Annotated in this window: 104 protein-coding genes, 2 tRNA genes, 1 rRNA gene and 1 pseudogene; 57 read left to right on the top strand and 51 right to left on the bottom strand. The window is 43.4% G+C overall.

Annotation, left to right across the window (positions count from 1 at the left end):
• From RBB12_RS15865 to RBB12_RS15835, 7 genes are all read left to right on the top strand, one after another.
• On the top strand, positions 1-2,450 hold a 2,450-nt coding region (locus RBB12_RS15865), incomplete at its 5' end, for a hypothetical protein (protein ID WP_306026679.1).
• Between the two features lie 2 nt (positions 2,451-2,452).
• Positions 2,453-4,501: a gliding motility-associated C-terminal domain-containing protein gene (locus tag RBB12_RS15860; RefSeq protein WP_306030339.1), complete on the top strand. Its 2,049-nt coding sequence runs from the start codon at positions 2,453-2,455 to the stop codon at positions 4,499-4,501.
• 1 nt (position 4,502) lies between these two features.
• Positions 4,503-5,456, top strand: coding sequence for a type IX secretion system membrane protein PorP/SprF (locus tag RBB12_RS15855; protein ID WP_306014607.1), 954 nt, complete (start codon positions 4,503-4,505; stop codon positions 5,454-5,456).
• A 56-nt stretch (positions 5,457-5,512) separates the two neighbouring features.
• The gene (gene idi / locus RBB12_RS15850) at positions 5,513-6,046 is read left to right on the top strand and encodes an isopentenyl-diphosphate Delta-isomerase (RefSeq protein WP_179385058.1); all 534 of its coding nucleotides are present in this window, start codon (positions 5,513-5,515) and stop codon (positions 6,044-6,046) included.
• Positions 6,043-6,450 carry a 6-pyruvoyl trahydropterin synthase family protein gene (locus RBB12_RS15845; protein WP_179385057.1) on the top strand — a complete coding sequence of 136 codons (408 nt, stop codon included), beginning with the start codon at positions 6,043-6,045 and terminating at the stop codon, positions 6,448-6,450. The genes idi and RBB12_RS15845 overlap by 4 nt, the downstream gene beginning before the upstream one ends.
• A gap of 1 nt (position 6,451) precedes the next feature.
• A complete protein-coding gene (locus RBB12_RS15840; RefSeq protein WP_179385056.1) occupies positions 6,452-7,420 on the top strand; it encodes a type I phosphomannose isomerase catalytic subunit in 969 nt (322 codons plus the stop codon).
• 28 nt (positions 7,421-7,448) lie between these two features.
• A complete protein-coding gene (locus tag RBB12_RS15835) occupies positions 7,449-7,721 on the top strand; it encodes a hypothetical protein (protein ID WP_179385055.1) in 273 nt (90 codons plus the stop codon).
• Here the strand turns inward: RBB12_RS15835 and RBB12_RS15830 are convergent.
• From RBB12_RS15830 to RBB12_RS15820, 3 genes are all read right to left on the bottom strand, one after another.
• Positions 7,718-8,416, bottom strand: a complete 699-nt coding sequence (locus RBB12_RS15830) for a DUF4369 domain-containing protein (protein WP_293285609.1) — start codon at positions 8,414-8,416, stop codon at positions 7,718-7,720. The genes RBB12_RS15835 and RBB12_RS15830 overlap by 4 nt on opposite strands.
• A gap of 44 nt (positions 8,417-8,460) precedes the next feature.
• Positions 8,461-9,723: a DUF819 domain-containing protein gene (locus tag RBB12_RS15825; RefSeq protein ID WP_306014606.1), complete on the bottom strand. Its 1,263-nt coding sequence runs from the start codon at positions 9,721-9,723 to the stop codon at positions 8,461-8,463.
• 86 nt (positions 9,724-9,809) lie between these two features.
• Entirely contained in the window at positions 9,810-12,008 is a 2,199-nt protein-coding gene (locus RBB12_RS15820) for a DUF5916 domain-containing protein (protein WP_306014605.1), read from the bottom strand.
• A gap of 150 nt (positions 12,009-12,158) precedes the next feature.
• Between RBB12_RS15820 and RBB12_RS15815 the strand changes: the two genes are divergently transcribed.
• Positions 12,159-12,929 carry a S1/P1 nuclease gene (locus RBB12_RS15815; protein ID WP_306014604.1) on the top strand — a complete coding sequence of 257 codons (771 nt, stop codon included), beginning with the start codon at positions 12,159-12,161 and terminating at the stop codon, positions 12,927-12,929.
• A gap of 4 nt (positions 12,930-12,933) precedes the next feature.
• Here the strand turns inward: RBB12_RS15815 and RBB12_RS15810 are convergent, their stop codons facing one another.
• A complete protein-coding gene (locus tag RBB12_RS15810) occupies positions 12,934-13,806 on the bottom strand; it encodes an AraC family transcriptional regulator (protein ID WP_179385050.1) in 873 nt (290 codons plus the stop codon).
• A 212-nt stretch (positions 13,807-14,018) separates the two neighbouring features.
• Here RBB12_RS15810 and RBB12_RS15805 point away from each other — a divergent pair, with 212 nt between their 5' ends.
• Positions 14,019-14,396, top strand: coding sequence for a hypothetical protein (locus RBB12_RS15805; RefSeq protein ID WP_179385049.1), 378 nt, complete (start codon positions 14,019-14,021; stop codon positions 14,394-14,396).
• 52 nt (positions 14,397-14,448) lie between these two features.
• Here RBB12_RS15805 and RBB12_RS15800 read toward each other — a convergent pair whose 3' ends face one another.
• Together RBB12_RS15800 and RBB12_RS15795 are read right to left on the bottom strand one after the other, a co-directional pair.
• On the bottom strand, positions 14,449-15,081 hold the full coding sequence (locus RBB12_RS15800; RefSeq protein WP_306014603.1) for an MOSC domain-containing protein: 633 nt from the start codon (positions 15,079-15,081) through the stop codon (positions 14,449-14,451).
• Positions 15,082-15,149: 68 nt separating this feature from the next.
• Positions 15,150-15,503 carry a DUF6249 domain-containing protein gene (locus RBB12_RS15795; RefSeq protein ID WP_179385047.1) on the bottom strand — a complete coding sequence of 118 codons (354 nt, stop codon included), beginning with the start codon at positions 15,501-15,503 and terminating at the stop codon, positions 15,150-15,152.
• 136 nt (positions 15,504-15,639) lie between these two features.
• Between RBB12_RS15795 and RBB12_RS15790 the strand changes: the two genes are divergently transcribed.
• Both RBB12_RS15790 and RBB12_RS15785 read left to right on the top strand, forming a co-directional pair.
• Complete coding sequence (locus tag RBB12_RS15790) at positions 15,640-16,218, top strand: RNA polymerase sigma factor (protein WP_306014602.1); 579 nt, start codon at positions 15,640-15,642, stop codon at positions 16,216-16,218.
• Complete coding sequence (locus RBB12_RS15785) at positions 16,211-16,621, top strand: hypothetical protein (RefSeq protein WP_306014601.1); 411 nt, start codon at positions 16,211-16,213, stop codon at positions 16,619-16,621. The genes RBB12_RS15790 and RBB12_RS15785 overlap by 8 nt, the downstream gene beginning before the upstream one ends.
• Here the strand turns inward: RBB12_RS15785 and RBB12_RS15780 are convergent.
• The 3 genes from RBB12_RS15780 to htpG form a co-directional block, all read right to left on the bottom strand.
• Positions 16,618-16,974, bottom strand: a complete 357-nt coding sequence (locus RBB12_RS15780; protein ID WP_179385044.1) for a hypothetical protein — start codon at positions 16,972-16,974, stop codon at positions 16,618-16,620. The genes RBB12_RS15785 and RBB12_RS15780 overlap by 4 nt on opposite strands.
• A 5-nt stretch (positions 16,975-16,979) precedes the next feature.
• Positions 16,980-18,317: a hypothetical protein gene (locus RBB12_RS15775; RefSeq protein ID WP_306014600.1), complete on the bottom strand. Its 1,338-nt coding sequence runs from the start codon at positions 18,315-18,317 to the stop codon at positions 16,980-16,982.
• Positions 18,318-18,411: 94 nt separating this feature from the next.
• The gene (htpG, locus tag RBB12_RS15770; protein ID WP_306014599.1) at positions 18,412-20,298 is read right to left on the bottom strand and encodes a molecular chaperone HtpG; all 1,887 of its coding nucleotides are present in this window, start codon (positions 20,296-20,298) and stop codon (positions 18,412-18,414) included.
• A 331-nt stretch (positions 20,299-20,629) separates the two neighbouring features.
• Between htpG and RBB12_RS15765 the strand changes: the two genes are divergently transcribed.
• Positions 20,630-21,286: a TetR family transcriptional regulator C-terminal domain-containing protein gene (locus RBB12_RS15765; RefSeq protein ID WP_293285586.1), complete on the top strand. Its 657-nt coding sequence runs from the start codon at positions 20,630-20,632 to the stop codon at positions 21,284-21,286.
• Between the two features lie 5 nt (positions 21,287-21,291).
• A complete protein-coding gene (locus tag RBB12_RS15760; protein ID WP_306014598.1) occupies positions 21,292-22,602 on the top strand; it encodes an ABC1 kinase family protein in 1,311 nt (436 codons plus the stop codon).
• A 72-nt stretch (positions 22,603-22,674) separates the two neighbouring features.
• Here the strand turns inward: RBB12_RS15760 and RBB12_RS15755 are convergent, their stop codons facing one another.
• Positions 22,675-25,092: a S9 family peptidase gene (locus RBB12_RS15755; protein ID WP_306014597.1), complete on the bottom strand. Its 2,418-nt coding sequence runs from the start codon at positions 25,090-25,092 to the stop codon at positions 22,675-22,677.
• A 154-nt stretch (positions 25,093-25,246) separates the two neighbouring features.
• Here RBB12_RS15755 and RBB12_RS15750 point away from each other — a divergent pair, with 154 nt between their 5' ends.
• Both RBB12_RS15750 and RBB12_RS15745 read left to right on the top strand, forming a co-directional pair.
• Positions 25,247-26,257, top strand: coding sequence for a 3-oxoacyl-ACP synthase III family protein (locus RBB12_RS15750; protein WP_306014596.1), 1,011 nt, complete (start codon positions 25,247-25,249; stop codon positions 26,255-26,257).
• Positions 26,258-26,802: 545 nt separating this feature from the next.
• A complete protein-coding gene (locus RBB12_RS15745) occupies positions 26,803-27,162 on the top strand; it encodes a CoA-binding protein (RefSeq protein ID WP_293290214.1) in 360 nt (119 codons plus the stop codon).
• Here the strand turns inward: RBB12_RS15745 and RBB12_RS15740 are convergent.
• Positions 27,146-28,633 carry a sodium:solute symporter gene (locus RBB12_RS15740; protein ID WP_179385036.1) on the bottom strand — a complete coding sequence of 496 codons (1,488 nt, stop codon included), beginning with the start codon at positions 28,631-28,633 and terminating at the stop codon, positions 27,146-27,148. The two genes, RBB12_RS15745 and RBB12_RS15740, sit on opposite strands and share 17 nt — an antisense overlap.
• A 76-nt stretch (positions 28,634-28,709) precedes the next feature.
• Here RBB12_RS15740 and recR point away from each other — a divergent pair, with 76 nt between their 5' ends.
• The 9 genes from recR to RBB12_RS15695 all read left to right on the top strand — a co-directional run bounded on the left by recR (position 28,710) and on the right by RBB12_RS15695 (position 34,551).
• Positions 28,710-29,330: a recombination mediator RecR gene (gene recR, locus RBB12_RS15735; RefSeq protein ID WP_306014595.1), complete on the top strand. Its 621-nt coding sequence runs from the start codon at positions 28,710-28,712 to the stop codon at positions 29,328-29,330.
• 79 nt (positions 29,331-29,409) lie between these two features.
• Positions 29,410-30,771, top strand: coding sequence for a dihydrolipoamide acetyltransferase family protein (locus RBB12_RS15730; RefSeq protein WP_306014594.1), 1,362 nt, complete (start codon positions 29,410-29,412; stop codon positions 30,769-30,771).
• Between the two features lie 72 nt (positions 30,772-30,843).
• On the top strand, positions 30,844-31,617 hold the full coding sequence (locus tag RBB12_RS15725; protein WP_306014593.1) for a 3'-5' exonuclease: 774 nt from the start codon (positions 30,844-30,846) through the stop codon (positions 31,615-31,617).
• A gap of 30 nt (positions 31,618-31,647) precedes the next feature.
• On the top strand, positions 31,648-32,259 hold the full coding sequence (locus RBB12_RS15720; protein ID WP_306014592.1) for a fumarylacetoacetate hydrolase family protein: 612 nt from the start codon (positions 31,648-31,650) through the stop codon (positions 32,257-32,259).
• On the top strand, positions 32,259-32,597 hold the full coding sequence (locus RBB12_RS15715) for an Hpt domain-containing protein (RefSeq protein ID WP_179385031.1): 339 nt from the start codon (positions 32,259-32,261) through the stop codon (positions 32,595-32,597). Before RBB12_RS15720 ends, RBB12_RS15715 begins: the two co-directional genes overlap by 1 nt.
• Positions 32,598-33,848, top strand: coding sequence for a competence/damage-inducible protein A (locus RBB12_RS15710; protein WP_306014591.1), 1,251 nt, complete (start codon positions 32,598-32,600; stop codon positions 33,846-33,848). It abuts the gene before it with no gap.
• A gap of 74 nt (positions 33,849-33,922) precedes the next feature.
• The gene (gene rpmB / locus RBB12_RS15705; RefSeq protein ID WP_100817573.1) at positions 33,923-34,150 is read left to right on the top strand and encodes a 50S ribosomal protein L28; all 228 of its coding nucleotides are present in this window, start codon (positions 33,923-33,925) and stop codon (positions 34,148-34,150) included.
• 28 nt (positions 34,151-34,178) lie between these two features.
• Entirely contained in the window at positions 34,179-34,361 is a 183-nt protein-coding gene (rpmG, locus tag RBB12_RS15700) for a 50S ribosomal protein L33 (RefSeq protein ID WP_100817574.1), read from the top strand.
• Between the two features lie 37 nt (positions 34,362-34,398).
• Positions 34,399-34,551, top strand: coding sequence for a DUF4295 domain-containing protein (locus tag RBB12_RS15695; protein ID WP_179385029.1), 153 nt, complete (start codon positions 34,399-34,401; stop codon positions 34,549-34,551).
• A gap of 66 nt (positions 34,552-34,617) precedes the next feature.
• Here the strand turns inward: RBB12_RS15695 and RBB12_RS15690 are convergent, their stop codons facing one another.
• On the bottom strand, positions 34,618-36,501 hold the full coding sequence (locus tag RBB12_RS15690) for a hypothetical protein (protein WP_306014590.1): 1,884 nt from the start codon (positions 36,499-36,501) through the stop codon (positions 34,618-34,620).
• A gap of 225 nt (positions 36,502-36,726) precedes the next feature.
• Here RBB12_RS15690 and ftsY point away from each other — a divergent pair, with 225 nt between their 5' ends.
• The 6 genes and pseudogenes from ftsY to RBB12_RS15660 all read left to right on the top strand — a co-directional run bounded on the left by ftsY (position 36,727) and on the right by RBB12_RS15660 (position 44,020).
• A complete protein-coding gene (gene ftsY / locus RBB12_RS15685; protein WP_293288720.1) occupies positions 36,727-37,683 on the top strand; it encodes a signal recognition particle-docking protein FtsY in 957 nt (318 codons plus the stop codon).
• Positions 37,652-38,569, top strand: a complete 918-nt coding sequence (locus RBB12_RS15680; protein WP_306026757.1) for a hypothetical protein — start codon at positions 37,652-37,654, stop codon at positions 38,567-38,569. Before ftsY ends, RBB12_RS15680 begins: the two co-directional genes overlap by 32 nt.
• 36 nt (positions 38,570-38,605) lie before the next feature.
• On the top strand, positions 38,606-40,267 hold the full coding sequence (locus RBB12_RS15675; protein WP_306014588.1) for an amidase family protein: 1,662 nt from the start codon (positions 38,606-38,608) through the stop codon (positions 40,265-40,267).
• Between the two features lie 78 nt (positions 40,268-40,345).
• Positions 40,346-41,647, top strand: a pseudogene (gene rimO, locus RBB12_RS15670) (30S ribosomal protein S12 methylthiotransferase RimO).
• A gap of 280 nt (positions 41,648-41,927) precedes the next feature.
• On the top strand, positions 41,928-42,407 hold the full coding sequence (locus RBB12_RS15665) for a DoxX family protein (RefSeq protein WP_179385024.1): 480 nt from the start codon (positions 41,928-41,930) through the stop codon (positions 42,405-42,407).
• Complete coding sequence (locus RBB12_RS15660) at positions 42,404-44,020, top strand: Gfo/Idh/MocA family protein (protein ID WP_179385023.1); 1,617 nt, start codon at positions 42,404-42,406, stop codon at positions 44,018-44,020. Before RBB12_RS15665 ends, RBB12_RS15660 begins: the two co-directional genes overlap by 4 nt.
• Positions 44,021-44,123: 103 nt before the next feature.
• Here RBB12_RS15660 and RBB12_RS15655 read toward each other — a convergent pair whose 3' ends face one another.
• Complete coding sequence (locus RBB12_RS15655) at positions 44,124-44,879, bottom strand: anti-sigma factor (RefSeq protein ID WP_306014587.1); 756 nt, start codon at positions 44,877-44,879, stop codon at positions 44,124-44,126.
• Positions 44,876-45,439 carry an RNA polymerase sigma factor gene (locus tag RBB12_RS15650; RefSeq protein ID WP_293285544.1) on the bottom strand — a complete coding sequence of 188 codons (564 nt, stop codon included), beginning with the start codon at positions 45,437-45,439 and terminating at the stop codon, positions 44,876-44,878. The genes RBB12_RS15655 and RBB12_RS15650 overlap by 4 nt, the downstream gene beginning before the upstream one ends.
• Positions 45,440-45,557: 118 nt before the next feature.
• Between RBB12_RS15650 and RBB12_RS15645 the strand changes: the two genes are divergently transcribed.
• Positions 45,558-46,073, top strand: coding sequence for a fasciclin domain-containing protein (locus RBB12_RS15645; protein WP_306014586.1), 516 nt, complete (start codon positions 45,558-45,560; stop codon positions 46,071-46,073).
• Between the two features lie 69 nt (positions 46,074-46,142).
• On the opposite strand, the gene RBB12_RS15640 is transcribed toward RBB12_RS15645, so the two are convergent.
• From RBB12_RS15640 to RBB12_RS15630, 3 genes are read right to left on the bottom strand one after another with little or no spacing between them, the layout of a single operon-like run.
• Positions 46,143-47,249, bottom strand: a complete 1,107-nt coding sequence (locus RBB12_RS15640) for a serine hydrolase (RefSeq protein WP_306014585.1) — start codon at positions 47,247-47,249, stop codon at positions 46,143-46,145.
• 37 nt (positions 47,250-47,286) lie between these two features.
• Entirely contained in the window at positions 47,287-47,544 is a 258-nt protein-coding gene (locus RBB12_RS15635) for a hypothetical protein (protein ID WP_293285540.1), read from the bottom strand.
• A 5-nt stretch (positions 47,545-47,549) separates the two neighbouring features.
• Positions 47,550-48,002, bottom strand: coding sequence for an SRPBCC family protein (locus RBB12_RS15630; RefSeq protein WP_306014584.1), 453 nt, complete (start codon positions 48,000-48,002; stop codon positions 47,550-47,552).
• 117 nt (positions 48,003-48,119) lie between these two features.
• Here RBB12_RS15630 and RBB12_RS15625 point away from each other — a divergent pair, with 117 nt between their 5' ends.
• The 6 genes from RBB12_RS15625 to RBB12_RS15600 all read left to right on the top strand — a co-directional run bounded on the left by RBB12_RS15625 (position 48,120) and on the right by RBB12_RS15600 (position 54,920).
• A complete protein-coding gene (locus tag RBB12_RS15625) occupies positions 48,120-49,001 on the top strand; it encodes a peptidyl-prolyl cis-trans isomerase (protein WP_306014583.1) in 882 nt (293 codons plus the stop codon).
• Positions 48,985-50,385, top strand: a complete 1,401-nt coding sequence (locus RBB12_RS15620; protein ID WP_306014582.1) for a peptidylprolyl isomerase — start codon at positions 48,985-48,987, stop codon at positions 50,383-50,385. The genes RBB12_RS15625 and RBB12_RS15620 overlap by 17 nt, the downstream gene beginning before the upstream one ends.
• A gap of 4 nt (positions 50,386-50,389) precedes the next feature.
• A complete protein-coding gene (locus RBB12_RS15615; protein WP_179385015.1) occupies positions 50,390-51,343 on the top strand; it encodes a MoxR family ATPase in 954 nt (317 codons plus the stop codon).
• 104 nt (positions 51,344-51,447) lie between these two features.
• Positions 51,448-53,715 (top strand): aconitate hydratase, encoded by a 2,268-nt coding sequence (locus tag RBB12_RS15610; protein WP_293285527.1) that lies wholly within the window; start codon positions 51,448-51,450, stop codon positions 53,713-53,715.
• Between the two features lie 81 nt (positions 53,716-53,796).
• On the top strand, positions 53,797-54,357 hold the full coding sequence (locus RBB12_RS15605) for a TlpA disulfide reductase family protein (protein WP_306014581.1): 561 nt from the start codon (positions 53,797-53,799) through the stop codon (positions 54,355-54,357).
• Positions 54,354-54,920 (top strand): TlpA disulfide reductase family protein, encoded by a 567-nt coding sequence (locus RBB12_RS15600; protein ID WP_306014580.1) that lies wholly within the window; start codon positions 54,354-54,356, stop codon positions 54,918-54,920. Before RBB12_RS15605 ends, RBB12_RS15600 begins: the two co-directional genes overlap by 4 nt.
• On the opposite strand, the gene RBB12_RS15595 is transcribed toward RBB12_RS15600, so the two are convergent.
• The 5 genes from RBB12_RS15595 to RBB12_RS15575 all read right to left on the bottom strand — a co-directional run bounded on the left by RBB12_RS15595 (position 54,921) and on the right by RBB12_RS15575 (position 58,828).
• Positions 54,921-55,373, bottom strand: coding sequence for a sterol desaturase family protein (locus RBB12_RS15595; RefSeq protein ID WP_293285520.1), 453 nt, complete (start codon positions 55,371-55,373; stop codon positions 54,921-54,923).
• Positions 55,370-56,212 carry a phytoene/squalene synthase family protein gene (locus RBB12_RS15590; RefSeq protein ID WP_179385010.1) on the bottom strand — a complete coding sequence of 281 codons (843 nt, stop codon included), beginning with the start codon at positions 56,210-56,212 and terminating at the stop codon, positions 55,370-55,372. The genes RBB12_RS15595 and RBB12_RS15590 overlap by 4 nt, the downstream gene beginning before the upstream one ends.
• Positions 56,209-57,669 (bottom strand): NAD(P)/FAD-dependent oxidoreductase, encoded by a 1,461-nt coding sequence (locus RBB12_RS15585; RefSeq protein ID WP_306014579.1) that lies wholly within the window; start codon positions 57,667-57,669, stop codon positions 56,209-56,211. Before RBB12_RS15585 ends, RBB12_RS15590 begins: the two co-directional genes overlap by 4 nt.
• Positions 57,670-57,675: 6 nt before the next feature.
• Positions 57,676-58,575, bottom strand: coding sequence for a MerR family transcriptional regulator (locus tag RBB12_RS15580; RefSeq protein WP_179385008.1), 900 nt, complete (start codon positions 58,573-58,575; stop codon positions 57,676-57,678).
• A gap of 169 nt (positions 58,576-58,744) precedes the next feature.
• A tRNA-Leu gene (locus RBB12_RS15575) sits at positions 58,745-58,828 on the bottom strand.
• 208 nt (positions 58,829-59,036) lie between these two features.
• Here RBB12_RS15575 and RBB12_RS15570 point away from each other — a divergent pair.
• Positions 59,037-60,296 carry a mechanosensitive ion channel family protein gene (locus RBB12_RS15570; RefSeq protein WP_306014578.1) on the top strand — a complete coding sequence of 420 codons (1,260 nt, stop codon included), beginning with the start codon at positions 59,037-59,039 and terminating at the stop codon, positions 60,294-60,296.
• A gap of 13 nt (positions 60,297-60,309) precedes the next feature.
• Here the strand turns inward: RBB12_RS15570 and deoD are convergent, their stop codons facing one another.
• The 12 genes from deoD to RBB12_RS15510 form a co-directional block, all read right to left on the bottom strand.
• Positions 60,310-61,014 carry a purine-nucleoside phosphorylase gene (gene deoD, locus RBB12_RS15565; RefSeq protein ID WP_306014577.1) on the bottom strand — a complete coding sequence of 235 codons (705 nt, stop codon included), beginning with the start codon at positions 61,012-61,014 and terminating at the stop codon, positions 60,310-60,312.
• A gap of 6 nt (positions 61,015-61,020) precedes the next feature.
• Positions 61,021-61,659 (bottom strand): deoxyribose-phosphate aldolase, encoded by a 639-nt coding sequence (gene deoC / locus RBB12_RS15560; RefSeq protein ID WP_306014576.1) that lies wholly within the window; start codon positions 61,657-61,659, stop codon positions 61,021-61,023.
• Entirely contained in the window at positions 61,659-62,063 is a 405-nt protein-coding gene (locus tag RBB12_RS15555; protein WP_179385004.1) for a hypothetical protein, read from the bottom strand. The genes deoC and RBB12_RS15555 overlap by 1 nt, the downstream gene beginning before the upstream one ends.
• Positions 62,064-62,174: 111 nt before the next feature.
• Positions 62,175-63,128 carry an L-threonylcarbamoyladenylate synthase gene (locus RBB12_RS15550; RefSeq protein WP_306014575.1) on the bottom strand — a complete coding sequence of 318 codons (954 nt, stop codon included), beginning with the start codon at positions 63,126-63,128 and terminating at the stop codon, positions 62,175-62,177.
• A gap of 127 nt (positions 63,129-63,255) precedes the next feature.
• A complete protein-coding gene (locus RBB12_RS15545; protein WP_306014574.1) occupies positions 63,256-64,770 on the bottom strand; it encodes an NADP-dependent isocitrate dehydrogenase in 1,515 nt (504 codons plus the stop codon).
• A gap of 218 nt (positions 64,771-64,988) precedes the next feature.
• Complete coding sequence (locus RBB12_RS15540) at positions 64,989-65,474, bottom strand: thioredoxin fold domain-containing protein (RefSeq protein ID WP_306014573.1); 486 nt, start codon at positions 65,472-65,474, stop codon at positions 64,989-64,991.
• A 26-nt stretch (positions 65,475-65,500) separates the two neighbouring features.
• Positions 65,501-67,858 (bottom strand): TonB-dependent receptor, encoded by a 2,358-nt coding sequence (locus RBB12_RS15535; protein WP_306014572.1) that lies wholly within the window; start codon positions 67,856-67,858, stop codon positions 65,501-65,503.
• Positions 67,859-68,181: 323 nt separating this feature from the next.
• Positions 68,182-68,391, bottom strand: coding sequence for a PLD nuclease N-terminal domain-containing protein (locus RBB12_RS15530; RefSeq protein ID WP_179384999.1), 210 nt, complete (start codon positions 68,389-68,391; stop codon positions 68,182-68,184).
• A gap of 268 nt (positions 68,392-68,659) precedes the next feature.
• Complete coding sequence (locus tag RBB12_RS15525; RefSeq protein ID WP_306014571.1) at positions 68,660-69,283, bottom strand: FMN-dependent NADH-azoreductase; 624 nt, start codon at positions 69,281-69,283, stop codon at positions 68,660-68,662.
• Between the two features lie 63 nt (positions 69,284-69,346).
• Positions 69,347-69,928 (bottom strand): Crp/Fnr family transcriptional regulator, encoded by a 582-nt coding sequence (locus RBB12_RS15520; RefSeq protein WP_306014570.1) that lies wholly within the window; start codon positions 69,926-69,928, stop codon positions 69,347-69,349.
• Between the two features lie 524 nt (positions 69,929-70,452).
• Complete coding sequence (locus tag RBB12_RS15515) at positions 70,453-71,184, bottom strand: isochorismatase family protein (RefSeq protein ID WP_306014569.1); 732 nt, start codon at positions 71,182-71,184, stop codon at positions 70,453-70,455.
• A gap of 283 nt (positions 71,185-71,467) precedes the next feature.
• Positions 71,468-72,253: a helix-turn-helix domain-containing protein gene (locus RBB12_RS15510; RefSeq protein WP_306014568.1), complete on the bottom strand. Its 786-nt coding sequence runs from the start codon at positions 72,251-72,253 to the stop codon at positions 71,468-71,470.
• A gap of 351 nt (positions 72,254-72,604) precedes the next feature.
• On the opposite strand from RBB12_RS15510, the gene RBB12_RS15505 reads away from it, so the two are divergent.
• Both RBB12_RS15505 and RBB12_RS15500 read left to right on the top strand, forming a co-directional pair.
• Positions 72,605-78,370 carry an ATP-binding protein gene (locus RBB12_RS15505; protein ID WP_306014567.1) on the top strand — a complete coding sequence of 1,922 codons (5,766 nt, stop codon included), beginning with the start codon at positions 72,605-72,607 and terminating at the stop codon, positions 78,368-78,370.
• The gene (locus RBB12_RS15500; RefSeq protein ID WP_306014566.1) at positions 78,363-79,409 is read left to right on the top strand and encodes a response regulator; all 1,047 of its coding nucleotides are present in this window, start codon (positions 78,363-78,365) and stop codon (positions 79,407-79,409) included. The genes RBB12_RS15505 and RBB12_RS15500 overlap by 8 nt, the downstream gene beginning before the upstream one ends.
• Here the strand turns inward: RBB12_RS15500 and RBB12_RS15495 are convergent.
• On the bottom strand, positions 79,401-80,159 hold the full coding sequence (locus RBB12_RS15495; RefSeq protein ID WP_306014565.1) for a LytR/AlgR family response regulator transcription factor: 759 nt from the start codon (positions 80,157-80,159) through the stop codon (positions 79,401-79,403). The genes RBB12_RS15500 and RBB12_RS15495 overlap by 9 nt on opposite strands.
• Before the next feature lie 86 nt (positions 80,160-80,245).
• Between RBB12_RS15495 and RBB12_RS15490 the strand changes: the two genes are divergently transcribed.
• The 6 genes from RBB12_RS15490 (at position 80,246) to RBB12_RS15465 (ending at position 84,227) form a co-directional block, all read left to right on the top strand.
• Complete coding sequence (locus RBB12_RS15490; RefSeq protein WP_306014564.1) at positions 80,246-80,887, top strand: peroxiredoxin; 642 nt, start codon at positions 80,246-80,248, stop codon at positions 80,885-80,887.
• 361 nt (positions 80,888-81,248) lie between these two features.
• Positions 81,249-81,977: a cysteine hydrolase gene (locus RBB12_RS15485; protein WP_306014563.1), complete on the top strand. Its 729-nt coding sequence runs from the start codon at positions 81,249-81,251 to the stop codon at positions 81,975-81,977.
• A 132-nt stretch (positions 81,978-82,109) separates the two neighbouring features.
• Complete coding sequence (locus RBB12_RS15480) at positions 82,110-82,448, top strand: N-acetyltransferase (RefSeq protein ID WP_306014562.1); 339 nt, start codon at positions 82,110-82,112, stop codon at positions 82,446-82,448.
• A 42-nt stretch (positions 82,449-82,490) separates the two neighbouring features.
• Positions 82,491-83,048, top strand: coding sequence for a sigma-70 family RNA polymerase sigma factor (locus RBB12_RS15475; RefSeq protein ID WP_306014561.1), 558 nt, complete (start codon positions 82,491-82,493; stop codon positions 83,046-83,048).
• Positions 83,049-83,180: 132 nt separating this feature from the next.
• Positions 83,181-83,594, top strand: coding sequence for a nuclear transport factor 2 family protein (locus tag RBB12_RS15470; protein ID WP_306014560.1), 414 nt, complete (start codon positions 83,181-83,183; stop codon positions 83,592-83,594).
• A 177-nt stretch (positions 83,595-83,771) separates the two neighbouring features.
• On the top strand, positions 83,772-84,227 hold the full coding sequence (locus RBB12_RS15465) for a YHS domain-containing (seleno)protein (RefSeq protein ID WP_306014559.1): 456 nt from the start codon (positions 83,772-83,774) through the stop codon (positions 84,225-84,227).
• A 459-nt stretch (positions 84,228-84,686) separates the two neighbouring features.
• Here RBB12_RS15465 and gap read toward each other — a convergent pair whose 3' ends face one another.
• From gap to RBB12_RS15450, 3 genes are all read right to left on the bottom strand, one after another.
• The gene (gene gap, locus RBB12_RS15460) at positions 84,687-85,676 is read right to left on the bottom strand and encodes a type I glyceraldehyde-3-phosphate dehydrogenase (protein ID WP_306014558.1); all 990 of its coding nucleotides are present in this window, start codon (positions 85,674-85,676) and stop codon (positions 84,687-84,689) included.
• Complete coding sequence (locus tag RBB12_RS15455; protein WP_306014557.1) at positions 85,673-86,284, bottom strand: pyridoxamine 5'-phosphate oxidase family protein; 612 nt, start codon at positions 86,282-86,284, stop codon at positions 85,673-85,675. Before RBB12_RS15455 ends, gap begins: the two co-directional genes overlap by 4 nt.
• Positions 86,285-86,385: 101 nt before the next feature.
• Positions 86,386-86,736: a DUF983 domain-containing protein gene (locus RBB12_RS15450; RefSeq protein WP_306014556.1), complete on the bottom strand. Its 351-nt coding sequence runs from the start codon at positions 86,734-86,736 to the stop codon at positions 86,386-86,388.
• Positions 86,737-86,828: 92 nt separating this feature from the next.
• On the opposite strand from RBB12_RS15450, the gene RBB12_RS15445 reads away from it, so the two are divergent.
• Positions 86,829-87,701: a helix-turn-helix domain-containing protein gene (locus tag RBB12_RS15445; protein WP_306014555.1), complete on the top strand. Its 873-nt coding sequence runs from the start codon at positions 86,829-86,831 to the stop codon at positions 87,699-87,701.
• Between the two features lie 417 nt (positions 87,702-88,118).
• Here RBB12_RS15445 and RBB12_RS15440 read toward each other — a convergent pair.
• A tRNA-Lys gene (locus RBB12_RS15440) sits at positions 88,119-88,191 on the bottom strand.
• A 119-nt stretch (positions 88,192-88,310) separates the two neighbouring features.
• Between RBB12_RS15440 and RBB12_RS15435 the strand changes: the two genes are divergently transcribed.
• Positions 88,311-88,823 carry a shikimate kinase gene (locus RBB12_RS15435; RefSeq protein WP_306014554.1) on the top strand — a complete coding sequence of 171 codons (513 nt, stop codon included), beginning with the start codon at positions 88,311-88,313 and terminating at the stop codon, positions 88,821-88,823.
• Here RBB12_RS15435 and RBB12_RS15430 read toward each other — a convergent pair.
• Entirely contained in the window at positions 88,815-89,312 is a 498-nt protein-coding gene (locus tag RBB12_RS15430) for a phosphoribosyltransferase family protein (protein ID WP_306014609.1), read from the bottom strand. The two genes, RBB12_RS15435 and RBB12_RS15430, sit on opposite strands and share 9 nt — an antisense overlap.
• A gap of 36 nt (positions 89,313-89,348) precedes the next feature.
• A complete protein-coding gene (locus RBB12_RS15425; protein ID WP_179384996.1) occupies positions 89,349-89,720 on the bottom strand; it encodes an RNA-binding S4 domain-containing protein in 372 nt (123 codons plus the stop codon).
• Positions 89,721-89,797: 77 nt separating this feature from the next.
• Between RBB12_RS15425 and RBB12_RS15420 the strand changes: the two genes are divergently transcribed.
• On the top strand, positions 89,798-90,754 hold the full coding sequence (locus RBB12_RS15420) for an FKBP-type peptidyl-prolyl cis-trans isomerase (RefSeq protein WP_306014553.1): 957 nt from the start codon (positions 89,798-89,800) through the stop codon (positions 90,752-90,754).
• Positions 90,755-90,828: 74 nt separating this feature from the next.
• On the opposite strand, the gene RBB12_RS15415 is transcribed toward RBB12_RS15420, so the two are convergent.
• From RBB12_RS15415 to RBB12_RS15405, 3 genes are read right to left on the bottom strand one after another with little or no spacing between them, the layout of a single operon-like run.
• The gene (locus RBB12_RS15415) at positions 90,829-91,428 is read right to left on the bottom strand and encodes an outer membrane beta-barrel protein (RefSeq protein ID WP_306014552.1); all 600 of its coding nucleotides are present in this window, start codon (positions 91,426-91,428) and stop codon (positions 90,829-90,831) included.
• A gap of 49 nt (positions 91,429-91,477) precedes the next feature.
• Complete coding sequence (locus tag RBB12_RS15410; protein ID WP_306014551.1) at positions 91,478-92,431, bottom strand: transketolase family protein; 954 nt, start codon at positions 92,429-92,431, stop codon at positions 91,478-91,480.
• Between the two features lie 17 nt (positions 92,432-92,448).
• A complete protein-coding gene (locus RBB12_RS15405; RefSeq protein ID WP_293285481.1) occupies positions 92,449-93,294 on the bottom strand; it encodes a transketolase in 846 nt (281 codons plus the stop codon).
• A 157-nt stretch (positions 93,295-93,451) separates the two neighbouring features.
• Between RBB12_RS15405 and tgt the strand changes: the two genes are divergently transcribed.
• The 5 genes from tgt to RBB12_RS15380 all read left to right on the top strand — a co-directional run bounded on the left by tgt (position 93,452) and on the right by RBB12_RS15380 (position 99,735).
• Positions 93,452-94,582 carry a tRNA guanosine(34) transglycosylase Tgt gene (tgt, locus tag RBB12_RS15400; protein WP_179384991.1) on the top strand — a complete coding sequence of 377 codons (1,131 nt, stop codon included), beginning with the start codon at positions 93,452-93,454 and terminating at the stop codon, positions 94,580-94,582.
• Entirely contained in the window at positions 94,582-95,664 is a 1,083-nt protein-coding gene (locus tag RBB12_RS15395) for an LptF/LptG family permease (RefSeq protein WP_293285477.1), read from the top strand. The genes tgt and RBB12_RS15395 overlap by 1 nt, the downstream gene beginning before the upstream one ends.
• A 114-nt stretch (positions 95,665-95,778) precedes the next feature.
• Positions 95,779-96,732, top strand: coding sequence for an acetyl-CoA carboxylase carboxyltransferase subunit alpha (locus RBB12_RS15390; RefSeq protein ID WP_293285474.1), 954 nt, complete (start codon positions 95,779-95,781; stop codon positions 96,730-96,732).
• 167 nt (positions 96,733-96,899) lie between these two features.
• Entirely contained in the window at positions 96,900-98,447 is a 1,548-nt protein-coding gene (gene dnaB, locus RBB12_RS15385) for a replicative DNA helicase (protein ID WP_179384988.1), read from the top strand.
• Positions 98,425-99,735, top strand: coding sequence for an asparagine synthetase B (locus tag RBB12_RS15380; RefSeq protein ID WP_409557913.1), 1,311 nt, complete (start codon positions 98,425-98,427; stop codon positions 99,733-99,735). Before dnaB ends, RBB12_RS15380 begins: the two co-directional genes overlap by 23 nt.
• Here RBB12_RS15380 and RBB12_RS15375 read toward each other — a convergent pair.
• From RBB12_RS15375 to RBB12_RS15365, 3 genes are all read right to left on the bottom strand, one after another.
• Entirely contained in the window at positions 99,732-100,619 is an 888-nt protein-coding gene (locus RBB12_RS15375) for a dienelactone hydrolase family protein (protein WP_306014549.1), read from the bottom strand. The two genes, RBB12_RS15380 and RBB12_RS15375, sit on opposite strands and share 4 nt — an antisense overlap.
• Positions 100,620-100,728: 109 nt before the next feature.
• Positions 100,729-101,247, bottom strand: a complete 519-nt coding sequence (locus RBB12_RS15370; protein WP_306014548.1) for a hypothetical protein — start codon at positions 101,245-101,247, stop codon at positions 100,729-100,731.
• Positions 101,248-101,343: 96 nt separating this feature from the next.
• Positions 101,344-102,135, bottom strand: a complete 792-nt coding sequence (locus tag RBB12_RS15365; RefSeq protein WP_306014547.1) for an HAD family hydrolase — start codon at positions 102,133-102,135, stop codon at positions 101,344-101,346.
• Between the two features lie 96 nt (positions 102,136-102,231).
• On the opposite strand from RBB12_RS15365, the gene RBB12_RS15360 reads away from it, so the two are divergent.
• Both RBB12_RS15360 and RBB12_RS15355 read left to right on the top strand, forming a co-directional pair.
• Positions 102,232-102,654, top strand: coding sequence for a secondary thiamine-phosphate synthase enzyme YjbQ (locus RBB12_RS15360; RefSeq protein WP_306014546.1), 423 nt, complete (start codon positions 102,232-102,234; stop codon positions 102,652-102,654).
• Positions 102,655-102,710: 56 nt separating this feature from the next.
• Positions 102,711-104,288, top strand: a complete 1,578-nt coding sequence (locus tag RBB12_RS15355; RefSeq protein ID WP_306014545.1) for a carboxypeptidase-like regulatory domain-containing protein — start codon at positions 102,711-102,713, stop codon at positions 104,286-104,288.
• Between the two features lie 85 nt (positions 104,289-104,373).
• Here the strand turns inward: RBB12_RS15355 and rplT are convergent, their stop codons facing one another.
• The 4 genes from rplT to thrS all read right to left on the bottom strand — a co-directional run bounded on the left by rplT (position 104,374) and on the right by thrS (position 107,580).
• Positions 104,374-104,718, bottom strand: coding sequence for a 50S ribosomal protein L20 (gene rplT, locus RBB12_RS15350; protein ID WP_014033571.1), 345 nt, complete (start codon positions 104,716-104,718; stop codon positions 104,374-104,376).
• Positions 104,719-104,808: 90 nt separating this feature from the next.
• Complete coding sequence (rpmI, locus tag RBB12_RS15345) at positions 104,809-105,006, bottom strand: 50S ribosomal protein L35 (RefSeq protein ID WP_015754448.1); 198 nt, start codon at positions 105,004-105,006, stop codon at positions 104,809-104,811.
• Positions 105,007-105,051: 45 nt separating this feature from the next.
• Positions 105,052-105,603: a translation initiation factor IF-3 gene (gene infC / locus RBB12_RS15340; RefSeq protein ID WP_293285622.1), complete on the bottom strand. Its 552-nt coding sequence runs from the start codon at positions 105,601-105,603 to the stop codon at positions 105,052-105,054.
• Between the two features lie 36 nt (positions 105,604-105,639).
• The gene (thrS, locus tag RBB12_RS15335; RefSeq protein ID WP_306014544.1) at positions 105,640-107,580 is read right to left on the bottom strand and encodes a threonine--tRNA ligase; all 1,941 of its coding nucleotides are present in this window, start codon (positions 107,578-107,580) and stop codon (positions 105,640-105,642) included.
• A gap of 722 nt (positions 107,581-108,302) precedes the next feature.
• Here thrS and RBB12_RS15330 point away from each other — a divergent pair.
• Positions 108,303-108,640, top strand: a 16S ribosomal RNA gene (locus RBB12_RS15330); the annotation flags it as partial.

Below are 108,640 nucleotides of genomic sequence, written 5' to 3'. Positions count from 1 at the left end.
ATTTCAATGATTTGACCAATGTTCCAGCGAACTTGGACACCGATAGCACCGACGATTTTGACGGTCAGTGGAGCAGCCTTACCGGGGTTCCGGCAGACTTCGCCGACAATGTGGACAACGTGGACGATGCGGACAACGACCCCTTGAACGAATTACAGGCCATCACATCCACAGACGGAACAGTGACGGTAACACCGAACGGCAACGACTTTGACCTATCCGGTTTCAGCGGAGATTTTGGGGACCTTTCCAATGTTCCTTCGAACTTGGACACCGACAGCACCGATGATTTTGACGGTCAGTGGAGCAGCTTGACAGGAGTTCCTGCAGGTTTTGCGGACAATATCGATAACGACACTCAATTGACCGATGCCCAAGTGGCCACGGCGGTGAACAACGAGTTCCCGAATCTGGATACGGACAGTACGGACGACTTTTCTGGCGACTTTGGCGATTTGACCAACGTACCGGCCAACTTGGACTTGGATTCCACTGATGACTTTGATGGACAGTGGAGCAGCTTGACTGGTATCCCAGCGGACTTCGCCGATAACGTGGACAACGTGGACGATGCGGACAACGACCCAGCTAACGAATTGCAGACCATCACTTCCACAGACGGAACGGTGACAGTGACCCCCAACGGCAACGACTTTGACCTATCCGGTTTCAGCGGTGACTTTGGAGACCTTTCCAATGTTCCTGCCAACTTGGATACAGATAGTACAGATGATTTCTCTGGAGACTTTGGAGACTTGATCAACGTACCGGCAAACTTGGACTTGGATTCCACGGATGATTTCGACGGTCAGTGGAGCAGCTTGACAGGGGTTCCGGCAGACTTCGCCGACAACGTGGACAACGTGGACGATGCGGACAACGACCCTGCCAACGAATTACAGGCCATTACATCCACCGACGGAACGGTGACAGTGACCCCGAACGGCAACGACTTTGACCTATCCGGTTTCAGCGGCGACTTTGGAGACTTGACCAATGTTCCTGCAAACTTGGATTTGGATGCCACAGATGATTTTGACGGACAGTGGAGCAGCTTGACAGGTGTTCCAGCAGGTTTTGCGGACAATATTGATAATGATACTCAATTGACCGACGCCCAAGTGGCTACGGCGGTGAACAACGAGTTCCCGAATCTGGATACGGACAGTACGGACGACTTTTCAGGAGACTTTGGCGATCTGACCAATGTCCCTGCCAACTTGGATTTGGATTCCACCGACGATTTTGACGGACAGTGGAGCAGCTTGACAGGTGTTCCAGCCGACTTCGCCGACAATGTGGACAACGTGGACGATGCGGACAACGACCCTGCCAACGAATTACAGGCCATTACATCCACCGACGGAACAGTGACAGTGACCCCGAACGGCAACGACTTTGACCTATCCGGTTTCAGCGGAGACTTTGGGGACCTATCCAATGTTCCTGCCAACTTGGATACCGATAGTACGGATGATTTCTCTGGAGACTTTGGAGACTTGACCAACGTGCCCGCCAATTTAGATTTGGATTCCACCGATGATTTTGACGGTCAGTGGAGCAGTCTGATGGGAGTTCCGGCCGACTTCGCAGATAACGTGGACAACGTGGACGATGCGGACAACGACCCAGCTAACGAATTGCAGACCATCACCTCCACCGACGGAACGGTGACAGTGACCCCGAACGGCAACGACTTTGACCTTTCAGGTTTCAGCGGAGACTTTGGGGACCTATCCAATGTTCCTGCCAACTTGGATACAGATAGTACAGATGATTTCTCTGGAGACTTTGGAGACTTGACCAACGTACCGGCCAACTTGGATTTGGATTCCACCGACGATTTCGACGGACAGTGGAGCAGCTTGACAGGTATTCCAGCGGACTTCGCGGACAACGTGGACAACGTGGACGATGCGGACGCTAGTGTCACCAACGAAATCAATACGCGTTTTGAAGTGAATGGAGCCAATCTTGAGATAGAGGATAGCAACGGTACACTTCAAGTTGCCTTGGCTGATATCGATACGGACGACCAAACGGCAGCGCAAGTGAATTCAGATTCACCTGTAGATGTGGATGGAGACGGAAATACTGAGGCTACCGTTGAGGATGTCATTCAAGATATAGCACCGATCACATCAAAAGCGGCAAGAATATTTTACCCTCCTTCCATTGCCATTGATGCTTCAACAAACGGAACAGGAAGAACTGTTGATTTGTATGCACAATACGTGGCGCAATATGGAACACCAGCAGTATCAAGTGCAGGAGCGCCTACCGCTCTTCCAACGTATAGTGCAGCCGAATTGTATTACTACGTAACCTATGCGGACCCAACGGTGTTCGACAACATGAGTATTGATGCCAATGGAGTGTTGACCTACGACATTATTGGTCAGCCAGCCGATTATAATGCATTGATCAACGTAGTGTTTGTGGTAAGATAATAATGGTCAAAGACGAGTCGATTTTGAAATCCAACACCTCATATAAGTCTTTATACATTGGACTGTTCGTTTTCTTTATAGGAATGAATCTTGCCAGTGCCCAATTTTTGTTGCAGGCCCCCAATACGGGCGACGAAACGAATTATCGCTGGTATGAGGCATCGGATACATCCACCGTTTTAGGGACCAATTCCTTTTATGAAGCGACCCAGCCCGGTGTGTATTTTGCCACGTACGATGGGACACTTTGTGGTTCCAATGCAACGGGATATTTTATTTTGACCGACTGTGAAGCACCCAATAATCAGGTGACTTTGGATATTTCGGCCAGTGTTCCCTCGGGAGCCACAGTAGGTTGGAGTCCCGCTCTTCCCGGTGATCAATCAAGGCCCACAGTAACCAGTACACAGACCGTAATGCGATATGTGGCGACCATCACAAAGGTAGGCAACAGCACCTCGCTACCCAGATTTACAGTGGTATGTATGAGCCAAGCCGCAAACCTTTCAGATGATTTGGTCACTGTCAACGAAGATGAATCGGTAATTGTGCCTATTTTCAACAATGATGCGGACATACCTACTACTGGAGTGTTAACGACGACCGACCCAGCGAACGGGGCAGTGAGTATTGATGACAACGGAACGGCAAACGACCCTTCGGATGATATGGTCACTTACACCCCAAACCCAGATTATAACGGAAGCGACAGTTTTGATTATACCCTTTGTAATTCCTTCGGGGATTGTAGCACCGCAACGGTGATCATTGATGTGCTGCCCATTGTGGACACCATCGACGATTCGGTTTCCACGGATATCGGTGTTGATGCTGCGATATCATGGAGAGCAAATGACAATGACATCCCAACGCTTGGAACGATTACCGCGACCGACCCATCCAATGGAACCGTGGTGTTAAACGACAATGGAACGGCAAACAATCCATCCGATGACGATATTACTTATGTGCCAAACCCTGGATTTACGGGCACAGATTCCTTTGCTTATACCGTTTGTGATGACAATGGAAACTGTGATACGGCGACTATAACTGTAGTGGTCAATGACCTTGGTGTGGATATCGATAGTGATAACGATGGCATCGTGGACGCCTTTGAGGATTTAAATGCGGATAGTGATGATGATCCATCCACTAACCCAACGGACACCGATGGAGATGGAATTCCTGATTACCTCGATATCGATAGTGACAATGATGGAATTCCGGACAATATTGAGGCACAGCCTGCTTTGGGATACCTCGCACCAAGCATGACCGATGCCAACGGAAATGGTTTGGATGATACTTACGATGCTGATGGTAATCTTGGCCTGATTCCGTTGGATTCCGATAATGATGGTATTCCAGATTATGTGGATGAGGACAGTGATAACGACAATGTACCCGATGCTATTGAAGGACACGATTTGGACCATGATGGTTTGCCAGAAGTAACCTTGATTGGTTCTGATAAGGACAACGATGGTTTGGATGATGGATACGAAGGCGAGACCATGATCGATACCGATATCAATGACGAAATGGACGACCCGAGTACGGCCTTGCCCGATAATGATAGTGATGGTATTCCAGATTTCAGGGACTCGGACGATGATGACGATGGTATCGAGACCATGGATGAAGATGCCAACGCAGATGGTAATTACGCCAATGACGATGCCAACGAAGATGGTATCCCGGATTACCTAGACCCAGACTTAGGTGAATTGACTACCGACGAAGAAGTGGTTGATGTCATCAATGTCATCACACCCAATGGGGATGGCGTACACGATACCTTAGAGATCCGCGGACTTGAAAATTATCCGAACAACACGGTGAGGATATACAACAGATGGGGCGTAATGGTCTTCCAGACCAAGGCCTATGCTTCCAGCGGAAATGTATTCGATGGTACATCCCAAGGAAGGGTCACTGTGGACAAGGACAATAAATTACCTGTAGGGACATACTTCTATGTTATCGATTATCAAGAGACAAGCGGAAGTATGAAACAGCTAACAGGCTACATATACATAAACAGATAAAATGGTTACTGTGAAAAAAAAGAACGTCAACATAAACATCCAATGGCTGATTGCCCTTCTGTTTTTGGGAGCGGTAAACATGCAGGCGCAGCAGGATGCACAGTACACCCAATACATGTACAACACGGTCAGCGTGAATCCGGCCTATGCAGGTTCGCGCGGACATTTGAGCATTGCCGCCCTTTACCGTAACCAATGGTTGGGACTTGACGGTGCTCCGGAAACTCAGACTTTGAACCTGCACACCCCAGTGGGGTATCGTGGTGTGGGTCTTGGACTCTCCATTGTAAATGATAAGATCGGGCCTACTTCCGAGACTTATTTCGATGTCGATTTTTCCTATACCATCCAAACCTCTTGGGAAGGAAGGTTGAGTTTTGGCCTTAAGGCCAGTGCCCATATGTTGGATATCCGCTTCTCCGAGCTCGATGAGTTTGAGATAGACCCTCAATTGCAGTCGCAGCAGGATATTCAAAATAAATTTTCCCCAAATATTGGAGCGGGGGTGTACTATCATACCGACAGATTTTATGCAGGTCTTTCTGCGCCTAGAATATTGGAGACCACGCATTTTGATACATCCTCCATCTCTACGGCAAAAGAACAGATGACCTTATATTTGATAACCGGATATGTTTGGGACCTCAATCCCGTACTCAAGTTTAAACCGGCCCTTTTGACCAAAGCTGTCCAAGGAGCACCACTCCAAGTAGACCTTTCCGCCAATTTTATGTTCAACGAAAAGTTTATAGGCGGTGTTGCTTATCGTTGGGATGCTGCCTTCAGCGGTCTTATTGGCTTTATGCTGTCCGATCAGTTTATGGTGGGCATGGCCTACGATCGTGAGATTACGGAGCTGGGAGCCGCTACCTTCAACGACGGTTCCTTCGAGATTATCCTTAGATACGATTTCATCAGAAACATCGGAAACCTAAAATCACCGCGCTTCTTTTAGGAAGAATTTACGAGCCTTTACCACATATTTTACCTCAAAGGTCATATTTTTACCATATGAAAGAGGAAAAAGTAATATTGGTAAATGAACAAGACGAACCCATTGGCCTGATGCCCAAAATGGAAGCCCATGAAAAGGCGTTGCTCCATAGGGCATTTTCTGTTTTTGTGATGAACGCCAAAGGCGAAACCATGCTACAACAACGGGCCAAGGACAAATATCACTCCCCCCTGTTATGGACCAACACCTGTTGCAGCCACCAAAGGGAAGGGGAGAGCAATGTGGAGGCTGGCAAACGCAGGCTCATGGAAGAAATGGGCTTTACCACAGAACTCAAGGAACTGTTCCATTTTGTGTATAAGGCTCCTTTTGACAACGGGCTCACCGAACACGAGTTTGATCACGTCATGGTTGGATATTTTGAGGATGAACCCAATATCAATCCAGATGAGGTGGCCGATTGGAAATGGATGTACCCAGCGGATATTAAAAAGGATATGGACCAGAATCCTCAGCACTACACAGCTTGGTTCAAAATTATCTTTGAACGTTTTTATGACCATCTTTTGGAAAATACTCCTGCACAATGAAAGTAAAGGCAAGTAGAAAAGCGACCTTCAATGCGGCCCATAGATTGTTTCGGCCCGATTGGGACGAGGAGAAGAACAACGCCGTTTTTGGCAAATGCAATAACCCCAAATACCATGGACACAACTACGATTTGATCGTGAGCGTCACTGGGGAAATCGACCCGGAAACAGGGTTTGTGATGGACCTCAAGGTACTCAAGGATTTGATCAAGGAACAGGTGCTGGACCCATTGGACCATAAAAACCTGAATTTGGATGTGCCCGAGTTCAAGAATTTGAACCCTACGGCAGAAAATATCGCAGTAGTGATTTGGAATAAACTCAGGCCACATATCGAGGCCGAAAAGGAGTTGGAGGTGGTACTCTACGAAACTCCTCGCAATTTTGTGACCTATACCGGATAAAATGAACCTATACCCCTTAAAATTCAAGCCCATACTCAAAGAACGCCTTTGGGGAGGAACCAAGCTAAAGGAAGTGTTGAACAAGCCTATCGAAAGTGATATTACTGGTGAAAGCTGGGAACTTTCCGGTGTGCAAGGGGATATTTCCGTGGTGTCCAATGGCGATTTGGAGGGGACATCCCTTCAAAACTTGATGGATCAAAGTGGCAAAGCGTTACTGGGCGATAGCGTGGTGCAACGCTTTGGGAACGATTTCCCCATCCTTATTAAGTTTATTGATGCCAAACAGGACCTTTCCATTCAACTGCACCCCAATGATGAACTGGCCAAGAGCCGGCATAATTCCTTTGGAAAAACGGAGATGTGGTATATTATGGATGCTGATCCTGGTGCCAAACTGATTGTAGGCTTCAATAAGGATGTGGAGAAAGAAGAGTATGTGAAAAGTCTTGAGGAAGGCACCCTGACCGATTTGATGAACTATGAGGAAGTCAAGGAAGGGGACACCTTTTTTATCAACACGGGAAAGATACACGCCATTGGTGCCGGGGTGTTGTTGGCCGAAATCCAACAGACTTCCGACATCACCTATCGGGTATTCGATTTCAACCGCAGGGATAAGGATGGCAATTTAAGGGAACTGCACACCAGTTTGGCCGTAGACGCCATCGATTACGAAAAAAAGGATGATTTCAGGGTAAACTACGCCAACGATACAGACCAAACCAACGGCATGGTGGATTGCCCTTATTTTAAAACAAATTTCCTGGCGTTGACCCAACCCATGAAGCAAGATTTGTCCCAAAGGGACTCATTCACCATTTATATGTGCGTGGGAGGTGAGGCTACCATTACCAACGATTGGGGAAGCACGTCCATACAAAAAGGGGAGACAGCCCTTGTTGCCGCCTCCAGTACCCATTTGGAAATTGATACCCAACACGCCAAACTTTTAGAAGTTACCATTTAATAGTATCTTTAATCAAAACCACAGTGTTATGCCAAGTATCCGTGACTTAAAAAAGGATGTCAATTATGTACTGGGAGACATCATTGAAGCAGTTTATATCTGGGAAGCCGGTTCCGGCAATAAAGAATCCGAAGAAGGAACCGTGATCATTGATGAAGCCATTGAGGTCTATGATAACCTTATGGATAAAATCAACCAGAAAAAAGTAGAGGACTCCAAAACCCACTTCAAGTCCATTCGTAACGAACTGGAAGAGAAAGCCACCAAGCTTGTGGAGCGGCTCAATAGCCTTGAAGCTTAATTGTTCTGGTCCAAGAAGGCCTTAAATTCCTTTCCGTATTTCGAGGATGCCACTTCTGGAGCAAGGCTTTTGTAAATGGAATCCAGGTATTTCGGATTGGCTTCCCGAGCCTCGGTCATCATAATGTAGGGAGTGGCGTAAGAATCGGTATTGCTAAGCCCAAAGTTAAGAGCATATCGATATCGGCCAATTGTGTTTTGATTGATCAAGCGTTGAATGGAATCCAAAGCGATGGAATCCTCTTGCATTTCGGGAGATGACCCTTGTTGGATCAGGCCAAGTTCCCTAATGTTGAATTTAGAAGCCATTTGATAGAATTCCTCCAGCTTTTTATGGGATTTTGACCCTGAAATTTCCGCATTCGTGTCAAAAGTGTTCCATGCGGTATTGATGATAATGTCACCAGCTTCCCCAAAAAAGGTGATACGGTCGTTGATGTCGTTATTGTCCTCTTTCTTGAGGTACAAATAGAAAATCTCAGGTTCTTCCACCTCTTGGGCAAAACTGAAATTGCCATCCCCTTGAATTTGTAAAGAATCCAACACTACCAAGGTAGAGTCCTTGAATTGCTGCAAATAGAGGGTTCCTTTTTTTAATCCTTTAATGTTCCCACTAAGGTTCATGGTATGTTCCGTGCTCTTTTCACAGGCAAGCACAGCGATTCCTATCAGTATAACAAACAATATCCGCTTCATCTTAAAATTTTAGCTGGGCAAAGATGCACAATCTTCTCAAAATATTAAACATTGGAGGCCACTTCCATCAACAAAGCGCACAAATAGGCTCCTGCCGTTCCTACCACATAGCCAAAAACGGCCAATAGGATACCCACCGAAGTCAGTGAAGGGTGAAATTCCGCAGCGACAACGGGAGCCGATGCGGCTCCGCCCACATTGGCCTGACTGCCCACGGCCAAGAAAAAGAATGGTGCCTTGATGAGTTTTGCCATCAGAATTAGGAGTCCTGCATGAATGGTGATCCAAATCAACCCGATGGCGATAAGTCCAGGGTTGTCCAATACCTTGCCCAAGTCCATTTTCATACCTATGGTCGCCACCAAAATATAAATGAACATACCCCCAACTTTGCTCGCCCCTGCACCTTCATAGTTTTTGGCTTTTGTAAAGGAAAGCCCAATGCCTATGGCTGTGGCGAAAACCACCATCCAAAGGAAATCCGAACCTAAGGATGACAAAATTTTCTGTGGGTTACGGATGACCTCAAAATTGTTTTGAAGGAAATTGGCAAAGTGGTGTCCTGCCAAATGGGATATGCCCACTCCCACAAAGGCGAAGAACAACAACATCATTAAGTCTCGCAGGGTAGTTACACGGGCTATTTTTTCGGTGTAGGTCGATACTTTTACCTTCAAATCTTCAATGGAAGAGGTATCCGCTTTGAGCCAGCGGTCAATTTTATCGGTTTTGCCCACGCCCAATAAGATGATGGCCAGCCAGAGGTTGGCGACCACAATATCTATGAGGACCATGCCCCCATAACTTTCTTGATTGTATTTAAAAACTTCGAGCATGGCTGCTTGATTGGCACCTCCACCTATCCAGCTCCCTGCAATGGTTGCCAATCCTCTCCAAACTGCATCTGGGCCAACACCCCCAACCGTTTCGGGGGAAAATATGGACACGATCAAAATGGCAATGGGTCCACCAATAACAATACCCACTGTGCCTGTTAGAAACATGACCAAGGCCTTGGACCCTAGGTTGATGATGGCCTTTAGGTCTATACTGATCGTCATCAAGATCAAAGCAGCTGGCAGCAGATATCTACTGGCCACGTAATAGGTGTTGGAAGACGATTCGTCAATGATTCCTATACTGGCTAAAATGGCTGGCAACAAATAGCACATAAGTACGGTGGGAACTACACTATAAAACTTGCTCCAGAATCCTGTTTTGATGGATGAGGTATAAAATACAAAGCCTAGACAGAGGCAAAGCAGCCCGAAGATAACAGTGTCTTGGGTAAATGGTAGTTGGTCCATAGATGTGATGCTAAAACCTCAAATATAGGAAAATAACAGGGGTGTATCCGGAGGATATTTTTTTTCAATTTAAAAGTCAATACCTCTCAAATATTCAGCCAGTAGGTCAATTTTAGGTTAATGGACCGGGTACGTGGCATGAAGGTGTTTACAAAATAATTGTCGTTGTATACCAAAAATAGGTCAGATAGCGGCGCAAAGCGCCATTGCAGCCTTGAATTGATTCCTAGATTGTCAGCCTGATTGCTGTATTGGATTAGGGTGGACCAAAAAACGGATTTATTGAACGTAAGTTCAATCCTTGGACTTACTAGCCAAATATCACGGCTTGCATAGGGCTCAGGTAGCATGATACTGTTATAATTGACACCAAGTGAAAGCAACATTTTGGGTTGGAGACGTAGACTTAAATCACCTTCCATAACAAATCGATTGCCATTGTAAAAGTCACCATAACCAGGTTGCACCGAGTAGGAAAACACTCTTCTTCTGTCGCTTTGGAACTGCATCTCGTAGCTGGTGTAATAATAGCCTATATCTCCTGGCAGTCCCACCGCACCATCTGTTCCTGTGGGGTCAAATTCTTCCGTTAAGAAAGTGTAGCGGTTAAACATCCGTACCGAAAACTCTTCTTGGGACTTAAATCTGGCCTGCCAGCTCAAAAAGATGTTGTAATCCGTATTCTTATAATCTAAGGTGGGTCGCCAAATAGCGTTTGGGCTAATGCGGAATCCATGGGAATTCAGTTTTCCTTTCTGTGGCCAAAAATTGAATTCGACAAAAGGCCTTGCAGCCACAATATCCTGTCGGCGCACGAACCCGAGATCTGATCGGAAGTCGTTGCCCACGAAATTTCCACGAAGCCCAAAATTGAAGAATCTTGAGTTATATCGGAGGTCCATACCTCCCGAGGCATCACGATTCCCAATATCCCTGGCGAAGGATTTGTGATAGAAGAATTTACCCGTCCACGTGTTATCTGCGGAGGCAAGATTGTAATCCAAGCCAACCACCCGGTTGTATCTGTCCGTTTCTTCCAAAAAATCGTATTCCCCAAAACTTTGTCGGTTCACAAAAATGAAGCTGAGGTTGGAACGCGAGAACATCTTTTTTTGGAGTGCCAACACGGTATTATTGTTACTGGCAATCTCGTTTTCTTCGTCCTCTTCCGTTTGTATGTTCAAAAGACCGAGCCGCCAATTTTCATTTAATTTGCCACTAAGCCTAACACCGCCCACAATTCCATTTTCTATGGTTTCATCATCCTTGTTTTTGGCAATACCAATTCTTCTTGAGAAAAAGGGGTTGGCATCCCTTTCGTTTCCAAAGGAACCGAAAAGGTCATTGTTGTCGATAAAAAACTGTCGTCTTTCGGGCAAGGCCACTTGAAAACGGGAAAGGTTGACGATGACATTGTCCACTTGTACGTTGGAAAAATCGGGGTTAAGGGTTACATCCAAATTCATTCCGTTGCCAATGGAGATTTTGGCATCGCCCCCAACATTAAAATTGTTAAACTCCTCATTGTTTTCATAATCCTTCGCCAAAATACCATTGATGTATGGAATGAGTGCCATGGGGGTCCTCGATTTTCCAAGGGGCTTTTCAAAAATCATATCGCCCATAAAGGCCAAACTGTACACCAGTTGGTTTTGCGGAATTTTCATCCAACTACTGGTTTCATTCGACTGCATATCAAAACGATAACTATTGAACCGCCATTTGGTCTCACCTTGCTTGAATTTAAAAGAGGTGAGGGGTATGGCCAGCTCGCAAATGTAGTAGCCCTCGTAGATTTTGGTCTCACCTTTCCACTTTACATCCCACGAAGTGGTAAAACCACTGGGCCCGGAACCACCATTGGAAATGAGTGCCTCACGACGTACGCCGTAGGGATTCATCCCGAATAGGAAAGCGTTGGTGCCGTCGTTAAAGGTGTCGAACATTAAACTGATGTTGTCATTGCCCCCGGCGCGGTAATCCCGTTGTAAGGAGGGAATCACGTAGTTGTCCCCTTCGGTGTTCAGTTTGATGCCAACATATAGGGTGGTATTGTTGTACAGCATCTTAATGTCCGTTTGCTGGAAGGCAAGCGTGGTATCGCTTGGAAAGTATTGATGGAAATCGGAGGCGCTTTCTGCAATTTCCCAAACACTTTCGTCCATAATGCCATCAACTTTGATGATGTCATCGATATATTTTACCGTAAAACTTTTCGGATCGGATTGAGAAAATAGAGCGTAAGAACAGAGGATTGTAACGAGTACAAAACTTTTTTTGAGCATTGATTCAGTTTAGTTGGTTTAACAAATGTAAAGTTTACATAGTTAAAAAAATCCCAAAATTTTAAAATCGGTTGTTCTTTGCCAAAACATTCAGAAATTTCCAGAAATAAAAATCGCCGTATTTTTTTGTCAACCTAAGCGTCGTTTCAAATGAAAAAAGTCACATTATTGTTGTTATTGCTCCCTGTTATTGTTTTGGCAAATACCACTTGGGGAAAAACGGGCCACCGAGTTACAGGTGAAATTGCTGAGGCCTATTTGACAGGAAAGGCCAAACGGGCTTTGAACGATTTGTTGGATGGGCACAGTTTGGCTTTCGTTTCCACCTTTGCCGATGATATTAAAGCAGACCGTGCGTTTTCCAAATATTCTGCTTGGCATTATGTGAATTATCCCTTGGGCACCAGTTATCGGGATTCGGAGAAAAGTGAATATGGGGATATTGTAATGGCCATTGAGGAATGTACGGCCAAGGTAAAGGATAAAAACAATAGCCGTGAGGACCGGGTCTTTTATTTAAAGATGCTGATTCATTTGATAGGAGACCTGCACCAACCGATGCATGCGAGTAGGGCAGAGGATAAGGGCGGAAACGATATTCAAGTGCAATGGTTTGGAGAGGGAAGCAACCTGCACCGGGTCTGGGACAAGAATATGATCGAATCTTATGGCATGACCTATACCGAACTGGCCGGTGAACTGGTAGAGGTTAGCCGTGCCGAAAGAAAGGAAATCCAGGCGGGAACCATCTATGATTGGGTGGACGAATCCCATGAGATTTGTGCAAAGCTCTACGATTCCGTGGAAATAGGGGAAAAGTTGGGCTATCGTTATTCCTACGACTACAACGACCTTTTGTTCGAGCAGCTCCAAAAAGGAGGACTGCGCTTGGCAAAGGTGTTGAATGATTTATTTGCCTAAGCGATCAGGATTGCAAAACGGTTTTCAACTGGTTTCTGTACTCCGAAGGATTTTGCCCCGTAAAGGCCTTGAAGGACTTATTGAAATGTGAAAAGTTGTTGAAGCCGCTATCGTAGCACACCTGCGTGATGCTTATGGGCTGTTCCGCCAAAAGCTTTGAAGCATGCACCAGTCTATACTCATTTACGAACTGCGTAAAGGTCTTTTTGGTGATTTTTTTGAAGTATCTACAGAAGGAGGGCACCGTCATGCTCACCATATCGGCAATCTGTTCCAAACTGATATCTTCCTTAAAGTGTGTTTTTACATGATTAAAGACGACATTGATGCGGTCGTTGTCCTTTAATTCGGTTTCAATTGAAAAGCCTTCCGCGTTCAAAACGTGCATTTCTTTGGAGGTGGCCAAAATGTTCAAAATGTTGAGTATGGAAAGCAAGCGCTGAAAATCGGTCTGGTATTCCAGGATTTCCATTTTTTCACCCACCTTCATTTTGGTCTTTCCGCTAAAGGCGATACCTCCCTTGGCAACTTCGAACAGCTTTTGGATATTTTTCATTTCGGGAATATTGAAGAAATCACTTCCCAAAAAGTCCGCCTTCATTTGTACAAGCGTCTCACTTTTATTACCGGTCAGCTTGTCCGTAAATCCACAGTGGGGCAAATTGGAACCAATCAATATAAGGTCACCGTTCCTATAATAGGAAACATGGCTCCCGATCTGCCTTTTTCCAGAACCCCCATTCACATAAACCAATTCCAGCTCTGGATGGTAATGCCAACCATTGTTTTTGTTCTCATTGCTTTCATTAAACTTTTGAAAGGTAAATGAGTGCCCAAAACTGGGAGCGATCGCTTCAAATGCCGGTTTTTGAATCATGTACTACAATTTTTGTCCGCAATGATAAAGTTACAACTACCATTGTCGTACGAATGTCAACAAAATTACCGCAAAGTTATGCTATTTTATCATTAATACTATGTTAAATGATATACCATGTTAATATAGCACATAAACTGGAAAAAGGAGTGGTATTTCTATGCGCTATTGCGTCCTACATTTGTACTGTAATCTTAAAAAAACGAAATGTTATGAAAGTAGTTAAGAACCTAACAGTAGCAGCAGCCCTTTTGATCAGTGCAATTGCGGTTGCCAACACGACAGCAACAGAATTTGGTAAAAAGACAGTTGCCAAATATGAAGTTGAAAAGAACTTGGTAAAGGTAAACCTTGACCCCGTATTTGTAAGGAAAGGTCAAAAAGTTATGATGAACCTTTTGAACGTCTCCAAGGGAAAGGTACTATTGAAAGTATACGATAGCGAAGAAAGACTTGTCTTTGACGAGGCTATCGACGGTGACATCGTTGTGGAGAAAGCATTCAACTTCGAAAAAGCCTTTAGAGGAGAATATACCATTGTTGTAGTGGACAAATTCGGTACCTACAAGCAGAAAATGGTTGTAAGATAGTTTGTTTAGTTAATTTTTATGTGCATTGGGGAGCTGGGAGGCTCCCCTTTTTTTATGCCCATTTCTGAAGTTTCTCCCTTTTTTCCAAAGGTAGGGCCTCATTGTGGAGCGCCTGTTGCAATACATGCTGGTCCTTTTCCTTGGCAAAAAGCAGCTCATAGAACTGTGCTATGGTCAAAGGGCTCTCCGATGCCGTCACCAGTTCCATGGAATCTCCTTTTGATACGGTACCGGGCTCTAAAACCCTAATATAGGTCCCTGGACGACCATGGTCGATGAATTGTTTCAGTATCCCTTGATCGCCAAAACGGATACCTAATTTATAGCAGGGCTCCCTTGGTTGCGAAATTTGTACCAAGGCCGTGCCCAATCGGTAGGTGCTTCCAATCCTTAATTGCGATTCGTCCAAGCCCTGTATGGTGAGGTTTTCCCCGAACATGCCCCAGTCCCATTCCAATTGAGGGTACTTTGCCTTCCAATGATCGTAATGGTCCGCCGAGAACAAATAACAGGCTTTGTATATACCGCCATGGTATTTTCGGTCCACTACGGTATCGCCCTGTACATCTTCGGTGTCCAGATAAATCGGTTGATCCACAGGATATTTGTAAATACCCGTTAAGGTTTGTTTGCCGTTCCAATTGATTTTGGTCGGCTCCCCTAGATTTGTTGAGATTACTTTCATAACGGCAAGGTATAAAAAAACCACCGCTGGTGGCGGTGGTCCTTCAGTTTAATTGCTGTCGTGAAAAATTAATCCTCCCGATACAATTTCTTTGTCATATTGAAACCTACAAAAAGCCCAATACCTGCCATGAGGAAAATAGTGCCCGGATATGCAACCTCTTCATCCACCCCTAAACCATAGTGCAATAGGGAGGCAACAAAAATCGCCGCTCCAATACCCATGAGCAATAAGGCTAGGTTAAGGAGGAGGACTTTCCATACCGGAGCGGCCTCATCTCTTTTACCTCTAACAAAAATGCTGGCGTCCGCTCCTTTTTCGATCAAGGCCAATCGTTCCTTGTTCCTCGTTGAAAAATAAAGGTAGGCAATCGCAAAAATGACTCCGAAAATAATAGGTATGATAATTACTTCTGATCCCATAACTGTTCGTTTTACTGATTATTTGATAATTTATTTGTTCATAAGCTATGACGACTGTTTTTCAAATCAGGTTACATCAAATTAAAAATTTTATTTTCGGTGTAACCTAAATGGAGCATTTGGCGTCCTATGAACAATGCTGACCAATACAGAACAAGAACTGATTTCGGAAATACGCAGGGGGAATACCCGCGCATTCTCCGATTTGGTGGATAGCTATAAGGATTTGGTTTATACGCTGGCCGTTCGGATGTTGGGCAACCGGGAAGAGGCCGAAGAAGTATCGCAAGATGTTTTTATTAAGGTGTTTAGATCCGTTTCTAAATTTAAGGGGGACAGCAAACTGTCGACTTGGGTATATCGGATTGCCTACAACAGTTGTTTGGACCAGATCAAGAAAATAAAAAAGGAACGTGTCCTTACCGACTTGGAACATATCAATAAAATTGCCTACGCTGATTTGGACAATGCCTTTCAAAGAATGGCCGACGAAGAAAGGAGTGAAATCATAAGGCAATGCTTGGCGCAATTGTCGTCGGAAGATGCGGGAATTCTAACCTTGTTTTATCTCGAGGAAAGTAGCCTGCAGGAGATGGAGAAAGCGACCGGCCTGCCCGTAAATACCTTAAAGGTGCGGTTGTTCAGGGCCAGGAAACGATTGGCCGGTATTATGGAAAACAGTGTGAACAAAGAAATTTTGCAAAGCAATGGATAAACGAGAGGATAAAAAACTGGAAGCATTTATCGATAAGTTCATGGAAGATGCCCCATTGGAATCACCTTCTGTAGATTTTACCCAAAAAGTCCTGCACAAATTGGAAGCCGATGCGCAACAAGAGGTGTTTCAATATAAGCCCTTGGTATCCGGAAAGATTTTGTCCGGTGTATCTATCGCCTTTGTTGCTTTGTTGGTTTTTATTGGGGCACAGCTGGGAACGGATAGCGGACAAGGTTGGTTCGCCAGCATACATATGGATGCATGGTTCCAAACGGATTGGCAATGGGTCGATCAGTATACCTCCTCCAAGATCATGGTTTATGCGTTTTTGCTTTTCGGTTTTATGTTTTTTGTACAGGTGGGCTGGTTAAAAAAGCAAATGGATCAAACCTTGGGTTAAACATAGGCATAATAGTATGCCCAATACATCAAGAAAAATTGAAGGGGGATTCGGAGGATTAAAATCCATTTGGGAATCCCAGCGGCAGCTTTTTCACTGGAAAGCATGTAAAAATGGACGGGGAGAAAGGCCGCTAACATCAAAATAATACCGAAAGTGCTCAATGTACGGGTAGCATCAAAACAAACGCCGATTCCCAGTAAAATTTCTGCAACACCACTTAAATAGACCAAAAGCCTATGGTTTGGTAAATACATGGGCATAATCCGCATGTACATTTTTGGTTTGATGAAATGCATAGCTCCAGCCAGCACATACATTCCTGCCATAACATATAAATCCCACGGTGCCATACAACCTATTTTTTATAATACCAGAACGGCAAGATAACATCTGTTTGACTGACCACACTATCCTTGACCTTTCTTTTTCTTCGAAGCCGTAAAATATGTTTGCCCTGTTCTAGGTCCGATATGTTGAGATAGGTTTCAAAACCAAGCGTATTGTTGATTCCCGTGGTTAGGATAAAATCCTCGTCCAATTCCAGACTGTCAATACGAAAGGAGTGGATTTCATTAAAGGTGCTGAGGTACTTCCTCCGAATACTATCCTTTTGGCTTCGGCTGGTAATCTCATCATCCCAACTGGTGGTGACCTGCATATTGGAGGTAAGTCCGCGACGGTCTATTTTCGGGGAAAGCGAATCGTTGTAGGCAAAAATCCGGTTTTCCAAGCTTTCGGAAAAAGGCACAAAAACGTTCAAATACGGTTCGGTGATTACTTTGGAGGGTATCACCATCCTTCCCGGGAAGTCCTCTTTGTCCGTTAGCATATCCAAATAATTCTCCTTGTTGGCAAAAAAACTGGACGATTCAAGGTCTTTTTCCAGGTAATTGGAATGTCGGTATTCCAAAGTGGTGATCATCAAAATGGCAATATAAATGGGAACCAATAGCAAAATCAATCGTTTACCAAAACGGTTGTCCAAAAAATTGTAGACCAAGGGTCGGTAAAGAAACGAAAGCGTGATAAAACTGAATATCCAATACACGGGGAAGTATACACGGGATATCCACTTTTTCCGCTTTAACCAGCCCTGGGTTACAAAATCGATAAATGTAAGGAGCATTCCTAGGATGATAAGAATGATCAGGATGGTGCCCAAAGTCGCGGACAGTGCGTCCGGCAATTGGTCGTTATCAAAAATAAAGTTGGCCACCAGCACTATGGATAAAATAATCATGGTAAGTGCCAACACGTAGAAAATCAACAAAAACGAAATGGCAAAGAGAACACTACAATAATTTTCCAAGTTGGCGATGTAGCGATCAAAGGATACGATACGCTTTTTTAGATAGTTGGTGAACTTTTCGGAATAGCGCAGTTTTTCAAATTCGATATCACCAGAAACATATCGGAGGCCCAATGCGCCTATCCAAAGTCCTCGAAGGATGACATGCAGCAGTAGGTTGAAAAGCAAAATGGAGGATGCGATGTGCAAAATAAGGTATACCAGAAAACTGTAGACAGAATCCTCGTTTTCGGCATGCAGCATTTCCAAACGAAGGGGTTCGTATGCGGTGAAAAGTCCAAAAATGGCAAAACCCGAAATAATGAGTTCCAGTTCCCAGCTTTGCTGCTGAAGGGAATCCAATAGTTTTTTAAAGGCCGGACTATTGTAATCGTTATTGCCCACGGTTTGATTGGTTTGCTACACCAAGATAGGCATAAAATGCAAAAGCCGCTCCAAAAGAGCGGCTTTGCGTTGTTGATTATAGTGCAAATCCAAATTATTTGATCATCTCATAGCTGCGGGAGATAAAGTTGGTGAGTTCCTCACCTTTCAATAATCCTTTGGATAGTCGTGCCAGATCCAAGGATTGGTTGATCAATCTTTCCCGCTTTTTGGCTGTTTTGGTGTTCAATATTTCGCTCACCAGTTCGTGATTGGTGTTCACGATAAGGTTGTACATATCGGGCATATTGCCCATGCCGAACATGCCCCCGCCTCCAGTGCGCTGCATCTCTTTCATCCGGCGCATAAACTCTGGCTCGGTGATGATAAAGGGGGAAGCACTGCTTTCCATGGCCTCCATTTGAATGGTATACCCTTTCTCCTTGGTCACTTCTTCGATTTCCTTTTTTAGTTTCTCTTTTTCTTCATCGGACAGCTTGGAAATGGTAGTGTCCTCTTTTTTGATGAGGTTATCCACATGGTCGGCATCCACGCGCACAAAGGATAGGTTCTCCTTGCTGGTCTCCAATTTCTGCATCAGATGCGGAACAATGGGCGAATCCAACAAAAGGACCTCGTATCCTTTCTTTTTGGCCGCTTCGATATAGCTGTGCTGTGCCTCTTTATCAGAAGCATATAAAATCACCAGCTTATCATCCTTATCGGTTTGATTATCCTTGATCTTGGCCTCCAGCTCTTCAAAGGTGTAAAAATCACCATCAATGGTTGGATAAAGGGCGAACTTGTCAGCCTTTTCAAAGAATTTGTCCTCGGAAAGCATACCGTATTCAATGACCACCTTAATGTCGTTCCATTTCTTTTCAAAATCTTCACGATTGTTCTTGAAGAGGGATGTCAACTTATCCGCCACCTTTCGGGTGATGTAGGAAGAAATCTTCTTAACGGCACCATCTGCCTGCAAATACGATCTGGAAACGTTCAATGGAATATCAGGAGAGTCAATGACCCCTTTCAACATGGTCAAGAACTCTGGAACAATCCCTTCTACATTATCGGTAACGAATACTTGGTTCTGGTAGAGTTGTATCCTATCCTTTTGAATGTTGAGGTCATTGGTAAGTTTAGGGAAGTACAAGATTCCTGTCAGGTTGAACGGATAATCCACGTTCAAGTGAATATGGAACAACGGCTCTTCGAACTGCATGGGGTAGAGCTCACGGTAGAAATTCTTGTAATCCTCATCCTCTAAATCCGTGGGTTGCTTGGTCCAAGCTGGTTCAGGGTTGTTGATGATGTCATCCACTTCCTTGGTCGGGGCCGGTTCGTCCTCTTTGGCGCCCTCTGGTTTGGGAAGGGTTTCCTTTCTGGTCCCAAACTTAATCGGTATGGGCATAAACTTGTTGTACTTGACCAACAGTTGGCGAATTCTGGAATTTTCCAAAAACTCGGTAGAGTCCTCTGCAACGTGAAGGATGATTTCGGTACCTCGCTCTGTTTTGTCGCTGGGCTCAATGGTGAATTCGGGCGAACCATCGCAAATCCAGTGCACAGCTGGCTCATCCTTGTGGCTTTTTGTAATGATCTCCACTTTTTCGGCGACCATAAATGCCGAGTAGAAACCAAGGCCAAAATGTCCGATAATGCCCGCATCCTTTCCAGCATCCTTGTATTTGTCCAAAAATTCCTCGGCACCGGAAAAGGCCACTTCGTTAATGTATTTTTTTACCTCCTCCTCGGTCATACCAATACCTTGGTCCAAGATATGGATGCGCTTATTGTCTTTGTCCACCTTCACTTCAATGATCGGGTTTCCATAATCAACCTTCGCCTCCCCAATGGAGGTAAGGTGCTTTAGTTTTAAGGTTGCATCAGTAGCATTGGAAATAAGCTCCCTCAAGAAAATTTCGTGGTCACTGTACAGAAATTTTTTGATCAAGGGAAAAATGTTCTCAACTGAAACATTGATTTTACCTGTAGCCATTTTTCTTATCGTTTTAAATCTTTAATCCTCTTTGGACAAAAAAAATACCAGATCTCAAAATCTGACAAACTGGCATTTTACAGGGGCTGACAGCTCAATGGACAGTTTTAACAAAATTTTGTTTATTTATTTTTCAAAAAGATTAAACATAATGAGTATCTTTACATCGTTATGGGAAAATTGCTATGAAACAGTAATACTATAACAAGTTTGTTTATTTATTGGTTAGGTTGTGAAAATGCACTTTCGCTCGGAAGTGCATTTTCTTTAAAAGCTTAATTTTGTAAGCAAGACTACACCACGACATTAGTAATCCATAAAAAATACCACAATGGCAAATACATCAAAATCCAAAATCACCGAGGATAAAATTATAAGCCTGTTCATGGAGTCCGTATTGGAGCATGAAAAGGTGCCAAGCTCGGTATTCAAATTTTGCAAGGAAAACAAAATAACCGAAGAGGAGTTCTACGGCTTTTTTGGTTCGTTTGACACGCTTCAGAAGTCCATCTGGACCAAATTCTTCGATAATAGTTATGGCGTGATGCAAAAGAACAAGGATTATGAGTCGATGACCAATGAGGAAAAGATGCTTACCTTTTTCTTTACCTTCTTCGAAAATTTGACCCTCAACAGAAGTTATGTGTTGTTCATTATGAACGAACACAAGCATTCCATGGAAGGCTTGGTGCAATTGAAAGGGCTACGAAAAAAGTTCAAGGATTTCGCATCTACCCTGATCGAGGAACGCAATGAGGAAAAGAACCTGAAAATCTTTAGATACAACGCACCACTTTTCTCGGAAGGCGCTTGGTTGCAATTTTTGTTCATCTTAAAGTTTTGGATGGAGGATGGCTCGCCCGGACTGGAAAAAACGGATATTGCCATTGAGAAATCGGTAACTACTATATTTCAAATATTTGAAAGTACACCTTTGGAAAAAATCGTGGACTTTGGAAAATTCCTGTACAAGGAGAAATTCGCATAAGGCCCATGAAAAGTCTGGATACCATTCCCACCGGCAAGATTGAGCGGGCCGGTAAGCTTGTGAAAACAGGTGTTAAAATAGGCGGCAACTACGTAAAATACTACGGCAAAAAATTGGTGGACCCAAAGACCTCGAAGGATACTTTGGACCAAGACAATGCCGAAGATATTTACGATGGGCTAAAAAGCTTAAAAGGAAGCGCCCTAAAGGTTGCGCAAATGCTCAGCATGGAGAAAAACCTTTTACCACGGGCCTACGTGGAAAAGTTTTCGCTCTCCCAGTTTTCGGTACCTCCCTTGTCGGCACCGCTTGTGCGCAAAACCTTTAAGAAGTACTTGGGCAAATATCCCGAGGATGTCTTTGATCAGTTCGAAAAGGATTCCGTTAATGCAGCAAGCATAGGCCAAGTGCACCGTGCCGAAAAGGACGGAAGAAAGTTGGCCGTAAAAATCCAATATCCCGGTGTGGCGGAAAGCATTAGCAGCGATTTGGCCTTGGTCAAGCCTGTGGCCATCAAAATGTTCAACCTAAAAGGAAAGGATTCTGAAAAATACTTTAAGGAAGTAGAACATAAATTGGTAGAGGAGACCAATTACATCTTGGAGCTGGAACAGAGTGATGAGATCACCAACGCCTGTTCCGTAATTCCCAATATGAGGTTTCCCAAATACTACCGTGACCTTTCCAGCGAACGGATTTTGACGATGGATTGGATGGAAGGCAAGCATTTGGGCGAATTTACCAAAACCGATTTTGATTACGAATTGGGGAACAAGCTCGGTCAGGCCCTCTGGGACTTTTATATGTTCCAAATCCATGCGTTGAGAAGGGTGCACGCCGACCCACATCCAGGTAATTTTTTGGTCAGCGGGGCAGGGGAGTTGATTGCCATCGATTTTGGCTGTATCAAAGCAATACCAGAAGAATTTTATGTGCCTTATTTTGAGCTGGCCAAGCCAGAAAACATCAACAACGATGAGGTATTCATGGAGAAGCTGTATGAACTGGAAATTTTAACACCGACCGATTCGGAGAAGGAGCTGCAATTTTTCAAGGCTCTTTTTAAAGAAATGTTGACCATTTTTACTTCTCCCTTCCATAAGGAAACCTTCGATTTCGGCGATGAGGGATTCTGGTCCCAGATTGCCAATTTAAGCGAGCGGTACTCCAAGGATGAACAAATACGCAAGATGAATGGGAACCGCGGTTCCAAACACTTTTTGTACATCAACCGTACTTTTTTCGGACTCTATAACCTATTGCATGACCTAAAGGCCCATGTGGAGGTGAATTCCTTTGAAAAGTATATGGATTGATGATTATTGTGGTTTATAAAAAAAACCTGTTGGACATTCCAACAGGTTTTTTGTTTTACGGCTGTAACTCAATTATTTCTTTTGCTTCACATATTTTTCCAGCCATTGGTCTTGTTCCCAAAGCATGTGGAGTATACTTTCCTTGCCGCGGTATCCGTGGCTTTCTTTTGGCAGCATCACCAAACGAACGGTAGCCCCCAATCCTTTGAGCGCGTTAAAATAACGTTCACTTTGCATGGGATAGGTTCCCGAGTTGTTGTCCGCTTGCCCATGGATCAACAACAGTGGAGTTTTCATCTTATCGGCATGCATAAAGGGCGACATGGTATAGTACACCTCGGGTGCTTCCCAGTAGTTTCTTTCTTCACTTTGGAAACCAAAAGGGGTCAAAGTTCTATTGTAAGCACCGCTACGGGCGATTCCTGCGGCAAATAGATCGGAATGCGAAAGTAGGTTGGCCACCATAAAGGCGCCATAACTGTGACCTCCCACGGCAATACGGTCCCTGTCAATATAGCCTAGTTCGTCAACCGCATCAATGGCCGCTTTGGCATTGGCCACCAACTGGCTCCTAAAGGTATCGTTGGGTTGTTCATCTCCCTCCCCAATGATCGGGAAAGCCGCTCCATCGAGCACCACGTATCCTTTGGTGACCCAGTAGATGGGCGAACCCCAATAGGGATAGGTGAACTCGTTGGGGTTTGAAGTATTCTGCGAAGCACTGTTCTTGTCCTTGTACTCCCTTGGATAGGCCCATAGGATCATGGGCATCTTTTCTTTTTTCTCCATATCGTAGCCTACGGGAAGATAAAGGGTTCCGGAAAGTTCCAATCCATCGTCCCTTTTATAGGTAATCACCTCCTTGTGTACGTTTTGGATACTCTTGTATGGATTATCAAAATCGGTCAACTGTATTGGTCCACGTCTCTTGATCAAACTTTTATAATAGTAATTGGGATATTCATTGGCCGATTCGATACGTATCAATAATTGGTCTTTTTCGGGGTCGTACTCAATCAAATTTTCCAATTTCCCCTCCAGTTTTGAGGTGTACAGCCTTGTTTTCTTCAAGCTGTTCAAATCCATTTTTTCAACGAACGGAAACTGTCCTTCCTCGGTATATCCATCACCTATAAGATAGGCGTTGTTGTTTTTGTCCAAGGACAACACCCAAGCGCCGTTCTCATTTCTTTTGGTGACGAAGCTTCCCGGGTTGCTGTACACATCTTGGTAGTTCCTGTCCTCAATGATTTTTGCTTCCGCATCAGGATTTGAGGGGTTGAACAGATACGTTTTTGTATTTCTGTTGTTCCACCAGCGGTCGTGGGCAATAGCAACATTATCATTGCCCCATTGGATGTAGCTAAATCGGTTTTTGGTTTTAAGGATGGATTTTCCTTCACCATCAAAAGGTACCTCTATCTCAAAAACTTCGTCGCGATACGGAACTTCATTTTCAGGGTCGCCCCCATCCAAGGCTTCCACATAGGTCAAGGTTGCCGGTTTGTCGTTTCTCCAGCTAATGTCCCGCATGCCTGTTCGTGTGGCCATAAACCCTTGGGGCAAATCTTCGATAAGCGGAACCTGCAGAAGCGTTTTCACCTTGGTGCCGTCCTTTTTGTAGACAGTTGTGGTATTGGGGAATCTGTAGTAAGGAACCAAATACGAGAAAGGTTTGTCCAAGGTTACGGTCATCACATATTCACCATCCGGTGAAAAACTGATGCTGGTATACAGGTCGGCATCTTTCCACTTCGTCTTGGTACCGTCCATTTGAACTTTGTAGAGTTCAGATCGGGCCAATTGCTCAAAGTTGAACTCATCATTTGGGTTTTTCAACAAATCCTGATAGGTCCTGTTCTGTGCCTTTTTACCATCGTTGGTGGAGATGGTAGGTCCATCTGGAACGGCTTCATCGGTGTTGATCAGCGGTTTTCTATCCTCGGGCAGCATTTTTACCAAAACGGATTCTCCATCCTTGAACCAATTGATAATGTCCCTCATGTTCGCATTCACATTGGTTTCGGTAATGGCCGTTGCCGTTGCCGATTTCAAATCGAGAACCATCACCTCCACACCTTCGGTAGTGGTATTGGTAAATGCTATTTTGGATTGGTCGGGTGACCAATTGAAGTTGGCCAGCCTTGGATTTTCAGGTAGCCCCTTTACCTGAGCACCTTCGTTGTCACCGATCTTTTTGACGATGACATTATTATAATAGTTGGTTCGGCTCCCAATGTTGGTCTTTGGGTTGATGCGAAGACCGGCCAAACGCAGCTCGGTTTCTGATAATTCGGCAATGGTTTTATAGTAGTCCCTGTAGAGCAACACCATGTAGTTGCCCTCATCGTTAATAAGAACACTAGGGGCCAGAGGTGCGTTCACCAGTTCCAGTATTTCTTCGGAAGGCTTTTGATACGTTAGTTTTTCCTGTGCATGGACAAAGCCAATGGAGAGCAGTGCCCAAAATACCCAGAGATAATTTTTCATAATTCTGATTTAGTAATTAATTGCGTTAAGATTTTCAAGTTTTTAAAAATACAACTTTTAAAAAGTATTATTTTGGCGGAATAATGAATATTTAGAGGGAATATTTATTAATTTTCAAATTGTAACTATCATTTTTCTTTAAAAATTATAATAAATGTACAATTCCAAGATTGCTGGATTAGGGTTTTACGTCCCTGAAAATGTGGTCACTAACGATGATTTATCGAAAGTGATGGACACGAATGATGAGTGGATTCAAGAGCGGACGGGAATCAAAGAGCGGCGCCATGTTATAAAAGATACCGAAACCACGACCTCCATGGGGGTTGAAGCCGCTAAAAAGGCCATTGAGCGAGCGGGCATCGATAAGGATGAAATCGATTTTATCGTTTTTGCCACCTTGAGTCCCGATTATTATTTTCCCGGTCCGGGCGTGTTGGTGCAACGGGACCTCCAATTGAAGCGTACAGTAGGTGCGCTGGATGTCCGAAACCAATGTTCTGGCTTTGTGTACGGAATTTCCGTGGCCGACCAGTATATCAAAAGCGGTATGTACAAGAACGTATTGGTAATTGGTTCTGAACTGCACTCTCGAGGATTGGACATGACCACACGGGGTAGGGGTGTTTCCGTAATTTTCGGAGATGGCGCCGGAGCTGCGGTGCTGACCCGTGAAGAGGATACCTCCAAAGGAATTTTGAGCACCCATTTGCATTCCGAAGGGCAACATGCCGAAGAACTTTCGTTGATAGCCCCTGGAATGGGCAAACGTTGGGTGCTGGATATTATTGAGGACAATGACCCTGACGATACTTCTTATTATCCACACATGAATGGCCAGTTCGTGTTTAAAAATGCAGTTGTGCGTTTTAGCGAGGTCATTATGGAAGGGCTCACCAAGAATAATTTGACCCCGGCAGACATCGATATGCTGATACCCCACCAAGCCAACCTGCGGATTTCCCAATTTATTCAGAATAAGTTTCGCTTGAAGGACGATCAAGTCTTCAACAATATCATGAAATATGGAAATACGACTGCTGCCTCGATACCTATCGCCTTGACAGAGGCCTGGGAGGCCGGCAAAATAAAAGAGGGAGATTTGGTGGTGCTTGCCGCCTTTGGCAGTGGCTTTACCTGGGGCAGTGCGATTATTCGCTGGTAGGTTCGCCAAACCATTTATAAAAGTAAAACCCCGATCTGAAAAGATCGGGGTTTTTGATTAATGCCCCCACAAGATAACCAACCAACACTCGAATATGAGGCATCAATGTTTAACTGATATTATGCTCGCCAATCCATCATCTTGGTGAATAGGTTGTATGTTTTTTGGAAAATAAACATCTGGAAGATGCTTAGGAGAAAGAAACTTTGCATGAGCCGTTCGTTTTTTGATCGATGATTGATGACACTATATAGACGCACTTTAGGATGGAATGTTACAGCTTCGGGCCATTTTAACATTCTTTAATGACACCGATGAGGTCAAGACAAGCTTGTAAGGAGTGATGTATTCAGATGACCAATAAAACAGGTCATAAAAGAAGAAACCCCGGCCAAAAGCCGGGGTTAAACATTGATAAGCTATACTAAACACTAACCATTAACTATAAAAATACAGTCTTACCAATGACAATAAGTTATGAATAAAAGACGACTTTTGCATGCAAAAGTTACAGTCAATTCTAAGTTTAACACTAAAATTAACAAATGTCAAAAACACTTGTTGTAGGGGCTTCTACAAACCCGGGAAGATACAGTAACATAGCTATACGTAGGTTGGTCGAACACAATATTGAGACGACCGCATTTGGGATACGTGGGGGAACTGTATCAGAAGTGCAAATTAAACACAACTTGGATGAATTTCAAAATATTGATACGGTAACTTTATATTTAAATCCAAAAAATCAAGAACCCTACTATCAGCAAATATTGGATTTAAAACCACGACGGGTCATTTTTAACCCCGGTACCGAGAATCCAGAATTCTACAAACTCCTTGAAGCAGAGGGAGTAGAGGTGGAGGTGGCCTGTACTTTGGTGTTATTGGCTACCGGACAGTACTAGTGGTAGGGACCGATTTTTTGGTTCGTATCAGCCAAAGCCCGATGAATGTCAACAATCCGTTGAGCGGTAACAATTCATAGCCAACTTGATAACCACCCAAATATGCTACGGGCACATTGGCGATCAAAATAATGGTCAACACGGATGCAAGTGCTACAATCCAAACATAACTGTCCTTGATTTGGTGCTTGGTAAAAATACCAAAGGCAAAGAGTCCCAATAAGGGGCCGTAGGTGTATCCGGCAACGGTAAGCAAACTGTCGATGACATTGCTGCTAAGAATGTACTTGAAAGCGATGATAACGATCACCAAGGCAACGCTCATGAGCACATGGGTGCGCTTCCTGATTCGTTTCTGCTCCTTTTCCTCTTTTTCCTGAACGTTCAAAAAATCGACACAAAAGGAGGTAGTGAGCGAGGTCAAAGCGCTATCCGCACTGCTGTATGCCGCGGCGATAAGGCCTAGCATGAAGGTTACGGACAAAGCCAGCCCCAAATCCCCGTTCAAGGCGATCTCAGGGAAAAGGAGGTCCGTTTTGGGTGTTCCATCCATCAACGGAATCGCGATTCCATCCCTATTCGCATAAATGTAAAGTAAAGCGCCCAAAAGCATGAACAAAAAGGTGACTCCGACCAGTACAAAACTGAAGGAGACCATATTTTTCTGTGCATCTTTCAAGGATTTACAGGTTAGGTTTTTTTGCATCATATCTTGGTCCAAACCAGTCATGCAAATCGTAACAAACATCCCGCCCACAAAGGACTTGATAAAGTAGCTTTTGTCCAGAAAACTATCGGTCACTAAAAAATCATCATAGTTTTTTAGCGCATCCGAAGCTAGGAACTCCCCAAAACTCCACCCTAATTCTTGGTTGATCATCACTATGGAAAGGATGACGGCCACAATCATAAAGAGTGTTTGCAAGGTATCGGTCCAAACAATGGTTTTGATACCACCTTTGTTGGTGTAGAGCCAAATCAATAAAATGGAAATGACCACGGTAAATTCAAAACGGACTCCTAGGTCATCGAACACAAACTGCTGAAGCACTATGGCTACCAAATACAATCGAAACGCAGCACCCAACACCCTCGAAACAAAAAAGAAAAAGGCTCCGGTCCTATGGCTGACCTTTCCGAAGCGGTCCAACAAATACTCGTATATCGAGGTGAGATTCAATTTGTAATACAAGGGCAATAACAAAAACGCCACCACAAAATACCCAAATAGATATCCGAGAACCACCTGCATGTAAGTCAATTGACTATCGCCTACCCAACCCGGAACAGAGATAAAGGTCACCCCCGATAATGAGGCACCCACCATACCAAAAGCGACGATATACCAAGGCGATTGCTTGCCCGCCTTAAAAAAATCGGCATTGGAATCGTTCTTTCCGGTGAAATAAGAGATAAGGATAAGCACCAAGAAATAGGCGCCTATGAGCAACAGAATTTGGGTAGCTGTCATATAGGTAATTTGAATTGCAAAGTACGAAAGTAAATTGGTAAAGGTAAAATCGTAATTTTGTGATAGAATTGATGCTATGGAATTTTCGTCGAAGCTATTGGAAAACGCAGTGTACGAGATGTCGCAATTGCCCGGAATAGGCAAACGCACGGCATTGCGGTTGGTGCTGCACCTGCTCAAACAGCCTGAGGAACGTACGGAGTTGCTGGCCCATGCGTTGGTAAAATTGAAGGGCGAGGTCAATTTTTGCAAAAACTGCCATAACATTTCCGATACCGAAGTTTGCGAGATTTGCGCAAACCCGAAGCGTGATGAGACCTTGGTCTGTGTGGTGGAAGACATTAGAGACGTGATGGCCATTGAGAATACCTCACAGTATAACGGCCTATACCATGTACTGGGCGGTAAAATATCCCCGATGGAAGGCGTCGGTCCGCAAGACCTTACCATTGCCCAGTTGGTAAAAAAAGTAAAGGAGGGAACCGTTAAAGAACTAATTTTGGCGCTAAGCTCAACCATGGAAGGAGATACCACCAATTTTTATATTTATAAACAATTGGAAGGATTGCAGGTCGCCACCTCCACCATAGCCAGAGGAATCTCGGTGGGTGATGAGTTGGAATATGCAGATGAAGTGACTTTGGGAAGGAGCATTATCAATAGGGTGCCTTTTGAAAGTTCGATAAAAGCGAATTAGTGAACATAAATCAAAAATAAGTCGATTTCTTTAGTATTTTTGTAAAATACAAATCAAAACCACTTTGATAAATACGAATATGTCAAAATTTGAATTGAAATTACCGCAAATGGGAGAAAGTGTCGCCGAGGCCACCTTGACCAATTGGTTGAAGGAAGTGGGCGATACCATTGAGATGGATGAGGCCGTCTTTGAGATCGCCACCGATAAGGTCGACTCCGAAGTGCCCAGCGAGGTGGATGGGGTGTTGTTGGAAAAGCGGTTCGATGTAGACGACGTAATAAAAGTAGGTGAAGTTGTAGCCGTTATCCAGATTGAGGGAGAGGTCGATGATACAACCGATGATGATTCTGGTGAGGAAATGACCGAGGAGGAGCCAGCAGCCGTTCCAGCACAGGAACTGGAAGCCCAAATGGCCAGTGTAAAGGAGTCTGTTTCCACAGCAACGCCGGATTATTCGAGCTCCGAGCGTTTTTATTCGCCTTTGGTGAAAAACATAGCCAAGGAAGAAAACGTGTCCATGGACGAGTTGGAGGCCATTGCGGGCACCGGTAAGGAAGGAAGGGTCACGAAGAACGATATTATGGCTTATTTGGAGAGCCGTTCCAATGGAAACCAGCCCAAAGCGCAGACTGCTCCCCAACCCGAAGCCAAGAAAGAAACACCTGTGGCAACGGAGCAACCAAAAGCAGCGCCGGAAAAACCAAAAGAATCCAAAGTAACGGTAGGCGCAGGGGACGAGGTCATACCGTTGAGCCGTATGGGCAAATTGATTGCCCATCATATGATCGAGAGCGTATCCACTTCGGCGCACGTACAAAGTTTCGTGGAAGTGGATGTGACCAATGTGGTCAAATGGCGTGACAAGGTCAAAAATGCCTTCCAACAACGTGAAGGCGAGAAATTGACCTTTACTCCGATTTTTATGGAAGCTGTGGCCATGGCCCTAAAAAAATATCCGATGATGAACATATCGTTGGATGGGGACAAGGTCATCAAAAAGAAAAACATCAATTTGGGAATGGCGGCCGCCCTGCCCGATGGTAACTTAATCGTGCCCGTCATCAAAAATGCCGACCAATTGAACTTGGTGGGCATGGCCAAAACGGTAAACAATCTTGCCGATAGGGCCAGAAACAATCAGTTAAAGCCCGATGAAATCAAGGATGGTACTTACACGGTGACGAACGTAGGGTCCTTTGGCAGCGTTTTTGGAACACCCATCATCAATCAACCACAAGTTGGTATTTTGGCCTTGGGTGCCATAAGAAAAATGCCATCGGTCATCGAAACCGACCAAGGGGAGTATATCGGCATCCGCAGTAAAATGTACCTTTCGCACAGTTATGATCATAGGGTTGTGAACGGTGCTTTGGGCGGAATGTTCGTAAAAGCAGTGGCCGATTATTTGGAAGCTTGGGACATCAATAGGGAAATATAGCCAAAAAGCACCCGTATTCCTTTCACTATGCTTAATTTAGAAGCCTAGTGATGTTCATTTAAAAGTCCCAACATGCAATTACAATTGACCAAACCTATCTGCTTTTTTGACCTGGAGACCACGGGAACCAATGTGGCCAAAGATCGGATAGTCGAAATTTCCATCTTAAAGGTATATCCGAACGGTAACAAGGAGAGCAGAACGTGGTTGGTAAACCCAGAAATGCCCATTCCGGAGGAATCTACCGCCATACATGGTATTTCCAATGAAAAAGTGGCCAACGAGCCCACCTTCAAACAATTGTCAAAGGAAATTTACGCCATGATCAGGAACAGTGATCTCGCCGGCTTTAATTCCGACCGGTTCGATATTCCACTTTTGGCGGAAGAAATGCTGCGTGCGGATATCGATTTTGATATGAAAAGCATGGTATCCGTAGACGTGCAGACCATTTTCCATAAAATGGAAAAGCGCACCTTGGAGGCGGCCTATCAATTTTATTGCAACAAAAGCTTGGAGGATGCCCATAGTGCCGAAGCGGACACCTTGGCAACCTATGAAGTGCTTTTGGCACAGTTGGAACGCTATCCCGAACTGGAAAACGACATCAAGAAACTCTCTGAGTTCACCACCAGAAGGCAAAATTTGGACTTTGCCGGATTTATTGGATTGGACGAGGACAATAACCCCATATTTTCCTTTGGAAAACACAAGGGCAAAACGGTAGATGAGGTCATGGAAAAAGAACCCGGCTACTTTGGTTGGATCTTGAATGCCGACTTTCCGCTGTACACCAAAAAAGTACTTACCCAAATAAAGTTGAGCAAGCTCAACAACAAGTTTTAAAAGAAGCAAGCGTTAACCCCCGTACACACTATGAAGCTGATTTGTATAGGACGTAATTATGTAGACCATATTGAAGAGTTGAAAAATGAGCGTCCGGATGAACCTGTGGTTTTTATAAAGCCCGACTCCGCAATACTGCCCAAAGAGCAGGATTTTTATATCCCTGAATTCTCCAATGATGTCCATTACGAAGTGGAGGTGTTGGTGAAAATCAAAAAAGTGGGAAAACACATTGCCAAGGAATTTGCCCATAAGTATTATGATGAGGTGGGCTTGGGTATCGATTTTACCGCCCGCGACCTTCAGTCCAAACTAAAGGCCAAAGGACTGCCTTGGGAAAAGGCCAAAGGTTTTGATGGAGCCGCTGTAGTGGGCAATTGGGTGCCCAAGAAGAAATTTCAAAGTATGGATGACCTCAGTTTCTCATTGGTAAAAAATGGAGAAACGGTCCAAGATGGAAATACGTCCTTGATGTTGTGGAAGATAGATGAAATCATCGCCTACGTATCCACTTTTTTTATGCTGAAAAAGGGCGATATCATTTTTACCGGAACGCCTGCCGGTGTTGGTAAAGTAAGCCCAAATGACTACCTTGTCGGTACTTTGGAAGGAGAACAACTTTTTGACATTAATGTAAGATAATGATATACAACCTCGATAAAATCAATGAAATGGCAGAAGGAGATGAAGATTTCATCGTTTCCGTTGTTTCTGTGTTTTTGGAAGAAGTCCCTGAGGATTTGGAAGGCTTGGAAAAGGCCATCAACAATAAAGACTACGAAAATATTTACAAACTGGCCCACAAGATAAAGCCGAATGTAGATATTTTGGGCATGGAACAGACACGTGCCAAGGCTCTTGAAATAGAAACCTTGGGGAAAACTGCGGGCAGTATGTCGGAAATAGAGGAAAAATTTCCGATTCTTAAAAGGGATGTACTGCAAGTAGTTGCCGAGCTTAAAAATGATTTTGACCTTTAGATGCAAGCCGAGATCATCACCATTGGGGATGAAATCCTCATCGGGCAGATTGTGGACTCCAACTCGGCGTTTATTGCCAAGGAACTGAATAAAATAGGAGTCTCCGTCTATCAAATCACTTCGATTCAAGATGATAGGGAGCATATCCTAAAATCCTTACAAGAAGCTGGTGAGCGTTCTTCGGTGGTCATTATCACGGGTGGCTTGGGGCCTACAAAAGACGATGTTACCAAGCATACACTATGTGAGTTCTTTGATGATAAATTGGTCAGGGACGAGTCTGTTTTGAACCATATTGAAGAACTGTTCCGAAAGTATATTTCAACCCCAATTTCCGATCTGAACCGTGAACAGGCGATGGTGCCCTCCAAAGCAACGGTTTTGCACAATTCCTATGGAACGGCACCCGGATTGTGGATGAAAAAAGGGGAAACAGCCTTTGTATCCCTTCCCGGGGTTCCCTACGAGATGAAAAACCTGATGCTCAAATCGGTGTTGCCCAAAATCGTGGAGGATTACGAGCGTCCGCATATTGTTCATAGAACCATTTTGACCTATGGTTTGGGCGAGAGTGCCGTCGCGGAAAAACTGGAAGATTGGGAAAATAACTTGCCCTCCTATATCAAGTTTGCCTATTTGCCAAGTCTAGGGAGTGTGCGGCTTCGCTTGTCGGCAAAAGGAGAGAACAAGGAAGCCCTGATGGCAGGAATCGATGAGGAGGTCAAGAAAATGTATCCGCTGATTGGGGATATCATCTACGGGGAGGAGGAGGAAGATGGCCGTGTTGAAAAACAGATAGGTGCATTGTTGAAAGATAAGGGAATGACCCTATCCACGGCAGAGAGTTTTACCGGCGGAAGCATTGCCGAACGGATTACCAAGGTCCCGGGAGCGTCCCACTATTTTAAGGGAAGCTTGGTTTGCTATGCCACTGAGGCCAAAATAAAGGTGTTGGGGGTACCGCAAGCGCTGATCGATGAACATTCTGTTGTGAGCGAACAAGTGGCCATCGCCATGGCGCAAAACGTTAAGGAGAAACTAGGGACCGATTTTGCCATTGCCACCACCGGAAATGCAGGCCCCACCAAAGGTGACTCCGATGTTGAGGTGGGTACGGTATACATCGGAATAAGTGGTCCCAAGCGGACTTTTGCCCAAAAATTCGTGATGGGCAAGCATAGGGAAAGGGTAGTGGAAAAGTCTGTGAACAAGGCTTTTGAGCTGCTGTACAAAGAAATTTTAAATTTCTGAAAAAGAATTTTGTACGTCCCGTTAAAAAGGTATAAATTTGCAGCCTCAATAAAATCACTCAAATAGTTAGGGAGATGTCTAAAGTTTGTGAAGTAACAGGAAAAAAGGTGATGTTTGGAAACAACGTTTCCTTTTCTATCAATAAGACCAAGAGGAGATTCGATGCAAATATCTCCAAGAAGAGATTTTATATTCCCGAGGAAGACCGTTGGGTAACCTTGAACGTATCTGCCCGTGGGTTGAAAATCATCAACAAAAAAGGAATCTCTGCTGTCTTGAAGGAAATCAATTCCAAAAAGTAAGTTGTAAAAGCATTATAAGTACGATACAATGGCAAAGAAAGGAAATAGGGTTCAGGTAATTTTAGAGTGTACAGAACACAAAGAATCTGGTATGCCAGGTACTTCTAGGTATATTACCACCAAGAACAAAAAGAACACGCCAGATAGGATGGAAATTAAGAAGTACAATCCTATCCTAAAGCGTATGACCGTTCATAAAGAAATTAAGTAATCGCTTTTTACACGTAAAAAGCAGAAAAATATAAGCCATGGCAAAGAAAACAGTAGCAACACTTCAGTCGTCCTCCAAAAGATTGACCAAGGCCATTAAAATGGTGAAATCTCCAAAAACGGGAGCTTACACCTTTGTGGAGTCCGTAATGGCGCCCGAGTTGGTGAATGACTGGTTGAACAGTAAATAAGGAATTTTCCTTGTACAAAATAGTAAAGCCGCTTTTTAGCGGCTTTTTTTGTTGGGTCTATATCAACTAGTTTTTATTGACGCGATAGGTTACCCTTCTGTTGGTGATCATGGTATTCACCCGTAGGGTCAATGTGGCCGTATTGCTCGTTGTAGTGCCACATACAAACGCATCATTGCTCACCACCAGACGGTAAGGGGTGCTGTTTTCGTTCGGGGTTGGATTGGTAATGGTCAATACATTTGTTGAGGTACCGGAGTAAATCCCCGTATCGGAAAGATTTACCCACGAACTGCCATTGTAGAATTGCCATTGGTACTGATCTGCCGTCACCGTAGCGGAGATACTTGTGGTACATCCAGGGCAGGTGGTCACATCCACAGGTTGCGAGCTAATCGTAGGGGCAGTTCCCGCTTCCCTAAAATCAAATATCGTATTGGAATCATTGTCGTTTGGTGCAGAATAGCCGTCCGAGCCACTGGTTACCATTCCTTCGGAATTTATGGCAACGGGATTTGGCCCCAAAAGCCCATCATCATTGTTATCCGTAAAACCGGACTCCACCACATCGGTACAACCATCACCATCAGCATCCAGGGTGTAGGCATCATAGGTGCCATCACTATCAGAATCAAAAATGGTGTAAGTCAATAGGGCATAGGGTGTGTCGTTGTCCTCAATCCCTGAATAAATTCCATTCGTTCCCGAACTGCTTACCGCACCGTCAATTCTACCATCATTGTTGTTGTCGTTGACCCCGGGTTCTTCCAATGCACCTGATTCCACCAGGTCAAATAATCCATCGTTGTCCGAGTCCAGGTCTAGGTGATTACTGATACCATCACCATCCGTATCGCAGATAGCACTGGCAAAAAGTTCCCCAGTGAAGCCCTCTGGTCCCGGTCCTTGTTGGTTGGTCAAGGTGAAGGTATTGTTGTTGCCCGGTATCCAGGCTATGGTATTGAACGGAGTTCCGCCTTGTGCCTCCATGAGTTCCAAGGAGGTGGCTGAGGTATTTCTGCTTCCGTACAGGCTAATCATTCCATATTCGTCCACTACCAAACGCAATCTTGGGATGCCGTTGGAGTTGGCGACCCACGGTTGACTAATAAAGCTCCCATCGGATTGGAAAACAAAGTACTCGTCACCGGGACCCAGTGCACCATTCTCAAACTCCAAAATGGAGGGGTGCACGGTAGTACCGTTAATATCCAATTGAAAGGAATTATCCATGGAAGAAAAATCGATGCGCAAGTAACCGGTATCCGTATGGTTGATCACCACGTTACGTTCCCCCACATCGGAGGAAGCTAGAAATGAAGCGCTAATAGTGGAGCAATACTCCTCTTCATCCGTGATTCCGTCGTTATCATCGTCCAAATCGACTACATCTATGGCGCCGTCCCCATCGGTGTCTGTGGATGGGACAGATGTTGTCGTGATCAATACGTTATCAATGTAGGCACGGTCGTTACTTCCGGACCAGTTGCCGCCACCTTTTATAAAACGGATGGTGGTATTGGCCGACATATAGGCTGAAATATCCTGACTAAAAGAGCCAGTTTGACTACCTGTGAACGTATCCAATGTTGTGAAAGAGGAACCATCGCTCGAAATTTCAATGGAAAGCGTCTCTCCACTCTCTAAACTCGAAGTCCTCCAATCAAAGGTCAGGGTGGCCGAAGTGTAAGCACTTAAATCTGCCGACCTTCTTATATTCTCACTCCATAGATAGTAGAAAAATAATTCCCCGCCGGTGATGCGGATATATCCGTTCGATGCGCTATTGTTATCGTTGTATTCCAGCCAATTGGTGGACCAACTTTGGGTGCCATCATTATTGGAGTAGGAGACAGTGCTAAAATTATCTGCAAAGGTATCCTGCCCCATGACAGGTAAGTATACTGCGATGGATAGTATAAACAATAGTTTGTTTAGACTTTTGGTCATGTAAAGGTTGTTGTTGAGGTAGGTCAAAAATAGTCAGCTATCGTGGTTTAGGTGCAACTTTTGTTGTGAAGCAACGGGTTTGCAGGGTAAAACACTGCTTTTCTTGGGTTTAAGGAGTGCTCCCATGTGACTTTGATGATGGTATTCAGGAAGGCTTATTCTAAAATTAGACTAAACAAAACTCCCCTTACTTTGCTATCTTTGGTCATTCTCAAAGAACATAGGATGAGCTTATTCAAAAATATATTTTCAAAGGATAAAAAAGAGACCTTGGATAAAGGTCTGGAAAAATCCAAGACCAGTTTCTTCGGCAAACTGGGCAAGGCGGTGGCCGGTAAATCCAAGGTCGATGACGAGGTCTTGGACAATCTGGAAGAAGTTTTGGTTACTTCCGATGTGGGAGTGAATACCACTCTTAAAATCATTGAGCGTATCGAAGAACGGGTGTCCCGTGACAAATATATGGGCACCGATGAACTCAATACCATTTTACGCGAGGAAATAGCCGGACTGCTTTCCGAAACCAATTCAGGGGAAGCCAGTGAGGTAAGCATACCTGCAGATAAAAAACCCTATGTAATCATGGTGGTCGGCGTTAATGGGGTAGGTAAAACGACAACCATTGGAAAACTGGCTCATAAATTCAAGGCCAAAGGACTGAAAGTGGTTTTGGGAGCTGCGGATACCTTCCGTGCTGCAGCCATTGATCAGCTGGAAGTTTGGGCCCAACGAGTTGATGTGCCCATCATCAAACAAAAAATGGGAAGTGACCCGGCATCCGTGGCATTCGATACCCTGCATTCTGCAGTGGCGGAAAAGGCCGACGTAGTATTGGTCGATACCGCAGGACGTCTTCACAATAAAGTCAATTTGATGAACGAACTTTCCAAGGTAAAGCGCGTAATGCAAAAAGTAGTGCCCGATGCGCCACACGAAGTGCTTCTGGTCTTGGATGGTTCCACCGGACAAAACGCATTTGAACAGGCCAAACAGTTTACCAAAGCCACTGAGGTCACCAGTTTGGCAGTGACCAAATTGGACGGTACTGCCAAGGGCGGCGTTGTGATTGGAATTTCCGACCAGTTTCAGATTCCGGTCAAATACATCGGTGTCGGGGAAGGCATTGAAGACCTTCAGGTATTTAATAAATATGAGTTTGTTGATTCGTTTTTTAATATTTGATTTTTTGGGTTTTCAAGAGTTTATCAATAACCTGTTTGGAATTGAAAATGAAGTTTCAGCTCCTATTTTAATCACACTTTTAGTATTTGTAGTAAGTGGGATTGTAAAATTGATGTTCAATCAAATTAAACGAGATAGAGAAAGAGGGGATTACCGCAAGAACTTTATTGTTTTAATAGAAGAAATAATTAAAGACTGCAAAGTGCGAGAGAATTCCACCTTCAATCTTTTGCCCTTACTTAATTCTAGCTATCAAGGTTATTGGCCATTTGATTATCTTAAAATAAGATATATAAATACTTTTTTTGATTTACCCTTTGAAAAGGTTTTTGATTCATTTAAATCAAAAATTAGATTTCGCTGCAATCAAAAATTACGTCGGCGGGCTTTTCACGAAGTTTATTCAACATTGGAAAACTTGAAATATTTTGATTCACTTATATACCCTGATTTTAAAGCTTTCATTGCTGACTTAAATAAATACCATGAAAAGTATAATGAATCAATATCTCAGTTCAATTATTTACGAGATGGATTAGCACTTCAGTATAAGGAAGAGGTCTTTACCGAGGGAGCAGGAGTGTTAGATGATTTTGTCGTTGAATCCAATAATATTTGGAAAAAATGGATGGCTTTAGAAGAAAATGATAGATTACACTATAAAAACACTTATGATTATTTGATTAAACCAAGTTTGGAACTTAATCGCAAAAATAAGGAGTTGGATTTTACTCTTGATCTGAATAAATATCTCCTGGAGTGCTCAGCTTACTATGCAGAAATGGAAAATATTATTTTAAGATCTAAATTAACATTGAAATACCACTATCTGAATTACAGACTTTCGAGGCGTATCTTAAAAAAGTGTCTTGAAATTCTTGATTAAAAAAATGTGAGATGGATATAAATAAAATATTCTAAGATGTATAAAAGCTTTCTATTTACTGTTTTATTAATCGGATTCATTTCCTGTAAACAAAAAGAAGCAGCACCCAAAGACGATGTTGTGCTGTGGACGCCATACAACGACTCATCAGAAGTAGCGGCAAGTGCGGAAAATGAAAGTCCACGAATGCGCTACAAATTCATCCAAAGTAAAGTTTTGGACAAAAATGAGGTGTTTATGCCCCTCTACGAGGAGGTTTCCCAATTCACGGAAGAACAATATGGCATGATGAAGCCTTTGGTCTTGGAGCAGGATATTCCTACCATCCAAAACCATATCAGGGACGGCAAGTTCACCTATGAAGATTTGGCGCTTTTTTATTTACATCGAATCTACAAATACGAACTGCCCAACAATACCACACTTAACACGATTATTGCACTCAATCCAAATGTACTGGAAGAAGCCCGTAAGTTGGAAGCCAACCAAGGCGACCACCATCCCATTTATGGAATGCCCATTTTGCTGAAGGACAATATCGGAACGTCCGAAATGAAGACTACGGCAGGCGCCATTGCATTGCAACAAAGCCAAACAGATGATGCCTTTATCGTGGAGCGTTTAAAAGAAAAAGGCGCGCTTATTTTGGGCAAGGCCAATTTGAGCGAGTGGGCCAATTTTATCTGTGGCGTATGTCCAAATGGACAAAGTGCCGTAGGTGGACAAACCTTGAATCCCTACGGAAGACGGGTTTTTGATACAGGTGGTTCCAGTGCAGGAAGCGGAACATCCACAGCCGCCAACTATGCCGTAGGTGCCGTGGGAACCGAAACCTCGGGGTCCATACTTTCGCCTTCCAGTCAGAACTCTGTTGTAGGCCTAAAACCGACCATTGGTTTGTTGAGCCGAACAGGAATTGTGCCTATTTCCAGCACCCTCGATACGCCGGGCCCCATGACCAAGAATGTAACGGACAACGCCATTTTATTGGATGCCATGTTGGGTAAGGACAGCCAGGACACCAAGTCCTTGGATTCCGAAACAGGTATGTTGTCCTCGGCGATGGACTCAGCATCGATAGAGGATTTGCGACTTGGGGTGATGACCAATCTTATGGAAGCGGATTCTATCTACGCTGCCAATGTGGAAGCCTTACGTACTGCGGGAGCACAAATCATCGAATTTGAACCCGAAAACATTCCCTTAGATGGTTTCGTAACCTTGCTAAACTTGGATATGAAGCAGGACTTGCCGGCGTATATCGCGGCCCAAGTCAAAAATAAGGATGTAGTTTCGGTGGATAGCGTTGAAGATGTAGTAAGATTCAACCAACAGGACTCTTTGGTTAGGATTCCTTATGGCCAAGAGCGATTGGACGGGATTTTGGCGGATTCCACTTCGGCAGAGGAATTTGAGGAAATCAAAATCAATTTAAAAGAATCGGGTAGGGCATTCTTTCAAATTTTGGAAGAACAAGATTTGGACGCCGTTTTGAGCATCAATAACTACCACGCAGGTTATGCAGCGGTGGCAGAATACCCAGCGCTTACCGTTCCGATGGGGTACAAGGCCAATGGTGAACCCGAAAGCTTGACGTTTATTGGAAAGCCACTCTCGGAAGCCCAGTTATTGCGCATAGGTAAAGCCTTTGAAGATCTGACCAAGGCTCGAAAGATTCCAGAGGGATACAAAAACTAAAGGCCTTTTTAAAATTATGACCTAATCGGGCTGTAATGCATTGTGTTGTTGTATTTTTGCACTCCATTTTAAGGAACTATGCGCACAAAATCGCTTAAAAAGAACAAAATCAATGTGGTGACCTTGGGTTGTAGCAAGAACGTCTACGACTCGGAAGTGTTGATGGGACAACTGCGTGCCAACAACAAGGAAGTTGCCCATGAGGAGGAAGGCAATGTAGTGGTCATCAACACCTGCGGATTTATTGCCAATGCCAAGGAAGAAAGCGTCAATACGATTTTGGAATATGTGCAGCGCAAGGAGGCCGGTGATGTGGACAAGGTTTTTGTGACCGGCTGTTTGAGCGAGCGCTACAAACCCGATTTGGAGAAGGAGATTCCCAATGTAGATGCCTATTTTGGGACTACCGATCTTCCCAATTTATTGAAGGCCCTTGGGGCCGACTACAAGCACGAGCTGATTGGTGAGCGCTTGACCACCACCCCAAAAAACTACGCTTACCTTAAAATTGCCGAGGGCTGCGATAGGCCATGCTCCTTTTGTGCGATTCCTTTGATGCGCGGTAAACACCGTAGCACCCCTATTGAGGAATTGGTGAAAGAGGCCGAAAAATTGGCAGCAAACGGTTTTAAGGAATTGATTTTGATTGCCCAAGACCTTACGTATTACGGTCTGGATTTGTATAAGAAACGAAACTTGGCCGAACTTCTCCAAGCCTTGGCCCAAGTGGAGGGTATTGAATGGATTCGTTTGCACTACGCTTTCCCAACGGGCTTCCCTATGGATGTTTTGGAGGTGATGCGCAACGAACCCAAAATCTGCAATTACATCGATATCCCATTGCAGCATATATCTGACAACATACTTAAAAGTATGCGCCGTGGAACCACCCAAGCCAAAACCACAAAACTGTTACAGGATTTCAGGGCGGCGGTACCCGAAATGGCCATCCGAACTACCTTGATCGTGGGTTATCCCGGATAGACCGAGGAAGATTTTGAGACCTTGAAACAATGGGTGCAGGACATGCGTTTTGAGCGCTTGGGCTGCTTTACCTATAGCCATGAGGAAAATACCCATGCCTACCAGTTGGAGGACGATGTTCCCGAAGATGTAAAGCAAGAACGGGCCAATGCCATCATGGAAATCCAATCCCAGATTTCGTGGGAGCTCAATCAGGAAAAAATTGGCAAAACTTTCCGTTGTATTATCGATAGGAAAGAAGGAAACCATTTTATAGGTCGTACCGAATTTGATTCCCCCGATGTGGACAACGAGGTACTTATCGACGCGACCAAACATTACGTGAAAATTGGTGATTTCACCAACATCAAGATTACGGATGCATCCGACTACGACCTTTTTGGGGAACCCGTGTAATACTGTTTTTATTTAGATTTTCTAGTGCAACTTCCCGTTGCATCCCATATACGATAAAGCTGTTGGTATATCGTGCGATCCCTTTGCGCGTTGACACAATGGCTTTTTTGTTTTCCATTTCTTCTAAACCGTCAAAACTGACAATGGTCATGGTTTGTGATTGGACTCTTGTCTAATTTTAGGGGATTGAACCATTTTTCATGTTCATGGCCCCAAATCCCCTGCTTTATGCCATTTTGGATAAGCTACTATTGAATAATGACAATTAACTATAACCATTATGAACCAAAATCACAATAAACTAAAAGCAAGCGTTACCCTGCTGCGCATTTTTATAGGGTGGCACTTTTTATTTGAAGGTGTGGTCAAAATGTACAATCCCGAGTGGACCTCATTCGGGTACCTGGCCACTGCACAAGGACCATTTGAGTGGTTCTTTACCCTATTGATTGGGGATGCTACCATTGGTTGGGTGGATACCTTGAACATTATTGCCCTTATGGTAGTGGGAGTGACCTTTACCTTGGGCATTTTTGAACGTATTGGCGCCATAGTGGGCATTGGCCTGCTTGCCCTTTACTTTTTGGCTCACCCACCCTTTCCTGGTCTTACACAAATGAATGTGGAAGGGAACTATTGGCTCATCAACAAAAACTTGATTGAAATGGTGGCCTGTATCGTAATCTACCAACTGCCTACGGGGCGGTATTTTGGATTGGACTATCTCAGAAAGCATAAACTTAAAACCCAAGAGCAATGAAATGGACTAGAAGAGACCTGTTAATAGGATTGGGAGGCCTTCCCATATTGGGCGCTGTATGGTGGGCCGGAGCTGCGACCTCTGTCGGTTCCAGAAAAAAGCGCTCGGAAATATTGGAGCAACTCAATATAAAACCGTCACTGCCCCCAGCCGTACCCGGAATAGGAGGAGACCCTGTTCGTATCGGGGTCATTGGGTTTGGTATACGGGGCGAACAGTTGACAAGGGCCTTGGGATTTGCAACGGACGAATGGAAGGAGGAAATGCGATTGGCCGCCGAAGAAGACCCCAATAACAAACGATTGGAAGATTTTGAAAGCCAAGAACGTCTCAATGTCAAATTGGTGGGTATCTGCGACATATTTGATGTGAGGGCAGAAACGTTTATCAATTCCTTTTCCACAGCGGACCATAAAGTAAAGCGATACACCACATATACCGATATGATCCGAAGCGGTGAAGTGGATGCTGTGGTGATTGCTACCCCTGATCATTGGCATGCTCCCATGTCCATCGAGGCCTTGAACAACAATGTGCACGTGTATGTGGAAAAACCGATGACCCATACTGTAGGTGAAACCTATACGTTGCGTGAGGCCGCAGCAAATTCAGATGCGGTCTTTGCCGTGGGACACCAACACAGACAAACCCTTAGCTTTGGAACGGCCAGGGATATTGTGGAAAAAGGAACCTTGGGCCATGTCTCATTGATTCAGACCAATACCAACAGGAACGATGACAATGGTGCCTGGAACTATGATATCCATGAAAAGGCCAGTCCTGAAACTATCGACTGGGAGCAATTTTTGGGCTCTGCACCAAAGGTGCCCTTTAATAAGAACCACTTTTTTAGATGGCGCAAATGGTGGGCCTATGGCTCTGGACTTTCCGGAGATTTGTTGACCCACGATTACGACCGTTTGAACTGTGTGCTCAATATGGGGATACCTGCTTCGGTGAGTGCTTCGGGAGGAATATACACCCATAATGATGGCAGAAACGTTCCCGATGTCATACAGGTGAATATGGAATTCCCCGATTTCAGTACGGGCAGCAGCCAAACCAAGGGCAAGGAAAAAGGAATGACATTCTGCTACAGTGCTACTTTGGGCAACGGCTTCAATAGACCCACTGTTTTGATGGGCCACGATGCCACCATGGAATTGGGCAACCGTTTGACTGTATGGCCAGATGGCGCATCCACCCGATATGCCGAAATGCTGGAAGCTGAAAAAATGAGACCCGATGTGCCCATTTATCAATATGATCCTGCAGGCACCGCTACCGATGCGGTATCCTCTGCAACATCGCAATATTTCGCTGATAAAGGGCTTATGTGGACATACATTGATGGTGTTCGTGTGGACTCTACCTTTTTGCACATGCGCGAATGGTTGAGCGTTATTAAAAATGGAGGAAAGGTCAGTTGTGGAATCAACGAAGGCTTCGATGAAGCAATTTCGGCCCATATGGCAGGTCTGTCCTGGAAATTGGGCAGAAAAATAGAATGGGATGCCGCTAGCCAGACCTTAAAGCCCATCGAAGGCATTGATTTTGACCAAGTGCTCTTGGCCAACGAAAATTGGAACATACAACCAGAGATGGTTGGGTGAGGTTTCTTGATTTTTAAGGATTTTAGTCCGGAAAGTGGGACGTTGCAAAAAGGATTCTTCCTTGGTCAATGTCCCACTTTAATTTTAGTGTACTTTCCAAACATCAAAGGGTAACGAAGGAAACCAATTGTTCCACATTGGGGTGGTCACTTCCCCCCACAGGTTCAATAGTGATGTTAAGGGATTCCGCGTTCTCGATATATTTTAAGGACACTAATTCCGTATCTGTGGGCAGTGTGCCCATACTTATCATTTCCCCGTCCACATCGCTCCACATTTGGTAGGTTTTATCACTTGGCAAAACGGGTAGGCCTTTGGGGTTGACCAGTACTAGGTGGTTTTTGTGGTTTACATAGGCAACCGCCTTTCCATTGGGTGCTTTTTGGTTACCATACAGTACCAAGGGAATCACATCGGGATTGTTGATGCTTTCCAAGCGATTGGAAGTCAATCGAAATTCAGATTCCAGATTATTTACCTGACGTTGTAATCTATCGGTCTGTGTTTGCAGCGTCTCCAAGTTACTTTCGGCATTTTGCCATTTTTCATACAGCCAAAAACTACTGAGTCCAAAAATCAGGGCAAAACCTGCCGCTATGGAAAGGGGCGTCCAATTGGTCTTGCGTATCAAATTAGGTTGTACTGAGTCTTTGATTCTTGCCTTCACGGCTGGGGGTGGTGCAATGGCCTGCTCCATGCCCATACGCTCAAAATCGGCTTCCAGGGCATCAAACTGCTCCCGTAGTGCTGTATCCTGGTCCAGGGCTTCTTCCACCATGGAGGCCTGTTCCTTTGAAAGCTCTCCGGTAAGATAAAGCTCCAGAAGTCCTTCTTCCAATATCTTTTTCTTTTCCATCATGCCATTAATTCTAAAACGGCCCAAATATAGACCAACTTGGTACCGTACGTCTCCCTTAATTGTTTTAGTGCTTGTCGAACATAGGATTTAAAGGTGCCCAACGGGACCCCCATCTTTTCGTGGGCCTCCCTATGGGTGTACCCGCTGTAATATACCAGTGCAATCGCCTGTTGATGGTGGGGCTCCAGAGATTTGATGGAACCTTTCAATTCTGAATAATCCGGTGCCTCTTCATCATCCTTGATATTAGTATATACACTCAAATCATCCGTTTGGATGAGCTTGTCCTTGGTTCTCAATGCATTTAGGGTCGTATTTCGTGCAATCCGGTATGCCCAGGTGTAAAATCTTCCCTTGGATGCATCATAACCATCAATACTTTTCCAAATTTTGATAAAAGTCTCCTGCAACAGGTCTTCGGCCTTATTTTGATCCCTGCACATTCGGAGTATGACCCCGAAAAGTGCGCCGGAATATTTATCGTAAAGCTGGTAGAGTGCCGTATTGTCGCCGGAAAGCAATCGGTTTATAAGCTCTGTATCGTTGGTTGTGGTCCTCATTGTCGATGTTAAAGATATGATAAAAAACCACAGACTTCATCCAGAAGGTAAAAGCATGTGTAAATACTAGTAGAAAGCGCTTTAAAAACAATAATCATTAAAATTTAAATCTGAAAACATGAAAAAATTAATTTTTGCACTAGCCGCCTTTGCATTTTTGTTGGCACCTAAAACAACTACAGCACAATCCAAGGACATCGTTGATGTTGCCGTATCGGTAGATGACTTTTCAACCTTGGTCACTGCACTCAAGGCCGCCGATTTGGTGGGAGCTTTGAAAGGTGACGGACCTTTTACCGTATTTGCGCCGGTCAACTCAGGATTTGCCAAAATCGATTCCGAAACCTTGAATTTCCTATTGCAGCCCGAGAACAAAGAACAACTATCCGCAATCTTAACCTATCACGTGGTTTCTGGAAAGCTAATGGCCTCTGATGTGGCCGCTGCCCTTGGAAAAGGAAACGGTAAAGCAGAACTTACAACCTTGAACGGTGGGAAATTGACTGCTATGAAAAAGGACGACGGTATCTATTTGAAGGATGCCAAAGGGAATTGGAGCAAAATCTCCAAAACCGATGTCGTTGCCTCAAATGGAGTAATCCATATTATTGAGGATGTTGTAATGCCCAACTAAGTAAGCGTTGTTCGTTTTGATGCTGAAAAGCACCGCGGGGGCGGTGCTTTTCTATTTTATAAGGTAAAGTTATCTTTTCCGTTCCAACTCTAATTGATACAGTTCCCGGCCCAATTGCGCCAAAAAGGGTATGCCCACCTCGTCATATTCATAGGCATCGTCATTGAACACTTCATCACTATTGACCAAGATGGTGGCCGTCACCATAAAATCGATATTGTTTTTGGTGTCTTTGATGTAAGCGTTGTCCGTTAGTGTGCCATAGGCATAGCCCACTTTGTTATAGATTTTGATATGCTCCGGCATGGGTTCGGTACTATCGCCGAACAGAAAGAATTTAACATAGCTGTCGTAATAGTCCACAGGGTCGTATCCCACTTTTGAGGGCAAAGTGTGCATGGTTTTCAATAGAAATTCCCGTTGTTTCTTATTTAGATTGAATTGTTGGGCTTCTGGAAACGCTTCCGGGAAGATGATTCTTTTCAGCAAGGCGGATTGGGCTTCGATGGGGAAATAATTCTTCAAACTGAAATCAAAGGCACCCTGTTGATAGGTTTCCCCAACTATATATCCTTTTCCTTTTTTGATGTCGTTAAGTTCCAGAGGTTGAATGGCGGCATTTATGATGGAGCTGCTCAAGGCCGTGGTCGAATCGTTCAAATAAAAAACCAAAGGTTTGGTGGTCACATCGTCTGCATTATCCGTGGAAAGTCTATGGGCAATCCTAATGGGACTGACCCCTCTTCGCTCCATCCTACGGTTGAGGTCGTCCTGCCCCAAAAACTCCAACAAACGGTTGTTCGCTGCATTGTCCGAAACGGCAAAGATTTCCGAAACTGCCTTGGCAAAAGTGGTCTGGACCGAATCGCCTTCCACGAAAAAGCGGGTGTCCATGGATAGGGAGTCAATCTCGTTCAACTTTTCCAGAGCGGCCACGGCTGCAGGGAACTTTACCGAGCTGGCCGGATAAAAATAGCTGTTCGCGTCCACTTGAAAATCATGGTCCGTAAATATTACGCTATCGTTTCGTCGGTCAATTTGGGTATAGCGAATTTGGACCTCGTAGGCATCCAAATTGTCCATTACCCTTTGAATGTTCGGGCTCTGGGAAGCAAGGGCTTTCTCCAGCGGGGGGATGGTGTCATTTTTTGCACAGGACACGACCCACAAAGCCATGCCTAAGATTACGAATCTGGTCCACATAAGCAATTCCTTATATTTCACCCGTATATACCTGACCCCTATGCGGTTTTAGGATGCTGCGCACCTCTTTGAGTTCAAATTCCGCGACTACCAAAAAGGCAATGCTATGGGTTGGGCTGAAATGTTCCACACCTCCTAAATCGTACTTCAGTTCTTCGACCTCGACGAACTCCTTAAGGTGCTTTAGGTAATGTTCTGCCGTATGGGCCGCACTGGGTCCACGAAAATCCCAAATAATCTTGATTTTTCTATCCAAAAGTTTATCCATTGTATTTAGTTATTTAGTACCGACTCGCCTTTTTCGGCGAATGCCTTAAAATCTTCCATGTATGCCAAGGACTGCTTTTTAAATGCACCGGGCATCAAAAGTCCCATCAATTTCATTCCAAAACTGGAGAATTGGAACTCCGTCTCGGAAATCCATCGGGTTTTGTCTCCTTCGTCCCTAAAGTAGTTTTTTTGAATATTGTGCACGCCTTTGGTATCGTAGGTCATGTGCATTTCTTCCGGAAGCTGTTTTTTGATGATGGTCTCCACCATGCTAAGTTGGCGTTTTCCCATTTTATAGCTTAAGCTCATTTGGGCGCCTTCCTGTCCGGGGTTGGGTGAAAGTTGCTCAAATTCCAATAGTCCCTTTTGCCAGTGTTTCATGTTCTCGGGGTCCATCATTTTTTCGATAAATTCATCCCTTGGTACATTCACAACGACTTCGGTAGTATACTTCATGTTGGTTTGGTTTTGCACTAATGTAGCAATTTCTGTGCATCTATCCCCAACCAAAAAATTCTGTTAATGATATGAGAACCTTCTTGTAAGGGATTTTGTAATTGTTATTTTTGCGAAATGCTTAAGCTCCAAAAAAATAGGTTCTTCCTACTATGCTGTTTTGTGGCGCTATTGGTTTCCTCCTGCGAGGGGATGTTCAATAAGGAAGAGGAAAAAGAACCCTTGGCACGGGTAGGCGATACCTATCTTTACAAGGAAGATATCGCGTCTTTGATACGAGATGACATGACGGCCGAGGATAGCACCATTTTCGTAACCAATTACATCAACAATTGGGCGTCGAAGCAATTACTGCTCGATAAATCCAAGATCAATCTGCCTGAAGAAAAGCTGAGGGAATTTGACCGTTTGGTCTCGGATTACAGATCAGACCTTTACACACGTGCCTACATTGAGGCTTTGGTGCTCCAATCCCAAGATACTGCGGTCACCAAAAACCAGCTGCAAGAATTTTACGATAGGGAAAAGGAAAATTTCAAACTGAACGAGAAATTGGTGCAGTTGCGTTTTGTGGGCATGTCCGAACAATTTTTGGACCGCGATGGGGTAGAGCAAAAAATCAAGAATTGGGACGAGGCTGACAAACGGTATTTGGATTCCATAGCAGTCCAATTCAAAAAAATCCATTTTAACGACTCCATTTGGGTAAGTGCCAGTCGGGTAATCGAGGAAATACCCCCATTGACGCAGGCAAATGAGGAATCCCACTTAAAAAAATCACAATTTTTTGAGCTACAAGACTCGTTAGAGGTATATTTGGGCTGGGTGACCAACGTTTTGGAAGTCAATGAAACAGCCCCATTCGATTATGTGGAACCGGACATAAGGCAATTGATACTCAACCGGAGACGTTTGAATTATGTAAAAAAACTAGAAACCGAAATAATAGATGAAGCTATCAAGAAGAATGAATTTGAGGTTTATGACAAAGAAAAGTAAGGCACTTTCCATCGCACTAATGGCAATTGTTGGAATGGTGCAGGCACAGGAAGTGGACCAAGCTTTGAGCGAGACAGATTCCACCACTAATGCCAACCGGGTTAAATTGGACGGTATCGCTGCCGTGATTGGCGATTATGTAATCTTGGAATCGGATATCGACAAGACCTTGATCGATTTACAGAACCAAGGAGCGTCCACAGAAGACGTGACCCGCTGCGGATTATTGGGCAAACTTATGGAAGATCGTTTATATGCCCATCAAGCGGTGCAGGACAGTTTGTTGGTCTCCGACGATATGGTGAATGCCCAAAGTGATCGTCAAATCCAGCAACTGACCCAACAGATCGGTAGTGTGGAGAAGATGCTGAGCTACTACAAAAAATCGGATATGGAAAGTTTCCGCGAAGAGCTGTTTGAAATCAACAAACTGCGGATGCTTTCTGAAAAGATGCAGGGAAAAATCGTTGAGGAAATTGAAGTGACCCCTGAGGAGGTGCGTCAGTTCTTCTATAAAATTCCTGAAGATGAGCGCCCAGTATTTGGAGCGGAATTGGAAATTGCCCAGATTGTAAAACAGCCGGAAGCACCAGAGGAGGAAAAGCAAAAGGTCATCAACCAACTGAAGGAAATCCGTCAAGATGTGTTGGAGAACGATGCCAGTTTTAATGTGAAGGCTATTTTGTACTCACAAGACCCAGGGTCAAAATCAAAAGGTGGGTTTTACAGTATGACCAAAGAAACTCCTTTTGTAAAAGAATTCAAGGATGTTGCCTTCAGCCTTAGGGAAGGGGAAATTTCAGAGCCTTTTGAAACCATTTTTGGTTACCACATTATTTATATTGAAAAAATTAGGGGTCAGGAACTGGATTTAAGACATATCTTGATGATTCCAGATATTCCCAAAAGTGCCATTGACAAAGCAGTAAAAGAACTGGACAGCATCCGTCAGCAGGTTTTGGATGGGAAATATACGTTCGCAGAAGCTGCATTGAACTTTTCCGATGAAAAAGAGACCAAGTTCGATGGTGGTTTGCTCCGAAACCCAATCAACTTCGACTCCCGTTTTGAACTGACCAAAATGGACCCGACCCTTTACAATCAGGTGCGAAACCTGAAAGATGGGGAAATCTCAAGGCCTATTCGCGAGGATGACCCAAGAGGGGGACCTCCAAAGTTCAAGATCATGAAGATTTCCAACCGCTATGATGAACATGAGGCCGATTTTGCGAAAGATTATATGAAGATACAGGAATTGGCCCTTCGCGAGAAACAATTCAAGGCCATTAAGGAGTGGATGGACGAACATATCGAAGACACCTATATTCACGTTGACCCAGACAATAGGGACTGTGATTTTGCGAACAACTGGGTAAAGGAATAATTGTATGTCGGATGTTGTTGCAGTAGAAAATCTGGTTAAAAAGCATCAAGAGCTAAAAAAGGAAATCGCAAAGGTCATTGTGGGCCAAGAGGCGGTCATCGAACAAATACTCTTGTCCATATACACTGGAGGACATTCCTTGCTGATAGGTGTTCCCGGTCTGGCGAAGACTTTGATGGTCAATACCATAGCGCAGACCTTGGGATTGGATTTCAAAAGGATACAGTTTACACCCGATTTGATGCCCAGTGATATTTTGGGCAGTGAGGTACTCGACCAAAACCGCAACTTCAAATTCATTATGGGTCCTGTGTTCGGGAATATCATCCTCGCGGACGAAATCAACCGGACGCCACCCAAAACACAGGCTGCCTTGTTGGAAGCTATGCAGGAAAGGGCGGTGACCATTGGTGGAAAGCAGTACAAGCTCAATGAGCCCTATTTTGTACTGGCCACACAGAATCCCATTGAGCAAGAAGGAACCTATCCCTTGCCAGAGGCCCAATTGGACCGTTTTATGTTCGCCATCGAACTCAAATATCCGTCCATCGCTGAGGAAATACAAGTAGTCAAATCCACCACCACCGATGATCAGGTGACCATCAATACACTTTTTGATGCTGAAGAGATCATTGAAGTACAACATTTGATTCGTCGCATACCGGTACCCGACAATGTTATCGATTATGCCGTGAGGCTGGTGAACAGAACAAGGCCAGGGCAAGAAGACGCACCTGATTTTGTAAAAAACTACATCGATTGGGGAGCTGGGCCAAGGGCTTCACAAAATTTGGTGCTGGCTGCAAAAGCCCATGCCGCCATCCACGGGAAGTTCTCTCCGGACATTGAAGATGTAAAGGCGGTAAGCCTGGGAATCCTTCGTCACCGGATTTTGAAAAACTACAAAGCGGAAGCTGAAGGCCTTACCGAGGAAAAAATTATTACGGAACTGTTGTAAAAAATAATTCGGTCCAGAAGGATTTAGTTCGATTCTAATTCCAAATTACTATACGATTTAGTAAATTTACCGAATTACGAAAATCTTAAAAACTCAATTGTAGAATGGCATTTGATATAGACATGATAAAGGGTGTCTACGCTTCCATGGGGGAACGCGTGGAAAAGGCCCGTGAATTGGTGGGCAAGCCCCTTACACTTTCAGAAAAAATCTTATACTCCCACCTTTGGGACGGTAAACCGGAAAAAGCCTTTGTTAGAGGCAAGGATTACGTTGACTTTGCCCCCGATAGGATTGCATGTCAAGATGCAACGGCCCAAATGGCCCTGTTGCAATTTATGCAGGCTGGAAAAGACAAGGTGGCAGTTCCTACAACGGTTCACTGTGACCACTTGATCCAAGCCAAGGAAGGTGCCGCACAAGATTTGAAGCATGCCAACGAGACCAGCAAGGAAGTTTTTGATTTTCTGGAGTCTGTATCGAACAAATACGGAATCGGTTTTTGGAAGCCGGGAGCAGGTATCATTCACCAAGTAGTTTTGGAGAACTATGCCTTTCCGGGCGGTATGATGATTGGAACCGACTCACACACCGTAAATGCCGGTGGATTGGGTATGGTGGCCATTGGGGTAGGTGGTGCCGATGCCGTGGATGTAATGGCCGGAATGGCCTGGGAACTTAAATTCCCCAAATTGATCGGTGTAAAGTTGACCGGAAAACTATCAGGTTGGACCGCACCCAAGGATGTTATCCTTAAAGTAGCCGAAATTCTTACCGTAAAAGGCGGTACGGGTGCCATTGTAGAATATTTTGGCCCTGGAGCCACGTCCATGTCATGTACCGGTAAAGGAACCATTTGTAACATGGGTGCTGAAATCGGTGCTACCACGTCAACCTTTGGTTATGACGAGTCCATGGAGCGCTATCTAAGAGCTACCGACAGGTCTGATGTAGCCGATGAAGCCAATAAAGTAAAAGAACACTTGACTGCAGACCCCGAAGTATATGCCAATCCAGAGCAGTATTTTGATCAAGTGATCGAAATCAATCTTTCCGAATTGAAACCATTGCTCAACGGACCATTTACCCCGGATTTGGCCACAGAAGTGGGGACCATGAAGGAAAAGGCGGAGAAAAATGGATGGCCATTGGCCGTGGAGTGGGGATTGATCGGTTCCTGTACCAACTCTTCCTATGAAGATTTATCTAGAGCCTCATCGATTGCACAACAGGCTTTGGACAAAAAATTGAAGACAAAGGCCGAGTTTGGAATCAACCCAGGTTCGGAACAAGTACGATATACAACGGAGCGGGACGGTATCCTCGAAATCTTTGAAAAGCTGGATGCCAAAATCTTCACCAACGCCTGCGGACCATGTATCGGTCAGTGGGGACGTTATGAAGATCCAAAGAACGCACCCAAGAACAGTATCGTACATTCCTTCAACCGAAACTTCGCAAAGCGTGCGGACGGTAACCCGAATACCCACGCATTTGTGGCATCACCAGAGATGACCGCTGCGATTGCCATTGCAGGTCGTTTGGACTTTAACCCTTTGACCGACAAGTTGATCAATGAGGACGGTGAAGAAGTGATGTTGGATGAGCCAACAGGCTGGGAATTGCCTCCAAAAGGTTTTGAAGTGAAGGAGAATGGTTATCTAGAGCCCGTTAAGGATGGAAGCGGAGTTGAGGTAATCGTTGCCGAAGGTTCTGAAAGACTACAACTGTTGGAGCCTTTTGAGCCTATCACTGCAAAAGACCTTCAAGGGATGAAACTGTTGATCAAAGCCTTTGGAAAATGTACCACGGACCACATTTCCATGGCGGGACCATGGTTGCGCTTTAGAGGACATTTGGACAATATTGCCAACAATACCTTAATTGGAGCAGTCAATGCCTTCAACCAAAAAACAAACTTTGTCAAAAACCAATTGACAGGGGAGTACGGTGGAGTTCCAGATACCCAGCGCGAGTACAAAAAGAAAGGTATCAAGACCATTGTTGTGGGAGACCATAACTACGGTGAAGGTTCCTCTCGTGAGCATGCGGCTATGCAACCGAGACATTTGGGCGTAGCTGTGGTTTTGGTGAAATCGTTTGCAAGGATTCACGAGACCAACTTGAAAAAGCAAGGAATGTTGGCCTTGACCTTCGTCAATGAGAACGATTATGATCTGATCCAAGAAGACGATACCTTCAATTTTGTGGATGTTGCAGAGTTTGCACCAGACAAGCCACTCACCATTGAGGTAGTGCATGCCGATGGTAGCAAAGACACTATTATGGCAAACCATTCTTACAACGATGCACAGATCAAATGGTTCAATGAAGGCTCGGCCTTGAACTTGATCAAAAAACAAAATGCTTAATTGTATCTAAAATAATCTGTTGAAACTCCTGATGTCGACTATTGATGTCAGGAGTTTTTATTTTTTGAGAAAAACCATTCCATGAAAATCAGTAAGAAGACCGTCCTCAATATCATTTTGATTCTCTTTGTCCTGTCATTTTTTGTGACTCCCATTGGATATTATGGGAAAATCTGGTTGAACAGGCTCTTCTCGTTTTCCCCAGCGGTCATTGAGGAAACGGAGCGTCAACAGATTACGGATTACGATTGGCGATTAAAGGATGCTGATTGGAACTTCTTCAATTTTGAAAAATCCAAGGGGAATGTGGTCTTCATCAATTTTTGGGCCTCTTGGCGACTGCCTTCCGAAGCGGAGCTTGCAAGTATTCAGGAATTGTACGACAAATACAAAGGACAAATGGATTTTTATATCATTACCAATGAAGAGCAAGAACCTGTAGAAGCCTTTATGGAAGAGCATGGATTTTCTTTTCCGGTCACCTATTTGATCATCGGGGAGAAGATGCCGGTGGATGCTAGCAAGGTGCCATCATCCTATCTGCTCGATAAGGAGGGCCATATCGTAATCCATGAAGAAGGCATTTCGGATTGGAGCTCGAAAATGGTGTACCAGTTATTGGATGAATTGATTGCAGAATGAAAATCACAAAAGAACAGGTCGGCAATATTATTTGGATTGTAGCGATATTGCTCATCCTTTTTACCCCAGTAGGATTTCACGTGCGCGTGTGGGCCAACAAAGCCATCGCAGCGATTGTCAGTCCAAGCACGGTGGAAGAATCAGAGCGTTCAGTTTTGGAGGATTACACTTGGAACTGGGTCGATTTGGAAGGTAGACCAGCCAATCTTCAATCCAAAAAGGGCAAAGTGATCTTGATCAACGTTTGGGCCACTTGGTGCCCGCCCTGTGTGGCTGAGCTTCCCGGTTTTGCTACACTTTACTCAGACTATAAGGACAAGGTCGAATTTGCCTTTGTAGCCAATGACGACCAAGAAAAAGTGCGGACTTTTTTGGAGAAAAAGAGCTATGATTTACCTGTCTATTTTCAAGTATCGGCCGCACCAAAAGCGTTGGAGAGCGGAAGCATCCCTGTTACCTACATCATAGATAAAAAAGGCGATGTGGTGGTGGACAAAACAGGTGCCGCCAACTGGAATTCGGACAAGGTCCGCAATCTTTTGGACCAACTGCTGGCCCAATAACTACTTTTTCTTAAAGTATTTGAAGGGAACCACCAACATCCCAAAACATTCCCCATCTTCTTTCCCTAGATGCTTGTGATGGATTTTGTGCGCCCTGCGGACTCCACGGGCATACCAATTATTGGCATTGCGGAACATTTTAAAGCGTTGGTGAATAAAAATATCATGTACCATAAAATAGGCGATTCCATAGGCCAATATGCCGAATCCCAACGGCCAACCATACCAGAAAGAAGTGGCGCTGCCCAGATAAAACAGGGACATGCTCACTACGGCATAGAAGATAAAAAAGGCATCGTTACGCTCGAACCAAGAGTCATGGTCCTTTCTGTGATGATCCTTGTGAAGGCTCCATAAGAAGCCGTGCATCACATACTTGTGGGTAAACCATGCCATAAATTCCATAAAGCAAAAAGTTGCCAAAAATATCAATATCCAAAGTGCTACTTTCATTGTACCAATTGTAGTTTATAATTTACGTAAGATTGTGCCAAAAGTCCGAATTTTTGATAATTGGGCACACGTATCCTGGTATTTTTTATTTCTAGAGGTGGAGTGCTCTGCAATTTTTGCAACAGCTTTTTATAATAGCGGTATGCAGTATAAACGCCAAACTTAGCCTGTTCCGGCAATTCAACGATACCTGCGTAACCCAAGGCAAAATCTGCTTTTATTTCATTGACAATGCGTCTTTTGGACGCTTCATCGAGTTCCAAAAGGTCAGTGTCCGGAAAATAGGTGCGGTTCAAGTCCTCATAATCCGCTTTAAGATCCCTGAGGAAATTTACCTTTTGGAAAGCTGAGCCCAATGCCATGGCAGATTCCTTCAATCTTTCATATTTTTCCTTGTCCCCATCCACAAATACACAGAGGCACATTAGGCCGACTACATCAGCAGAACCATAGATGTACTCCCGATACTCATCAAAAGTCTCATAGTTTTTCTTGGTCAGGTCCATCCGCATACTCTTCATAAAAGACTCCACCAAATGATGCGGAATGTCGTATTTGTGATAGGTATGCTGAAATGCGTTCAAAATAGGATTTAGGCTGATTTTATCCGCGATGGCGCGCTCCATGTCCTTTTCAAAGGCATCGAACAGTTGTGCTTTATCGTAATCATGAAAAGTATCCACGATTTCATCCGCAAAGCGCACAAAACCATAAATATTGTAAATATCGGCCCTGATGGATGGGGCCAGCATTTTGGTGGCCAAGGAAAAGGAAGTGCTGTAAGACTTGGTTACGATCTTACTGCAATCGTACGAGACGTTGTCAAAAATAGTTTTCATCGGTTTTCATCTTTAATGATTAAATCAGCCACCAGTTTACCGGATATCAGGGATGGTGGGACCCCTGGGCCGGGTACGGTCAACTGACCGGTAAAGAACAAGTTTTTTACCTTGCTACTTTTGAGGTTAGGTCTTAAAAAAGCGGTCTGGCGCAACGTGTTGGCCATTCCATAAGCGTTTCCTTTATAGGAATTGTACTGTTCCACAAAATCGTTTACGCAGAAACTTTCCCGAAAAATTACAGAATTTTTTACAGATTGATGGGTTAAATTTTCAAATCGGTCCATCACAATATCAAAATATTGATCCCGTAATTGAGGGGTGTCTTCCAAGCCCGGGGCGATAGGCACCAAGAAAAAGCCCGTTTCCATGCCTTCCGGGGCCATGGAGGCATCCGTTACCGAGGGGAAATTGGCATAGAACAGCGGATTGCTCGGCCATTGTGGATGGTCATATATTTCTTGTGCATGCTGCTCAAAATCGGTGTCAAAAAACAGGTTGTGGTGCTCGATATTGTTCAATTTCTTATCAAAACCGATATAAAACAATAGGGAGGAAGGGGCGTAGGTCTTTTTGGCCCAGTACTCCTCAGAATATTGTCGGTATTTTTTGTCTAAAAGGGTCTCGGAATGATGATAATCCGCCCCACTGACCACATAATCGGCCAAGTGATTGTTTCCTTTACTTCGTATGCCCAGTACTTCTCCTTCGGACACTAGGATGTGGCTGACGGGACTGTCGGTATGTATGGTTACTCCAAGTTCCTCTGCGACACCTTTCATGGCCTTGATGATTTCATACATTCCGCCTTTGGGATGCCAAGTACCGAGGCCAAAATCGGCAAAATTCATAAAATTATAGAAAGAAGGTGTCTTACTGGGTTTGGCTCCCAAAAACAGCACAGGAAATTCCAAGGTGGACACCAATTTGGGATTTTTGAACCTTTTTCTGACCTGTTGACTTATAGTCTTGAAAAATTGGTCCACTTTGAGCACGGTTTCCTTGGTTACGAGTTCCAATGGGGATAGCCCGGGACGCAAAACCACTTTGTTTATGGCGATGTCATAATTTTCCTGAGCCTCACCGATAAACTGTTTCAAATGCTTGCTACTGCCGGATTCGATGCGCTCAAACTCCTCACAGATGCTTTCCATACAGTCACCTATGGTAATCACATCATCCTCAAAAAATATTTTGTAAGCGGGGTTCAATTTGTCCAAATGGTAGTAATCCGAGGTCTTTTTGCCAAAATCGGCAAAGAACTTTTCAAAAATATCGGGCATCCAATACCAACTTGGGCCAATATCAAAGGTAAACCCATCCTTTATCAGCTGACGGGCCCTTCCTCCCACGGTGTCGTTCTTTTCGAACATGTCTACCTCATATCCCGCCTTTGCCAAGTAGCAAGAGGCCGAAAGGGAAGAGAAACCCGAACCGATTACTATAACTTTCTTCATTGGATTTTAAATCGAATCTAACAGTTGGTTGATGGATTTGAATATGATTATGGGGTCTTTAACGGAATCGTCGTCAAATTCCTGGATTTGATGACCAAGTACCCATAGTTTGGAACCTGGGGACTTTTTAAGGACTTCGCCAAAGCGCTTAAAATAGGTGTCTATTTCATCCTTGGTCGGCGATACGGTAAAATAGGAAACAAATCGGATGTTCGTGTAATATTTGAGCAGGTCTTCCAAACTTTCCACAGGCATGGTCTGGCCCAGATAAACCGTTTTGTAGCCATTCAAGGCCAATTGGTAGTTTACGTACAAGAGCCCCAACTCATGGATTTCATTTTCTGGGAGGAAGAGTACATACACCTCGTCCTTTTTCGTGGGTGCCTCGAACTGCAGCTGCTCGGTATGGATATAGATTTTTTGTTTGATCAAGTTGGAAATAAAATGTTCGTGGGCAGGACTGATGGTATTGGTCTGCCACAAAAGCCCAAGTTCGTTCAACAATGGTAAAAAGACATCGTTAAAGATTTGTGTGAATGTTTTATCTTCCGTAAGCTCATTGTAGGTATTTAGGAAGAGCGCCTGATCAAAATTGAGCATCGCCAACTTAAAGGAGTTCAGCGCATGGCTCTTTTCGCTTTTTTCAGCGATGATTTCATTGACCAAAACCGGGATGTTATCTTCTCCCAATTTGGCAATCTTGGAAATCTTGTAACCGTTGTTGTAGAGCAATGTGACGTTCAGCAGTTTTTGCAGACTCTCCAAACTGTAGGTGCGAATGTTGGTGTCTGTTCGTTCTGGGCTGAACAAGTTGTATCTCTTTTCCCAAATCCGAATGGTATGCGCCTTGATTCCCGAAAGGTTCTCCATATCCCGAATGCTGAAGGAAGTTTTTACGTTGTTCATCATTTTCATTTAAACGTTAAACAAATTTACGATTAAATAGATGCCGTCCTAGTTTTTTATCATAAAATTTGGATACCGCTGTATAAAAATCAGGGTTTTGGGGAAAGGATTGCGGATTTTTCAGGGAGTGTTGAACAAAAAAACCGCAATGGCTTGCGGTTTTCTCTTGTGCCCACGACTGGAGTCGAACCAGCACGTCCTTACGAACACTACCCCCTCAAGGTAGCGTGTCTACCAATTCCACCACGTGGGCCTTCGTGATTTTTGGTGTGCAAATATAATTTTTTTGTGCAAAAGGAAGGTCTTGAAATTGGAATTTATAAGGAGGGCAAATCATTTTCTTTGCTTCGGACGCATTAGGGCCAAACTTCCCCAAACTCACTTAAAATGATGTGAAACCTGCATAGCAGGGTAGATAAAATCCCGTAATTTTGTGTCAAATTTCTATTTTCAAAAGGATTATGGACAAGGATTTAGGTCGTTTGCTTTACAACTACTTACTGGAACAGGGCATGGCCGGTGGTTTGGCGGCATACATCAATCTTTTTGTGTTGGTGCTGGTGGTCTTGGTCCTGGTATTTTTTCTGGATATCCTCCTTTGGAAGATTTTGCGGGCTGTTTCTGTACGCCTGGCCCGAAAATCCAAGAACAATTTTGATAATTTTTTAGTGGCACACCGGGTACCACGGTATGTGGCCCATGTGATTCCCTTGTTCATTTTGTTGAGGTTTGTACCAGTAGCTTTTGAAGATTTTGATTATGCAGAGGTGATTGCCCTTAAGACCATCAAGATTTTGTTTGTCTTTTTGACCCTCGTCATTTTTCGCAAATTCTTCAAAAGTGTCAACAGTTATCTAAAAACCCTTACCCAATTCAAGGACAAGCCGATTGATAGCTATGTGCAGGTTTTCATGATTTTCGCCTGGATCATTGGGATTCTGACCATTTTCGCCATAGTGACGGACACCACGGTCTGGAAATTTTTCACGGCCTTGGGTGCGGCCTCCGCTGTGGTATTGTTGATTTTTAAGGATTCCATTCTGGGGTTGGTAGCGAGTATACAGGTCACCATAAACGACATGGTCCGGATAGGGGATTGGATCACTTTTGAAAAATATGGTGCGGACGGGGATGTTGTGGAAATCAGTTTGGCGACCGTGAAAGTTCGGAACTTTGATATGACCATCACCACAATCCCGACCTATGCATTGATTTCCGATTCCTTCAAAAACTGGAGGGGGATGCAGGTATCTGGAGGAAGAAGGATCAAGCGCTCGTTGATCATTCGGCAGAAAAGTATCCGCTTTCTCACGGAAGAAGAAGTGGAGCGTTTGAAAAAAATTCAATTGATCGAAGCATATATCACCACAAGAAGCGAGCAGATCAGGTCGCACAATCAGGATAACCAGGTAAATAAAGAGTTATTGGTCAATGGTAGGAACCTTACCAATTTTGGGGTGTTCCGAAAGTATGTGACCAATTATCTGGAGGGTCATTCTGCCATCAATAAAAAAATGACCCTAATGGTACGCCAATTGCAACCGACACCGCAGGGAATTCCCTTAGAGATTTATGCATTTAGTTCGGATAAGCGGTGGGAGAATTATGAGTATGTAATGGCGGATATTTTTGACCATCTGCTGGCGGCATTGCCTTATTTTTCCTTGGAGCTTTTTGAGCTTCCCGTGTCGGCAGCATACATCCCCACCACTGACGATTAGCTCAAAGGTTGATTTATGGCATTGCGGCGGCCAAAGCGATTTCCACCATTTGCTGGAATGACGTTTCCCGGGCCTCGGCCGACAGTTGTTCCCCGGTAATCAAGGAATCGGAAATGGTTAATATGGTCAATGCTTTTACGTTATATTTTGCAGCAATGGTATAAATGCCCGCAGCTTCCATTTCCACACAAAGAACACCGTACTTTGCCCAATGCTCATAGGCCTTTGGGTTGTCCTCATAAAATTCATCCGAAGAGAGCACATTGCCTGCCTTTATGGGAATGCCGTGTTTTTGGGCATAGTTTACCGCTTTGATGAACAGATCAAAGTTGGCGGTAGGGGAGTAGTCCGAATTGATAAACCTCGAATTATTGATGCCCGATGTGGTCGATGCAGCCATGGCCAGCACAACATCGTTGAGTTGAATGTCTTTTTGATAGGAACCGGCCGAACCGACCCTGATCACCTTCTTTACGCCGTAGTCCTTGATGAGTTCATGTAGATAGATCATGGCCGAAGGCATGCCCATACCACTGCCCTGAACAGAAATTCGTTGACCATTAAAGGTGCCCGTATAGCCTAGCATTCCCCTGATCTGGTTGTAACAAAAGGAGTCTTCGAGAAAGGTTTCGGCGATCCATTTTGCGCGCAATGGGTCTCCGGGCATTAAAACCGTTTCTGCTATTTCTCCTTTTTTGGCCTCGATGTGTATGCTCATGATGTGCTATTTGATTAATTCCGGGCCAGAGGATGTGCCTATTCTCGATACGCCAAGGGCTATATATTTCAGGGCTTCTTCCTTGGTTTTTATACCGCCGGAGGCTTTGATCTTAAGTTGGTCCGCTACCACGCGCTTCATCAAATGCACATCGGCCAAAGTGGCTCCCCCGTTGCCAAAGCCCGTGGAGGTCTTCACAAAATCGGCTTTTGCATCAACGGCTAGTAGGCAAGCCCGCTCTTTTTCGGTTTCGGTAAGGTAGCAGGTTTCAATGATTACCTTTAAAATTTTGGGTCCAATGGCTTTTTTGATGGCCTTGATTTCATCGCGGACGGCATCAAAGCGTTCCGACTTTATCCATCCAACATTAATGACCATATCAATTTCATCCGCACCGTTCTCAATACAATCCATGGCCTCGAACACTTTGGCCTTGGTGGACATGGCGCCTAGTGGAAAACCGATTACCGCGGCCACTTTTACAGGAGTTCCTTTAAGCGTTTCGTGAGCCGTGGCCACATGGCACCCATTTACGCAAACAGCATAAAAGTCATTTATAATGGCTTCCTTGCAGAGCGCAACGATATCCTGATGGCTTGCGGTAGGTTTTAGATTGGTGTGGTCAATGTATTTTTCTAGGCTCATCAATGATTGAACAGTTGTTTGAGCTTAAAGATAGCTAACATCTCCGATCTATTCTTTCCGGCAAATGATTTGGCTATGGCTTCGGAGGTTTCCACAATCAATTTTTTGATGGGTTCTGAAAATTTCTCGGGATGCTCTTTGTAAAATTCCTTGAATTCATCAAAATACGCTTCACCTTCCTTTTCTTCCCCATCCAACCAATCAAAAACAATTTCTATTTGATAAGCGGCATCGGTATGGAACTCATCTTCAATTTCATCCACATCCAACCAGTATTGGCGGACATAGTTTCGCAACCTTTTAATCTCGATGGGCCTTACGGTATGGTCGGCCATGGCCACGAAATAGAACAGTTTGCCTAGACTTTGATAGAATTCGTTCCCTATTTTTTCTGAGTTGTACATGATTCTTGTTTTTAAACTCGTTTAAAATTAGGGCTAAAACCAGCGTATTTTTATGACATTGCTCACGTATTCCACATCGGGAAGCATATCATGCCGCGTTATTTTGGGTGATTATTGGGTTGCCCTTTCCAGTCGATCATTGATGGACACTCCAAGTCCTATGTGGGGCACCCTTTCGGCAATGATCATATCGAGTTTCATGCTATCCAATCGGTGCAATGCGCCATAAAGGTTGGCTGTGGCTTCTGCTAGATCACCGGATGGCGATAATATTTCGATATGACGATAATTGGGGTCTTCAGACTTTCCTGTGAAGCGCAGCAATCCTACTTTTTTTCCTTCCGCCATGTATGCCATCTCCTTGGCGTTGTCGGTCAAATAGGTTTTGGTTGTAGGGGCGTAATGCTTTTTTAACATGCCAGGGGCGTTCGGCGCTGCTTTAGCCTTATTTTGAACACGGACTTCACCAATGACCTCTTCTATGGTTTCCTTGGAAATGGAACCCAATCGATACAGGATGGGTTCTTCACCTTCAAAACCAATAATAGTGGATTCGATACCCTTTTTGCAAGCTCCGCCGTCCAAAACAGCCAGTGTATTTTGGAAGTATCCAAGTACATGCTCGGCACTGGTGGGGCTAATCCTATTAAAGGGGTTGGCACTGGGCGCAGCGATGGGGAAAGGTAGCTTTTCCAACAAGGCCAATGTTACCGGATGATCGGGGATCCGGATGGCAACGGTATCCTTACCTGCCGTTACCAAATCGGGTACGTTGTTTCCCTTTTTAAGCACAAGGGTCAAAGGGCCTGGCCAGAATTGTTCGGCAAGCAATTTCGCTTTCGTCGAAAATTCCGCTACAATTTCATGGACCTGTTCCATCTTATGGAGATGCACGATCAGTGGATTGTTGAGCGGTCTTTTCTTCAGTTCAAAAATCTTGGCAATGGCTTCTTCACTGTAAATGTTTCCGGCCAATCCGTAAACGGTTTCGGTGGGGATGGCCAAAACATCGTTTTTTTTCAAAATGGCTACCGCCTTTTCCAATTCATCGGGACCTAGTAACATGATCAGGTATTTTATTCGCCTTTTTAATTTTAAAAAGTTGCGCAAAGTACGGTATTTTTTGGATGGAAAAAGCGCACCGACCACAAGGATCGATACGCTCGCTCAAAACACATCCAAAATGGTTGTTCTATTCGCCTTGACCTAGTGAAAATCCTCGTTTCCCATCAAACTCATATAGGTTTTCCGTTTTGATCACATCAAAACCTAGATGGTGCAATTTGGACAACAGGGCCACAACGTGTTCGTAGGTGATGGGCGCATAGGAAAGATAGGGGCCGCTAATTTGCGCACCCATCCCCACAAACCTGCATCGCCAATGGTCAGTGCAGTATGTTTCTTTGATTCCTTCGGGATATACTTTTACTCCACGGTTGGTGATCATTTTTAGCTTGAGTTGGTATACTTCCAGTTTTGCGAGGGCGTCACCGAGTTCGTTCGGGTCCGTACCTTGCCAATCCAAGAAGACATCCACGCCTACCAGTTCCTTAGTCTCGTTTTTACGGACATATGCTGGTAGTTGTATGGTTCCCTTTCCTTGAACCATCAAGCTTTTGGGTAGCGTGCTCGGGGTTTGACCCAAATTGGCGATGACCTTATCAGCAAATTCCTGAGTGCCCACTTTTGCGGTGCTGACACCCTCCTGATAAATGTCGGCCGTATGGAAGCCTTGCTCCAAGGTAGTCAACCAAGCATTTTTCACCTTATCCGCCACTTCAGCTTGTCCAATATGGGCCAGCATGGATATGGCTGCGTTGATAAGGCCGGATGGGTTGGCCACATTTTTTCCGGCAATGTCGGGTGCAGATCCATGTATGGCTTCAAACATGGCAACTTCGGTACCAATGTTGGCGGAACCGCACATGCCCACCGAACCGCCTACTTCCGCGGCGATATCGGAAATTATGTCACCATAAAGGTTGGCCGTGACCACAACATCATAATCCTCTGGACTTGCGGCCAAACGGGCAGAACCTATATCGATAATCTGTGTTTCATTTTTGATTTCGGGGTATTCCAGTGCGATTTCATCAAAAACCTGATGGAACAATCCGTCCGTCAGTTTCATGATATTGTCCTTCACCATACAAGTGACCTTTTTTCTTCCGAACGCTTTGGCATATTCAAAAGCATATCGAATAATACGCTCGCAACCTGGCCTAGTGATAAGTTTTAGGCATTGGTAGACCTCTTGTGTCTGGCGATGTTCGATGCCAGCGTAAAGATCTTCCTCGTTTTCGCGGATGATGACCACATCCATCTTGGGAAAGTTGGTGGGTACATAGGGAGAAAGGGCGGATACTGGTCGTACATTGGCAAAAAGGCCAAGGGATTTTCGCAGGGTAACGTTCAAGCTTTTGTAGCCTTTTCCCTGAGGGGTGGTTATGGGAGCCTTGAAAATAATTTTGTTGCTTCGGATGGCTTCCCATGCCTTGCTGTCGATTCCGGAGGTATTGCCGGATAGGTAGACTTTTTCACCCAAATCGATGTATTCAGGTTCAATCGGAGCTCCTGCAGCTTCCAAAATGCGCAGGGTAGCTTTCATGATTTCGGGACCGATTCCGTCACCGTTGGCGACGGCAATCTTTACTGGGGTATTGAGTTGTTTTTTTGTTTTTTGTTCAGTTAATGCTTTTGTACCCATTTCGGTTATGTTTATGTTACAGTGCAAATATGCGGGTAAAAAATCATAAATTTTTATTTAAATAAATTACCTAAACCATAAACATATTTTATGTAAATAGGTTAAAAAGCGGCAGAGTCAAGGTTAGAGAGGTCAGGTGCAAGGATTCGATTTTGATTAAAAGGACCTTCAAAACGTAGTTTTAGTGATGGAATTCGTAAAAAAATTAGAATTCCTGGTTATTCAGTTTCCTGTGATAAGAATTTATGCATCCCTTTTGGGGACAGATACGCAAAGAACCTATCGAGCACTTTGAACTCGGTATCCAATAGAACTAGTGCAGGCACGGAAAAGGGGGCGTTTTCCCGTGAAGCCAATAATTTGGGTATTTGATGAATGGGGCTTCTTTTTTTGCCCAGTTCACTATTGATAAAGCGTTGTCCACCAAAAACAATAGTGTCCGCGGTTTCAACATCCATTTTTACAGCATAATAGTCATTGCGAAGCAAGGAGGTAACTTTGGCGTCCTTAAATGCAGCTCTTTCCATTTTTTTGCAATATGCACACCAATCGGCATTGAAAAAGATCAGGACTTTTTTGGGTTGTACCGTAAGGGAATCTTCCAGTTGTTCGAAACTAAGCCACTCCACCTCTTGTTTCTGCCCGAAAAGGGGAGAAGCGATCATAAAAATCAAACAAATGCTAGAAAAGAGTGTGCGTAACATTGTCAAAGTTTACAGCAATCTTGGTCTTAATGTAACTTACCAAATTTTAGCCCAAAAAAGATGGCGCGCGGAGCGTCCGGGCCGTAAACGTAATCAGAATCACGGCCAGGACCAATATCAAAATCATCTTGAAAGCTATTAAAGATATTGGTCACACCACCCGATAGGGTTATCATAAAGGACTCGTTGAAATCAAAATGGGTTTCCAGTTTAATGTTCATATCAAAAAACGAACCTGAATCATTGAGTTCCAAAAAGCCGTTATTGCTAATGACCCTCGGGACGGTCATGTTGCCCGTATAGGTGCCTGTGACGTCCACGTTAAACTTTTCGCTGGGAATCCAAGTGGTGTTCAAATACCCATAAAAGTCGGGTACTCTAACAAATTCATCGATAACAATGTCGCCTTCCCCCGGGGTACCATCGCTCTCGAAAAGGATTTGAGGTTGGTTCCACTCGGTTTTCTGTAAGGTTCCGCCCAATTGAAAACGCCATTCCGGGTCAGGCGAAAGACCCAGTTCAAAGTTGGAGCCATAGACCCGGGCGCCCTCGCCGTTTCGTACCTCTTCCAATATGGAACCGTTGGACAGCACCGCTCCTGTGCTAACCAGTGTAAACGGATCCTCCAAAAGGGTGTAGAATCCCTCCACCAATACATCCAGTTGTAGCAGGTCTTTGGTTTTGGAATAGTTTACGGAACCGGTAAAGGCGTTTGAAAATTCGGTTTCCAAATCATCGGACAACAATACGAACTGCGGTTCGCCACCTACGCTTGAGATGTGCAGATCTTCGTTAAAGGTTTGTGGGGCCCTGAATCCTCGCGCATATCCGGCCCGAAGACGCCATGTTTCTGTAAGTTTATAGGATAGCGTTAACCTTGGGGAGAGGGCCGTTTGGTTGAGGTTCAAATCCCTCTCGAGACCTCCTACCGAATAATTTCCGAAAACATTCACGTTGTCCAATCTGGTTCCGAGCAAGGCAGAAAATTGGTCGGAAGGTTTCCATTCGTATTGTGCGTATCCGCCCAAGGTGTTCACATTTTGGTCAACGAGCCGATCATAGCCGGGAATTTGATCTTCCGTGGCGCTATAATTGTATTCGGCCCCGATTGTCAAAACGTCTTTATTATTGAATGTTTTGGTAATCTGCACCCCGTTTACCCAAGCCAAGTCTTTGGTGGTGCCAAAGGCATTGTTGGCCAAGAGGCTGTCCTGCCGGGTTCTGACACCGCCCAGTCCCCCGTAGTAGCTATCACGATTTGTATAGGAGGCAGAAGTATACACTTGGGTCTTTTGGGTGCCATCCTTGCTATCAATTTCATAATCGGCACCACCGATAAAGGTATCATGGTCCAATTCCTCGGTAATGTCGGTGAATTGTGGAGCCAGTTCCAGCCTGTCACCACCTCTGCGGTATTCTCTTATGGCATTTAAATTCAATGAGATACGGCTTCTATCGGTAGGCCTAAAAAATGCTTTTGCACCTACAGTGGTATTACGAAGTTCCACCAGCTCGGTAAAACCATCATCGTTCGCATCATAGGCTTCCCGGTTGCGGTAGGCCCCAAAGAAGGTGACGCCACTGGAGAGGTCATCGGCGACAATGGAACTGTTGAAGTTGACCACCCGGTCCCATGCTTCGCCCCCCACAATGGCCATGTTGCTTCCGATTTCCCATGTATTCAAGATAGGATCTTTGGTAATAATGTTTACCGTTCCGGCGATGGCATTGGAGCCGTAGAGGGCCGAACCGCCGCTGCGAACCACCTCTACACGTTCTATGATGTTGGTTGGAATTTGCTCCAATCCATAAACGCCCAACAATGAGGTGAATATGGGTCTGCTGTTGAGCAATATTTGAGTGTAGGCGCCATCCAATCCATTTAAGCGGACTTGGGTAAACCCACAGTTTTGGCAGTTGGTTTCCACGCGGACACCGGGGGTAAAGTTTAAGCCTTCGGCTACCGAAATGGATTGTGTAGCGGTCAATAATCTTGGTTTTAGGGATGACACGACCACGGGGGCACTCCGACGTTCCACCCTGTTTCGAGTGGCACTGATGACCACTTCGTCTAGGCCAAGCGCATCTTCAATCAATTCAAAGTTCAAGGTTGCATTTTGATTTGATGTGATGGTGATTTTTTTCGAGTTGGTCCGGAAGCCTTGGGAAGCTACTTCCAGAATATGCTCACCAATTGGGATTTCAAGTTGGTATTGACCATCGATGTTGGTATTGACACCGAGATTTCCATTCTTCAAATATACTGCTGCGTAGGGGACAGGGTTTCCGTTGGATGTTACCCTACCAGAAACTCTGATAGCATTGTCTTGGGCCCAAATCAGGGATAATGGGATGGTTAAAAAGAAGAATATGAGATGCTTCAACCGAATCATTTTTGTAGGGTTAAAATTAAATTTAGACAAAGCTAAAAAAATATTTATAAGTATAAAAATCGCCCAATGAAAATTGGAAACAATTTCATAAATGAAATGTATGAGTAGATTGTGTTGCCCGTTGGGATGGTAGCAAAAGGAATGGTAACGCCTTAAAGGGACATTAAATAGTGAATATGGAGTAGGGCTGATAGGTTATTAAGCGTACCGCCCTAACAAAAGAAGAGATACTACGATTTATTGCTGGGATATGTCCACCCCTTGAAACTTCTGGCAGCCCAAATTCGTTTTGTTAACGAGGACAATTAAAACTTTTAATTGTTTTTGATTTTTTGTGAAGTGCCAAACAAGAAGTAAAGTAGCGCCCCGAGGAAATTCATCAATAGAATCACTAAAACCCAGATTAGTTTGTTGTTCTTGGTATATTCATTTCGGATGACATCTATCAAAGCGATAATAGGAAGTACCAATCCACATACGATTAAAATGATTTGCCAAGCTCCGATTATTCCAAGTTGTTGCATAGTCCGTAAATTAATGCTGAGGTGTTATTGTCCTGATTCCTTATTTAACCGTTGCCTTACACCCTAGGTTGGCTTATAAGCAAGTAAATCAATGTTCTTTTCCGTATCAAAAATACGGACTAGGAAAAAGAATACAACCGATAGATTGTTAAAATAAAAAAGTCTGTAAAATATAGTTTACAGACTTTATGAGTTTTTTTGAAATAAAAAAGTGACCTGCTAAGTATTTGAACCTTTATTCGATTGCCAATACCATGTGGCCCAGGACTTAAATGCGTTGAAGTTTTTGGTAAATATCTTTTTTGGTGTTCTCGAATATTTCTCCACCAAACTCTTCATTGTCCAAGGAGATTATGGTAACATCTTTTACACCCATGATGCCAAAAACAAACTTTAGGTAGGTAGTTTGAAAATTCATATGTCCATTCTTTTCATTCTCCCCATAACCTGTGTCTCCGCGACTGGAAAGTATAAACATCTTTTTGTTTTTGAGAAGGCCAACATAATCTCCATCAGGTTTCCCTGAACGGAATTTCCAAGTTTCGTTGATTCGCATAATTTGGTCGATGTAAGCTTTTAGTCCGCTTGGAATGGACCAATTATACATGGGTGTTCCCAAGACATAGATATCGTGTTCTTTAAATTCTTTTACCAACTCATCGCTAAGCGCTACACCCAACTGGTTTTCTGTGGTTCTGTCACTAGGCTTGACAAATGCGCTTGCAATCCACTCTTCATTTACAGGAGGAATTGTCTCCAGTCCAACTTCTCGATGCGTGAAACTATCATTCGGGTTTTTCCTTTTCCAATTTTCTTGAAATAGTTGTGTTAGCTTTCTACTCTGGGATCTTTCCTCTCTTACGCTTGCGTTGATGATTAAAACTTTGTTCATGACAGATTAATTTGATTATGGTGCAAAGTTCTAGATAGTTAAAAGGAAAAAAATTGACCTAGATTAAGATGTCTTGATTTTTTTGCGCATTCTGCTTAAAAATTCCGCTGTAACTCCCAAATAGGAAGCGATTAGATAATTGGGTACTTCCATTTCAATTTTTGGATAATTCCTTACGAAATCCAAATAGCGTTGTTCGGCATCAAGAGTTTTGTTTAAGATGATTCTTTTCTGTAAACTCCCAAGATAATTTTCAAGGATGACCCTAAAAAAGCGCTCAAGCTTTGGTACCTGTCGAAGCATTTCTTGAAAAGAGTCGTAACCGATTTGCAGCAGGTTGGTTTTTTTAATCGCTTGGATATTATACATCGAAGGTTGTTGTTTTTGAAAACTTTCAATATCCGTTGCCCACCAATTATCAATGGCAAGATATAAAATCTCTTCCCTACCAGTTTCGGGGTTAATGTAAAAGGCCTTTAATGCTCCGTCAACAACAAAATTGTCGGTTCGACAAATGTCTCCATTCCTCAGAAGATAATCTCCTTTGTTAAGGATTTTTTCAGTCCAAAAAGTATTGATCAAATCTTCTTCTTCTGCGTTTAATTCAATATGTCTTGTAATTGATTTAAATAGCTGTTCATTCATTTATAGCCTTACCAAATTGTTTTTACGTGTGACTCTTTTTCGTACATCCCTTCTGCCAAATGGCTATGTACGTATGTTCTGGTTTTTTTAATTTCTATGATTTACCAGATTTCAGGGTGCTTATTTGAAGATAAGAATTATGATTGACAACATTATTTTGTTAGGATATCATAATCAGGTTTGTTATCGATAATATGCGGTAGCATCTTAAACAAATACTTAACTCCGCATCCAAAAGTATTCCAATCGAGGCACTAACACAATAACATTAGGAGCTTGAATCCAATCAAAAAAATACTGCTGCTGTTGGCAAATAGCTTGCTTTTTGGTTCATTGACTAAGTAGCATTACAATGTAAACCTATTTTTCATTGCCTTCGTGATGACTCGCTTGTATATCAAGGTATCTTTTATCAGTTAGTTAATGCCATGAAACTTTTGAGAATAAGCAAAAAAACCAATAGCAGCATTGTGAGTTCTGCCATTGGTCTAAAAACTGAGTTATTGAAGGATAAAAGTGGGTTGTTATCTCAATGCTTGCTCAAACTCTTTCGTAGTGTAAACATGGCTAGCCACAAACCTATAGTTGATTTCTGCGGCCACATTACCATCGTATCCTGGTGTAACCGCTGAGGCAGTTGCATCGACCACTACTGCAACTTCAAAACCATCTTCAAGAAGTTCTCTAAGATGAGACTCTACACAAAGGTTTCCGGACATCCCTGCCAATACTATTTTGTCAATTTTTTGCTTTCGCAATTGTAGACTTAAGTCGTTTTGCTCTGGACCATATACCTTATGGGGCCCCACTACCGTTACAAAGTCCTTTTCGATGTATTTTTTATATCGGGGTAGCCAATCAGCTCCCGAACCTTCAAATCCTTTTTTGTTGAGTTGATCTCCACGGTCAAACATTCCAATGTCGTGCATTAGTTTTTCCAAGGCGCCCTCAAATTGCCATTTATGATCGTGCTCGTAATAATAATGGGGTGAAATAAATACTTTTATTCCATTCGCCTCCGCTAATTGAAACAAGGTTTCCAAGTTTTCAACGGTCTTGTTTTTGATCACACTCTCACCAATTACACCCCAGGTGACACCATCGGGACTTAAAAAATCGTTTTGCGGGTCTGTAATCACTATGGCGGTGGAATTGTCTACGGTAAATCCTGGATCAGGAATTTGGGCATACAGACTCGGAGAGCAAGTGGTAAGAAGTACCAATAAAATGGTTGTGTTGAAGATTGTTGTTTTCATAATGTAAAAAATTAAGTGATTAAAAATGTTGATAATTGTGAATACATATTTGTAGGTCGAGCAATTTAGATTGAGAGGACTTTCGAATTATTCAAAAGAAGTTTTTCGATTTCATTAAATGAATAAGCCTGTGTCATCACTGCTGAAGTCTAATTTCTCAGGCGGTTCAGCAGTATTTCTATCTTTTTTCGTAAAAATTTTTCGAAACTTGATGAGGAACATAGTGATGTGTTTTGACCAATAGGTTACACCATATCTTGCTAAACTTGATCTTGGTTCCATTTTAATTGAGCCCAATCATTCCATTATGAAATGTCTTTCTGAACCGTAGGGGAGGAATCCCAAAATTGGATTTGAACAGTTGGGAGAAATGACTAGGGTTTTCGCATCCTATCCCCAAACCGACCTGGATAACACTTTCATCAGTGGATATGAGAAGTTTCTTGGCCTCTTCCAGTTTTAATCGGGTTACAAATTGGTGGGGTGTTTCTCCTGTGGTACGTTTAAATACCCTAATAAAATAATGTATACTTAGTTCTACCACTTTTGCCAGTTCCGAAGTAAGTATTGGACGGTCAATATGTTCTTTTATATAGCGATGGATTTTGTGGATTTGGAAAGGGGTCAGTCCCATCTTCAATTTACAGTTCAGCTCGGATTGTATTTCTTTCCGTTTTATTAGATAGTCCCCCAATGTGATGATCATGTTTTCCAAATGATAGCTTTCTTTTTGCTGACTTATCAAAAGTTCTTGTACTAGATAAAGTGCCAGTTGATTACTCAAGGGAGTCTCCAATATGGATTTTGGAACAAAGTCTTCTGGATTCATTTCAATGTCCATAGTGCCAAAAGTTCCGTTGTACATGCCAATTAAAATGGGTGATGATGGGTTGAAATCTGTAGTGGTTTCTAGGGAAAAAATAAATTCATAGGTGTCTTCCAAACCTAGTTTTTCATTGGTTTCTATACTGTCCCTTATCAGGAACAGGATAATTTGTGAACTTCGTCCAGCCCTTTTGATATCGGCCTTTTCCAATTGGGATTCCTTTATCTGTTCTATATATCTCATGGTGTTTTTTTTAAGGGTTGATTTTGTTACTGTCCCATTGAACTTGACGTTTAAGTTTTGGGTTTGGCTCTTGTACTTTACCGTATAGTTGAACCTAAAAGGATAAAGACCTGCAGGATCGTTCATCGAATACAAGTCAAAAGTAGCGTGTTAGTTTTCCCGTAGCCAGTGAGAACTTCTGAATGACTATGGTTTTCTTACGAATGCATCTGTTGAGGTACTTTTTTAAGAGGTTTCGAGTCTTTCTTTGGGTCGCTGTAACTTGGTATTCTTCTAAACGTAGCCTTTTGCCTTCTTAACGTTTCCTGTAATCACATAGAAATGAGTAAATTGTAATCCAATACGCACCTAATGGAACGGATAAGAATAAAAGATGTAGAACTTTCCCTGAGTTTGCACGCTAATGAGTGCTTCATACAAGAAAGTCTGTCTGGAGAAATACAGACAAAATTAGTTGAAGAGCTTGTCAAAATAGATTTCTTTGAAAATCTAACCATTACAGATATACCGTCTATAAATACCAAACAGGTAACCTATAAATCACCTGTTCCGGAAAATGAATTTCCTTTACGACCAACTACCGATAGCGAGTTTGGTAGTTTTTTGCAAAGGGCCATTAGGTTGACAAAATCTATCTTGGAAATTCACAAATTGGGTCATTGCTTTGGTGTTTTGCGAGATGACCGTTTTAAAGTGGATAAGGATGGTAATCTGATTACATTGGGTATTGGCCTATTTCAAAAGGAGTACGTCAAAAACGATTTGTCGAAATACCAAGAAGAGGACTTTTATTTCCTTGCCCCGGAGTTTAGCAAACGGAGCAACCTAAAGCCCAACCAAAGATCCGACATATATGGTCTGGGCATATTATTGCATTATTGGCTCATTGGGGAGCATTTCATCAAAGCGATCGATAAACAGGAAGTGCTCCATAAACATTTAACAGAGCCTTATCAGGAAGTTACGATGGAGACCCAATGGAAACATACGGGGATACATCAAATAATTAATGGCCTTCTAGAGAAAAAACCCGAAAATCGATACCAATCCATCGACGGTGTTTTGAAGGATTTGCTGGAATTGAAATCCCAATTCCACTTAGGTGATTTTAGTGGTTTTTCCGTTAGGAGTATGGACTACACCCCAGGTATCATAAATATGTCCGACAAGCTACTTGAAAGGGAGGATGCTCTTAAAAAGTTAATGGATACGTATTATGGAGTTCGTAAAGGAGATTTTGTTGTCTCATTTATTGAAGGATCAGGTGGAATTGGAAAAACTTCTTTGGGTAAGGCTTTTGAGTCCGCCATTACTGAACCGGATGTTTTATTTTCTATGGGTGCGTTCGATAAAACACAACCAACCCCTTATCGGGCATTCCAAGAGGGCTTTAAGAATATAGCTCAACGAATATTATTGAAATCAGGTAAAAGTCATGCAGAAATCAGGGATATCTTCGTATCTGGTCTGGGAGCCGATTTTTCGGCACTTTTTAAGGTTGTTCCTGATCTGAAGGATATTACGGGAAACCTTCCCGAACCGGAAACTTTAGATCCGTTGGAAACCGGCGATCGTTTTGTAAACCTTTTTGCAAGATATTGTCGCACATTGGATAGTATTGGGTTGAAAAGAGTTCTTTTTATCGACGATGCACAATGGTGCGATATTTCTTCCCTCAAAGTAATCGAGCATTTGGTCAATTCTTCCATATCAAGGGTCATGTTTGTTTTGTCCTATAATCCAGATGGAATGACGGAAGAACATCCCTTGCGAAAGTTTCAGCGTTCCCTGTGGAAAAGAAAAAAAAATACACCTATCATTCATTTACAACCTTTAAGTGAAGACGCTACCGAAAGAATAGTATCGGATGCCTTATCGGAAGAGGGAAAGAAAACTAAAGATTTGGCAAGCTTAATTCATAAAAAAACCAATGGAAATCCATACTACATAAAACATTTCCTTCATGCTATCTATGAAGATAAAGTGATTTCGTATGATCATCATGCCCAAAGATGGCAATGTAGTATGGAGCTGGTAAAGAAACAAGAGGTGGCAGAGAACGTACTGGCCATTTATGAAAAAAAATTATTGCTGCAGTCTTATCAAGCTCAAGTGCTGCTTAAGGTGGCAGCGTATGATAATGGCAATTTCAACATACCATTATTAGCATTTGTATGTGACTATCCAGATACGATTGTAGGACTCCTTTTGGAATTATTGAGCGATGCTGGACAAATATCAAAACTGGACTTGCCCGATGCTTCCTTTGTATTCAACCATAATCAGATAAAACAGGCGGCTTTGAAACTTACCATCCCAGGTTTTGAAGTCCTTCCAGAAAAGCTACACTATAAGATAGCACAATTTCGGTTGGAAAGAGGAAACATCCAAAGTTCTACAGAATTCAATCAACTTGTTGAACACTTGATTGAAGCACGTAACCTTATCGATGAGGAGATGGTCGTACAAGCCCTCTTCCACATCTTGCAGGCAGGTCAATTGGCCAACAATTCAAACTCTCCTTCCATTGCCCTCCAATACTTAACCTTCGCCTTGGAACTGCAGGACAGGTTTAAGACTGAAATGTATAGATACGAAGTATTATTCGACTTGGCCAAGGCATCCTACCTTTTAAAAGACATGGATGAAGGGAAATCATTTTCAAAAAGGGCAATAGCGTATGCTTCCAATATACAGGAGTGTTCTGAAGTATCCCTGCTGAACATGAAATTCTTTGAAGCGTATTCGCTTTTCGAAGAAAATATTGATGAGGGTTTGATGGCCCTGGAAAATCTCGGGGTACCGTTGAAATTTTCAGGCAATTTGGAAGAAATCCACCAGAAATATGAATTATTTTGTTCGTCCCTGCCAAAAGACCTAAAAAGGCATATCAAAATAAAGAACACCCAATCAAGATCGGATGGTCAAACTGTGGATATCATGGTAAACATGTGCACTTCTGCACATCGCACAGACCAAAATCTTTACATGTATCTACTTCTCAAACTTGGGCGACTTATGTTTGACAATGGATTTACCGAGGCATCTCCTTTTATATTGGTTCACTTGGGTTCGCTTCTTTGTCATAAGTTCAGTGCTTTTGAAACAGGCAGAGAGCTGGTATTATTGGCGATGGAGTTATTGGATTCCAGTGAATCGGATAAATATTATTCCAAGACCTTATCGGTCTATCATATTTTGATGGCTCCCTTTATTGATAGTTATAAAACATTGGAAAGTGAACTTGATTCGAGTATTGCCTATTGTATTGACCGTGGTGATGCGTTCGGAGCCAATAATCTACTATATGCAAAAATCCGAAATCAATTAGTATCAGGGGTCGAGTTGACGGAGTTTCTTCGATATTGCAATGATGTACTGCAGCCTGGTCAGCTCCACGATAACAATGTTTTCGAGGCTCAAGTGAATTTGATGAAATCCATTGCATATAGGTTAAGAGGCGATTGTCCCGAAGATATCGATCGAATTGACCAAGACGCCTTGTGCCTATTGGAGGAAAGCAATTGTAAGGCTTCGAAAGCTAGCTATCATATTTTAAGGGGATGGGTCTATTGTATCCAAGGTAAATATAATAAGACGTTAAAATATTTTGCACAGCATAAAAAGGATCTTCACTATTCGAATTCAGAACCCCAATATTTTCGTTACCAGATCATAAACTCTATTTGTGATTTAATGGTTCAGAAAAATCCTGTGGCCGAGGTTTTTGAAAGAGTAAGGGAAAGGCAGAAGGTTCTAAAGGATTGGGCGCGTATCTCACCTGAAAATTTCAAGGCAGAATTTGAGATGGTGGAGCTTATACTCGCTTGTAAAACCAAATGTTTTGAAAACATTCCCGTCAGGATAGAAGAAACGCTTAGATGGGCCGAAAAAGGTAAGTTGAACTCCGTTAGGGGCATGGTTGCCAATGTACTGCAAAGAACGCTGCCCAAGGAAAGTTTTGGTTTTTTGATAGAGTCACTAGAAAATGACAGGAACAGAACTTACAATGCATGGGGCGTCAAGGACAGCGGCACAAAAAACAGTTTAAAATTTGACGATGTCCCGGAAAATTATGTCAACAAGTTTAAGGGGTTTGATTTTCAGAGTCTAATAAAGGCAACCCAGGCCATTTCAGCAGAAGTCAATCGAGATAGATTGGTTGAAAGCCTATTGCAAATCGTTATGGAAAATGCTGGGGCAGACAAAGGAGCACTTGTCCTATCCAACGGCTCTGAGTTGAACGTAGCCGCATATATCGATTTGACCATTTCAGCAGATGAGCAATTTTCAGAATGTTCATTGAATAAGTTCCCTTTGCTGCCCATCAATCTGATAGAGCATGTCGCCTTAAATAAGAGGGAGCTGTGTATTGATGATTTAACGGAATATTCGTCCAATTTGGAAAATTCTCCTTCCGATACTTCGGGCTCACTGCTATTGATGCCGCTAATAAAGCAAGGCGATCTTGTCGGTGTACTTTATGTTGCCAATAGTCAAATGACGGGGATGTTCACGGAAGGGGGATTGGAGGTATTTCGTATCATAGCATCCCAGGCGGCCATTTCTATAACAAACTCCATACTTTACGAACAAGCCATTACTTTAAACGATGAGTTGGCAAGTTCCCAGAAGGAGCTTGCAAAACTTAACCAAGCATTGGAAGAAAAGATTAAAGACAGAACACAACATCTGCGACATGAAATTGAAATGAGAAAAGAAGCGGAAAGGGATTTGATCTTTGCCAAGAATGATGCGGACAATGCCAACAAGGCAAAATCTCAATTTTTGGCCAATATGAGCCATGAAATCCGTACCCCTTTAAATGCGATAGTTGGTTTTTCCCAAATTTTGACCAATCAAAGTAAGGACTTGAATCTTACCAATTCCTTTCGGAGATATCTCAGCAATATCTATCAAAGCGCAGAATCGCTTTCTGAAATTATAAGGGACATTCTAGATCTGTCTAAAATCGAGGCAGGAAAAACAGCATTATTGGTCGAGGACATGGATTTAAGACAGTTATTTTTTTCCGTATATCGGATACAAAACAGTCTTGCAAAATCAAAAGATGTAAAAGTAGCATATAGTTTGTGTTCTGGGACACCACGATATGTTCGTTCCGATCGTGGCAAAATCAAACAAATTCTGATGAATATTGTTGGCAATGCGGTAAAGTTTACCCCCGCTTCACGTAGCGTCCATTTTGATTTGTGTGTAAATGATGGCCATATGGTCTTTACGGTTTCGGATGAAGGAATCGGAATCCCAACTACCGATTTAGAACGAATTTTTGAGCCCTTTACACAGTCAGATGCGGGAATGGACCGGAAATATGGAGGTACCGGTCTTGGGTTGGCCATAACCAAAAGTTTGGTTGATATTTTAAAGGGTGAAGTACATGTTGAAAGTGATGAGGGCAAGGGCACATGTTTCACTATCAAGATACCGTATCAAAAAGCTGCCCCAATGCAGTCAAATAACACCGAAGCTCTATTGGCGAATTATAGGATACCGCTAAATAGTAAAATTTTAGTGGTTGAAGATCATCCTATGAATCAAGAGATGATTAGGGCTCTGTTCTCGGAGCTGGGTGCTGAAATTCTGCTGGCAAGCGATGGCAAGGAAGGGTTGTCCCTAGCCAAGCGTTATCATCCCGACATTATTTTTATGGATATTCATATGCCTGAAATCGATGGTTTTGGAACCCTTAAACTGATTCGTGAGTCAAACTTGGATGTCCCTGTGATCGGATTGTCGGCAGATGCCTTTAAAGAGCACCAAGAAGCCGCTATCAAAGCAGGTTTTTCCGCGTACCTTACCAAACCTGTTCAAGTACCCAAGCTGGTCGGTCTTTTGAAACGCTTTCTGCCCGATACTGCTGTCAATAGAATTGAAACTTCACGAACGCTGGATGAACGAGAATTATATCAAAAAAACCACGCTCTGGAGACCATCAGGAAGCTTCCAATTTTTGAAACGGAAAAATTGGCTAAGGTAGCTGCAACGCTAAGCAACATTTTGCCCTCGGCGGCCATGGATAAATTGGAGGATGCCATTTATACTGGTGATGAAGAGGCATTACAGGAATTCTTAACCGATGCATTGAATGTATAATGACACTTCTATCCTAATCGTTGACGACAATCGACAGGTTTTGGAATTGGTCAATCACGTTTTGGCCGAGGAAGGGTACCATATATCCTTTATACCAAAAGGTCAATTTTTGTTCCAGCGTTTGTCAAGTCAAAAATTCGATTTGGTCTTATTGGATTTAAACCTTCCGGAAATAAGTGGCTTCGATTTGCTGCAGCAGTTAAAAGCCGACCCGGCTTATAAAACACTTCCTGTAATTATCATCAGTGCAGAGGAAGAAGATGAAACACTTGGTAAGTGTTTTGCCTTGGGAGCCAGTGATTATATAAAAAAACCGATACACCATGAAATCTTGAAGGCTAGGGTCCAATCTGTAATCTCAGCTTCTCGGTTTCACAAGAATGAAATGCATCAACAGCAACAAGAGGCGCTGCGGGCCCGAATGAAAATGCTGTCTTCTCAGATGAACCCTCATTTTATTTTCAATTCCCTTTCGTCCATCCAAGAATTTGTCCTGGCCAATGAGATGGAAAAAGTACTTGATTATCTTTCTGAGTTTGCTGGACTCATGAGACAGAACCTTGAGAATTCGACATTGTCCCATATTACACTTTCCAAAGAACTGGAGTTTTTGCATACCTATTTGAAATTGGAGAGAATGCGTTTTAATAATGTCTTTACGTATGAGATTCGGGTAAATATCGATACGCCTGAAAACATTATGGTGCCCCCCATGTTGATACAACCCTATTTGGAAAATGCGATAATTCACGGCTTACGAAGATCCACCCGCCCCGGCCATCTTTTATTTGAGGCTAGGGAAACCGAAACTTCCATTTATTGCACCATAAGTGATAATGGTATTGGCAGGGAATTGGCATCGGCCATTTCTAAGGGGCAGCACCAATCAACAGCCATGTCCAATATTGAGGCTCGTTTGGAACTATTGAATATGGAATTTGGTATGGATTTGTTCAGTGTTGTTATCAAGGATTTGGAAAAGGATGGCGAGCCGGCAGGGACAGAGGTAACGCTTTGCTTTCCCAATGACCTACACTAATTTTTTTAGCAAGGCTTCTTTTTTTCGTACGGACACGTCCACGTGGGACCCATCTTTAAGTACTAAATAACCACCCTTGCCCTTTACGTATTTTTCTACGTGATTCAAATTGACCATGTGGGATTTGTGTACCCTAAAAAAATTAAAGGATTCCAATAACGGTTCAAAATCTCCTAAAGGTTTGGAAACCATGATCATTTTTCCGTTATCAAGATAAAAGTTGGAATATACATGATTCGCTTCCACACGCAGTAGGCGATTGGCCTCCACAAAATCGATTCCTTCCGAAGATCGGAGCGCAATCTTGGTGTAATTTCTGTCCTGTAACTTGGTGTTCTCCCTTAAAACCTGATATTCCTCTTCCCTTGATGGTGCTTGTTTGGCCAATATTTTTTCTGCACGCGCTACTGCTTTCTTGAGTTCTTGTATGTTAATGGGCTTTAATAAGTAGTCTAAGGCCGCATACTTAATAGCATTTATGGCATATAGGTCATGTGCGGTGGTGAAAATCACTTCAAAATCAGGTTCTTCGAAATGATCGAATAATGTAAATCCATTGCCTTCGGGCATTTCAATATCCAAAAAGACCAACTTTGGATGCTCTGATTGAATCAGGGCAATCGCTTCATCTACGGAAAAGGCATGGCCCACCACCTCTACATTTGGACAAAATGTCTCAAGCATTTTTCCAAGGACATCATGATGTCGTTGCTCATCATCCACCAAAATGGATCGGATTGGTTGGTTCATGTTTGGCATATTGCAAAATACCTACTAAATATAGGGCAATTTGAAGAATTATGTCTACTTTGTGTTCAAAATCAACTATTTAAAAAATGAGTTTGGGAATTGGAAGTTTGGCTCCCGATTTTAAGGCCACCACTACGGAGGGTGAGATTAAGTTTTATGAATGGCTTGGCAATTCTTGGGGGTTACTTTTTTCCCACCCAGAGGATTATACTCCTGTATGCACCACGGAATTGGGAATGGTAGCACAGTTGGAGGAAGAGTTCAATAAACGAAACATGAAGGCCATAGCATTGAGTGTTGACAATTTGGAGTCGCACATGGGCTGGAAGTCGGATATTGAAACATCTATGGAGGTTACGGTAAGGTTTCCAATTATCGCGGATGAAAAGGGTATAATCGCCCAACGGTATGGAATGATACAAAGTGGCGCATCCGATAAAAAGACAGTTCGTTCCGTTTTTATCATTGACCCGAACAAATACATACAACTGCACCTTACCTATCCGATGACCATCGGTCGCAATTTTGATGAAATATTGCGCGCTATCGATGCACTTCAGTTGCATGCCAACCATCAGGTGCTAACTCCCGCCAACTGGAAGCCAGAGGACGATATTATTGTAGATCCAAAAATGTCTGAGGAGGAGATTCAATCCAAATTTCCTGAGCGCAGAACAAAAGGTGCCTCCTATCTACAATTCTCTAAGGACCCTTCAAGAAAAGCATAATTACTTTGTAAACTCTCCACTTTCCCTTGACAAGTCCATCCAATAGTATTTTTAATAATGTTGGGTAAGTCGTCCATTACATAAATCAACTAATTTTTCATCCTTTTCCTCAAGTTTTCCAATAGGTTACCTAGTCACCAATCATCCCCTTACAATAGGCACCCAATGATATAGGGTGCTTACTATTTACGAAACCATCTTTTCAGTGACTCCCTTCTTTTTTCAAAGAACACTTTCGAAAAAAGCAATATGGGAACATTTTGACAACTATCGGATAAAATGGGTCAGTCCTTTTTGGGAGTTTTACAGTGTTATTGAAATTCAAAATCCAACGAACAGTAAATCAAATAACCTTACGACCATGAACTCGACCGAAAAAGCAAATCAAGGCAAAGAACAAGCTCAACTTCCTGTATCGGGATTTGATATAGACCGGCATACAGCGATTGTGATTGTAGACCCGCAAAATGATTTTTTAAGTCCTGATGGCGTGGCATGGGGAGCAGTGGGGGAGAGTGTAATGCAAAACAATACTGTAAAGAATATTGAAACACTATTCAGGCTTGGCGCAGCGAATGGCATACATGTCTTTGTTTCACCCCATTATTATTATGAACATGATCATGGTTGGCAGTTTGAAGGAACTTTGGAGCGTCTTATGCACCAAATCAAAATGTTTGATAGGGGAAACCAATTGAACCTTGATGGTTTCAATGAGTCTGGGGCCGATTGGTTGGCACTTTACAAACCCTACATCAGAAATACCGAAAAGGTTACGGTATGCAGCCCTCATAAAGTTTATGGACCCGAGAACAATGATTTGGTACTCCAGCTGAGAAAGCAAAAGGTAGATAAGATAATACTCGCGGGAATGTCCGGAAATCTTTGTGTGGAATCGCACATGCGCGAACTACTGGAATGTGGTTTCGAAGTAGCTGTCATCGGAGACGCGACAGCTTCGGCCAAACTCCCACATCTCGATGGGGACCAAGCTGCGCAGACAAACTTTGTGATGATGGCAAGCGCCGTTTACACCACAGCCCAGTTTGAAGAAATTTTGGAATCAAAAAAAAATCTTGCCGAAGATTAGACAGTAATCGTAATGCCCAGTAGGATCAAAGTATATCATCGGTTTTCTAGTTAGTGTTTGTTTAGTTGAATGGAATGGGAGGTGCTTCCAGTACCCCCTTTTCACCTCACCAAAAATGAAAAATTAAATATCATGGATACGCATAGCCACATCAATAGATTGCCCCTTGTATTTAGGAGGGACCGTGGTAATAATTTTTTCCAATTCCATATCAACGGTGAGTTGGCCTCACTGGAATATAGGATGGAAGGCAGCGACTCCATTGTCTTGGGGAATTTGGAAATAAGCAAACACCTGAACGGTCCAGAAGTGAAAAATATATTGATCGAAAGGGTAATGGAGCATGTGCATAGGGCTGAATATAAAATCATAGGTGTAAGCCCGGAAATCAGAGTATTTCTTGAAAAACGGCCGCATTATAAAAATTTAGTGGATGAAGGTGAATATTCCCTTTTAGACAAAAGGACATGAGTTGCGTAACCCTAGTTTAAGTATAACCAAAAACCAATTAAAATGAAAAAAGCAACAAAACATAACATAGAATTACAGCCTGAGCTGTGGTCCATTCGGTATAAGAATTACCTCTTGGCCGTTGCCAGGAAAAAACTTCCGGAAGATGTTGTGGAAGATATCATTCAGGAAACTTATCTCGCTGCCTTGCGTTCAGCCCCCCGCTTCAGAGGGGACTCAACAGAACGTGTCTGGTTGACATCGATATTGAATCATAAGATCATGGATTACTATCGCAAGGCCTATTCCCGTCAAGGTAAGGTGATGCATGAAGCGATCCGGGTTTCAGATTACCCTCGGTGGCACGAGTGGGAAAATCCATCCAATAGGCCCAAAGACGCGGAAATAACTGAAGTAATGGACGGGACCGAACTGTACAAGGTTTTTGCCGCTGGCCTTTCTGGCCTGGGGGAAAGGGAGCAAGAAGTATTGAGTTTAAAAATGAAAGGATACAGCACAGAAGCCATCTGTAATACCTTGGACATTGAAAAGGTAAATACATGGGTGGCTCTCAGTAGAGCACGAAAGAAAATGAAGGCCTACTTAACCCATAATTGGTAATCCAATAGTGTACAATTATGCAAAACTTTTGGTTGAACCTTCAATTGACCCTTTGCCGAATTGGGATAGCATGCTTTGACCTGTACCAAAAGTTACGGTCGAACAAACATAGGGAAAGTAAACTTCAATAATATGAAAGATTCAAAATTACCATTACCACCATTTACCGAAGTCACTGCCAAGGAGAAAATCCAACTTGCCGAAGATGCTTGGAACAGCCAAGACCCGGTTCGGATATCAATGGCCTATACCATAGATAGTGAATGGCGCAATCGTGCCAATTTTATATTGGGACGGGAAGAAATCCAAAGCTTCCTCAAGAATAAATGGGAAAACGAACTCGAGTATAAACTCAAAAAGGAATATTGGGCTCACACTGGAAATAGAATTGCCGTTCGCTTTGAATACGAATACCGGAACCGTTCCGGCCAGTGGTTTCGGGCATATGGGAATGAGAATTGGGAGTTTGATGCATTTGGATTAATGCGAAAACGATTCGCCAGTATTAATGACCTTCCGATTAAAGAACACGAGCGATACCTATAAACACCAACGATAAAGCGCTGAGTATAGTGAAAATTAAAAAACATCACACTATTCAGAGGTGTTTTGGAATGGCCAGAATGTGGAAGTCAACAGGTTCTAATGTGAACAAATAAATAATCCTTTAATACAGTATCTATTATGAAATCAAAAATGTCAATTAAAATTCAAAGACGTCTGATGACGGGAATCGCTATTGTGCTATTTGGTATGGGGGTGAAAGCCCAATCACACAGTTATAGTACGGATGATAGTATGATTGCCTTGGAAGGCTATAGTCCAGTATCCTATTTGGAAAAAGGGAAAGCTGAAATGGGAAAAAAGGCCCATAAAGCAAGTCACGATGGATTGACCTATTATTTTACCGATCAGAATCAATTGGAGCGGTTTCAGAACAATCCCAGAAAATATATGCCTCAATATGGCGGATGGTGCGCTTTTGCAGTTTCTTTAGGTGGTAAGTACCGCCCTGATCCCGAAAGTTTTCGCGTGGTTGATGGCAAATTATATATGTTTACCATAAACCTGGAGGGCGATTTTGTAAAAGTTTGGGAAAAGGAAGGAAAAGCGAAACATATCGCTCAAGCAAATAAAAATTGGAAATATATGGATAAGTTCAAAAATTTTGTACCCTAAAGACGCTTAGTTCAAATTAATCTATCTGTAAGAACCGCTATACCGATGACCCATACTTATCCTATAATAGTTCATCGGTATCAGCGGATTTTTGTTCCAGAAAATAATCCAATTTGAGAATGAAGTAGATTTAAGTTTTAAGGAGTTTTTAATCAAGACAACTTCCCCCAACTACTAAGACAATCAATAATAAACTTTCATTCAACCTGTACGTTTTTGGAATACTTGGCGGTGCTGTTGAAATGCCAATTGTTGAATTTGGTGTTGAATGAAAATAGGTTGATTTAAAAGTACGCTCGCAATCCGTAACTAGTTATTCGATTATAACAATCCCGAATCCCAATCTGGAATTAAGAGGGCAACTTAAGGAGACCCTCTCGCTATTCACTACCGAGAAAAAATGAATTACAAACTGTTTGTTTCATGGTAGTAAAGAATACAAGGAGGGTACTTTACGCCCTACAAATCCTGAATCAAGCGAATCATTTGATGGGTAAACCCCCATTCATTATCATACCAAGCCATTACCTTAAGTAAATCCCCGTCCACAACCCTGGTCATGTTCAAATCCGCAATGGAAGCATAAGCACTTCCAATAATATCAGAAGAAACCAATAGTTCTCGTGTAGTTGAAAGTACGTCTCGGTATCGTTCTGTTGAGGCCTCGGCTTCCAAAATTTCATTTATTTCTTCAGCGGTCACCTTTCGTTTTGTTACAAAGGTCATGTCGGATATGGAGCCTACTTTGGCCGGAACTCGTATGGCCACGCCATCGAATTTACCCACAAATTCCGGTAGCGTTTTGGTGGTGGCAATAGCGGCGCCAGTGCTGGTGGGAACAAGGTTTTCTGCTGCCGCTCTTCCCATCCTATAGTTTTTAGGTGAAGCCCCATCCATTAAACTTTGGGAAGCCGTGTAGGAATGGATAGTAGTCATAATGGCCTTATGTATTCCAACCCTACGGCCAAGTATTTCTACAATGGGACTGATGTTGTTGGTAGTGCAACTGGCACACGAAAAAATTGAGGTTTCGCCAATGGAAGAACTTACACCATGTACCACAGTAGGTACGTCCTGACTTTTTGTTGGGGCTGAAATCACCACAGTTTTGGCTCCTGCATTGAGATGCTTGGCTGCATCCTGGCTTTGGGTAAAGATACCCGTACTTTCGATGACCACATCCACATTGAGATCTTTCCATGGTAAGTCTTCTGGGTTTCTTTGCTGAAAATAGGGTATCTCAATACCATCCACCAACAAAATATTTCCAGAAACAGTGACCTTGCCCTTATATGGGCCATAGGTGCTATCGTATTTAAGCAGATACGCCAAATTGTCGATAGGTAAAATATCGTTAATGGCTACAATGGATAATCCTTGAGTTTCGAGTACCACCTTAAGAGCGGCACGACCGATTCGCCCCATCCCATTTATTGCAATTCTTTTCATTTGATTTTGTTTAATTTTTGTTCTAATTCTGCTATCCTTTCCTTTAAGGGATCAACAATCTTGTTGACTTCATCGGCCGAAAAACGTTGTATAATATGCTGTGGACAATTCACGTCAACGGCCCTGATTTTAATTATTATGACTCGCTCCACTTCGGCGGAATAGCCTTCTATCGCCAAGGATTCCATTAATTTACTGTTCTTTGAATCGACTTGGGCCTCGCCCCATATCTTTACCCTGGTCCTTGAAGGGTAATCCATCAAAAACAGGAATACTTTTGGATTTTCAGAAAGATTGCCGATACTTATGAATTGTTGGTTCCCGGAAAAATCTGCAAAGGCAATCGTTTTTGGGTCCAAGACTTTTAAAAAACCAGGTGCACCTCCTCTATGCTGCATATAAGGTTGACCTTCCTCATTAGAAGTGCCCATGTAAAAGGAGTCTCTATTTTCAATAAAATCACTGATAGGGGAGGTCAACTCGCTCAGCCATCCCCTTTTTTGTTCCATTCTGGCATAGGCTTTTCTTGACCCATAAGCCTCTTGAAGAGCTTTTACAGCGGGAGTGAAGGCAATATCGGAGGTGTAATTTTTGAATTCTTCTTTCATACAGGGTATGTTTCGCACATTGTTTGCGTCATATACCTTTAGTGTTGATTTTGGTAAAAACCTGACAGGGAAATCATTTTTTTTGATGTGGCCAGTAACAATTACCTCCTATAAAAAATATAAATCCAAATGGCCCTCGATAGCCTGAAATTAAATGAACCCAGCAGTATTGCAATTATAGCTATTACTATAAAAACGTTTATCGGTGTTAGACCGATCAAATACCAAAACAAGACGAGACTAACTATCATTTGACCTGCGGCCAAGGCGTAACTCACAAACATGGCTCCGAAAAAGAAACCGGTTTCCCTCTCAAATTTATAATCACATTGAGGACATCTTTTGTTCATATCGGGAATCTTGAATGGAATCCTTGATTTTGAGTCCTTAAAAATATTGCCTTTTTTACATTTTGGACATTTGCATTTTAGTATACTAATCACTTTTTTCATAAAACTTATAATTGCGGCCCCAAAATTCTGATATATAGTTCAATATTTCCATGAAGGATATTCACATATATTTGTATAATTAAGACATTTGAATGAAGATACCGGTATTGCATATTCGACAGTTCCATCAAGAAAAACATTTGAAGGAGTTGTATGTCAATAGTCTGTCCAAACATTTGGAATCGAATGAGCATTTAATTGATAAACCCCATAGCCACGACTTTTATCTCTGCGTCCTTTTTTTACAAGGAAGGGGAGTCCATGAAATTGATTTTAAGACCTATCCCATTTCTCCAGGAAGTGTCTTCTTTTTGAAACCTGGACAAACTCACTTCTGGAACTTTGCGAGCCCACCAGAAGGATTTATATTTTTTCATTCCCAATCTTTTTATGAGTTAAACTTTTTGGGTCATGGACTTTCTTTTTTTCCGTTTTACTGCTCACTTCAAAACCCACCATTGTTAGAAGTGCCGGTTAAAGTTTTGAATGCATTGGGCAAAAAGTTTGAGGAGGCTTTTTTGGAGTATTCGGGCAATGTACTGCTTCGGGAAATGAAAATATTAAATTTGATAAACGGAATATATATAGAACTTACCAGGTGCTACACTTCGCACACCGATATGGACAAATCTTATTCACCGGGTTACTCTGCTTTATTGAGCCGTTTGGAGGCATTGATAGAGAACTATTTTAGGGAAGAAAAATTACCACAATTTTATGCAAATCGGTTGAATATTACCACCAAGCATCTCAATAGAGTTGTAAAATCAACCATTAATAAAACTACGAGCGAACTGATTTCTGAAAGAGTAGTGCTTGAAGCAAAGCGCATGATAGTTCACTCGACCGTTGATTTGGCAGAGGTGGCCTTTGCCTTGGATTTCTCTGATTATGCTTATTTCTCAAAATTCTTTAAAGACAAGACAGGTAGGACCCCAAGTGCATTTCGGAAAGCATATCGTTAAATCAACCATTATTTTATATTGATACATCTCCATCATCTAGCATTTGAGCAAAGTATACTGTTACAATCTTGCTCCCGTAGAATTCGTTTTTACATAAGTTTAAACAAAAGTCTGATTTACTCTTTGGCATCTGCTCGTTGGGCGTATTGCCAAATTAGGATGGAAAATGTTCTGGTCGATCTCATAGAGAAAGGTTTTTGGTTAAACAATCTGCTGCGAAAGTCAAATCAACCATAGAGTCAAATCGTCCGATTTTAAATGCCAAAATTTCATGTTGACGATTTAAAAATCCTATGTTGACGATTTGTGAACTTTTTTAAACCATTTTATATCAAATTAAATGATACCCTAAAAAACGCAAAATCCTGTAAATCAGTTAGATTACAGGATTTTGATATCTTATGGTTTGTTGAAAAGTGACCTGACTGGGGCTCGAACCCAGGACCCTCTCCTTAAAAGGGAGATGCTCTACCAACTGAGCTATCAGGTCTTTCAGTAAGTGCCTAGCTGTTTGGCTAAGCGGGTGCAAATATAACATCAATAATCTATTTTCCAAGGTGAATTCTGGATAAATTTGTGTTTTTTTGAAATCGGATAATATTCTTCGATATGAAAATAGTTTTACTGGGATATATGGCAAGTGGAAAGTCGACCGTTGGACGATTGTTGGCCAGGCAATTAGGGATATCGTTTGTCGATTTGGACGAGTATATCGAACAGCACCAAAAAAAATCCATAAAAGATATTTTTTCTGAAAAAGGCGAGATTTTCTTTCGCAAATTGGAGCATCAAATGCTAAAAGAGGTTTTGGATTCACATACAGCGGCGGTGCTTTCCACTGGAGGGGGGACTCCTTGTTATGCCAACAATATGGAGACCATTTTACAACAGTCCGACAATTCCATCTATTTAAACCACAGCATACCGGTTTTAGTGGAACGTATCACCAAAGAGAAGGAACACCGTCCTCTTGTAAAAAATATTCCGGATAATGACTTACCAGAGTTTGTCGGCAAGCATCTGTTCGAGCGCCGACCCTTTTATATGCAGGCCGAACACCGGGTAGATTGCGACCCATTGTCCGCAGAGGAAGTGGTAGCGGAAATCAAGAAACTACTCTAGGTACACCGCGTTGTTTTTGGGCTCAAAATCCACTCGGATGTGCTCGTTCAACGAAGTAGACAGCGAAATCCCCTTAAAATCCGCCTTAATCGGGTATTTTTTATGGTTGCGGTTTACCAGTACAGCTGTTTTTAGTCGTTTTATCGGGGTTTTTAGAAAGTGATGGGTGCCATAGATTAAAGTGGTTCCGGAATTCAACACATCATCCACAAGAACAATGGATTTGTTTTTGTAGGCTTCCTCTCCCAAGGAGGTGGTGACACCACTCGTTAGCGGATTCTTTTTGTCCATATCCATTTTGCACATCACAATATGGGCATCAGTTATCTTTTTGAGGACAGTAACGATCTTTTTGGCAAAGCTCTCCCCACCGCCCGTAATTCCGGCCACTACGATTTCATCCTCATCCACATTGGACTCGTAGATTTGGTAGGCGATACGTTTGGTAATATGCTGAATTTGGTCGTGGGTAAGAATACGGTTCATCATAGTTGTGGATACTTGTTTCAAAGATAGGAAAACGGTTTATTCCGATTCATCCAAAAAATCGTCCAAATCCCTTCGATCCTTTTTGGTAGGTCTGCCAAGTCCTTTTTTGCGATAGTGCTTTTTGGCAAACTGCAGTAACTCATTGTGCTCAAAGGCATCTTTGGGCGTGGTGTCCTTTCGGTAGATGTCCACCAATTTGGCCCCAACACGGCTTTCAGGAAGGTCCAGTACGGTAAGCTGATAGTCGATTTGGTTTTTTCTGACCACGATCTTGTCCATAGGATATACCTCCCGCGATGGTTTTACGGAATCACCATTCACTTTCACCTGACCTTTCTTTACGGCGGTGGAGGCAATGTTTCTTGTTTTAAAGTATCTGGTGCACCAAAGGTACTTGTCTATTCGCATGGTCTTCGCAAATCTTTGTTAAGGGGCGGAACAAAAATAATGGAAAATTGTATCTTGCGCGCCTAATTACAGACTTGATGAGGTACGGAATTTTAGTATTTATTGGTTTTGCGGTAACACTGCTGTCCTGCAACAATGACGACGACGGAGGAATCGAACAAGTGCCGCCCAGATTATTGAGCGAGGTGTCACCAGAGGACGACGAGATCATACAAGAGTTCATGAGAACCCATTTTTACAACTATGAGGATTTTGAAACACCTCCAGAAGGGTTCAACTACAGGATTGTAATCGACACCATTGCAGGAGCCAATGCAGATAAGAGACCTTTGATAGAGGAAGACTACAAAACCTTCACCGTAAACGTATCTTCAAGCTTTTTGGGATTGGACACCGGGGAGGAAGATATCCCGCATACGCTCTATTATATTGAAGCAAGACCGGGCGGAGGAGCGAATCCTACCTTTGCCGATTCCACCTTGGTTCGCTACCAGGGAACCTTGTTGGATGGGACTACTTTTGATGAAAACCAAGACTTTTTGTGGCAAGAACTACCCTTTACGGTAAGGGGCTATGCCAACGGGATTGCACAAATGAAATCGGGAACACCCGATCAGATTGTCGATAATCCTGATGGTACCTACGGTATTTCCAATAGTAGTGTAGGAATTATTATAATGCCCTCCGGTTTGGCCTATTTCAATAACCCACCATCTTCTTTGATTCCAAGATATGCCCCCCTTATCTTTAAAGTGGAGCTTGGACTTTTTATCGAGGATACGGATAACGATAATGATGGCGTTCCCTCCATTGATGAAGATTTGAACGGTAATGGGTATTTGTTCGACGACAACACCGATTTTGAGCAAGAAGCATTGGGCGGTCGTTTGGCGAATTTTAGGGATGCTGATGATGATGCCGATGGGGTATCTACACGAACAGAGATCACGGACGATAATGGGGAGATTCTTATCCCTTATCCAGATTCCGATGGGGATGGGATTCCGGATTACTTGGATCGTGATTCCAACTAGTCAGAATTAAAAAATAAAACAAAAAAAATCCCCGTTGCTTTCAACGGGGATTTTTTTTAGATCAACATGTACTATTACAATTTCAATAGTGCTGAGAAAATAATCTGTGATGGTCTCGTATCCACTCGGCCATTCGGAATATCGATGATTTCAGCCTCATTTTCAGAGAATCCTCTTTCATATCGAACGTCAAGGCCCAATCTTCCGATGTTGACCCCAACACCTACGTTTAGGCCAACAGTAAAGTCGTTTTCCACGTCTTCTACCTGCAAATCGCCCAAATCGTTGTTCAAGGTATATTGAAAAGCGGGTCCTGCAAAAATATGTAGGGGGCCAATCAATTTATAGCCCAACAAAACAGGCAGGTCCAATTTGGACACATCGTAATCCTGTGAGTTTCCGTCCACGTCATACGAACTTTTTGTTTTTGAGTACACCAATTCGGGTCTGAGGTAAATCTTTGGAAAATCCAATTTTCCCCAAAAGCCAAAATGATATCCCGTTTTGCCTTCGGCGCCCTCAATAATATCCTGACCGCCATCGCCGACAGAACCAATCAAATCCCCATTTTTGTTGTAGGAAAGTCCAGCCTTGATTCCAAAACCAGAGCCGCTTTGTGCCATTACAGCAGAGCCCATAAGTGCAAATGCTACTACTAGAAACGTTTTTTTCATAAGTGTGTTCATTTTAGAAGTTGAATATCCCCAAAAGGGATAGTTGAAACTACTTACGTTTCAACACCTTTAAAACGGCCGATTCTATGGCTTTATTGTTCAATCCATACTTCTCCATCAGCTGTTCGGGCGTTCCACTCTCCCCAAAAGTATCCTGTGTTGCCACAAACTCTTGAGGGGTAGGATGGTGCGTAGCCAGCACTCTTGCCACACTTTCTCCGAGTCCACCTAAATAATTGTGTTCTTCGGCAGTCACCACACAACCTGTTTTTTTAACGGAATCCAAAATAGCCTTATCGTCCAACGGTTTTATAGTATGTATGTTGATGACCTCTGCGGAGATGCCTTGGTTTTCCAAACTTTCTGCCGCAAGCAAAGCTTCCCAGACCAGATGACCTGTAGCAATAATGGTCACATCGGTACCTTCATTGAGCATAAGGGCCTTCCCGATTTCAAATTTTTGGTCCACTGGGGTAAAATTGGCCACTTTGGGTCGTCCAAATCTAAGATAGACCGGTCCATGGTGCTCAGCAATCGCAATGGTAGCTGCCTTGGTTTGGTTGTAATCACATGGATTGATAACGGTCATCCCGGGCAACATTTTCATCAAACCGATATCCTCTAAAATCTGGTGGGTCGCGCCATCCTCGCCCAAGGTCAAACCAGAGTGGGATGCACATATTTTCACGTTCTTATCGGAATAGGCGATGGATTGACGGATTTGATCGTATACACGGCCTGTGGCAAAGTTGGCAAATGTGGATGCAAAGGGTATTTTGCCTCCGATGGTCAAGCCAGCCGCAATACCCATCATATTCGCCTCGGCGATGCCCACTTGAAAGAAGCGCTCGGGATTTTCCTCGATAAACGTTTCTATTTTTAGGGAACCTACCAAATCGGCGCAAAGTGCTACCACGTGTGGATTGGTTCTCCCTAATTCTGTCATTCCCGCGCCATAACCGCTACGGGTATCTTGTTTTCCTTGATCTGTATATTTTGTCATTCTATCTTTTTCTATGATTAGTAATCGCCTAGGGTCTCTGGGTTTTGCTCCAATGCTGTGGCCAGTTGTTCATCGTTTGGCGCTTTACCGTGCCAAGCATGTGTGCCCATCATAAAGTCGACTCCATTGCCCATTTCGGTGGTCATCACAATACAAACCGGCTTTCCTTTTCCTGTTCTGCTTTTGGCTTCCTTTAGGCCTGCAATGACTTGTTCCAAATCGTTTCCGTTTTCTATTTCGAGTACATCCCAACCGAAAACCCGGAACTTTTCGGCAACATCACCCAGGGGAAGTACATCCTCCGTACCGCCATCAATTTGTTGGCCGTTTCTGTCCACGGTTGCAATGAGATTGTCCACTTTATTGCCGGCAGCGTACATAATGGCTTCCCAGTTTTGACCTTCCTGTAATTCACCATCACCATGTAAACTGAACACCAAATGGTCATCTCCATTCAGTTTTTTGGCCAGAGCGGCACCAATGGCTACGGACATGCCCTGTCCCAAAGAACCGGATGCTACGCGGACCCCTGGTAAACCTTCGTGCGTGGTGGGATGGCCCTGTAATCTGGAATCGATCAGCCTAAAAGTGTTCAATTCCTCCAATGGGAAATAACCTCTTCGAGCTAAAACACTATAAAAAACGGGCGAAATGTGACCGTTGGACAGGAAAAAGACATCTTCCCCGATTCCGTCCATATCAAACCCATCCTTTAACTCCATAATTTCGTTGTAGAGTGCTACAAAAAACTCGGTACAGCCCAAAGATCCTCCCGGGTGTCCCGAATTTACGTTATGGACCATTCGTAAAATGTCCCTTCTTACCTGTACGACCAGGTCTTGTAATTCTTGCGTATTCGGCATGGTGTCTTATATATTTAGATATCAAATGTAATGGCATTATTCGTCTAAAACAAGTTTGGCAATGAAGCCTTTAGGTCACTTGCTTCCAGAAACTTTATTTTTTTGTTAAGGATTGGCCAAACCGAGTTAATTATATTTGCGGTTCTAAAACGAACAATTGGAATTTACCTTAACACAAAAGGACGGAAAAACCAAGGCACGGGCCGGGGAATTACTTACGGACAATGGTACCATACAAACCCCGATCTTTATGCCAGTGGGTACGGTTGCCTCGGTAAAAGGGGTGCATCAGCGGGAGCTAAAGGAGGAAATTAATCCGGATATTATTTTAGGAAATACGTATCACCTGTACCTCAGGCCTGGCACTGGGATTCTGGAAGAAGCTGGCGGACTCCATCAATTTATGGGGTGGGACCGTCCTATTTTGACCGATAGCGGGGGGTATCAGGTATATTCACTTTCCGATAACAGAAAAATTAAGGAGGAAGGCGTTAAGTTCAAGTCCCATATTGATGGCTCCCTGCACGTATTTACCCCTGAAAATGTGATGGAAATACAGCGCACCATTGGAGCTGATATCATCATGGCTTTTGATGAGTGTACCCCGTACCCATGTGATTACCAATACGCGAAGCGTTCCATGCACCTTACCCATAGATGGCTGGACAGATGTATCGATCATTTGGAAAAACTTCCATTCAAATACGGCTATTCCCAAAGCTTTTTCCCCATTGTTCAAGGGTCTACCTACAAAGATTTAAGGAAACAATCAGCGGAATATATTGCATCCGTAGAGGCTGAAGGCAATGCCATTGGTGGACTTTCCACGGGAGAGCCTGCCGAGGAGATGTACGAAATGGCCGAGATTGTTTGCGATATATTGCCAGAGGACAAGCCCAGATATTTAATGGGGGTAGGAACACCCATCAATATTTTGGAGAACATTGCCCTTGGTGTGGATATGTTCGATTGTGTAATGCCCACTCGAAATGCACGCAATGGCATGTTATTCACAGCGCACGGCACCATCAACATCAAAAACAAAAAATGGGAAAACGATTTTTCTCCCATCGACGAAATGGGCATCACCTTTGTGGATACTGAGTATTCAAAAGCTTACTTGCGACATTTATTTGCAGCCAACGAGTATTTGGGCAAGCAGATTGCCACCATCCATAATCTGGGCTTTTATTTGTGGTTGGTGCGTACGGCAAGAGAACGTATTTTAGCCGGAGATTTCTTGGAGTGGAAGACCATGATGGTAAACCAAATGGATAAACGACTGTAATGCTCACCATACTCGATAGATACATCCTTAAACGCTACCTCATTACCTTTATGGGGATGCTCCTGTTGTTCGTGCCCATTGGGATCATGGCCAACTTAGCGGAGAAAATTGGGAAAATCATTGACAACGAAGCCCCTTTGGCAGAGGTCATTGTGTTTTATGGCAACTTTACTTTAGTAATCGGAAACTTGTTGTTGCCCATATTCCTGTTTCTATCGATTATATTTTTTACCTCCAAATTGGCCAGTAATACCGAAATCGTTGCCATTTTGAGCAGTGGTGTCTCCTTTTGGCGGTTTTTGCGCCCCTATTTTGTAGGTGCAACCCTAGTGGCCATTCTGATTTTTATGATGGGGATGTTTATTGTGCCACATGCCAGTATTGGTTTCAATGAGTTTGAGTACAAATACTTTAAAAAAGGGAAGCGCGACCGTGTAACGGAAAATATCTTCAACCAATTGAACGAACGGGATTACATCTACGTAAGCAGTTTTGATCCCAACCGTCAAATCGGGTATAATTTTACCTACGAGCATTTTGATTCCATCGGTAAACTGGACTATAAGATCTCCGCTAGCAACATCCGGTGGGTAAAGGATGATAGCCTTTACAGGTTGACGAACTACGAAAAACGTACCTTGCGCAACGAAACCGAATATATCGAGGCCAAAAGGCGATTGGATACCATCTTTTCATTTCAGATTGATGACCTTACCCCAGTTTCTTACGTGGCCGAGACCAAAAACCTTTTTGAGCTCAACGATTTTATTGAAGATCAGCGAAAAAAGGGTGCCTCCAATATCAATGCTTACGTGCTGGTGAAGTACAAACGGTGGGCACTTCCCATTGCAGCTTTTATCCTTACCGTAATTGCCGTAGCTGTTTCTTCCATGAAACGAAGGGGCGGTATGGGGCTCAATTTGGCCTTTGGTATCGGGGTGGCCTTTGTCTACATCTTTTTCGACAAGGTTTTTGGGACATTGGCGGAGCAATCCGGTTTTTCACCGCTATTGGCCGTGGTGATACCCAACCTTCTTTTTGGCGTTTTTGCCGTTTACATGCTCATGAAAGCCAAGCGCTAATCTGTCCAAAATAGTGTATATTGTTGACGTTAAAAGACTTGTATATTTCAGGTGAGTATGCCATAATGTTATATATTTGTCCCCATTGTTTTTCGTGAAAATAAAAGACTTCCCATGGAATATCTAGAATTTGAACTCCCCATCAAAGAACTTGAAGAGCAACTTCAAAAATGTATGGTGATCGGGGAAGAAAGTGATGTAGACGTTACCGAAACCTGCTCGCAAATCGAGAAAAAACTCGAAAAGACCCGAAAGGATATTTACCAAAATCTCACGGCCTGGCAAAGGGTTCAGCTCTCAAGGCACCCCAGTAGACCCTATACCATGGATTACATCAATGCCATCTGTGGGGATACTTTTTTGGAGCTTCATGGGGATAGAAATGTAAAGGATGACAAGGCCATGGTGGGCGGATTGGGAAAAATCGGCGACCAGAGCTATATGTTCATTGGGCAGCAAAAGGGCTACAACACCAAAACCCGCCAGTACCGAAACTTTGGTATGGCGAATCCCGAGGGATATAGGAAAGCATTGCGTTTGATGAAATCTGCCGAGAAGTTCAAGATTCCAGTAGTGTGCTTTGTGGACACTCCCGGTGCCTATCCCGGCATTGAGGCGGAAGAGCGCGGACAAGGTGAGGCCATAGCCCGAAATATCTTGGAAATGACCCGTCTTAAAGTTCCGATCATCGTTATCATTATCGGGGAAGGAGCCTCTGGAGGTGCTTTGGGCATTGGAGTAGGGGACAAGGTATTGATGTTGGAAAACACATGGTATTCCGTAATCTCCCCAGAATCCTGCTCATCCATTCTTTGGAGAAGCTGGGAATACAAGGAACAGGCTGCAGAAGCCCTCAAATTGACCGCTACCGATATGAAGAAGCAAGGGTTGGTCGATGAAATCGTGAAGGAGCCCCTTGGTGGAGCCCATTCGAACCGACAAAAGACCTTTGAGACCGTTGCGGACAAAATTTCTTCCCATTACGAAGAACTCAAAAAGTTATCACCAAAAGAATTGGTAAAAACCCGTATGGATAAATACGCCAACATGGGTGTTTTTAGCGAATAAATCTTGTTTTTCGGGGACTTATCTTTTTTGTTAGGTAATATCCCCGATTTTTTTTATGTTATCAACAGGTATTTTAAGTTATCAACATTTAAATTGTTGAGTACCTGTGGAAATCACATCCGTCAAAATTAAAGTTAACTAAAGGTTAATTAGCTACTTTCGCATTCATGGAAAAACCTAGCCCCATTGTTGGACATCGCGTGGACAAATCCACCCTTATCAATTTGGAGAAGGGGAAAATACCACCTCAAGCAGTTGATTTAGAGGAGGTTGTATTGGGTGCGATGATGATTGACAAAAAAGGGGTGGATGAGGTCATCGATATTCTTCATCCAGATGTTTTCTACAAGGATTCCCACAAATATATTTACGAAGCCATCTTTAAATTGTTCGAATCTTCCGAACCGGTGGATTTATTAACCGTTTCGGCCCAATTGAAGAAAGATGGCAAGCTGGAAGCGGTAGGAGGTGATTTTTACCTGATAAAACTGACCCAAAAAGTAGCCTCTTCGGCGCATATTGAGTTTCACGCCAGGATCATACTCCAAAAATACATTCAAAGAAGTCTTATCAAGATTTCTAACGATATCATTGAGGAGGCCTACAGTGATGCTACCGATGTTTTTGACCTTCTGGACAATGCAGAGGCCAAATTGTACGAAGTCACCCAAGGAAACCTTAAACGTTCGGCCGAAACCGCCCAAAATTTGGTGATACAGGCCAAAAAGCGAATTGAGGAAATATCCAATAAAGAGGGGTTGAGTGGAATCCCCTCCGGTTTTGATAAATTGGACAAGTTGACCTCTGGATGGCAACCCAGTGATTTGATCATTGTGGCAGCACGTCCCGGTATGGGTAAAACGGCCTTGACCCTTTCCATGGCGAGGAACATTGCGGTGAATTCAGAAATTCCCGTTGCCTTTTTCTCCTTGGAGATGTCATCCGTGCAGTTGATTACCCGTTTGATTTCTTCCGAAACGGGCTTGTCTTCCGAAAAATTACGGACCGGTAAACTGGAAAAGCACGAGTGGGAACAGCTCAATGTAAAAGTAAAGACGCTGGAAAAGGCACCTTTGTTCATTGATGACACACCATCGCTTTCCATTTTTGACTTGAGGGCAAAGGCCAGGCGATTGGCATCCCAACACGGTATCAAGTTGATTATCATTGACTACTTGCAGTTGATGACGGCAGGTGGAAGCCAAAAAGGAGGGAACCGTGAACAGGAAATCTCCACCATCTCCAGAAACTTAAAGGCACTCGCGAAGGAACTCAACGTTCCTGTGATTGCCCTGTCACAGTTATCGAGGGCAGTTGAGACAAGGGGAGGCAGTAAACGACCCATTCTTTCCGATTTGAGGGAATCGGGAGCCATTGAGCAGGATGCGGATATCGTTTCCTTTATTTACAGGCCGGAATATTATAAAATTGACGAGTGGGACGATGAGGAGCGCACCCCGACCCAAGGTCAAGCCGAGTTTATTGTGGCCAAACACCGTAATGGAGGTTTAGAAAATATTAGGTTAAAATTTGTGGGTGCTCTGGGTAAATTTGATAACTTGGATGACTTTGATTCCCCATTCGAATTCCAATCGAAGATGAATGCGGATGAAGAAAATCCCTTTGCAACGCCAAATTATCCGAGTGCGGATGATGCTTTTGGCAGCGCAATGAACAGTGACGATGACCCAGATGATAATGACGTACCTTTTTAAAATAGCAACCTTTCTGTCACCTCGAGCGAAGTCGAGATGTCTCCTTTTTATTTCACTCTTACTTTCTTTACAATCTTTTGCCTCGGTCATCCTGGTACCGATGGATGCCGAAGGTCAAAAAAATCATTTAAAAGCTTACGGAATTACCTATTGGGTATTGTCCAAGCAGCAAAAGGTGCAATGGCTGCTCAATTATCGGGGCGGCTCTTTTTTATTGCCTGATGGTGATGCGATTCGAAAGGAATGCCAAATTCGTGGCGTTTCCTTTGAGGTCTTATCCGATGCGCAGGCCGAGCAAATCTTGGATGAAATCAGCAGTCCATCACAGAATCAGGATGCCGTTATCCTTGAAAAAGCACCAAAGATCGCAGTGTATTCCCCAAAGGGGAACCAACCTTGGGACGATGCTGTGACCATGGTACTGACCTATGCGGAGATTCCCTATACCACCATATACGATACTGAAGTTCTGGGCGATAAATTGGCGCTATACGATTGGTTGCACCTGCACCATGAGGACTTTACAGGCCAGTATGGACGCTTTTACGGACATTATAGAGCGGCTCCTTGGTATATTGAGGATAAGGCCAATGCCGAGGCATTGGCGCAGAGCTTGGGCTACTCAAAAGTTTCGGAAGAGAAATTGGCCGTTGCCCTCAAGATCAGAAATTATGTGATTGGTGGCGGGTTCATGTTTGCCATGTGCTCCGCAACCGATAGTTTTGATATTGCCCTTGCTGCCGAGGGAGTGGATATCTGCGAACCGATGTTCGACGGAGACCCTTCCGATGCGAACTATCAAGCCAAATTGGATTTTAGCAAAACGTTTGCCTTCACCAACTTTACCTTGGAACGGAACCCCATCCGATATGAGTTTTCCTCCATCGATATGACAAACAAACGTGCGAATGTACCGAGGGAATCCGATTATTTTTCTTTGATGGAGTTTTCCGCAAAATGGGACCCTGTACCTACCATGCTAACACAAAACCATACGAGTTTGGTGAAAGGGTTTATGGGGCAGACCACTGCCTATACCCGAAACGAAGTGAAGCCCACGGTAATGGTCTTGGGCGAGAACAAAATCAACGGAGAGGCCCGATACATTCATGGTATAAAAGGGAAAGGTTTCTTCACCTTTTATGGCGGCCATGATCCAGAGGATTACCAGCATAGGGTAGGGGACCCCAAAACGGAATTGGAGTTGCATCCCACTTCGCCCGGATACCGATTGATTTTGAACAATGTTTTGTTTCCCGCCGCCCGCAAAAAAAAGCAGAAGACCTAACCCAAGTGCTCTTTAAAGAAGTCAATGGTTCTTTTCCAAGCTAAATCGGCCGAGGCCTCATCAAAACGTGGCGTGGTATTGTTATGGAAGCCGTGGTTGACATCGGGATAAAAATGGACTTCGTAATCTTTATCGAGTTCCTTTAGTTTTGCTTCGTAATCGGGCCAACCCGCGTTCACCCGTTCATCCAATCCAGCATAATGAATCAATAGTGGGGCCTGTATTTGTGCTACTTCATTATCTTCGGGCTGACTTCCATAAAAAGGAACGGCAGCGGCCAAATCCGGCACTTTCACGGCCATCATATTGGAAATCCATCCGCCGAAACAAAATCCGACCACACCCACTTTGCCATTACAGTCTTCGTGATTTTTGAGATACTCGTAGGCGGCGATAAAATCCTCCAACATTTCGTTGCGATCTCGTTCCCGTTGCATGGCCCTTCCGTCATCATCATTTCCGGGATAACCTCCAAGCGGAGTAAGCGCATCCGGAGCCAACGAAATAAAACCGGCTTTTGCAGCTCTTCGCCCCACATCTTCTATATAGGGGTTGAGTCCGCGATTTTCGTGTACCACAACCACACCGCCCATTTTGCCCGAACTATTTTTTGGTTTGGACAATAATCCTTTGATTTCGCCACCACCCTTTGGAGAGTTATAGGTGATGAACTTGGAATCCAGTTCCGGGTCATTGGGCGATACGGTCAGCGTATCCTTGTAATTGGGCATTACAAAACTCATCAAAGAGGCCAGGGTAATGCCGCCCACGGCGTAAACAGAGAGCTTTTCCATGAATTCCCTACGGTCTATCTGGTTATGGGCATATTTGTCGTACAGGTCAAAAACTTCCTGTTTGATGTCATCTTTTTTTAAGGGTGCCATGCTGCTGGTGTTTGGTTAACAATGACCTTAAGGTACAAATTATCCTATTGCTGAATCATAAAATTAATTGGAAACTGCTTCAGCAGTGGGAAATTGGAATGGATTTTGATCAATTTTCCGTAGTGAGACTATCCACAGGTCTATTTTTGGGCCATGCCTGGCTGATCATATGATGGGTGATCAACCATTTTCCCTGCAAATTTTGATACACCCTCAAGTGATTGATTATCCTGTCGTCCATGGGTGTTCCATCAGGCCATTTTTGTTTTGTACGGATGTTTTGCGTTCGTACCGATGCAATGGAATCACTTAGAAAACGGATTTCGTTCGCTCCATAATTGTTTTCACCAGACATAACAAAATCAAGTCCAAAAATCGTTTCCAAGAGTTTTTTTAGTTCTTTCTTGGTCTGAACCCGGTCACCAAATGCATTAGTCCAGTCGGTACTATCGGCGTAATGTTTAATGGATAGTTCCACATCCTTGTTTTCCCAGCCTGTATCCCATGCATCAATACTTTTATTGATGGATGACCTGGCTTTGTCATAATCCATTTGAGGTTGAGAGCTTTTGGTTTCACAGCTGGCAATAAGGCATACAACGGCGAATGCTTTTAATACATTTTTCATACGGTTGATTTTTAAAAAGTCAATGGGGGAGAAACAGTCGGTGTAATCAACTGCCAATCATAAAGATATATAAAAAATCAATCCATTTGGAAAATACTAGAGGAGCCTTTCCAGAATACGCTCCACTCCAAAATCGTCATTGCTATGGGTGGTATATTTGGCGGTTTTCAAAACATTGGGATGGGCATTGGCCATGGCAAAACTGTAATCGGATAGTGCTAGCATTTCCAAATCGTTGTTGTAATCCCCGAAGACCATAAGTTCGTGTGATGCAATCTGATATTCATCCATTACCTTTTGGAGTGCGTAGCCCTTGTGGGCATTTTTATTGGAAACATCGACCCAGTTGACACCGGATACCTTTACCTTTAAGTCACCTTCCAGGTGTTTTACGTGGGGATAAATGTGCTTCTCGGAGTTCTCGAAGTGGTAGATGGCAATTTTCAGGACTTCTTCGTTCACTGTTTTCTGGTCGGTTACAATTTCAAATTCGGAATAGTACTCGCGGAGCATTTCCAGAAACTCATCGGAATCACCACCCACGAAGGCGTTGTTTTGACAGCAAAGCACCGGATGAACATTCTGTAACGGGCGAACGGTATCGAGAATTCGGTGCACTTCGGACAGGTTGATGGGCGTGGTGAGCAAGGTCTCCTCTTGTTTTCTGATCAGGGCCCCGTTTTCGGCAATCACCAAAATCTCGTTCTTGATGGACTCCAATTTATCGACCATGCTGTGATACTGTCTGCCACTAGCGGCCACAAAAGCGATATTCTTCTTTTTGAGTTCTTGGTAGATTTCAAAAAAACGTGGGCTTACCTCATGTTTGGAATTCAACAAGGTGCCGTCCATATCGGTAACCACCATTTTTATCTGTGATAGGTCCATGCCAACAAATTAAGCTGCAAAGTTATCTGTTATTCGCCGAACTGTGGGGCTGTTTTGGTAAACTTTATATTAAATTGGGGTAGAGAATATGTTAGCATGAATTTTTATCAGAAGGAAATACAATTGCCCGCATATGCCAGGGGCTTTCATTTAATTACGGAACAGGTACTTGATGCAATGCCGGATATCGAGAACATCAATACCGGTTTTTTGCAGGTCTTCATCAAGCATACTTCGGCCAGTTTGACGATCAATGAGAATGCCGACCCCACGGTTAGAACGGATTTTGAGAGCCATATCAACCAAATGGTCCCTGAAAACGCGCCTTATTACGTGCACAATTATGAGGGACCGGACGACATGCCCGCCCATATTAAAGCTTCGCTTATGGGATCGTCGGTCCAAGTACCGATTACCAATGGCAGGTTAAACTTGGGGATTTGGCAAGGTATTTATCTTTGTGAACACCGTGACCGTGCTTCGGGAAGAAGGTTGGTATTGACCGCATTCGGCAATTAATCAGCTTGGCGCTTGGAATAATTATTGTGGTTGAATCGACCAAACAACCCTTAAAAATGAATAGAAAGAGGACCCATTTACTCGCCCTTGCCATACTACTGCCCTGTGTGCTTTTTTCCCAAGAGTTTATTCAGGGACGTGTTTTGGATTCCGTATCAAAAGCACCTGTGGTGTTTGCCAATATTCTCTTGGAGGGCTCTTCCAAAGGGGTCATATCCAATGAGGATGGTAGTTTCAGGATTCCGATGGAGTTCAAATCCGAATACGAAGGTCTTCTTATTTCATCTTTGGGGTACGAGTCTGTCTCCGTTGCCATGGATGCATTGTCGGAAGACCGTCTCAATACCATTTATCTTACACCAAGGACCATTGCTTTACAGGAGACCACGGTGGTCGGGTATACCAATAGGTCTTTGGCCAAACGGATCGTAAGGAAGGCTATACGGGCCATCCCCCGAAATTTTTCAAAGGACCCTTTTAGCCTTGTGGGATATTATAGGGATTATCAACAAGATGAACGAACGTACCTCAATTTGAATGAGTCGATTGTTGAGGTTAGAGACGAAGGTTTTCATAAAAGTGACGCCAAAACCACGAAATACCAGATTTATCGCTTGGTGAAGAACATGGATTTTCCAAGGGACAGTATTTCGAGTATGTCCTACGACTACGAAAATCAGAATAAGGTAATTGCCCAAGGATTTCTGCCTTCTTATAATGGGAATGAGCTGGTTATTCTTAGGGTTCACGATGCCGTACGTAATTATGACATCGATTCCTACTCATTTGTGAACAATCTTCGAAGGGATTTTGTTCACAATCATGATTTTCAAATGGGAAGTGATGTGTACTTGGATGGGGAATGGCTGTATAGTGTGCTGTTTGATACCTATAAAGAGAACGTTAGGGCAAAAGGGAGGATCATCATCTCCAAAACGGATTACTCCATTTATGGGCTGGATTATGCGGCCTATGAGTGGAACAAGAAAAAGGAGGGAAGCGAACCATCCAATGAAGATTCCTCCCGGATGATATTCCACATACAATCGGAATATCGGCCGTACCAAGGCAAAATGTTCCTCAATTACCTCTCCTTTAGCAATCGGTTCGTGGTGCGTCTGCCCCCGGCATTCATGCTGAAGAACATAAGTATAGATACGAACAATAAGATAACTTGGCTAGAATTTAACAATCCAGTGAACATTTCTTCCACATTGGAGAAGGAGCATTATGAAGTATTTTTCAGAAAGAAGAAGTTGGCCTTTGAACTGTTGAAAGGTCATGAAGAGGAAGACAAGGTATTTATAAGACCCATTTTTACTTCGGAAAAGGATGAGACAGCCTATTTTTCAAATGATAGGGAAGCTATTAAGAAGCGTATGGTGTATAAAGTGAAAGGGTTGATGGATGTTTACGGGAATATGCTGGGTCATTCCGAGCAAAAGGAATATCTGCAATACAGGGAATTTTTTACCCAGCGCATACTACAGGGAAATGATGGAGCTGAAAATGGGGTTCCCATGGATAAGGAACGGCCATTGTTTGACCATGTGGTCACGGATGAATCGGTAGAGGCAGTACAGGACTATTGGATGAATACGCCGCTTCAGGAAGCAAACGATACTCCAGAGTAATTTAAGCCGTTGAAGATGATATAAAATAAAAGATCCCGCACAAGGCGGGATCTTTCAATAAGCGGGGTAAGTTTATATTAACTTTTTACTTTACTTTCTCAACGATGGCCTTGAAGGCATCTGGGTGGTTCATGGCCAAATCGGCAAGAACTTTTCTGTTGAGCTCTATTCCATTGGCTTTTACTTTACCCATAAATTGAGAGTAAGACATTCCGTGCATTCTGGCACCGGCGTTGATACGGGTGATCCATAGGGAACGGAACGTACGTTTTTTGTTTCTTCTATCGCGGTATGCATAAAGCATTGCTTTTTCTACCGCATTTTTGGCTACTGTCCATACGTTTTTACGTCTTCCAAAGTAACCCTTGGCTTGCTTCATCACTTTTTTTCTTCTAGCTCGTGAAGCAACTGAATTTACTGATCTTGGCATAATGTCATTTTTTTGTAGCAGGCGCCTCTTTTTTAAAGGTCTTTTAAGAGCCTGACTCCATGGTTAATAATTAATGTACCGTTGGAACGATTATTTTAAACGTAATTGTTCCTTGATGTTGTCCTCATCCGCTGGGTGAACCAAGGTCGAATGGGTCAACTTTAGCTTACGCTTTTTTGATTTTTTCGTCAGAATGTGACTCTTGAAAGCGTGCTTTCTTTTGATTTTACCAGTTCCGGTAAGCTTAAAACGCTTTTTGGCACTGGATTTTGTTTTCATCTTAGGCATTTTCCTAGTATTTAACTCCGCTTATTGTACCGGACTCGGTCCGATTTATTTTTTACTCGTCTTTGGCGCAATGAACATCGTCATCCGCTTGCCCTCCAATTTGGGCATTTGCTCCACTTTTCCAAGTTCTTCCAAATCTTGGGCCAGCCTGAGCAGTAATATTTCGCCTTGGTCCTTGTAAACGATGGAACGTCCTTTAAAGAACACATAGGCTTTTAGTTTGGCACCATCTTTCAAGAATTTTTCTGCATGTCTTTTCTTGAACTCGTAATCATGGTCATCCGTTTGTGGCCCAAACCTTATTTCCTTTACGACCACTTTGCTCGCTTTGGCCTTCATGGCCTTGTCGCGTTTCTTCTGTTCGTAAAGAAACTTTTTATAATCCATTACCTTGCAAACAGGTGGTTCGGCATTTGGTGAAATCTCTACCAAATCCAACTCCTGTTCGTTGGCTATTTCCCTTGCCTTGGAAATGGGGTAAACACCCATCTCAACATTGTCGCCGACAAGCCTAACTTCCCGGGCTTTTATTTTCTCATTGATGTTGTGAGGGTTTTTGTTTTCCCTCCTTGGTTGGGGTCTAAATCTTCTTCTAATTGCTATGACGTAAACTTTTTAATTAAACTTAATTTTTTAGAACGACTTTAAGGTACTATTTATTTCAGTAGTTACCAAGTCCGAAAATGCATCAACGCTTAAACCGCCCAAATCTTCACCTCCGTGTCGCCTGACCGAAATGGTGGCAGACTCCTCTTCTTGTTCCCCAACAATGATCATAAAAGGGATTTTCTTGAGCTCTGCCTCGCGGATTTTCTTCCCTACCGTTTCGTTCCTGTTATCAATGAGCGCGCGAATTTCGTGATTTTCTAGCGAATTCAAAACTTTTTGCGCATATTTTTCATGCTTCTCACTGACAGGCAGAACAATAGCCTGTGTCGGAATCAGCCACAACGGGAAGTTTCCTCCCGTATGTTCCAGCAATAGCGCCACAAACCGTTCCATACTTCCAAAGGGGGCACGGTGAATCATTACAGGCCTGTGCAATTCGTTGTCACTTCCTTTATAGGTAAGGTCAAATCGCTTGGGAAGGTTATAATCCACTTGGATGGTGCCCAATTGCCAACTTCTACCAAGCGCATCCTTGATCATAAAGTCCAGCTTGGGGCCGTAAAATGCGGCTTCACCACTTTCCACTACGTAGTTCAACCCTTTTTCCTCGGCTGCATCAATAATGGCCTGCTCTGCCTTTTCCCAATCTTCCTTGGCTCCGATATATTTTTCAGGATTCTCCAAGTCCCTCACGGAAACCTGTGCGGTGAAATTATCAAATCCAAGGGAATTCAATACATATAAGGTAAGGTCGATCACGTTTTTGAACTCGTCGTTCAATTGCTCCGTAGTACAGAAAATATGCGCATCATCTTGGGTGAACCCACGAACCCGCGTTAGGCCATGCAACTCGCCGCTTTGCTCATACCTGTAAACCGTACCAAATTCAGCGTAGCGTTTGGGAAGATCTTTGTAGCTAAAGGGCTGGCTGTTGTATATTTCACAATGATGTGGACAGTTCATCGGCTTCAACAGGAACTCCTCATCTTCTTTTGGAGTGTGTATGGGCTGAAAGCTGTCTTCCCCGTACTTGGCGTAGTGGCCCGAGGTAACATACAGTTCCTTTTGTCCAATATGGGGAGTGACCACCATTTCGTAACCCGCTTTCTTTTGTGCCTTCTTCAGGAATTGCTCCAATCGCTCACGAAGGGCCGCTCCGTTGGGCAACCACAGGGGAAGGCCTTGACCTACCTTTTGCGAAAAGGTGAACAGCTCCAATTCCTTGCCCAATTTTCGATGATCCCTTTTCTTGGCCTCTTCCAATAAGTGCAAGTACTCGGTCAATTCTTTTTGCTTTGGGAACGAAATGCCATATACACGGGTCAGCTGGGTGTTGTTTTCATCACCTCTCCAGTAGGCACCGGCAACGCTTAACAACTTGATGGCCTTAATGATTCCTGTATTGGGAATGTGCCCCCCACGGCATAGATCGGTAAAAGTGCTGTGGTCGCAAAAGGTAATGGTTCCGTCGTCGAGATTTTCGATGAGTTCTACCTTGTATTCGTTCCCTTGACTCTTATAATAGGAAAGCGCATCCGTCTTGGAAACACTCCTCATTTTATAATCGTGCTTGCCACGGGCAATTTCTAATGCCTTTTTTTCGATTTTTGGAAAGTCCTTTTCGGAAATGGACTGCTCTCCAAAATCAACATCATAATAAAAACCGTTCTCAATAGCCGGTCCTATGGTAAGTTTTATGCCAGGATAAAGCTCTTCCAGTGCCTGTGCCACGACGTGCGAAGTGGAGTGCCAAAACGCCTTTTTTCCCTCATCATCGTTCCATGTATATAAGGTCAGGGTCCCGTCTTCGTTCAAAGGGGTTACTGTTTCAACGGTGGTATCGTTGAATTTGGCCGAAATGACGTTTCGGGCCAATCCTTCACTAATACTTTTGGCAACATCCATGGGTGTAGTTCCCATTTCAACTTCTTTTACAGCACCATCGGGCAGTGTGATTTTTATCATGTTGTGTAAACTTCTATATTATGTAATCCAGAGGACAAAGATAATACCTTGTGTAGATGCTACAATAGTTAGTTGTAATACATGCTGATTTTCTTCACCTTTTAGATAGGATAGGCTTCATTGGTTTGGATGGAAGAAAAGGCAAGGCAAAGGTGTTTTTGTAAGTTTAAAAAAAGTTGTATTTTTATCTACTTCGCTTTCAGTGAGTTGGTGCTTATTGTGGGTAAAAGCCCAAAAAAGCTCTTGTTTGTTGTCGAAATGGTGTTACATTTGCAGCCCGAAAACAACAGAGGGTTTGTTTTTTTGGATAAGTTCAGAGGCAGATTGATGTATTGTTTTGACGAATCGACAGGATTGAAAAAAAACACAAAAAAAGCATTGTGTAATCCAAAAAAGCGTTTTACATTTGCAGCCCGAAAAATACTAAGGTGTTTTGAGGTAAGTTCTTGTGAAGACATCGTTTTTGAGGCAAAGAAAATGTTTTGATTTTTTTTCAAAAAAAAGCTTGCCGGTTTAGAAAACAGTTGTAAATTTGCAGCCGCTTTGCCAACGAGGTAAAGGGTAAAAACTGATGAGACGATTGATGTAATGTAGTTTGACTCAGTTTTTAAGAGAATTAAGAAGTTCATATACATATTGTAACGACAGCGTAGAATTAAGAAAGAACCATTTTGATGCGGGGACTCGGGATTTCCGGGTGTCGGACAGACATTCAAGGAAATACAATGAAGAGTTTGATCCTGGCTCAGGATGAACGCTAGCGGCAGGCCTAACACATGCAAGTCGAGGGGCATCGGGGAAAAGCTTGCTTTTCCGCCGGCGACCGGCGCACGGGTGCGGAACGCGTATGGAACCTGCCCCTGTCAGGGGAATAGCCCAGGGAAACTTGGATTAATGCCCCATGGTACCGTTATATCGCATGATATTGCGGTTAAAGATTTATCGGACAGGGATGGCCATGCGTACCATTAGTTAGTTGGTGAGGTAACGGCTCACCAAGGCAGCGATGGTTAGGGGCCCTGAGAGGGGGATCCCCCACACTGGTACTGAGACACGGACC

The organism is Allomuricauda sp. MMSF_3307 (assembly GCF_030733585.1).
Lineage (GTDB): Bacteria > Bacteroidota > Bacteroidia > Flavobacteriales > Flavobacteriaceae > Flagellimonas.
This window is presented reverse-complemented; position numbering and strand designations above follow the sequence as displayed.

Excerpts from the sequence above, each read along its gene's own strand:
- RBB12_RS15860 (WP_306030339.1), top strand. The coding sequence starts at position 2,453 with ATGGTCAAAGACGAGTCGATTTTGAAATCCAACACCTCATATAAGTCT.
- RBB12_RS15855 (WP_306014607.1), top strand. The coding sequence starts at position 4,503 with ATGGTTACTGTGAAAAAAAAGAACGTCAACATAAACATCCAATGGCTG.
- idi (WP_179385058.1), top strand. The coding sequence starts at position 5,513 with ATGAAAGAGGAAAAAGTAATATTGGTAAATGAACAAGACGAACCCATT.
- RBB12_RS15845 (WP_179385057.1), top strand. The coding sequence starts at position 6,043 with ATGAAAGTAAAGGCAAGTAGAAAAGCGACCTTCAATGCGGCCCATAGA.
- RBB12_RS15840 (WP_179385056.1), top strand. The coding sequence starts at position 6,452 with ATGAACCTATACCCCTTAAAATTCAAGCCCATACTCAAAGAACGCCTT.
- RBB12_RS15835 (WP_179385055.1), top strand. The coding sequence starts at position 7,449 with ATGCCAAGTATCCGTGACTTAAAAAAGGATGTCAATTATGTACTGGGA.
- RBB12_RS15830 (WP_293285609.1), bottom strand. The coding sequence starts at position 8,416 with ATGAAGCGGATATTGTTTGTTATACTGATAGGAATCGCTGTGCTTGCC.
- RBB12_RS15825 (WP_306014606.1), bottom strand. The coding sequence starts at position 9,723 with ATGGACCAACTACCATTTACCCAAGACACTGTTATCTTCGGGCTGCTT.
- RBB12_RS15820 (WP_306014605.1), bottom strand. The coding sequence starts at position 12,008 with ATGCTCAAAAAAAGTTTTGTACTCGTTACAATCCTCTGTTCTTACGCT.
- RBB12_RS15815 (WP_306014604.1), top strand. The coding sequence starts at position 12,159 with ATGAAAAAAGTCACATTATTGTTGTTATTGCTCCCTGTTATTGTTTTG.
- RBB12_RS15810 (WP_179385050.1), bottom strand. The coding sequence starts at position 13,806 with ATGATTCAAAAACCGGCATTTGAAGCGATCGCTCCCAGTTTTGGGCAC.
- RBB12_RS15805 (WP_179385049.1), top strand. The coding sequence starts at position 14,019 with ATGAAAGTAGTTAAGAACCTAACAGTAGCAGCAGCCCTTTTGATCAGT.
- RBB12_RS15800 (WP_306014603.1), bottom strand. The coding sequence starts at position 15,081 with ATGAAAGTAATCTCAACAAATCTAGGGGAGCCGACCAAAATCAATTGG.
- RBB12_RS15795 (WP_179385047.1), bottom strand. The coding sequence starts at position 15,503 with ATGGGATCAGAAGTAATTATCATACCTATTATTTTCGGAGTCATTTTT.
- RBB12_RS15790 (WP_306014602.1), top strand. The coding sequence starts at position 15,640 with ATGCTGACCAATACAGAACAAGAACTGATTTCGGAAATACGCAGGGGG.
- RBB12_RS15785 (WP_306014601.1), top strand. The coding sequence starts at position 16,211 with ATGGATAAACGAGAGGATAAAAAACTGGAAGCATTTATCGATAAGTTC.
- RBB12_RS15780 (WP_179385044.1), bottom strand. The coding sequence starts at position 16,974 with ATGGCACCGTGGGATTTATATGTTATGGCAGGAATGTATGTGCTGGCT.
- htpG (WP_306014599.1), bottom strand. The coding sequence starts at position 20,298 with ATGGCTACAGGTAAAATCAATGTTTCAGTTGAGAACATTTTTCCCTTG.
- RBB12_RS15765 (WP_293285586.1), top strand. The coding sequence starts at position 20,630 with ATGGCAAATACATCAAAATCCAAAATCACCGAGGATAAAATTATAAGC.
- RBB12_RS15760 (WP_306014598.1), top strand. The coding sequence starts at position 21,292 with ATGAAAAGTCTGGATACCATTCCCACCGGCAAGATTGAGCGGGCCGGT.
- RBB12_RS15755 (WP_306014597.1), bottom strand. The coding sequence starts at position 25,092 with ATGAAAAATTATCTCTGGGTATTTTGGGCACTGCTCTCCATTGGCTTT.
- RBB12_RS15750 (WP_306014596.1), top strand. The coding sequence starts at position 25,247 with ATGTACAATTCCAAGATTGCTGGATTAGGGTTTTACGTCCCTGAAAAT.
- RBB12_RS15745 (WP_293290214.1), top strand. The coding sequence starts at position 26,803 with ATGTCAAAAACACTTGTTGTAGGGGCTTCTACAAACCCGGGAAGATAC.
- RBB12_RS15740 (WP_179385036.1), bottom strand. The coding sequence starts at position 28,633 with ATGACAGCTACCCAAATTCTGTTGCTCATAGGCGCCTATTTCTTGGTG.
- recR (WP_306014595.1), top strand. The coding sequence starts at position 28,710 with ATGGAATTTTCGTCGAAGCTATTGGAAAACGCAGTGTACGAGATGTCG.
- RBB12_RS15730 (WP_306014594.1), top strand. The coding sequence starts at position 29,410 with ATGTCAAAATTTGAATTGAAATTACCGCAAATGGGAGAAAGTGTCGCC.
- RBB12_RS15725 (WP_306014593.1), top strand. The coding sequence starts at position 30,844 with ATGCAATTACAATTGACCAAACCTATCTGCTTTTTTGACCTGGAGACC.
- RBB12_RS15720 (WP_306014592.1), top strand. The coding sequence starts at position 31,648 with ATGAAGCTGATTTGTATAGGACGTAATTATGTAGACCATATTGAAGAG.
- RBB12_RS15715 (WP_179385031.1), top strand. The coding sequence starts at position 32,259 with ATGATATACAACCTCGATAAAATCAATGAAATGGCAGAAGGAGATGAA.
- RBB12_RS15710 (WP_306014591.1), top strand. The coding sequence starts at position 32,598 with ATGCAAGCCGAGATCATCACCATTGGGGATGAAATCCTCATCGGGCAG.
- rpmB (WP_100817573.1), top strand. The coding sequence starts at position 33,923 with ATGTCTAAAGTTTGTGAAGTAACAGGAAAAAAGGTGATGTTTGGAAAC.
- rpmG (WP_100817574.1), top strand. The coding sequence starts at position 34,179 with ATGGCAAAGAAAGGAAATAGGGTTCAGGTAATTTTAGAGTGTACAGAA.
- RBB12_RS15695 (WP_179385029.1), top strand. The coding sequence starts at position 34,399 with ATGGCAAAGAAAACAGTAGCAACACTTCAGTCGTCCTCCAAAAGATTG.
- RBB12_RS15690 (WP_306014590.1), bottom strand. The coding sequence starts at position 36,501 with ATGACCAAAAGTCTAAACAAACTATTGTTTATACTATCCATCGCAGTA.
- ftsY (WP_293288720.1), top strand. The coding sequence starts at position 36,727 with ATGAGCTTATTCAAAAATATATTTTCAAAGGATAAAAAAGAGACCTTG.
- RBB12_RS15680 (WP_306026757.1), top strand. The coding sequence starts at position 37,652 with ATGAGTTTGTTGATTCGTTTTTTAATATTTGATTTTTTGGGTTTTCAA.
- RBB12_RS15675 (WP_306014588.1), top strand. The coding sequence starts at position 38,606 with ATGTATAAAAGCTTTCTATTTACTGTTTTATTAATCGGATTCATTTCC.
- RBB12_RS15665 (WP_179385024.1), top strand. The coding sequence starts at position 41,928 with ATGAACCAAAATCACAATAAACTAAAAGCAAGCGTTACCCTGCTGCGC.
- RBB12_RS15660 (WP_179385023.1), top strand. The coding sequence starts at position 42,404 with ATGAAATGGACTAGAAGAGACCTGTTAATAGGATTGGGAGGCCTTCCC.
- RBB12_RS15655 (WP_306014587.1), bottom strand. The coding sequence starts at position 44,879 with ATGATGGAAAAGAAAAAGATATTGGAAGAAGGACTTCTGGAGCTTTAT.
- RBB12_RS15650 (WP_293285544.1), bottom strand. The coding sequence starts at position 45,439 with ATGAGGACCACAACCAACGATACAGAGCTTATAAACCGATTGCTTTCC.
- RBB12_RS15645 (WP_306014586.1), top strand. The coding sequence starts at position 45,558 with ATGAAAAAATTAATTTTTGCACTAGCCGCCTTTGCATTTTTGTTGGCA.
- RBB12_RS15640 (WP_306014585.1), bottom strand. The coding sequence starts at position 47,249 with ATGGCTTTGTGGGTCGTGTCCTGTGCAAAAAATGACACCATCCCCCCG.
- RBB12_RS15635 (WP_293285540.1), bottom strand. The coding sequence starts at position 47,544 with ATGGATAAACTTTTGGATAGAAAAATCAAGATTATTTGGGATTTTCGT.
- RBB12_RS15630 (WP_306014584.1), bottom strand. The coding sequence starts at position 48,002 with ATGAAGTATACTACCGAAGTCGTTGTGAATGTACCAAGGGATGAATTT.
- RBB12_RS15625 (WP_306014583.1), top strand. The coding sequence starts at position 48,120 with ATGCTTAAGCTCCAAAAAAATAGGTTCTTCCTACTATGCTGTTTTGTG.
- RBB12_RS15620 (WP_306014582.1), top strand. The coding sequence starts at position 48,985 with ATGACAAAGAAAAGTAAGGCACTTTCCATCGCACTAATGGCAATTGTT.
- RBB12_RS15615 (WP_179385015.1), top strand. The coding sequence starts at position 50,390 with ATGTCGGATGTTGTTGCAGTAGAAAATCTGGTTAAAAAGCATCAAGAG.
- RBB12_RS15610 (WP_293285527.1), top strand. The coding sequence starts at position 51,448 with ATGGCATTTGATATAGACATGATAAAGGGTGTCTACGCTTCCATGGGG.
- RBB12_RS15605 (WP_306014581.1), top strand. The coding sequence starts at position 53,797 with ATGAAAATCAGTAAGAAGACCGTCCTCAATATCATTTTGATTCTCTTT.
- RBB12_RS15600 (WP_306014580.1), top strand. The coding sequence starts at position 54,354 with ATGAAAATCACAAAAGAACAGGTCGGCAATATTATTTGGATTGTAGCG.
- RBB12_RS15595 (WP_293285520.1), bottom strand. The coding sequence starts at position 55,373 with ATGAAAGTAGCACTTTGGATATTGATATTTTTGGCAACTTTTTGCTTT.
- RBB12_RS15590 (WP_179385010.1), bottom strand. The coding sequence starts at position 56,212 with ATGAAAACTATTTTTGACAACGTCTCGTACGATTGCAGTAAGATCGTA.
- RBB12_RS15585 (WP_306014579.1), bottom strand. The coding sequence starts at position 57,669 with ATGAAGAAAGTTATAGTAATCGGTTCGGGTTTCTCTTCCCTTTCGGCC.
- RBB12_RS15580 (WP_179385008.1), bottom strand. The coding sequence starts at position 58,575 with ATGAACAACGTAAAAACTTCCTTCAGCATTCGGGATATGGAGAACCTT.
- RBB12_RS15570 (WP_306014578.1), top strand. The coding sequence starts at position 59,037 with ATGGACAAGGATTTAGGTCGTTTGCTTTACAACTACTTACTGGAACAG.
- deoD (WP_306014577.1), bottom strand. The coding sequence starts at position 61,014 with ATGAGCATACACATCGAGGCCAAAAAAGGAGAAATAGCAGAAACGGTT.
- deoC (WP_306014576.1), bottom strand. The coding sequence starts at position 61,659 with ATGAGCCTAGAAAAATACATTGACCACACCAATCTAAAACCTACCGCA.
- RBB12_RS15555 (WP_179385004.1), bottom strand. The coding sequence starts at position 62,063 with ATGTACAACTCAGAAAAAATAGGGAACGAATTCTATCAAAGTCTAGGC.
- RBB12_RS15550 (WP_306014575.1), bottom strand. The coding sequence starts at position 63,128 with ATGTTACTAGGTCCCGATGAATTGGAAAAGGCGGTAGCCATTTTGAAA.
- RBB12_RS15545 (WP_306014574.1), bottom strand. The coding sequence starts at position 64,770 with ATGGGTACAAAAGCATTAACTGAACAAAAAACAAAAAAACAACTCAAT.
- RBB12_RS15540 (WP_306014573.1), bottom strand. The coding sequence starts at position 65,474 with ATGTTACGCACACTCTTTTCTAGCATTTGTTTGATTTTTATGATCGCT.
- RBB12_RS15530 (WP_179384999.1), bottom strand. The coding sequence starts at position 68,391 with ATGCAACAACTTGGAATAATCGGAGCTTGGCAAATCATTTTAATCGTA.
- RBB12_RS15525 (WP_306014571.1), bottom strand. The coding sequence starts at position 69,283 with ATGAACAAAGTTTTAATCATCAACGCAAGCGTAAGAGAGGAAAGATCC.
- RBB12_RS15520 (WP_306014570.1), bottom strand. The coding sequence starts at position 69,928 with ATGAATGAACAGCTATTTAAATCAATTACAAGACATATTGAATTAAAC.
- RBB12_RS15515 (WP_306014569.1), bottom strand. The coding sequence starts at position 71,184 with ATGAAAACAACAATCTTCAACACAACCATTTTATTGGTACTTCTTACC.
- RBB12_RS15510 (WP_306014568.1), bottom strand. The coding sequence starts at position 72,253 with ATGAGATATATAGAACAGATAAAGGAATCCCAATTGGAAAAGGCCGAT.
- RBB12_RS15505 (WP_306014567.1), top strand. The coding sequence starts at position 72,605 with ATGGAACGGATAAGAATAAAAGATGTAGAACTTTCCCTGAGTTTGCAC.
- RBB12_RS15500 (WP_306014566.1), top strand. The coding sequence starts at position 78,363 with ATGTATAATGACACTTCTATCCTAATCGTTGACGACAATCGACAGGTT.
- RBB12_RS15495 (WP_306014565.1), bottom strand. The coding sequence starts at position 80,159 with ATGAACCAACCAATCCGATCCATTTTGGTGGATGATGAGCAACGACAT.
- RBB12_RS15490 (WP_306014564.1), top strand. The coding sequence starts at position 80,246 with ATGAGTTTGGGAATTGGAAGTTTGGCTCCCGATTTTAAGGCCACCACT.
- RBB12_RS15485 (WP_306014563.1), top strand. The coding sequence starts at position 81,249 with ATGAACTCGACCGAAAAAGCAAATCAAGGCAAAGAACAAGCTCAACTT.
- RBB12_RS15480 (WP_306014562.1), top strand. The coding sequence starts at position 82,110 with ATGGATACGCATAGCCACATCAATAGATTGCCCCTTGTATTTAGGAGG.
- RBB12_RS15475 (WP_306014561.1), top strand. The coding sequence starts at position 82,491 with ATGAAAAAAGCAACAAAACATAACATAGAATTACAGCCTGAGCTGTGG.
- RBB12_RS15470 (WP_306014560.1), top strand. The coding sequence starts at position 83,181 with ATGAAAGATTCAAAATTACCATTACCACCATTTACCGAAGTCACTGCC.
- RBB12_RS15465 (WP_306014559.1), top strand. The coding sequence starts at position 83,772 with ATGACGGGAATCGCTATTGTGCTATTTGGTATGGGGGTGAAAGCCCAA.
- gap (WP_306014558.1), bottom strand. The coding sequence starts at position 85,676 with ATGAAAAGAATTGCAATAAATGGGATGGGGCGAATCGGTCGTGCCGCT.
- RBB12_RS15455 (WP_306014557.1), bottom strand. The coding sequence starts at position 86,284 with ATGAAAGAAGAATTCAAAAATTACACCTCCGATATTGCCTTCACTCCC.
- RBB12_RS15450 (WP_306014556.1), bottom strand. The coding sequence starts at position 86,736 with ATGAAAAAAGTGATTAGTATACTAAAATGCAAATGTCCAAAATGTAAA.
- RBB12_RS15445 (WP_306014555.1), top strand. The coding sequence starts at position 86,829 with ATGAAGATACCGGTATTGCATATTCGACAGTTCCATCAAGAAAAACAT.
- RBB12_RS15435 (WP_306014554.1), top strand. The coding sequence starts at position 88,311 with ATGAAAATAGTTTTACTGGGATATATGGCAAGTGGAAAGTCGACCGTT.
- RBB12_RS15430 (WP_306014609.1), bottom strand. The coding sequence starts at position 89,312 with ATGATGAACCGTATTCTTACCCACGACCAAATTCAGCATATTACCAAA.
- RBB12_RS15425 (WP_179384996.1), bottom strand. The coding sequence starts at position 89,720 with ATGCGAATAGACAAGTACCTTTGGTGCACCAGATACTTTAAAACAAGA.
- RBB12_RS15420 (WP_306014553.1), top strand. The coding sequence starts at position 89,798 with ATGAGGTACGGAATTTTAGTATTTATTGGTTTTGCGGTAACACTGCTG.
- RBB12_RS15415 (WP_306014552.1), bottom strand. The coding sequence starts at position 91,428 with ATGAAAAAAACGTTTCTAGTAGTAGCATTTGCACTTATGGGCTCTGCT.
- RBB12_RS15410 (WP_306014551.1), bottom strand. The coding sequence starts at position 92,431 with ATGACAAAATATACAGATCAAGGAAAACAAGATACCCGTAGCGGTTAT.
- RBB12_RS15405 (WP_293285481.1), bottom strand. The coding sequence starts at position 93,294 with ATGCCGAATACGCAAGAATTACAAGACCTGGTCGTACAGGTAAGAAGG.
- RBB12_RS15395 (WP_293285477.1), top strand. The coding sequence starts at position 94,582 with ATGCTCACCATACTCGATAGATACATCCTTAAACGCTACCTCATTACC.
- RBB12_RS15390 (WP_293285474.1), top strand. The coding sequence starts at position 95,779 with ATGGAATATCTAGAATTTGAACTCCCCATCAAAGAACTTGAAGAGCAA.
- dnaB (WP_179384988.1), top strand. The coding sequence starts at position 96,900 with ATGGAAAAACCTAGCCCCATTGTTGGACATCGCGTGGACAAATCCACC.
- RBB12_RS15380 (WP_409557913.1), top strand. The coding sequence starts at position 98,425 with ATGATAATGACGTACCTTTTTAAAATAGCAACCTTTCTGTCACCTCGA.
- RBB12_RS15375 (WP_306014549.1), bottom strand. The coding sequence starts at position 100,619 with ATGGCACCCTTAAAAAAAGATGACATCAAACAGGAAGTTTTTGACCTG.
- RBB12_RS15370 (WP_306014548.1), bottom strand. The coding sequence starts at position 101,247 with ATGAAAAATGTATTAAAAGCATTCGCCGTTGTATGCCTTATTGCCAGC.
- RBB12_RS15365 (WP_306014547.1), bottom strand. The coding sequence starts at position 102,135 with ATGGACCTATCACAGATAAAAATGGTGGTTACCGATATGGACGGCACC.
- RBB12_RS15360 (WP_306014546.1), top strand. The coding sequence starts at position 102,232 with ATGAATTTTTATCAGAAGGAAATACAATTGCCCGCATATGCCAGGGGC.
- RBB12_RS15355 (WP_306014545.1), top strand. The coding sequence starts at position 102,711 with ATGAATAGAAAGAGGACCCATTTACTCGCCCTTGCCATACTACTGCCC.
- rplT (WP_014033571.1), bottom strand. The coding sequence starts at position 104,718 with ATGCCAAGATCAGTAAATTCAGTTGCTTCACGAGCTAGAAGAAAAAAA.
- rpmI (WP_015754448.1), bottom strand. The coding sequence starts at position 105,006 with ATGCCTAAGATGAAAACAAAATCCAGTGCCAAAAAGCGTTTTAAGCTT.
- thrS (WP_306014544.1), bottom strand. The coding sequence starts at position 107,580 with ATGATAAAAATCACACTGCCCGATGGTGCTGTAAAAGAAGTTGAAATG.